This is a genomic window from Mannheimia granulomatis (assembly GCF_013377255.1).
Taxonomy (GTDB): domain Bacteria; phylum Pseudomonadota; class Gammaproteobacteria; order Enterobacterales; family Pasteurellaceae; genus Mannheimia; species Mannheimia granulomatis.
In genome coordinates this window covers 370,001-485,343 of record NZ_CP016614.1, presented here as the reverse complement: position 1 = coordinate 485,343, position 115,343 = coordinate 370,001, and the positions used below count along the sequence as shown (strand labels likewise).

Genomic DNA, 115,343 nt, shown 5'->3' with positions numbered 1-115,343 from the left:
TTTCACGCAAAATTGCCTCTCGAATCACCAATTCATCGCTTTGTCGTACAAAGGTTTTAATGCTCAGGCGACGAGCCGGTGGGCTGGCGATAATCGAGAGATCACGCATACCGTTGAGTGCCATATTGAGCGTTCTCGGAATTGGCGTGGCGGTTAGCGTCAAAATATCGACATTGGCTCGCAACTGCTTGATTTTCTCTTTTTGTCGCACGCCGAAACGGTGTTCTTCATCAATCACCAAAAGCCCAAGATCACGGAAAGCGACATCGTCCTGCAACAGTTTGTGCGTGCCAACCAAAATATCCACTTGGCCGCTAGCCACTTTTTCCAAAATCGCTTTCTGCTCTTTGGCGGTTTTAAAGCGAGAAAGTACCTCGACATTGACGGGATAATTGGCGAAACGGTCTTTAAAATTCTCGAAATGTTGCTGAGCGAGCAGCGTGGTTGGGGCGAGAATGGCAACCTGTTTGTGGTTCATCACCGCAAGGAAAGTGGCACGGATTGCCACTTCGGTTTTGCCGAAGCCAACATCGCCACACACCAGCCTGTCCATCGCTTTGGCTTGGCACATATCGCTGATAACGGCGTTGATCGCCATTTTCTGATCGTCCGTTTCCTCGTAAGGGAAAGTGGCACTGAAACGGTCGAACTCTGCTTTGTCGTAAGCAAAGGCAAAGCCAGTTTGGCTTTCTCGCTTGGCGTACACATCGAGTAACTCCGCCGCCACATCACGGATTTTCTCCGCCGCACGCTGACGAGTTTTCGCCCACGCTTCCGAGCCGAGCTTGTGCAACGGTGCGGTTTCGTCCGCTCCGCCGATATAACGGCTGATTAAATGCAGCGAAGCAACGGGAACGTAAAGCTTGGCATCGTTGGCGTAATGCAACACCAAGTATTCGGCTTTCATTCCGCCTGCGTCCAGCACGGTCAAACCGCCGTAGCGACCCACACCGTTTTCCAAATGTACCACCGCTTGCCCGATTTTCAGCTCCGCCAAATTGCGGATCAGCGTATCGGGATTGACGGTTTTACGGTTTTTCTCGCTGCGTTTTTGTTGGAGTTTTTCGCCGAGCAAGTCGGTTTCGCAGATGATCGCCAAATCACGTTGTAGGGGCGAATTACATTCGCCTTGTTCCCATTCATCGGGGCGAATGTAATTCGCCCCTACAATAAATCCGTGATCAAGCGGTGTAATAATCAGAGAAATTTGCAAATCTCGTGCTTCGTCTATGGATTTCACCTGTTTTGGTTTAATGCCCAACGGCGCAAGCAAATCCAACAGCGTTTCTCTTCGCCCTTCGCTCTCTACCGAGAACAAAATATCGCCCTTAAATTTTTGGCGGAACTGTTGGAATGCCGTAAACGGTTCTTTTGCACCGGATTGAATGGCAAGATCGGGTAAGTTCTCTACATTTGCATTCATTTTCGCTGCCGATTTGCGGATTTTCTCCGCCGTTAGCGTCAAACGTGGATAGCCTTTCAGCCAGCGGTTTACCTCATCAATCGCAAACCAGAGTTCGCTTGGCGGCAGGAGTGGACGCATCGGATCAACTCGGCGGCTATCAAAACGGTTTTGTGTATCTTGTTGAAATTGCTCGGCTTTTTGCTGAATATCGGCGTAGGTGATAAATAGCGTATTTGGGTTGAGGTAATCAAACAGGCTCGCCATCTCATTAAAAAACAGCGGCTGCCAATACTCAATTCCAGCGTTTAAAATACCCTTGCTGACCTGCTGATAAATATGCTCCGGCTCACGGCGGATTTCGCCAAAGGTTTCACGGAATTTGGCTCTAAAATGCTCGATACCAACACTATCTGTCGGGAACTCGTGGGCTGGCAGCAGGTTGATTTCGGCAATTTCCGCCTTAGTACGCTGACTATCCACATCGAAAGTGCGGATAGTGTCGATTTCATCATCAAAAAAATCCAAGCGAAACGGCTCGTCTGCCCCCATTGGGTACAAGTCGAGAATTGCTCCACGCACCGCATATTCACCATATTCCAACACCTGATCGACCGCCCGATAGCCGGCATTTTCCAATTGCAAACGCAAGTTTTGAATCGAAAAACGGTCGCCTTTTTTAATCAGCAACACATTGTTGGCAAGATAACTCGGCGGACAGACTTTCTGCATTAAGGTATTGATTGGCAACAGAAAAATCTGCTTCCGACCCTGTTGCAGCTCAAATAGAGCGGAAAGGCGAGCGGAAATAATGTCTTGATGTGGCGAAAAATTATCGTACGGCAAGGTTTCCCAATCGGGGAAAAGTTGCACCGGCAAATGGGCAAATTGCGGCAGGGATTTTTCCAGCCGTAACGCCGTGCGGGTGTCGGGCGTGACCACCACCGTCAAGCCGTGAAACTGTTGAGCAGCTTGGCTAATGGCTAAGGTGTCGGAATGCCCAACCAGATTGCCGAGGGTTTGGTGATCTTGAAACTGTGTGCCTGTTTCAGGCAAATTCATCGTTAATAAAGACATACAAGCGGTTATTTTTCACTAAAATTTTGCAAATTGTGCTTAGTTTACTAAAGCAAACCTTATTGTGCAAAATTAGATGAGAAATTGCTGCATTCAGATCCATTCAGAAAAAATTCTGATAGAATAACTCCCCTTTTTAATTTAACTAAACAAGATTATGAAAAATAAAATTTTAGGAAGTGCATTGATGATTGCAGGCACCACTATTGGTGCAGGTATGCTTGCCATGCCATTAACATCCGCAGGTATGGGCTTTACTGCCACTGCGTTACTATTAATTGCCTTGTGGGCATTACTTGCCTATACAGGCTTATTATTTATGGAAGTATATCAAACTGCACCGAAAAAAGACGTGGGGGTTGCCAGCCTTGCTGAGCAATACTTTGGTTTAATTGGACGCGTGCTGGCAACTTTCAGCTTATTGGTTCTGCTTTATGCGTTACTCTCAGCTTATATCACCGGTGGAGGCTCACTACTTGCCGGCATTATGCCGGAAATGGCAGATGCGGATTTGAAACTTAAAATCAGCATTTTAATTTTTACCGTTGTTTTGGGTATGTTTGTGGTAATTGGTGTCAAATCTGTTGATGGTCTAACCCGCCTGCTTTTCATTGGTAAAATTATCGCCTTTATTGCGGTGTTAATAATGATGTTGCCAAAAGCAAAATTAGAGAATCTAACCGCAATTCCGCTTGATAACTTGCTTGTGATTTCTGCGGTACCGATTTTCTTTACCGCCTTTGGTTTCCATGTAATTATGGCAACCATTAATACTTATTTAGATGCCGATATCGGTAAAATTCGTAAAGCGATTTACATCGGCACGGCAATTCCATTAGTGGCTTATCTACTTTGGCAGTTGGCGACTCACGGTGTATTAAGTCAAAATGAATTCACTACTATTTTAAAACAAGACCCGACTTTAAATGGTTTGGTGACAGCAACCAGCCAAATCACCGGCAGCACCATTTTAGGCGAAGTAGTTCGTTTATTCTCGGTACTTGCATTAATTACTTCATTTTTAGGTGTGGCATTAGGGATTTTTGAAGGCGTGGGCGATTTATTAAAACGCCTAAATTTACCGTCAAACCGCTTATGGCTGACGCTTGCCACATTCTTACCACCTATTCTGTTTGCGTTATTCTATCCGGACGGCTTTATTATGGCGTTAGGTTATGCAGGCTTGTTATTTGCTTTCTACGGTATGATTTTACCAATCGGCCTAGCGTGGAAAGCCCGTAGCCAATACCCAAACTTACCGTATCGAGTAATTGGTGGTAATGCTGCATTAGTAATCGCGTTAGTTGCGGGGATTATCATTATGGTGATTCCGTTTTTAATTCAATTGGGTTATCTACCACAAGCGGTGGGTTAATCTAGAAACTAGAAGGCTGCAACAAAAAATTGCAGCCTTTTTCTTATAAAATGAAATAATAAGACGAGGTTACAAGCGGTCAAAAATCGCAATTTTTTTGCACATTCTCTTCCGCTACATCTACTAGCCAATTAATTGATATAAGGCTTTTATTTGGTTTTCTTTCAATGCACCGCCGACTTTATCTCTTCCAACGAAAATCTTAAACATCGCATTGCCTTTTTTATTGATAAAAATAAGTGAAACCGTGCGTTTTCCTCTAAACGGGCGATCTAACAAATAGATTTTGGCGCAATTTTCATAACGTAAATGCCCTTGTAAGCCACCGCCTTCTTTATGTTCAAAATTGTAAAATCCGCGGGAAATTGAACCGCTTGGAAGTATACCGACAAACTCAATAATCGTATCTTCAGTATGGGAAATCAGGGTAATAGCATCATCCCATTCATGAATTGCTTGTAATATTTCAGCAAAACGTTCGCCTTCTGTTACTTTTAACATTTCAGACGGCAAATTCAACATCACCTCTTCTAATGAGCATTGATATTTTGCCGCTAACATTTCTAAAATCTGCCCCGGATTTTCCGCAAGTTCAGCACGTAAAGTGGTTTGTTGTTCAGTTGATAACATCTAGATTCTCCTTGAAGAAAAGAGAGCCAAATGGCTCTCTTGAGTTATATAAATAGTTAGAAACGATATTCAAAGCCAGCCGAGAAATTGCGGCCTGGCTCATAATAACGCTGTAAGCCAGGATACCCGCCATATTTATAATTTTCACGAACCCCTACGGAATTAACCACCCCGCCTGTTGTATTTAAACCACGTAAAGTATCCCAAGTATGGTATTTGCGGTTAAGCAAATTATAAACGCCGGCACGCAATGTGATATTTTCCGTTGGTTTATAAAAACCGTATAAATCCACAATAAAGGCTTTCGTATTTAAATGTTTCCAAGTGTCTAAACCTGTTTCATGTGAGTATTCAGTACAACGAACTTCATATTCCTCCCCCCAATGTGGGTAATAAGGATTAGGCGTTCTTTGCTCCTTGACACATCGTTCCGGTAAGGCTTTGAGATATTTGGCATCTTTCGCTTTTTTCGCCCCTAAGAAGGTTAAACGAGAAAAGATACCCCATTTACCTTCAGGTTGTTCATAGTCTAAACCCACAACAGCCTTAATAGGTTGAATAGAAAGTAGATCTGCACCATTTGACATACTGCCTTTGCTATAACCTAATGAGCCAAATAGCTTCCAACCCTCAGGGATGGACATAGCAGAATTTAGGTTCCATTTACCACTTACTTCTACCCCATAGATTTTTGCAGAATCAATATTTTGCATTTGCTGCACCGGACGCCATAACTCTCTACCGTAAGCCCGAAAAACATCCCATGTTTCCTGCTCCCATAAGAAATCTTTATATTTCGTATGGTGTAAATTGACTGAGAGTTGTCCAACATTACCGTTAGCTTGTAAGCTTAAATTTTGGGTTAAACTACGTTCAGCTTTTAGGTTTGGATTTGACACCCAAGCTCCTGCTGCATTATCACGGTAATCAAAATACATTTCTGAAGCATTAGGAATACGGAATCCTGTTCCAATGTTATATGCAACTTTCCATGCATCAGTCAGGTGTTTTTCCAAACCGGCCACCCAAGTTATTTGATTAAATTTCGCATTATCTGTTTTTACACAGTTACGACAGGCAAGCCCTTTTAGTTCTTGTTGCTCATATTTTGCCCAATCATAACGAAGTCCTAACATCATTTTCCAATCATGAGTTAAATCAATCTTGTCATGCAATGAAAAAGCGTGTTGCTTAGTTTTAATCGGATGCATCATTGTAGAATTAGGCGAATTTATCCAAGTATTAGATAAGTAAACCGAATCTTTATGCAAAACATCAAAATCTCGCTCTGCTGTAGAAGCTCTGAAAGATAGCTGATGAGTTAATTTACCGAATTCTAATGCTTGGCTATCTAAGCGGAAATTTAAGCGTTTTAACTCGGTATTAAAAATACGAATATTCGTATCACTTGGCTTTCTTTGTTTTTCCGGGCTCCATTTGGTAGCCGCTTCAGCACGAGTACCTTCATAGTTATAGGCAGCAGTTTCAGTATCTTGATAATCTACATCTATCTTCGCTAATGCTATCCATTTTGATTCCGGAAAATATTCATAAAAAACATTTACCGTATCACGTTTACTACGGTCTTCCGCTTCACGCCAATATGAGCTTAAATACACCGCTGAGTCTTCAATAATATAATTCTTATTATTTTGACCACTGTAAGATACACCAACACGATGCTTATCATTAAAACGATAAGCAAGTTTAGCTAAATAGCTATGATTATTATGGGTAGCATCATCAGGAGTTTGCTTACTACTACCGATTGTCCGAGTTTGCAATGAATCTTCAGGAACAGTATACCCTCCTGCACTTTCCATCTCATGTCCGTGACGATTAGAATAAAGCAATACAGCGTCCAATTGTTCACCTAAGTAGCCAACACCAAAGGTATTTACCCATTCATTATTACGCGTACCATAACCTGTACGATATAAAGCACCAAATTTATTGCCACCTCGCACAATATCATAAGCCTCAAGTGTTCGATAATTGACACCACCACCTAAATTACCACTACCTTGATTAAAAGAATCCGCACCCTTTGATACTTCAATAGTACGTGCCAGTTCAGGGTCAATAGACTGACGAGAGGTATTTAAATTCCCGTAACGTTTATAGAGTGAATTTTCTTCTGAATCAGGAAGAGCTATGCCATCAATACTAATTCCAACACGATTATCTTCTACTCCACGAATAGCAAAGCCTTTTTGATGCCTTCCTTGGTTAACAATACCAACATCAGGGCTATAGCGAACTAAATCTCGATTATTTTGAATTAGCTCTTGTTGAATTGCCTCTTTGTTTTTTTTCTCTGTAGATGCTTTAACTTCTTCTTGAGCTACAACATTTACTTCAGATAGTTCTGTTGTTAGCTCTTCTGCATATAGCATTGGAGCCCCTAAAACACTACTAATACTTAGTGCTAATAACGTTGGGCGTAATTTAGCAAGATTTATTGATTGTTGATTGATTAGCATAATAATTCTCCCTAGGTAAATTGCTAATAATCTTTATTTTTTAATTGGTCTGCATTATCAATAATAAAGGTAAAACACAAAAATATCAATAATGATTCTCAATTGCTTGATAACAAAGATTTATTCATTATAATAATTTCCTAAGGATTAATCGTTATTTTGGAGGTATTTTATGACAACAAATCGCCAAGAGGTTTTACAAAACCGCTTAGGACCGGAAATTGAAGAGCTAAAACAACAAATTAAAACTATTGTTCTTTCAACAGTAGATAAAGATGGTATACCAAATGTGAGCTATGCTCCATTTGTGATTAATAACGGAGAGTATCAGGTCCTCATTTCAACCATTGCACGCCATGCTCGTAATTTACTGGAAGTGCCAAAAGTTTCTCTAATGCTGATTGAAGACGAAACTAAAAGCCGTCAAATTTTTGCCCGTCGCCGTCTCACTTTTGATGCCAGCGCTCGCATTGTTGAACGCGGAAATGAAGAATGGGAATCCGGTGTTGCGGCTTTAAAAGCACGCCACGGTGATTTAATTGACGAACTGTCAAAAATGCAAGACTTCAACCTATTTTGTTTCAAGCCAAGTGCAGGCTTGTTTGTTAAAGGTTTTGGTAAAGCCTTTGATGTCGGTGTAGATGATTTAATCAACGTCGTCCATTTAGATCAAGGTCACCAAACTAACTAGTTATTTCATTAGCTCAATAATCGGCCCTTTGTTATTATCTTAGTAGAAGGGTTGATTCTACATTTGGTTGTTTTATCCCACCTATCTTTTAAATTCAATCATCAAAACCTAATCGCGAAGCCAGTTAGAATAAATACGCTTTTTATGGCACAATATTGTTTACTAAATTAATGGTCATAACAGCAATTTACTTATCGGACAAAAGCCATAATTATGAATGAACAGCAACTTTTAGATCTTGATTATCAACATATTTGGCATCCTTATTCCAGTATTCCAAACACTATGCCGATATATGCGGTTGAAAAAGCAGAAGGCGTCATCATTACACTCAAAAATGGCATACAGTTAATAGACGGAATGTCCTCCTGGTGGGCTGCATTACACGGTTATAACCACCCGCGTTTAAATGCAGCGGCTCATCAGCAACTCGACAAAATGAGCCATATTATGTTTGGCGGATTAACGCATGAGCCTGCAGTCAAGCTGGCACAAACACTTGTTGAATTATTGCCGGAGAATTTAAATAAAGTCTTTTTTGCGGATAGCGGATCTGTGGCGGTGGAAGTAGCGATGAAAATGGCTGTCCAGTACCAACACGCTTGCGGGCAAACTACAAGGTACAAATTTGCAACTATTCGCAGTGGCTACCATGGTGATACTTGGCATGCTATGTCGGTATGCGACCCCGATACCGGAATGCACAGTTTATTTAATCGCAGCCTACCCGTTCAATATTTTTTGCCTCAACCCGCTATTAAATTCAATGAGCCTTGGGATGAACAAGCGATTGCTCCACTTGCCGCTCTTTTAGCAGAAAAACATCAAGAAATCGCCGCATTAATTTTAGAACCGATCGTTCAAGGCGCCGGAGGTATGTATTTTTACTCTCCGATTTATTTACAAAAAGCACAAGCTCTTTGCCGGCAATACGGGGTTCTACTTATCTTTGATGAAATCGCCACCGGTTTTGGACGAACAGGTAAAATGTTTGCTCTTGAACATGCTAACGTTACTCCCGATATTATTTGCTTAGGTAAAGCACTTACCGGAGGTTACCTAACTTTATCGGCAACTATCACGAATCAACACATTGCCGAAACAATTTGCAATGGGGAGGCGAAATGTTTTATGCATGGTCCAACCTTTATGGCAAACCCGCTTGCTTGTGCTATTGCAAATGAAAGTATTAAGCTATTATTAGAAACCGACTGGCAAACTCGTATTAAACAGATTGAGCAACAACTAACACAAGAGCTTCAAGTTGCAGCCTCTTTACCTGTCGTTAAAGAGGTTCGTGTTTTAGGCGCCATCGGGGTTATAGAGATGCACCAGCCGGTCAATATGAAAACATTACAGCCCCGTTTTGTGGAAAAAGGCGTCTGGGTGCGTCCATTTGGGCGTTTAATTTATATTATGCCGCCCTTCATTATTGAGCCGGCTCAACTTAGTCAATTAACACAAGGGTTGATTGCGGCCATTAAGGAAGAATACGATGCTTGATTTTTTCTCTACAACATTAGAAAACTTAAAACAACAAGAACAATTTCGCACTATTCCCTCCTTAATTCATCAAGGAAAACATATTATTCGATATGGAATGTCAATGCTGAACCTTTCGTCAAATGACTATCTCGGGTTAGCGAACGATGATAATTTACGCCAACTGTTTTTGCAAAAATATGGTGAAAATCAACCGCTTCTCACCGCCTCTTCTTCTCGCTTATTAACCGGTTCTTTTCCGATTTATGACGATTTAGAGAAATTATTGGCACAACGTTTCCAGCGAGAAAGTGCCTTGCTGTTTAATAGCGGCTATCACGCCAATATTGGTATTCTGCCTGCAATCGCTACACCTTGCACATTAATTGTTGCCGATAAATTAGTCCACGCCAGCCTCATTGACGGTATTCGGTTAAGTGGCGCTAAATTTTTACGCTATCGCCATAATGATTTATCGCACCTAGAACAAATTCTTCACACAAACCACCGAGAATTTGAACGTATTATTATTGTCACCGAAAGCCTGTTTAGTATGGATGGTGACTGCAGCTCGTTTTTAGATAAAATTTTGCCGCAAGGAAATTTTCATTTCCATCAAGGTAATGCCGAACTCTGCCCGCTTGATGGGAAATATCACTTAGTTGCCTCAGCCTCGGCTGTGCAATGGTTTCATGAAAAACAGTTATTCATCCGACATAGTGCCTCCCAGCTAAAAGCGAATGGCATCTTACTTTTTAGCACTTTTGCCGAACAGAACTTACGAGAAATAAAACAGCTAACCGGGATCGGTTTGAGTTATCCCTCATTGAGTGAATGGCAACAATGGCTAGAACAGGAATTTGAGGTTCTTCACTTAAGCCAAGCAAACATCATATTAGAACTAGACTCCCCTAAAGCGGTGTTACAACATTTGAAATCAACCGGGGTTACTGCCACTCACAACACCATTTGGACAAAAAACACCCTGCATAATTTCTATCACAACTATTTAGAAAATTACAGTACACCAAGCGGTAAAGTATCGCTCACCTATGCACCGCTTTACTGCTTGGCGAAGAAAAAAGAGAGGAAATAACATGACAGCAAAGGTCATTTTTATCGCCGGCATTGATACCGATATCGGAAAAACGGTGGCGACAGGTTGGTATGCCCAAAAACTAGCCACTCAAGGATTCTCGGTAATTACACAAAAAATGGTGCAAACAGGGTGTGAGCAAATCTCTGAGGACATCATCGCCCATCGCAATATGCAGGGAATCCCGCTTACGGATGATGATTTACAAGGTATTACATGCCCTTATGTTTTCCCCTACCCTTGCTCCCCTCACCTTGCCGCTAAGCTGGTCAATCAACCTATTCTGCCGGAAGTGATTACGCAGGCTACCCAACGTTTAAGCCAAAAATATGATTATGTTTTGCTGGAAACCGCCGGAGGTCTATTAGTTCCTTATAACGAAACGGAAACTACCTTAGATTATATCCAGCAACAAGGTCATCCACTTATCTTAGTCACATCCGGGAAATTAGGCAGTATTAACCATACCTTACTCAGCCTTGAAGTATGTAAGCAAAGAGGAATTAACATACTGTCTGTAATCTACAACCAATACCCGAGTATAGATACCATTATTGAACAAGAAACCCAGCGCTACTTGCAACAATATCTTACTTGGTATTTCCCAACTGCATCGTTTGAATGCCTAGGCTATATAACATAAACAAGCGATAAAACCGCCGCATTCTTTAAGCTAAAAATACAGATACAAGCGGTCAGATTTTTTGGAAAATTTGCTACAATTTTAGTAAAATAGTCGAGCTAATTCTACGGGTAACATTCTGCCCATCAAATCAAAGGAAATCCTATGCAACCTAAAGCAAAATTAAGAAAAGATTACCGAGCACCCGATTTTACCATTACCGATATTTATCTTGATTTCCAGCTCGATCCCGACAGAACTTTCGTGACTTCAAAATTAAGCGTTGAGCGCAAAAATCCAGAAGCAACGGTTCTACGTTTAGATGGGCATAGTTTTGATTTCCTCTCAATTAAGTTCAACGGACAAGCCTTTTCTGCTTACGAAAAAGATACTGAATCTTTAACCTTAAATTTAGCTGATGTAGCAGCAGATCGCTTTGAGCTTGAAATTGAAACCGCTCTCAATCCGGCACAAAATACCTCGCTACAAGGTTTATATAAATCAGGCGATGGGCTTTGCACTCAATGCGAAGCAGAAGGCTTCCGTCAAATTACTTATATGCTTGACCGCCCGGACGTACTTGCAAAATATACGACAAAAATAACCGCTAGTAAGAACAAATACCCGTTCCTACTTTCCAACGGTAACCGCATTGCTCAAGGAGAGTTGCACGATGGCCGCCATTGGGTTGAATGGCAAGATCCGTTCTTTAAACCAAGCTATCTTTTTGCTTTAGTGGCCGGTGATTTTGACTTATTACAAGATAAATTTATCACCAAAAGCGGGCGTGAAGTGACACTTGAAATCTATGTTGACCGAGGCAATTTAGACCGCGCTCCTTGGGCAATGGAAAGCCTAAAACGTTCAATGAAATGGGATGAAGAGCGCTTCGGTCTTGAATACGATTTAGATATTTATATGATTGTTGCCGTTGATTTCTTCAATATGGGCGCAATGGAAAATAAAGGCTTAAATATCTTCAACTCTAAATTTGTGTTAGCAAAACCTGAAACTGCCACAGATAGCGATTATTTGGATATTGAAGCGGTGATCGCCCATGAATATTTTCATAACTGGACGGGCAACCGCATTACCTGCCGTGACTGGTTCCAATTAAGCTTAAAAGAGGGCTTAACGGTTTTTCGTGATCAAGAATTTACTTCCGATTTATGGTCTCGTTCGGTAAAACGAATTGAAGATGTTCGCCTACTGCGTACCGTGCAATTTGCTGAAGATGCCAGCCCGATGGCTCACCCGATTCGTCCGGAAAAAGTGATTGAAATGAATAACTTCTACACTGTAACTGTCTATGAAAAAGGCGCTGAAGTGATTCGTATGATTCACACTTTATTAGGTGAAGAAAAATTCCAAAAAGGGATGCAGCTTTATGTGGAAAGACATGACGGTTCAGCGGCAACTTGTGATAATTTCATTGATGCTATGCAAGATGCATCCGGTATAAATTTAGAGCAATTCCGCCGTTGGTATAGCCAATCCGGCACACCGGAACTCACCATCTCCGATGAATATGATGCCGGACGTAAAGCTTATCGCTTACATATTTCGCAAATGACCCCATCTACGCACGATCAGTTGGAAAAATTAAATCTACATATTCCACTGAAAATAGCGTTATATGGTGAAAATGACGGGAAAAAGATTCCGCTTCAATATGAATTACTCACCGTAAGCGATGTGCTAGATGTAACAGCAGAGCATCAGACGTTTGAGTTCCATAATGTAACCCAACGCCCTGTGCCGGCTCTGCTTTGTGATTTTTCAGCCCCGGTTCGTTTAGATTATAACTATACCTCTGACCAATTATTAACGCTGCTAAAACATGCTGAAAATGACTTCATTCGCTGGGATGCAGCACAAATGCTTTATACCAATGAACTGCGTGAAAATTTAAGCCGTTATCAACAAAACCAGCCGTTAAGTTTCTCAACCGAGTTAGCAAATGCCTTAACGTTTGTGCTGGAAAACAGCACACAAGATCCGGCCTTAACCGCATTAACCTTAACGCTGCCTAAAGAGACTGAATTTGCAGAATCTTTTAAAACGATTGACCCAACAGGTATTGCCTTAGTACGTGAATTTATGCAAGTGTCTATTGCTCAAAACTTGCAAGATAAATTTTTTGAGGTTTATAACCAAAACAAATGTGGAGAATATCAGGTTATTGCACAAGATATTGCCAAACGTGCATTGCGTAATGTGTGCTTAAACTATTTAGCCTTTACCGATTTAGGTAACACGCTTGTACATAAGCACTATCAAAATGCGGATAATATGACCGACACTCTGGCAGCATTGCAAGCAGCGACTAAAGCGAAGCTCAGTTGCCGTGATGCTCTGTTAGCCGATTTTGAAGAAAAATGGAAGCACGATGGTTTAGTGATGGATAAATGGTTTATGTTACAAGCCGGTCGTCCGGACGAAGATGTATTATCAATTGTTCAAGAATTGATGGAACATCCAAGTTTCAATTTCAATAATCCAAACCGCTTACGTTCATTAGTCGGCGCATTCTGTAGCCAGAACCCGAAAGCCTTCCACGCCATTGATGGCTCAGGCTATCGTTTCTTAGTAGATATTTTAATTAAGCTCAACGACAGCAACCCACAAGTTGCCGCACGACTTATTGAGCCGTTAATTAAACTTTCCCGCTATGACAACCAACGTCAAACGCTTATGCGCCGTGGGTTAGAACGCTTACGTGAATTGGATAATCTCGCTCGTGATCTGTTTGAGAAAATCGAAAAAGCGTTAGATTAATCTTAAAAATAAAAACAACAAGCGGTTGAATTTATAAAAATTTTTGCAATTTTTTGAATAAATTCGACCGCTTGCTTTTACTATCGCCGAATTTCAAATCGTTTAAAAATCTCTGTACCCAAATAATCAGTTGCAACCACCCGTTCTACGCGGGCAGAAGGCGAGCCTTTATAGAGCCATTTTTCAAATTCAGTCATTATTTCATCATTAGCCTCGGCTACAACTTCAACCGAGCCATCATCACGATTTCGGGTATAGCCTTTTACCCCGAGCCTTTGCGCTTCTTGCCGGGTAAAGAAGCGAAATGCCACGCCTTGCACTCTCCCGTAAATAGAAAACAATTTTATCGCCATTTTTCTCTCACATTTTTAGTAAAAAGAAAGGCTGCCTATTTTTCAATAAACAGCCTTACGCTCATTATTTCACAATATATAAATTGCGAAGTAGGATATCATCTTGCGGATCTTTGCCACTATAACCTTTTACATAAGGCTTCACCAAACGAGGGTTTACATAGTTGTAAATCGGCATAATCGCATAATCTTTTGCCAGTATCTCCTCTGCTTTTGCATAGGCTTCTGCCCTTCCGTTAGCATCATTGGCTTTGTAAGATTCTGCCACCGCATCATCATAGGCTTTATTACTATAGAACGCTGTATTATTACTTGAGTTAGACAAGAAATAATTTACGAAAGTCGTTGCTTGGTTATAATCTCCAGACCAACCGGCACGAGAAACATCATAATTGCCGTTACGACGACTATCTAAGAAAGTTTTCCACTCTTGGTTTTCTAATTTCACATCCACAATACCGTCAGTGCCTTGCTTCCATAAAGAGGAAGCAGCAATCGCAATTTTCTTATGGTTGTCATTAGTATTATAGAGAATGGTAAATTTCAGTGGATTAGACTTACTATAACCGGCTTCTTCTAATAATTTTAATGCTTTCGCTTTTCTATCCGCCATCGATTCTGCTGAATAAGCCGGCTGTTTGATTTTTTCACCCTCATGAATATAAGTCGGGGTAAATACATAAGTTGGTGTTTGCCCTTGACCTAGCACTTTATCGGTAATGATATTACGATCTAACGCTAAGTTTAATGCTTCTCGAACTTTGATATTATCAAACGGTGCTTTTTTGTTGTTGAACTCATAGTAGTATGTTGAAAGTGTTCTGGCAGTAAACACTTCATTTGGAATTTCATTTTTTAGCGTTGCAAACTGCTCTGGTGGTAAAGCATAGTCAGTAATATCCAAATCACCGGCACGGTAGCGGGCAACGTCTGTTGTAGCATTTGGAATAGCTAAGAAAGTCGCTTTATTAATCACGGTTTCTTTATCGTTCCAATAATTTGCGTTACGCTCAAACACAATTTTTTCATTAATAACGTGGTCAACCAACTTATAAGCACCGTTACCAACTAAATTTTCTTTTTTTACCCACGTATCACCTAATTTTTCCACTACAGCTTTATTTACCGGCAATAATGAAGAATGGGTAAGCAGCTCTACCGCATAAGGCACCGGCTGGCTTAATTGTACTTGGAAAGTAAAATCATCTACCGCTTTTACCGCTAACTCTTCCGGTTTTTTCTTACCGTCAATAATATCTTGAGCATTTTCAACATTTAAATAAGTCAAATAGCTTGAATAAGGTGAGGCTGTAAGCGGATTAGCCAAACGTTGCCAGGCAAATACGAAATCGTGAGCAGTCACAGCATCACCGTTAGACCATTTAGCATCCTGGCGTAATTTGAATGTCCATGTTTTGTAATCTGTGGAATTCTCCCAGGAAACTGCCACACCCGGCTGTAAATTGCCCTCAGCATCTTTTGTCACCAGCCCTTCAAATAATTGATAGGCTACTCGAGATTCAGGCACACCATCAATTTTATGCGGATCAAAACTTGAAGGTTCCGAGCCGTTGTTGATCACAATCTCCTGTTTATCGGCAAGTACGGTGCCTTCAGGTACTTTTGCTGCAAATACATTGGCCGATAACCCCAATACAAGAGAGGCGGTTAAAAATGAAAGAGGGAATTTTGACTGCATATTTAATCTCCATTTATAAATGATAAGGTGATCTCAAATCACATTTCTTTTTTGAATGAATTTTTTGAGTCTAGAGATTATTATTTTGATTGCAAGATGATTTTTTTAAAAATGTGATAGAAATCACCTTTTATTGTAAAAAAACCAATAAAAAGTAATAAAAGAAAATAGCTCTATAAAGTTTGATAATGACTGGATAAGCCACTGCAATAAACAGATTAATTAGAATAATATTCTTCACATTAACAATTAAAGCTATTTTTAGGCTTATTTGACAGCATAAAAAATGGAAATTCACAATAAAAATTATATTTTACTTTCATTTTTGAAATCGTTATAGTCTTAACAAACCGATACAAGCGGTCGTTTTAGCAAACTTTTTTGCAAACCAAAACGTTACTTTTTGTGACCACTTGTAAACGGGCATTCTTATACATTTTTTGAGTTGGAACATTTTATGCAAAAGGCAAAAACATTATACGAAAAACTCTTCGACTCACATGTCGTTTATGAAGCAGAAGGCGAAACGCCAATTATTTATATCAACCGCCATTTAATTCACGAAGTAACCAGCCCGCAAGCCTTTGATGGCTTACGTGTTGCCGGACGCCAAGTTCGTCAAGTCAATAAAACGTTTGGCACCATGGACCATAGTATTTCTACCCAAGTGCGAGATGTCCAACAGCTTGAAGGGCAAGCAAAAATCCAAGTAATGGAATTAGAAAAAAATTGTGCTGAAAACGGTATTTCATTATTTGATATCACCAAAAAACAACAAGGTATCGTACATGTTATGGGACCGGAACAAGGTTTAACGCTCCCGGGAATGACAATTGTATGTGGAGACTCACACACCGCAACGCACGGTGCATTCGGAGCCTTGGCATTTGGTATCGGCACTTCTGAAGTAGAACACGTTCTTGCAACCCAAACCTTAAAACAAGCACGTTCTAAAACGATGAAAGTAGAAGTTCGCGGCAAAGTGAACCCGGGCATTACCGCTAAAGATATCGTACTTGCGATTATCGGCAAAACCACGATGGCAGGTGGCACAGGTTATGTGGTGGAATTCTGCGGCGAAGCGATTCGTGATCTTTCAATGGAAGGCCGTATGACAGTATGTAATATGGCAATCGAATTCGGTGCAAAAGCCGGTATTGTTGCCCCTGATGAAACGACTTTCGCTTACTTAAAAGATCGTCCAAATGCACCAAAAGGTAAAGATTGGGAAGACGCCGTTGAATATTGGAAAACCTTAAAAACCGATGAAGGTGCAACTTACGATGCGGAAGTGATTTTAGAAGCGAAAGATATTGCCCCACAAGTCACTTGGGGAACCAACCCGGGGCAAGTAATCGGCATTGATGATGTAATTCCAAATCCAAGTGATATGGAAGATCCGGTAACCCGTGCTTCTGCTGAAAAAGCCTTAGCTTACATTGGTTTAGAAGCCCATACCGATATGAAAAATGTCTCTGTTGATCAAGTCTTTATCGGTTCTTGTACCAATGCTCGTATCGAAGATTTACGCGCAGCTGCTGCTGTGATGAAAGGACGCAAAAAAGCAGACAATGTGAAACGTATTTTAGTAGTACCGGGTTCAGGCTTAGTAAAAGAGCAAGCAGAAAAAGAGGGCTTGGATAAAATCTTTATCGAAGCCGGTGCAGAATGGCGTAATCCGGGCTGTTCAATGTGTTTAGGTATGAATGATGACATTTTAGGCGAATGGGAACGCTGTGCTTCCACCTCAAACCGTAATTTCGAAGGTCGCCAAGGGCGTAACGGTCGTACCCACTTAGTGAGTCCGGCAATGGCAGCGGCTGCGGCGGTGTTCGGTAAATTTGTCGATATTCGTAAAGTTTCATTAAACACATAAAAGTAAGGAGCAGGAACATGGCAGGTATTAAACAACATTCAGGCTTAGTTGTTCCACTTGATGCAGCGAATGTGGACACAGATGCAATTATTCCAAAACAATTTTTACAAGCAATTACCCGTGTAGGATTCGGTAAACACCTTTTCCACGAATGGCGTTACTTAGATGCGGAAGAAACACAAATCAATCCGGATTTCGTACTCAACTTTCCGCAATATCAAGGTGCAACGATTTTACTAGCTCGTAAAAATTTAGGTTGTGGTTCTTCCCGTGAACACGCCCCTTGGGCTTTAGCCGATTATGGTTTTAAGGTGATGATCGCTCCAAGTTTTGCGGATATCTTCTACAATAACAGCTTAAACAACCATATGTTGCCAATTAAATTAACCGAGGAAGAAGTAGAAGAGATTTTCCAATGGGTTTGGGCAAATGAAGGTAAGCAAATTCACATCGATTTGGAAGCGATGACCGTGACCGTTGGCGATAAAGTCTATACTTTTGAACTGGATGAATTTCGTCGCCATTGTTTATTAAACGGTTTAGACAACATAGGCTTAACTCTACAACACGAAGCGGCAATTGCAGCTTATGAGAAAAATATTCCGGCGTTTCTACGCTAAACCACAATGACAAAAACGGCTAGAATTTCAGGTTCTAGCCGTTTTCTTTTTTCATTTATTGATAACAAGCGGTCGATTTTCGCTAAATTTTTGCAAATACTAGATTTGGTATTTGGTTTTATCGCCAATGTCAAAATGCAGTGGCATTCGCCATTTTTGAATACTTAACACAGCCAATAATAAGCCTGAAACCGCACTAAAAATTTGTACTAAAAGTGGCCATTCTAAAGCAACAGCTAACCATAGAATAGCAACGAAAACAGGTTGAAAATTCAAGCCAAATACTCTAAAACAGAAATATTCTTTATAGCTTAGCCCGCCAATCACCAACAACATTGCCCCTAAAGCGAGCAACGGAAAATTAAACACATAACATAATAGCCCGATCCAAGCGGAAAATTGGAAAACCAGACGGAAAGATTTCGCATATAAATGTAATGAAGAAGCTAACATGGCACCTGCCACTAAAAAGCCAAGTTGAGCAAGCTCAAATTGATAAGGAAGGAGCAATAGCATCACAGTTGCTAATACAAAGCCGCTACGATAAACAATCACTGTTAAATAATCACCAAAATCCATTGGAGATTTAATATGTGGATCTGCCATAATTTTCCTCAAAATTAACTAATAAATGAAAGAGCTTGCTCTACAATTTCTACACCGGCTCCGGGTTTAGTTGCATTTTCACTCAAATGACGACGCCACTGCCTTGCGCCTTTACAATTTTGAAATGCCCCGAGCATATGACGAACAATATGGTTAAGATAAACGCCCTTTGAAAGTTCCTGTTCGATGTAAGGAAACATCTTCTCCACGGCTTCTTTAGCGGTAACAAGCGGTCGATTTTCATCAAAAATTTGCAAATCAATTTCACCGAGTAGCGAAGGATTCTGGTAAGCCTCTCGCCCAACCATAACGCCATCCACAAACTGTAGGTGATGTTTGATCTCATCAATCGTTTTAATCCCGCCATTAATGCTTATCTTCAAATGGGGAAAATCTCGTTTAAGCTGATAAACCCGTTCATAATCCAATGGTGGAATTTCACGATTTTCTTTTGGGCTTAATCCGCTCAGCCATGCTTTACGGGCATGGACAATAAAATCATTGCTATACGGCTGTATTTTCTCGATAAAATCACACAAAAATTCGTAACTGTCTAAATCATCAATGCCGATACGGTGCTTGACGGTCACAGGAATTTCTACCGCATCTTGCATGGCTTTAATACAATCCGCCACTAAATCAGCCTTGCCCATTAAGCAAGCCCCGAACATCCCATTTTGTACTCTGTCTGACGGGCAACCGACATTTAAATTCACCTCGGCATAGCCTCTTTCCGCCACTAATTTGGCACAATGAGCAAGCTGAGCAGGGTCGCTACCGCCTAATTGCAATGCCACCGGATTTTCACTTGGATCGTATTCCAATAAATCATATTTGGCATGGATAATCGCAGGTGCAGTAATCATCTCAGTATAAAGCAACGCATGTTGCGAAAATTGACGGTGAAAATAGCGACAATGGCGCGTAGTCCAATCTAACATCGGAGCAACCGAAAAACGCCCTTGATAAAAATCCTGTTTTTGAGTATTCATAAATAAAATATAGCGGTTAAAAAATCGAAAAATTTTACCAAAAGAGGGCTTCTAAGCCTAAAATTGATGACTCAATCATACAAGAAAAACCGCCTTAAACATAGTATTATCAAGGATTCTATAATTTAGCCGTTTAATTTTAAAGCAAACAAAAACACAATATATAGTGGTTTGTAATAAAAATAACCACAATATATAGACAGAAAAATTTACAAAACTATTTTCCTTTATAAATCAATAAGCTAACAAAAAGGTAGTTTGTCAAGACTTGTCTTGAAAGTTTTTTTGCATACAATCTTCTCTCAGATTCAAACATAACCTAAAGATAAGAGCCTGCAAATATGTCTAGAAATCTTTTCCAAAAACGCTTAAATATTAAGCCGTATGAATATCCTGAGCTTCTTGAATTTAAAGATGCGATCCGCCATTCTTATTGGCTACACACCGAATTTAACTTTACCGGTGATATCCAAGACTATCGCACGGTGATTAACGATCACGAACGTCACGTTTTAACCCGTGCAATGCTTGCAATTTCTCAAGTAGAAGTAAATGTAAAACGTTTCTGGGGCGAGTTATACCGTTATTTCCCGAAACCGGAAATGGATGATGTAGGTGGTACTTTTGCTGAAAGTGAAGTTCGTCACAAGGATGCTTATTCATTCCTTTTGGAAAAGCTGGGCTTAAATGAAATGTTTAGCCAAATTCACGAAATTGAACCATTAATGAATCGTATTCGTTACATGGAAAGTTTCATGAAAGATAAAGATGCCGGCAAAGGTGAGTTTGTATTATCGTTAGTGTTATTCTCTTTATTTGTTGAGCATATTTCTTTATTTGGTCAGTTCATCATTATGATGTCATTTAACAAGCATAAAAATCTGTTTAAAGGAATTTCAAATGCTGTTGAAGCAACCTCAAAAGAAGAGGAAATTCATGGCAAATTTGGTATTGCTTTATATGAAATTTTACGCGATGAACACGCCGAGCTTTTCACGCCTGAATTTTTCAGCGAGCTAGAAACTTTGGCTACTCAAGCTTTTGAAGCAGAACGTAGTATTTTAGACTGGATTTTTGAAGAAGGCGATCTAAGCTTTATCACCAAAGCAACGGTGGAAAATTATATTAAAAACCGTTACAACAATTCACTGTCAATCTTAGGCTTAGAGCCACCTCATGATATTGACCCTGAAATGTTAAAAGAGACTGAGTGGTTTGATATTGAAATTCTTTCAACAAAAGAAACCGATTTCTTTAACAAACGTAGTACCGATTATTCTAAAAAAATGAAGCAAATTACCGCAGATGACTTATTCTAATCTTGATCGCCCAGACTTCCACTGGCTAAATGATGATAGCCGCTTATTCTTACAGCGTGGCTACTTATTGGAAGGCACAACCGCATTAGAGCGTATCCGTTTTATCGCTGAACATGCCGAACGAAAACTTGGTATTGAAGGCTATGCAGATAAATTCTATCACTATATGGCAAGAGGTTATTTCTCTCTTTCCTCGCCAATTTGGTCAAACTTCGGTTTAGACCGCGGGTTGCCAATCTCTTGTTTCGGCAGCTATATCGGCGATTCTATCCATGAGATCATGGTAACTACTGCCGAAGTAGGTATGATGAGTAAAATCGGTGGCGGTACGTCTGCTTATTTTGGAGATATTCGTCCTCGTGGTTCATCAATCAAAAATAACGGTAAATCTGACGGTTCATTCAACTTCAGTAAATTGTTTGACACAGTAATTGATGTTATTTCACAAGGGACTTCTCGTAAAGGGCAGTTTGCAGGTTATATTGATATTGAACACGGTGATATTGATGAATGGTTAGATATCCACACCGAAGGTAACCCAATTCAATTAATGTACTACGGTGTTTGTGTAGGCCACGAATGGTTAGAATCAATGAAAGCAGGCGATCCTTACAAACGTCAGCTTTGGGCAAAACTATTACAGCGTAAAACAGAAACCGGTATTCCATATTTATTCTTTAAAGACAACGCAAACGCAGGCCGTCCGGATGTCTATAAAGATAAAAATATGACGATTCACGCATCAAATTTATGTACCGAAATTATGTTACCATCAAGTAACGACGAAAGTTTCGTTTGCTGTTTATCGTCAATGAACCTACTCTATTTTGATGAGTGGAAAAACACCGATGCACCAGAAGTCTTAACCTACTTCTTAGATGTAGTAATGAGCGAGTTTATTGAGAAAAGTAAATCTGTTCCGTTTTTAGACAGAGCAAACCGCTTTGCAACACGCCATCGTGCTCTAGGTTTAGGCGTGCTAGGCTGGCACAGTTATTTACAAGCGAATAACATCGCTTTTGATAGCTTCCAAGCAATGCAGAAAAACAATGAAATTTTCAAAACATTGCAAGAAAAAACATTAAAAGCTTCTCAAGAGTTAGCCCAACGCTTTGGTGAGCCTGAAATTCTAGAAGGCTATGGTCGCCGTAATACGACCTTAATGAGTATTGCACCAACTAAATCCAGTAGCTTTATTTTAGGCAGTGTTTCGCCATCGGTAGAACCGTTTAAATCGAACTATTATGTGAAAGATTTAGCGAAAATCAAAACGGTTTATAAAAATCCGTTCTTAGAGAAATTACTACAAGAAAAAGGCTTAGATACAGAAGAAATTTGGGCATCTATCTTGCAAAATGACGGATCTGTTCAACATTTAGAACAGCTTTCAGAGCATGAAAAAGAAGTATTCAAAACTTTCGCTGAAATCAGCCAATTAAGCGTCATTCAACAAGCGGCTCAACGTCAGAAATATATCGACCAAGGGCAAAGTATTAACTTGATGATCCACCCGGCAACACCGGCGCGTGATCTAAACCAACTCTACTTAACCGCTGAAGAGCTAGGCTTAAAATCGATCTACTACCAAAACTCAATGAGTGCAGCACAGGTATTTAACCGTAACCTACTCAGCTGCTCAAGTTGTGAAGGGTAATTAAAAAAACAAAAATGCCGAATAAATTGATATTCGGCATTTTTTTATGCTTCCCGACATAACTTCAATGTTTCTCGAATCAGCTCAAAAGCTATCGTGCCTTGTTGGGGGATTTCTGGCAAAACCTCATCGCAATCAAACCATTTTGCATCGCAAATTTCCTCTTCCTGAAGCCGGATTTCCCCACTCTCATAATCTGCTAAAAAGCCAAGCATTAATGAATTCGGAAAAGCCCAAGGTTGGCTGCCGAAATAACGAATATTTTTAACCCGAATGCCGGTTTCTTCAAATACTTCTCGGTGTACAGCAGTTTCTACTGCCTCACCTGCCTCAACAAACCCTGCGAGCGTGGTATACATCGTGCCTTTATGGCGTAAATGATTGGCTAGCAGAATTTGCCGCCCTTTGCGTACTGCCACAATAATTGAGGGACTAATTGTCGGATAAGTACGATTACCGCAAGCGTGACAATGAACAGCAATCTCATCTTCCGCCAATACAGATGTTTCGCCACATTTACCACAAAATTGGTGCGTATGAAAAAAGTGGTTGAGCGAAACTGCTCGGTGTAATAAATGAACCAATTCGGCAGGTCGATTAATCTGCGTCCTTAAATAAGCAAATTCTCGCTCACTATCTTCTTCTATGGCTTTCAGCAAATAAACAGGTGAATTTTGATAAGTACCGATCACTAATTTATCTCGTGCCCCAAAGCCTAATTCCTCTGCCGTACCAAACGGAATCTCACCATTCATTAAGGCGATATCAAAATCTTTGACAACAACCCAATATCCTTTATTCATCTTGCAACCCTAGTTTCCTAAACAGTTCTCTTTTTTCGTGATCCGACAAAACACGATACTCCCCACTATCTAAATTACCTAGCTCAAAATGTCCTAGCCCAACACGAATTAAGCGTAAGGTCGGGAAACCGACATGTGCCGTCATTCGGCGAACTTGTCTATTTTTTCCCTCATGAATCACTAACTCTATCCAACTGGTTGGAATGGTTTTTCGCTCCCTAATTTTAGGAGCCGTCTGCCAATGATACTCAGGAGGCTCAATCGTTCTAACTTTTGCCGGCTGAGTTAAACCATCTTTTAACTCAACACCTTGTGCCAATTTCGCTAAATCTTGTTGTTGCGGAATACCTTCAACCTGCACCCAGTAAGTTTTCTGTTTCTCGAATTTCGGATTTGCCAACCGATGCTGAATCTCACCATTATTGGTCAGAAGCAGTAAACCCTCACTATCTCTATCCAACCGCCCAACAGGATAAATATGAGGAATCGGGATAAAATCCTTTAGCGTTTTCCGCCCCTGTTCATCAGTAAATTGAGTCAGCACATCATAGGGCTTATTGAATAACACAAGGACACTTTCGTTGAATGCAAGCGGTCGCTTTTCTCTCTTTTTTTGCAAACTTTTTGTAAAATTTGACCGCTTGTCTGCTTTTTTAAAGATAGGTTTCTTCATTTTTTCAAATTTGCCCAGGCTACGGAAAGTAAAATAATCGCCCCACCAATTAACATTCTCAAACTTGGTACTTCATTAAAACAAACCCAAGCGATAGCAATGGCGTAAACAGGTTCGAGAGAAATAATCATTGAAGCAGTGCGAGCATTGATGGTATCGAGGCTTGAAATAAATAACGTGTAAGCCAAAGTAGTACACAAAAAGCCCACACAGAAAATCCAGAACCAATCTTGGGCAGAAACGCCTGGCAATTCCGCAGCAGAAAACGGCAACAAAAAAAGTGTAGCAAAAATATATTGCCACCAACTTGCCTGCACGCCTGAAATTTTGCTCATCGTTTTACGATTTACTACTGCTAAAATACCATACACTAAGGCAGAAAAAATGCCCCAAAGTAATCCTTGAGTAGCTTGATTACCGAAAGTAAACTCAGGGGTGACTAAAATTAAACCAATGGTAATCGCAATTAATAAAACGACTTCCCGAAAGCGTAATTTTTCACGGAAAAACAAGCTCTCAAATAACGCCACAAAGGCAGGAAAGCTAGCAAAACCTAAAGTCGCGACCGCCACTCCACCCACTTTGACCGCCACAAAAAACGTCACCCAATGTGCGGCTAGCAATGCTGCCGATATGGCTTGCTGCCCCATTTGCTGAAAATTGAGTTTTACAAGCGGTTGTTTTTTCCATAAAAAATACAAAGAGATCATCGCTAATGCAATCATCACACGACCTAATACTATCGTTTCTGCAGAGCTTTGAATTAATGCGCCGAAGATCCCGGAAGCCCCAAAGAAAATCGCGGTACCATGAACCTTCAACAAGGCTATTGTCCTTTTATCCATTATCTAATTCTCTTATTCGAATCATTCTCTTCAGGCTTATGCTCAAATTCCGCATCGAAAGTGTTGCTATCTTGATGCGATTGTGAATAAAAATAAGCATTTGGTGATGAAGTAAAACGCATAAACACTTTATTTTTAAAGCTATTTATCACAAAAATTTGAATCAGTTTTCGGCTAAACGGCAACACGCATAAAATGGCTAATATATCACTTAAAAAGCCGGGAATAATCAGCAAAATACCTGACAAAATAAACATAACTGAGCGACCGACTGCATCAGTTGGTAGCTTCCCTTTACTGAGTTCTTGGCGAATAGCAAACAGCGTATAAGCCCCCCGCAGCCTCACAAACCATAACCCTATAAAAGAAATAGCGATAAGCAGCAAAATAGTCGGTAAAATCCCAATTGCTGAGCCAACATTGACCAGCAGAGACACTTCACAATAAATATAAAAGAAAATTCCAAAAAGAATAAATAAAACAGGCATTATATCCTCACATTTTTGATGCTGCTCTAGCAGTTAAATTATCCGCACCGCTTGACCTAAGCACGATATTATCTTCCGTGCGAATGCCGCCAAAGCGTTTAAATTCTTCGATTTTCTGCCAGTTAAAAACAGATGAAATAGGGCTATTCTTCCATGGATTAAGCAACATATCAATAAAGTAGAAACCGGGTTCAATCGTCAGTACCATATTTTCCTGCAAATCGCGGGTGCAGCGCAGACTTGGGTAAATCTCCGGAGGGGATTTCCGGCTCCCTCGAACATTTTGCTGAAAACCGCCAACATCATGAACTTGAATTCCCAATAAATGCCCTAAACCATGCGGGAAAAAGCTACGGCTAATGCCTTCTTCAAAAATCTGCTCGGCCGATAAATGGATAAATTGATGCTCTGCTAAGAGAGTAGAAATCCACTGCTGCATTTGAGTATGATAGTGCAGATAATTCACCCCTACAGCAAGCTCATCAATAATCTTGAGCTTCAAATCCTCCATTTTGGCAATTAATTCGGCAAATTCAGAATCAGGGTTATAGGCATAACTACGAGTAAGATCAGAAGCGTAACCGTTTACCGTAGTGCCCGCATCAATTAAAAAGCTATGGCGAGGGCTATTTGTATCAAAATCTAAATCGGTATAATGTAACACTGCACTATGTTGATTAATCGCCATAATATTGCCATAAGGCACATTCAGCTCCGATTGCTGCGTAGCTTTAAGATAGGCTAAATTGATTTCAAATTCGCTTTTGCCCGCAAAGAATGCCTCTTTTGCCGCTTGATGCCCTTTCAACGCAGAGAATTGAGCTTGATAAATACTCTGAACCTCAAACTCACTTTTAACCGAACGCTCAAAATTTAGGATATTCAACACCTTTTGCGGATTAATTTGATTAAAGCCCAAGCTTTCGGCTAAAGCAACATCCTCACCAATAAAGGCACAAGCGGTCGAATTTTGCATAAATTTTGCAATTTCACTTTCAGACTGCGTAATAATCCACTCAAATTCATTAGCAAAAAAATGATCTGTAGGCATTTTAGGCATTGATACCCAATAATCTTCAGAGGCATAAAAATAAATTTTTGGCTTATTTTTGCCATCTAAAAACAACCAACAATTTTCAGCTTGGGGATAAGGAAAAAAGTAATTAAAATAGGGGTTAATTTTGAAAGGTGCGTTTTGGTCGTCTAAAAATAAGGTTTTAGCCTTGCCCGCATAAATCCACAGACCATCTAAAAAAACCTTTTCAAGTAGTTCTTGAATAACCAACTGTAAACGCGCGATATGTTGAGAAAATAATATTTTCATAAGGAATATAATGACTGATTTAACTGTAAATAAAGAATTAAATACGTTGGGCTTACGCTGTCCGGAACCAGTAATGCTGACTAGAAAAACCATTCGTCATATGGAAAACGGCGAGATTTTACATATTATTGCCGATGATCCTGCTACCACTCGAGATATTCCCAGCTTCTGCGAATTTATGGATCACCAACTTATTAAAAAAGAGGTTGAGTCCTCTCCTTATCACTATTGGGTAAAAAAAGGATTAGAATAAGCGATCAAGCGGTCTTTTTTGCAAAATATTATGCAAAAAAGACCGCTTGTATGATTAATGACGAGTCGGTTCCTCATCAAAATCTTCATCATCTTCATCATCTTCATCAAAGAATTCGCCATCATCACCGTACTCATCTTCATCAGCGTTCGGATCTTCAAAGTAAGTGCCCCAGCCCTCATACTCTGCACCCGCTTTTTCAATTAATGGCAGTAATTCTTTTTGCTGAGCTGTAATTAGCTCTGCATTCAAATTAATTTCACTGACAATATCACAAACAAAAATGATTTTACCGTTTTCTTCTACCTCTTCCGCTTCGGAAATTTCATAACCTAATTTATAGGCATCTACGACTAATTTCTCTAATTTATCAAAATCACGGTGAGCAACATGGTGCTCAATAATATAAAGCGCATCCGGATCTGAACCATCTTTTAATAAATTTTCAATGATCTCATCTGTTTCTTGACGTAATGCAGCTAAATCAAACATCGCTATTTCTCCCTTATTCTGTTATAAAATTTTCTGCAAACCAACTATCTAGTTTGGCCGAAAGCTTATCAATACCGATTTTATTCAGTGCGGAATAGGCTTCCACTTGAATATCACCTTGGAAAGGTAAAATTGCTTCTCTTACCATTTTAACTTGTTTTGATCTTGCCGATTGACTTAACTTATCCGCTTTTGTTAAAAGCAACAACACTGGAAGTTCGGCTGATACAGCCCATTCTATCATCTGTTGATCCAGATCTTTTAACGGATGACGAATATCCATTAAAATCACCACACCACGTAGACATTCACGTTTTTGCAGATATTCTCCCAATGCTTTTTGCCATTGTATTTTCATCTGTTCAGGCACGGCTGCATAGCCATAACCCGGTAAATCAACCAACTTACAATTAGGCTCAACTTCAAATAAGTTAATTAATTGGGTGCGCCCAGGAGTTTTAGACGTTCGAGCCAAACTTTTTTGGCTAGTTAGGGCATTTAAAGCTGTTGATTTTCCCGCATTAGAACGCCCAGCAAAAGCAATCTCAACGCCTGTATCTTCCGGTAAATGGCGAATATCAGGTGCTGATGTTAAAAAGTGGGTTTTATGATAATTTAATTTCATTTTATTCTCTTAATTTAAAGGATAGGCCTCTCTCGCCATATTGATTTGGGTTAGGATCACCTGCAAATACTCCCCATTCTAAAAATAATATCATGCCAATAAAAGCAGGCATAACATTTCCTAATAGCATTTTCATCAGACCTTGTGAATAATCGGAAGCTATGTAACAAATAATAGGAACAAACACCATCAGTAAAGCCTTACCTGAGCGATTTCTATCATGCAAACGCTTAATAATTAACGCAGATAAACTAAAACAAGCAATCCAAAGCGGTAAAAAGCTAAAAAATAGTTGAGAAATAGGGTTAATCCAAAGCACAGAAATAAACAAAAAAATAAAGTTAATTATAAACCCTATCCAAAAACCCTGTCGGTTTAATCGACCACTAAAGCCAAAAAGTGCATCATACCAAATCATATTTTATCCTAGTGAAACATCCAATACCATCATTACAACAAAACCTAACATCAAGCTTAAGGTTGCAATATCTGTATTATTATGCGTTTGTGATTCAGGAATTAACTCCTCTACTACCACAAAAATCATTGCTCCTGCAGCAAAAGCTAAAGCATACGGCAAAATCGCAGTCATAGAGAGCACAAAAACTGCACCAATAACTGCAGCAATTGGTTCAACCACAGCTGACATTGCGCCATACCAAAATACTTTATTGCGACTATTGCCTTCCGCCCTAATTGGCAAAGCAAGAGAAGAACCTTCCGGAATATTCTGTAAACCAATACCGATTGCCAAGCCTATCGCTCCCATTACAGAAGCATCAATACCAGGTACTTGTGTCGCTAAAGCACCAAAAGTAACCCCAATAGCTAATCCTTCAGGAATATTATGAATTGTAATCGCTAAAAAAAGTAAGGCTGACTTTGATAAGCCTTTCTTAAGTTGATAAGCTCCCTCTGCTTCTTCAATTGGTTTACTTAAATGTAAATGCGGAACAATATAATCAATAGCTCGAATAAAAGCCCCTCCAGTAAGAAAGCCAATAGCTGCAGGCAACCATGCTAATGAACCATAATCCGCTTTTGCATACTCAAGTGAAGGAGCTAATAATGACCAGAATGAGGCTGCAACCATAACTCCGGCAGCAAAGCCCATCATACTATCTAATAATTTACGATTAACCGATTTAAAAAAATAGACAAAGGATGAGCCTAAAATTGTACATCCCCAAGTAAATAAACCTGCAATAAATGCCTGCCAAATTGGAGATAATGAGAGGAAATAATCAAACAAAGTAAAAATACCTACCTAAAATATCATTCCACTCAGTTTAACAAAATTTAATCCGCTTTTATACTTAGATTTCTTTCAGCTTCTTAAATAGCTCTCTACCCATCCCCCAAAACAAAAACCCCAAGCCTATCGCTAAGCTTGGGGTCGATTTTACTTATTTGCCTCTCGGCTGAATAATGCCCTGATGTTGCCCTACTCTCACATGCGGAATCCACACACTACCATCGGCGTCACTGCGTTTCACTTCTGAGTTCGGTATGGATTCAGGTGGCACCACAGCACTATCGACATCAGGAAAATCTTCGATGATTCAGACTTTCTTCGTCTTTACTTTTGTCTTTCTAAATTGTTTTGTTTGTTCTTTACTTTCTTCGGCTTTTGCCTTTAATTCGAAACAAGCTGTTTATTCTGAGTTGATTTGTTTAGTTTCTTTTGTTTAGTTTCTTCGCTTTCTGTCAAAAACACTTGAGCGTTGTATAGTTAAGCCTCTCGGGCAATTAGTATAGGTTAGCTCAACGGCTCACACCGCTTACACACCCTACCTATCTACGTCTTAGTCTTAAACAACCCTTACCAACTTATAGTCGGGGAGAACTCATCTCAAGGCAAGTTTCGTGCTTAGATGCTTTCAGCACTTATCTCTTCCGCACTTAGCTACCCGGCAATGCGTCTGGCGACACAACCGGAACACCAGGGGTGCGTCCACTCCGGTCCTCTCGTACTAGGAGCAGCCCCTCTCAATTCTCCAACGCCCACGGCAGATAGGGACCGAACTGTCTCACGACGTTCTAAACCCAGCTCGCGTACCACTTTAAATGGCGAACAGCCATACCCTTGGGACCTACTTCAGCCCCAGGATGTGATGAGCCGACATCGAGGTGCCAAACACCGCCGTCGATATGAACTCTTGGGCGGTATCAGCCTGTTATCCCCGGAGTACCTTTTATCCGTTGAGCGATGGCCCTTCCATTCAGAACCACCGGATCACTATGACCTGCTTTCGCACCTGCTCGACTTGTCTGTCTCGCAGTTAAGCTTGCTTATACCATTGCACTAACCTCACGATGTCCGACCGTGATTAGCAAACCTTCGTGCTCCTCCGTTACTCTTTGGGAGGAGACCGCCCCAGTCAAACTACCCACCAGACACTGTCCGAACACCCGATTAGGGCGCCTCGTTAGAACATCAAACGTTAAAGGGTGGTATTTCAAGGACGCCTCCACACAAACTAGCGTTCATGCTTCAAAGGCTCCCACCTATCCTACACATCAAAATTCAATGTTCAGTGTCAAGCTATAGTAAAGGTTCACGGGGTCTTTCCGTCTAGCCGCGGGTACACCGCATCTTCACGGCGATTTCAATTTCACTGAGTCTCGGGTGGAGACAGCCTGGCCATCATTATGCCATTCGTGCAGGTCGGAACTTACCCGACAAGGAATTTCGCTACCTTAGGACCGTTATAGTTACGGCCGCCGTTTACTGGGGCTTCGATCAGGAGCTTCTCTTTCGATAACACCATCAATTAACCTTCCAGCACCGGGCAGGCATCACACCCTATACGTCCACTTTCGTGTTTGCAGAGTGCTGTGTTTTTAATAAACAGTTGCAGCCAGCTGGTATCTTCGACCGGTTCAACCTTCGTGTGCAAGACACTACAATCTACGCCGGCGCACCTTCTCCCGAAGTTACGGTGCTATTTTGCCTAGTTCCTTCACCCGAGTTCTCTCAAGCGCCTGAGTATTCTCTACCTGACCACCTGTGTCGGTTTATAGTACGGTTTAGTGTAACCTGAAGCTTAGTGGCTTTTCCTGGAAGCGTGGTATCGGTTACTTCAGCTCCGTAGAGCCTCGTCATCACTTCTCGGCGTTAAAGAAGACCGGATTTGCCTAGTCTTCACACCTACCGGCTTAAACAGGGATTTCCAACACCCTGATAACCTAACCTTCTCCGTCCCCACATCGCAATTACACCAAGTACGGGAATATTAACCCGTTTCCCATCGACTACGCTTTTCAGCCTCGCCTTAGGGGCCGACTCACCCTGCCCCGATTAACGTTGGACAGGAACCCTTGGTCTTCCGGCGAACGAGTTTTTCACTCGTTTTATCGTTACTTATGTCAGCATTCGCACTTCTGATACGTCCAGCAAACCTCTCGATTCACCTTCTTCCGCTTACAGAACGCTCCCCTACCCAACAGTCTTTCGACTGATGCCGCAGCTTCGGTGCTATATTTTAGCCCCGTTACATCTTCCGCGCAGGCCGACTCGACTAGTGAGCTATTACGCTTTCTTTAAATGATGGCTGCTTCTAAGCCAACATCCTAGCTGTCTAAGCCTTCCCACTTCGTTTCCCACTTAATATAGACTTTGGGACCTTAGCTGGCGGTCTGGGTTGTTTCCCTCTCCACGATGGACGTTAGCACCCACCGTGTGTCTCCTGAGTATCACTCTTCGGTATTCGCAGTTTGCATCGGGTTGGTAATCCGGGATGGACCCCTAGCCGAAACAGTGCTCTACCCCCGAAGGTGTCCGCTCAAGGCTCTACCTAAATAGATTTCGGGGAGAACCAGCTATCTCCCGGTTTGATTGGCCTTTCACCCCCAGCCACAAGTCATCCGCTAATTTTTCAACATTAGTCGGTTCGGTCCTCCAATTAGTGTTACCCAATCTTCAACCTGCCCATGGCTAGATCACCGGGTTTCGGGTCTATACCTTGCAACTCAAACGCCCAGTTAAGACTCGGTTTCCCTTCGGCTCCCCTATTCGGTTAACCTCGCTACAAAATATAAGTCGCTGACCCATTATACAAAAGGTACGCAGTCACAAACTTACGCTTGCTCCCACTGCTTGTACGTACACGGTTTCAGGTTCTATTTCACTCCCCTCACCGGGGTTCTTTTCGCCTTTCCTTCACAGTACTGGTTCACTATCGGTCAATCAGGAGTATTTAGCCTTGGAGGATGGTCCCCCCTTCTTCAAACAGGATTTCTCGTGTCCCGCCCTACTTATCGTCAGCTTAGTACCACAATGTCATTTTCGAGTACGGGACTATCACCCTCTATGATTTGGCTTCCCAGCCAATTCCTCTAACAACTCTGCTATCACTGACAGGCTCCTTCGCGTTCGCTCGCCGCTACTAACGAAATCTCGGTTGATTTCTTTTCCTCGGGGTACTTAGATGTTTCAGTTCTCCCGGTTTGCTTCACACAGCTATGTATTCACTGGGTGATAGTAGATTCTTCATCTACTGGGTTTCCCCATTCGGATATCTTGGATTAAACGCTTCTTATCAACTCATCCAAGCTTTTCGCAGATTAGCACGTCCTTCTTCGCCTCTGATTGCCAAGGCATCCACCGTGTACGCTTAGTCACTTAACTATACAACCTCAAATGTTTTCATTTAAACAAATCAAATGAATTGATTTGAAGCGATATTATTCAACTAAACACTTGAGTGCTTTTGTTCACTCAAGATTTTTTAACTACTCAGACTTTCTTTCGAAAATCTCTCAGTTTTTCAGCTTGTTTCTCAATTTTTAAAGAACATAAGACAATGGCTTTCGCCTATCATCATACCTAAAATTGCAAATTCCTCGGTATTTTTAACCGCTTGCAACCTTAGGTATGATGATTGGTGGAGATAAGCGGGATCGAACCGCTGACCTCCTGCGTGCAAGGCAGGCGCTCTCCCAGCTGAGCTATATCCCCAATTTCATCTTCCGTTTTCTTCACTCATAGTCGCTTCGCTTTCGCTTGCCTTCTGAGTGGTGGGTCTGAGTGGACTTGAACCACCGACCTCACCCTTATCAGGGGTGCGCTCTAACCACCTGAGCTACAGACCCAACGGATGACCTTCGGTTTTGTCTTCTAATTTCATCTATCAAACAATCTGTGTGAACACTTGCTGTCGCTCTAGCTCCACCTCGCTCTCGCTTAGCTTCACCCTTGATTTTTGGTAAGGAGGTGATCCAACCGCAGGTTCCCCTACGGTTACCTTGTTACGACTTCACCCCAGTCATGAATCATACCGTGGTAAACGCCCTCCTTTCGGTTAAGCTATCTACTTCTGGTACAACCCACTCCCATGGTGTGACGGGCGGTGTGTACAAGGCCCGGGAACGTATTCACCGCAACATTCTGATTTGCGATTACTAGCGATTCCGACTTCATGGAGTCGAGTTGCAGACTCCAATCCGGACTTAGACGTACTTTCTGAGATTCGCTCACCATCGCTGGGTCGCCGCCCTCTGTATACGCCATTGTAGCACGTGTGTAGCCCTACTCGTAAGGGCCATGATGACTTGACGTCATCCCCACCTTCCTCCGGTTTATCACCGGCAGTCTCCTTTGAGTTCCCGACCGAATCGCTGGCAACAAAGGATAAGGGTTGCGCTCGTTGCGGGACTTAACCCAACATTTCACAACACGAGCTGACGACAGCCATGCAGCACCTGTCTCAGAGCTCCCGAAGGCACACTCGCATCTCTGCAAGCTTCTCTGGATGTCAAGAGTAGGTAAGGTTCTTCGCGTTGCATCGAATTAAACCACATGCTCCACCGCTTGTGCGGGCCCCCGTCAATTCATTTGAGTTTTAACCTTGCGGCCGTACTCCCCAGGCGGTCGATTTATCACGTTAGCTACGGGCACCAAGCTCAAAGCCCAATCCCCAAATCGACAGCGTTTACGGCGTGGACTACCAGGGTATCTAATCCTGTTTGCTCCCCACGCTTTCGCACATGAGCGTCAGTACATTCCCAAGGGGCTGCCTTCGCCTTCGGTATTCCTCCACATCTCTACGCATTTCACCGCTACACGTGGAATTCTACCCCTCCCTAAAGTACTCTAGACTCCCAGTCTGAAATGCAATTCCCAGGTTAAGCCCGGGGATTTCACACCTCACTTAAAAGTCCGCCTGCGTGCCCTTTACGCCCAGTTATTCCGATTAACGCTCGCACCCCCCGTATTACCGCGGCTGCTGGCACGGAGTTAGCCGGTGCTTCTTCTGTAGTTAACGTCAATTGATTGTTCTATTAAAACAATCACCTTCCTCGCTACCGAAAGAACTTTACAACCCGAAGGCCTTCTTCATTCACGCGGCATGGCTGCATCAGGGTTCCCCCCATTGTGCAATATTCCCCACTGCTGCCTCCCGTAGGAGTCTGGACCGTGTCTCAGTTCCAGTGTGGCTGGTCATCCTCTCAGACCAGCTAGAGATCGTGGGCTTGGTGAGCCTTTACCTCACCAACTACCTAATCCCACTTGGGCTCATCTTATGGCAGGTGGCCAATAGGTCCCACCCTTTAGTCCACAGACATTACGCGGTATTAGCTACCGTTTCCAGTAGTTATCCCCCTCCATAAGCCAGATTCCCAAGCATTACTCACCCGTCCGCCACTCGTCAGCATTAGTACAAGTACTAATCTGTTACCGTTCGACTTGCATGTGTTAAGCCTGCCGCCAGCGTTCAATCTGAGCCATGATCAAACTCTTCAATTCAAAAAGTTTAATCGCTCAATATGTACTGACATAAAAATCACACTTTAATAAGTCAACTTATAAGTAAACTTAAAAAAGTTTAAATGAATTTCTAGTTAAGCACCTATTAAGACTTCAAAATTAAAAAATATTTCTAAAATCAAGTCAATCAACAAGTGCCCACACAGATTGTCTGATAAATTTTTAAAGAACAAAATAAAACGACGCACTGCAATCTAAACAAACCGTTCACAACAGCGCGTCGTTGTGTGGTGCGTATTATAGGGAAAAATAAAATGAACGCAAGCAAAAATTGTAAAAAAATTGAAAAATATTACCGCTTGGTGATCTTTTCAACAAAACGGCGATCTAATTAGCAAAATATTTTCATTTATTCATCAGTTAGAAGTATAAAGAAAAACTTCTATCTGGATTTATTGAGTTATTTTATAAAAATGTGATCTATATCACAAAATTATTTACTCTTTTGAAGTAGTTACTGCTATTATTCGAAAATTCAATTTAGTTATTAACTTCAGATAAGGAATGAACATGAGTCAATTAGATGAATTACGTAAAGTTACTGTTGTTGTTGCAGATACAGGCGATATTGAGGCAATGAAGCTTTATAAACCGGAAGATGCAACGACTAATCCTTCTTTAATTCTTAGTGCATCAGCACTACCGCAATACGCTCCATTAATTGAGGATGCAGTAGCCTACGCAAAAGCACAAAGTGGTGATAAAGCACAGCAATTAGTTGATGCAGAAGATAAATTAGCAGTAAACATTGGTTTAGAAATTTTAAAACTGGTACCTGGACGTATTTCTACCGAAGTTGATGCTCGTTTTTCTTACGATACTGAGAAAACGATCGCTAAAGCACGTAAATTGATCGCTTTATATAATGCAGCGGGCATTAGCAATGATCGCATCCTAATTAAGATTGCCTCAACATGGCAAGGTATCCGTGCTGCGGAAGTATTAGAAAAAGAAGGGATTAACTGTAACCTAACATTGTTATTCTCTCAAGCTCAAGCTCGTGCTTGTGCGGAAGCAGGCGTTTATTTAATTTCCCCATTTGTAGGACGTATTTTAGACTGGTACAAAGCTAATGAAGGTAAAGAATACGCGCCAGCAGAAGATCCTGGGGTAATTTCTGTGACTAATATTTATAACTACTACAAACAACATGGTTATAAAACCATTGTAATGGGTGCAAGTTTCCGTAATGTAGGTGAGATTGTTGAATTAGCCGGTTGTGACCGTTTAACTATTGCTCCGCCATTATTAAAAGCATTACAAGAAAGCAATGAAACTTTCGTGCGTAAATTAGAATATAAAGGTGAAGTGAAAGCTCGCCCAGAGCCGATGACTGAAGCAGAATTCTATTGGGAGCACAATCAAGATCCAATGGCTGTTGAAAAATTAGCGGAAGGTATCCGCAAATTTGCAATTGACCAAGAAAAATTAGAAGCAATGCTTTCTGAAAAACTCTAATTTTTTCAAGATATTAAATACAAAACCCACTTTATAAACAAACTAAAGTGGGTTTTGTTTAGGCACTAAAATTATTTAGCTACAGGTTCTAAGGTTAAAGTAAGATCTTCCTCAATCACTTTAAACAGCAAATCAATATTCGGGTGCTTTCCAAGGTTATTTTTCGCATCTTCTACATGTTCAGCAAACCATTCTATGCCTTGTTTAGCTGCACAAGCGGTTAATTTTCCTTCAAATTTTGCAAATAATGCATTGTAAAGTTTAAGAGAACCTAATTTCCCTTCAATCGCCGGAATGTTGTGAATCACTTCACCTTTCTCGTTAATTACGTTTAAACCTGCAAGATGGTCGATAGCCGGAAAAGTAGCTAAATAGTCTTTAAATTGCATTGAATACTCCCTAGTAAAAATAAAGGCAGACACAAAGCCTGCCTTAATATTATACGATTTTGTAGTTAGAATTTGTAGCTTAAAGAACCACTAATTTTACGTTCTGCACCATAGTAACAGTAGTAATCACATCCTGCTACATAACGGCGATTACCCACGTTATCTACATTCACTTGAGCAATCCAGTTCGGCGTGATTGCATAACGAGCCATTAAATCAACTACAGTTGCTGATGGAACTCTTGCATGTGAATAATTGCTGTATAGTGATTTTGTCGCAACACTGTGTCCAATATAACGGATACCTGCTCCAAGCTTTAATCCATTTAACATGCCATTATTGAATGTATAAGAAGTTTTTGCTGATAATACATTGGTTGGAATATATTGGTTACGATATTTTGTACCTATTGCTAATCCTGTATTATAAGTATGATCTGTTGCCACCTTAGTTTCAGATTTAGTATAAGTATAAGCAAGTGTTGCATTCCAATTCTCAGTTAAGTTAGCATCTAACTGAACTTCTACGCCTTTACGGTAAATAGGATCACCACTTGATACTGTTACTCCACCATCTTTAGATTGTAATGCTCCTGTATCTTTCGCTCGGAAACCTGCTACAGAAATAGTGCCATCTAGCCAAGTTGGAACATATTTAACCCCTAATTCATATTGGCGAGTAATCTGTGGATCATATAATTTATTTACACCGCTCACACCTAAAGGCATATTGAATGATTCACTATAGCTAAAGTATGGATTGAAGCCTAGCGGTGCTTCATAGATAAAGGAACCTGAATAAGAGGTTACATTATATTTTGCATCTTCCGATAAATTAGCTTCTGATACATTGGAACGATCGTGGCGAATACCTAAACCTAAAATATATTTATCAGCTAAGCGAGCATTATTTTGTAGATAGAAACCTAATTGACGACCTTTAAGTATATAGTGGTTAGTATCAAATTTCGTATCTTGAGCCTGTCCCCACCCTATTTGTGGATTGTAAATATTCGTTGGCGAAGTCGCATAAGCATTACCATAGAGAGAAGCAGTTGAGCCGTATATCCATCCATCAGGTGAATACATTGTATCCACTCGATTATGACGATAATCCACGCCAACTACCAACGTATTTTTCAGCCAATCATTGCTATAATCCCAACTTAGATGATTATCTAGTGTGTGCGAAATCGCTTTACCGTTATTATATACAACTCCACGCTCTACATTACCATTCGCATCAACAGAACTGAAAGGATAAGAACCTCGATGGAAGTTCTGAGCGTGTTGATATCTATAGCTCGAATTTAAACGTAAGCCATTATCAAAGTTATGACTTAGCTCATATCCTATACTATATTGACGGTTAGTTTCTGTGTCATTTACTGGGTCACCTAAATTTGTTGAGCGATCAATATAGCCATTTGCCGTAGGCACTAACGTTCCGTAGGCTGGATAAAAATTACTACTTGGCGTGCCGTGATCTCGTTGATAGCTTGTTAATAATGTAAAACGGGTTTTATCACTGATATCCCATTCAATCGTTGGAGCGACATATAATGTTTGGTTATCTGTTAAATACCAATCTCCATCACGCCCTAAATAGCTTGCAACTAAACGATAGCGTAAGCTTTCATCATTTAAAATTTTACCTGTATAGTCTGCTGCAAAACCGTATTGATTATGGCTACCAAAAGTTGTTTTAAATTCACCCTGTCCAATTTTTTCACGGTGTGCTCGTTTAGTGACATAGTTAATTAAGCCACCACCATTAGCGGCACCAAAGGTCATTGAATCAGCCCCTTTTGTGATTTCAACAGCTTCTAAACCAAAACTATCTACATAAGGTGTAAAGAAACCATAGCTAAATGTTGGTAAGCCATTCACTGCTTGTGAAACTTCAGCACCACGCACACGGAACCAGTTTGTATTGGTATCATTACCAAATACTTGGTTTGCAAAGCCTGATTGATATTTTGCAATCTCATCAACTTTATCTACTTTCTGATCATCTAATTGCTCACGCGTCACTGCCACCGCAGACTTAGCTTGATGAAAAGGAACTTCGCCCATTTTATACATTGAGCCGGCAACCACTGAAACTTCATCTAGTTGGGCAACCTGTTCATTTGCAATAGCATTTTGTGCTATCGCAATCAGGACTGATTGCGAAATCGCTGTGTAGATAAATGTTTTTTTCATTTCAACTTCCTTAGGTTTATATTAATTGATATTAATTGAGTAAAAAACTGCGGCATTATAATGACGAATCCCACTTAAGTAAATGAAAAACAATCTCATTTACTTGCAATATTTATACTTTTCTGACCATGAATAAGAAATAAGTACCGCCAATCAAAGTGGCAACCAAGCCTGCCGGAATCTCATAAGGGAAAAGGATTTGTCTACCCAGCCAATCCGCCAATACCATAATCAATCCACCCAAAACGGAAGACATTAATATCTGTGCCCGTGCTTTCCTGATACCTAACAACCTTGCTATCTGCGGAACTAATAATCCGATAAAACTTAAAGGTCCTATTATCAAAGTAGCAAATGCAGTTAATAACGCACTAAATAAAATTAAAATCCAGCGGGCGTGATTAAGGTTTAAACCCAGTGCCTGTGCCATTGGGGCTTGTAGTGCCAACAATTCCAGCCAACGACAGAGCAACAAACTGATACCGAGCAAGGCAATACTGACCAATAAAAATGGCAAGGCAAATTCCGTACTTGCGTTTTGGGTAGAGCCAGATGTCCAAGCGATTAATTGATTAGCTCTTAAATCTCCACTTGCAATCACAATCCGTTGAAGGGTATCGAATAAAGCGGAAAGACTAATTCCGGTAAGCAGCACTTTTTCGGGCAGCATCCCACTTTTTTGGTTAATCATCACTAACAATAATAAAGTGAAAAATGCCCCTAATACGCCCGCAATCCAAAAATATTCCGTTTGTTGGGCAGAGAGCAAAAATAAAACAACCAAAACCCCCATTGAAGTACCAGCCGACACACCAAGCAATTCAGGGCTTGCCATTGGATTAAAGGTTAAACGCTGTAAAACTACGCCGGCAATTGCAAGCAAGATACCGGCAGCTAATGCCACCATCACACGTGGATAGCGAATCTCCAGCAAGCCTCTACCCCATACGTTACTTAACTCCAGTATTTCCATTCCCCCCTCGCCTTTGCCAATAAAGAGAGCTATAAAAATAGAAACTACAAACCCGCCTATCACCAAGCCAATAACAAGCGGTGAAATTTTACGTAAATTTTGCAAATATTGCTCTTGCACTCGCCCTGTGTGGGGTAAGGCTCTAAACATTAACCAGAGTAATAATGGCGTACCTAACAACGCAGTGACTGCCCCTGTGGGCAAGCTAATACCTTTGAAATAGGCTAACAATTGTAGGCACAAGTCAGTAACGGAAAGTAACAATGCACCAAGCATAAAAGCTACGATTAACTGCTCCTTCAAAGTTCTAACCCCAAACTGACGAACTATCGTGGCCGCTGCTAAGCCGACAAAACCTATCATTCCTACCGCCGCTACCACCGAGGCAATTAAAAAAGCAGCAACAAATACTCCCATTACACGTAATTTTCCTACCGGTACGCCGAGGCTTTGAGCATTGTTGTCGTTTAAAGATAAAATGGTTAAAGGACGGATCAGCATTGCAATAATCAGCAAGGCAGGGATGGATTGAGCCATTAGCCATAGGCTGTCCCGCCAACTCTCTTGCACTAATGAGCCGGCTCCCCATTGTGCTAATCCTCGAGCTTCTTCAGGATAAAACAACATCATCATTGCAGAAAATGAGCCAAAATAGAGATTCACGACCAAACCGGCTAAAATCAGTAAAAGTGAAGACATTGTTTTTCGTAACGCAAGGCTTAGCACCAGAATCAAACTTAGACCTGCCCCTAATACCGCCACCACACTTGAGCCGTATTCCAACCAATGAGGAGCAAAAATTGCGGTCAGAAATAATGCAAATTGAGAACCACTGCTGATACCAAGTGTGTTATCCGAGGCAAGCGGATTTGCCAGAACTTGCTGTAATAACAGGCTGGCAAAGCCTAAAATACCCCCTACCAGCAATGCCATCAAAATACGCGGTAAGGTGTAGCTTTGCACTAACAGCAATTCTAAATTATCGGTAGGTTGGAAAAGCGAGAAAAAGCCGATTTCGCTTGGTAACTGGGCTTTCAATAACCAAGTAAATAAGACAATAAAAACGACAAACAACATCGCCAATAGCGAGCTTCCGATATGTTTATTTACCAACTTTCACCTCCATTCGCTAAGCCGTTTGCTAAAACTTCAACAAAACGCAATGCGGACGGAATACCTCCGAAGGTCCACACTTCAGGTAGAATCAGCGGATCTTTCGCCATCGCTAATTTTTGCCAAATAATATTATATTTCAAGGCAGAAACAATATTTGGCGGATAAGGTTTAACAATCACAAACCGACTATTTTGCGCCAGCTTTGCCAGTTGGGTCACTTCAATCACCTCAAAGCCCCAGTTATTTTGTGAGCCGTTCCACGCATTGTCGAACCCTAAATGAGAAAGCACAGCGCCAAATAGGCTATTTGGGGCGTAAATTCGTAAATGACGGGTGTCGATAAACTGTACCAACAGGATTGGGCGGTCTGTATAAGGCTGAACAAGCGGTCGAATTTGCTCAATTTTTTGCAAATAGCCTTGATGAAGCTGCTTGAAGGCTTGCGGCTTGCCAATTAACTCCGCTACTTTTTCAGAGGCGGTAAGAATATTCTGCCACGCATCGCCCTCACGGTAAAAATCGACAATATCAATCTGCGGAGAAAATTGAGATAACAGCGGTGTGACTGAGGCGTAAAATCCGCTGTTGATAAAGTGTAACGGCTGAGCCTCAAGGCTATGAGAAAGCATCAGTAATTGTTCGGGGTTAGGTTGTAGGCGAATGCCTAGATCCTTCACCGATTCAGGCAAGGCTGGCTCTTTCACCCATTTTTTATAACTTTCCACATCACCCACTGCGACAGGCTTTTCACCCAAAGCGATCAGGGTTTCTGCCACCGTCCAATCCAAGGTGGCAATACCTTTTTGTGACTCACCGGCAAACAGTGAATTTGCAAAAAATAGGGAAAAAATAACCGCTTGTAGTGTTTTGATTAACCGCTTCATCAATAAAAACTCACCGGTCTATCAAGTTGAGGGTGTGTGATCACATTGAGATCAATATTATAAATTTCTTTTAGTTTGGCTTGATTGACGATCTCGTGAGCATTGCCTTGAGCGAGGAGCTTTCCGCTGTGTAAAGCAATGAGATGATCACAATAACGAGAAGCGAGATTGATATCATGGATCACAATGATAATGCCCAAATTCAGCTCGTGGGCCAGTTTTTGCACAAGTTGCATTACTTCCACTTGATGCGCAATATCGAGAGCCGCAAGCGGTTCATCCAGCAATAAAAATTGGCTTTGCTGAGCCAGCAACATCGCAAGCCAAATGCGGGAGCGTTCACCACCAGAAAGGGTATCTACAAGCTGATCAGCAAATTTTTCAGTGTGGGTAAGCGATAAAGCTCGTTCAATCGCAGCATTATCCTCTTTGGTATTACGCCCGAATAAACCGTTCCACGCATATCGACCCATTGCAATCAGCTCACGAGCAGTTAAGTTGGTCGCTTGCGGTAAATGCTGCGGTAAATAAGCAACCTGTTTGGCAAATTCTCGGCTTGTCCACTGACTAATCTCTTGGCAATTAAAGCTAATCTTGCCCGAAGAATAGGAGATTTGCTTTGCCAATAATTTAATCAATGTTGATTTTCCCGAGCCGTTATGTCCGATTAAGCCATAAACCTTGCCTTGCTCAAAAGTGAGCGAAATCGGGTGCAGCAAACGCTTATTGGGAATATCAAAAGTGGCATTTTCAACGCTAAACACGTTTTTTCCTTAAACGATAAAATAAACTGCAACATTCTAGTTAAAAACCATTAGCATTTAAATCCTTTTTTGCATAGCACCTAAACAAAAGGCTACACCTTGTGTAGCCTCCCGATTATTCTGTTTTTTAAATTACAAATGCCAACGAAGTTGTCCGTTAACAGCAGTAGCTTTTACATTAAATTGGTTATCAAAAACGGCTAAGTTAGCAATTTTGCCGGAAACCAGTGAGCCTAGAGTATCATCAACACCAATCGCTTTGGCTGGATAAAGCGTACTCATACGAATCGCCTCATTCAGACTGATGTCACAATGCAGCACCACGTTGCGGATAGATTCGATCATCGTGATCGCCGCACCACCTAAAGAGCCAAATTCATCATAACATTTACCGTCTTTAACAGCCACTTTCTTGCCGACAAAGATGAATGAGTCAATATCGCTACCGGCAGCGGCAACAGCATCGCTAACAATCACTAATTTATCGCCCTTAGCTTTTTTCGCAATGCGGATATTGCCCCATTCTACGTGTAAGCCATCGCAGATAATGCCTGTGTAAATATCACTATCCAGCACAGCCCCTACAACACCGCCTTCACGCCCGTTGCTCACCGGCGACATAGCATTATGCAAGTGTGTTGCAAAAGCCGCTCCTTCAGCAATTCGCTGTTTGGTTTGGGCGAAAGTTGCGTTGGAATGGCCGATCGAAACAATAATACCGGCATCGTTAAAACGTTTGATATGATCAGCTGTAGGGTTTTCGGCAGCAATGGTCACTTTGGTGATCACATCACCATTGGCACATAAGAAATCTAACATTTCCGGGCTGATTTCACGGATAAATTCCGGGCGATGAACACCTTTTTTTTCCACACTTAAATAAGGTCCTTCAAAATGAAGCCCTAGTGCTTGGTTTTTATGTTTGGCAAGATATTCACGCATCACCATAACCGCTTGTTTCATTCCCTCATCAGGCGAGGTAATAAAAGTCGGCAAATAGCTGGTAGTACCTGAACGCAAGTTAGTTTCTTGCATAATTTCAAGCGTACGCGTAGTGATCTCCTCGTTAAACATCACACCGCCACAACCATTGAGCTGCAAATCAATAAAACCTGCTGATAAATTTGCCCCTTTCAAATCCACTTTTTCAAGGGTTGGCGACAAATTTTCTTCCGGTACAATAGCGTCGATTTTATCGTCTTTCACCACTAATGCGTGCTGATACAACACGTCTTCGCCAGTGTAAATCACACAATTTGTTAAGGCATAATGGTTCATATTTTGTTCCTTTAGATTATAGCAAGCGGTCGTTTTTACAAATTTTTTTGCAAAAATAACCGCTTGTAATAAAGCACCTAACGCGCTACATTTTTCTCTAACTCTTTGAAATATTTCACTGTTTTTACTTTCAGCTCTTGAGTTGCCGGCTCATCACATACCACAATACCACGACGGTGTAGCTGTAAGCAACTGATTGTCCAAAGATGATTTACAGCACCTTCTACACAAGCTTGTAGCGCGAGAGCCTTATTATGGCCTGTAACTAAAATCATCACTTCTTCTGCATCTAATAAGGTGCCAACACCAACAGTTAACGCAAATTTCGGCACTTGGCTGACATCGTTATCAAAGAAACGAGAGTTCGCAATACGGGTATCTTCTGTTAAGGTTTTAATGCGGGTACGAGAAGAGAGCGAAGAGGCAGGCTCATTAAACGCAATATGCCCATCAACACCTACTCCGCCCATAAAGAGATGGATTTTACCGTAAGAGCGGATTTTCTCTTCGTAACGAGCGCATTCCGCGTCCACATCTTCTGCCATACCGTTTAGAATATTAATATTTTCAAGTGGCACATCAACGTGGTCGAAGAAATGCTTGAACATAAAACTGTGGTAGCTTTCAGGATGTTCCTTAGGTAAGCCAACATATTCATCCATATTAAAAGTCACCACATTTTTAAAACTGACTTCACCTGCTTGATAGAGTTTAATTAATTCTTTATAGGTTTTTTCAGGGGTTCCACCAGTTGGTAAGCCGAGTACAAAAGGTTTCTCTTTAGTCGGTTTGAAGGCATTAATACGATCTACAATATAACGAGCAGCCCAAACACTTACATCACGATCAGTCTCTAACGGAATTAAACGCATAACAGCTCCTTAAAAAATTCATTTTGAGAAAAAACACTTCATTTTTTCTTATTCTAATGAAATATAACTTCAAATTCTATTTTTTATGCTGTTTTTGTGATCTGGATCACAGAAAATTTAAGCGGTCTAATTTTCGTAAAATATTGCAAAAATCAAACCGCTTGTTATTTAAATAGACTGTGCTGATACCGCATTTGGGTAACCAAACTGTCGCCATGCTTCATATACCACCACAGCAACAGAATTGGATAAATTCATACTACGGCTGTCTTGGCACATCGGGATGCGGATTTTTTGCGACATCGGCATTTCTGCTAACAAGGGCTTAGGAATGCCTCGGCTTTCCGGTCCAAACATTAAAAAATCCCCCAGTTCATATTTCACATCACTGTGATTTTGCTCACCTCGCGTGGTTAAAGCAAACAAGCGTTTCGGTTTTGCTCGCTCTAAAAAATCCTCAAAATTTTTATATTTTTGAATATTGACAAATTCGTGATAATCCAAGCCTGAACGGCGGAGTTTTTTATCATCCCAAGCAAAGCCAAACGGCTCAATCATATGCAAACGGAAACCACAGTTGGCACACAGACGGATAATATTACCGCTGTTTTGTGGAATTTCCGGTTCGTATAAAACAATATCTAACATTTTAAATTTTTTGCCTTATAAATGTTTCACAATCCAACAATTATGAATCTGCGGATTACGTTCAAAATCAAGCGGGAGGGTTTTGTGAGAAATATTTTCCGCTTGCAAGCCTAAAGCTGCCAAGCCGTCAAAATCCATTTTAAAACCGCGTTTATTATTGGAAAAAACGATGGTGCCATCTGCAGTTAAAATGCGTTTAAGCTGTTTCATTAGCTCAATATGATCCCGCTGAACATCCCAACTGTTTTCCATTCGTTTTGAGTTCGAGAATGTCGGTGGATCGACAAAAATCAACTCAAAACGCTCGCGACATTCCGCCAACCATTGTAAACAATCCGCTTGGAATAAACGGTTGTTTCGTAGCGATAGCTTGTTCAACTCCAAATTCTGTTCCGCCCAATTCAAATAAGTGTTGGACATATCCACCGTGGTGGTCGATTTCGCCCCATTCAATGCCGCGTGGACGGTTGCCGAGCCTGTATAAGCAAAGAGGTTGAGAAACGTTTTGCCTTTCGCCATTTCGCCCACCATTTTGCGGGTTAAGCGGTGGTCTAAGAATAAACCGGTATCCAAATAATCAGTTAAATTCACCCAAAGCTTCGCCCCGTATTCGTTTACGTAGAAGTAATCACCTTTATTTGCTAACTTCTCGTATTGGTTCGTGCCTTTTTGCTTTTGGCGAACTTTTAGCACTAATTTATTCGTTTCCACGCCAGTTACATAAAGCGTGGCGGAAACCGCATCCAGCAAACGTTGACGGGCTTTTTGCTCATCAATGCTTTTTGGTGCTTGGTATTCTTGCACCACAATATGATCGCCATATCTGTCTACCGCCAAGTTATATTCCGGCAAGTCCGCATCGTATAAGCGGTAGGCATCAATGCCCTGCTGCTTCGCCCATTTTTCCATTTTTTTGATATTTTTCGCTAGGCGATTGGCGAAGTCTGGAGCAACTTGAGCGTTTTGCTCAAATTGTAAATTTTCAGATAAATCTGACCGCTTGTTATTTTCGCTAATCAAATAATTTTTTTGCACACAATCTAACGGGCCGTTTTTGGCTTTAAATTGTCGTGCCGAACGTAAACGCAAGCAGTTTAGCAACTCCGGCTCCCCACTAAAAATCGAGGCATTCCAGCCGGCAAATTGCTGTTTTAAGCGTTGCCCGAACACCGAATAAAGAGCGATTAACGCCGGCGTAGTACCTAAACGCTCACCGTATGGAGGGTTACAAATTACCGTGCCGATTTGTTCGGGAATCGGATTTTTCAATGCAGCGACATCGCCTTGCTGCCATTGGATTAAATGATCCACTCCGACATTTTTGGCGTTTTGTTTGGCTTTGGCAAGAACGCGATGGTCGAGATCAAAACCGAAGAAAAGCGGTTGTATTTTACTCGATACGCTCTCTCCTTCGGAGCCATTGGCAAAGCCAACGTTCAAACACAAGTGTTTGTCATCATTTTTTTGCGAAAATGCTTCCTCTAAAACTTCACGCCACAGTTCCACATCATGCCCTTTCCAAGCATTAAATCCCCAATATTTACGGTGAAGTTGCGGGGCAATATTCGCCGCCATTTGGGCTGCTTCAATTAAAAGTGTACCGGAGCCACACATCGGATCCACCAATGGTGTGCCTTTTTGCCAGCCGGAACGTAAAATAATCGCCGCGGCTAAGGTTTCACGCAGCGGAGCTTTACCGGTGTCTTCGCGGTAGCCACGGATATGCAAAGCATCACCGCTCAGATCTAGCGAAACCACCAAATTTTCACGATCTAAATAGACGTGAATCCGCACATCAGGATTATCTTTATCTACTGTTGGACGGACAAAACCTTTACGCACAAAATAATCCACAATACCATCTTTTACCCGCATTGCGCCAAATTGGGTGTTGCGAATTTCTCGGTTCGTACCGTTGAAATCAATGTAGAAAGTATCGCGTGGATCAAATAATTCCTCCCAATTAAAGGCAATAATCGAGGCGTATAAATCGCTGTCGCTGAAAATTTTGGTGCTGATTAAAGGCAATAAAATACGGGATGCCAAACGGCTGTGTAATAACGCTTGATATACCCCTTTTTGGCTTGTAGTAAAATGCACGCCGCCTTGGGAGACTTTGCATTCTGCCCCGCAGATCTGCTCAAGTTCGGTTTTAAGTATTTCTTCAAAACCTCGAGCGGCGGTGGCGAAATAAGTAGTTTGATTTATCATTATCTTTTGCTCATATAAAATTTTGCCTCATTATAGCCCAACAAGCGGTCTTTTTCTTGCAAAGATTTGCAATTTCTTTTGTTATAAAAATTAGCCCAGATCAAAAAACAACCATTTATTAAAAAGCACAACTTGCTATTTTTAGGCAATGATAGCAAAATTAATCGCTTAACAGAGGAAGAAGAAAGGAGAAATGAATGGCTGCTCCAACTAGCATTTTATTGATTGACGACCACCCTCTAATGCGTCAGGGCATGCGTCAATTATTGGAATTAGATTATCAATTTACCGTAGTCGGTGAAGCTAGCAACGGCACAGATGGAATTGAACTGGCTCTACGACTTGAGCCGGATGTCATTATTTTAGATTTAAATATGAAAGGCATTTCAGGTCTGGACACATTACGTTCACTACGAGCTAAAGGCGTAGATGCCCGTATTATTGTGCTTACTGTTTCAGATGAACAGTCTGATATTTTTGCCTTAATGGATGCCGGCGTGGATGGCTATTTATTAAAAGATACCGATACTCCGGAGTTGCTGGATAATATCCGCAGAGCCGCCAGCGGGGAAATGGTATTAAGCGAAACGGTTCGCCAACATTTGCTAAACCGCCAGCCGGAAAACGATCCGCTCAGCAGTTTAACCGATCGTGAACTTGACGTGTTGCAATGGATCGCAACCGGAATGTCAAACAAACAAATCGCCGCCCAACTTTTCATTTCTGAAGAAACAGTAAAAGTGCATATTCGCAACTTACTGCGTAAGCTGAATGTTCACTCTCGGGTCGCAGCAACAGTGCTTTATTTAGAACAGCAAAAAGGCTAATCAACAAACTTGGAAATGCTGAATAACTTAACATTATTCAGCATTTTTTGTTTATGTGTCGGATAGAGTTTCGTAGCACCAATTCAGGCTCTAACATAATGGTTTGAAATTCTGTCGATTCTGAACGGATGCGTTTGAGCAAAGTTTCAACTGCAAGCTTACCTAATTCAGACTTAGGTTGGCTAATAGTCGAAAGCGGTGGTGAAAGATATTTTGCCAGCTCAATATCATCATAGCCGATAATGGAAATATCATGCGGAATACTCAGCCCTGCTTGCCAAATGGCTTGGTAAGCTCCCACGGCAATGGTGTCGCTTGAAGCAAATACTGCTGTCGGGTGTTCTTCTTGAGCGAGTAAACTATTCATTCCTAAAATCCCACCTTCAAAATCAAAGTGGCTTTCCACAATCCAATGTGGATTAATGGTAATATTCGCCTCAGTTAAGGCTTGCTTGTAGCCCTCTAAACGGTTCTGAGCAAGAGATTTGGTTAAATTTCCGGTAATAATGCCGATTTTCTGATGTCCTGCATCAATCAATGCTTTTGTTGCAAGATAACCACCAAATGCGGAATTTTCAAAAATTTTATCTGCATTTAGCTCGGTAAACCACCAGTCCACCACCACAAGTGGTAAGGGAATATTCAAATTACTGGAAGCACTAAATCTTGCATCACCACACATTAAGAGTAAGCCATCGACTTTCCGCTGAATTAACATCTGTAAATGATGTTGCAAACGCTCAGAATCACCATTAGTGGTAGCAATAATCAAATTGTAATGATGTTGTTGGCAGTAAAGCTCAACGCCAGCCATGACTTCCGCAAAAAACGGGTTGCTGGTTGCGGTGACCAACATTCCGATGGTTTTGGTTTCATTGACTTTTAAACTTCTCGCCAATGCAGAGGGCGTGTAGTTAAGCTCTTTGACCACACGCAGAACTTTCTCGCGAATTTCCTCACTCACAAAACGACTGTTATTGATAACATGGGAAACCGTTGAAGTGGACACTCTAGCCAAGCGAGCAATGTCTTTCATTGTTGCCATTTGCAAAATTCCTTAGAAAAACGACCGCTTGTTAGTGCTGTTCACTTAAAAAATCGAAGACTTCTTGACGAGTAGGAATAGATGACTGTGCCCCTTTGCGGGTAACGCTAATCGCGGCAGCCGCGTGAGCAAAACGAATGGCTTCAGCTAATGATTTTTCTTCCAACATTGTAGTAACTAATGCACCGTTAAAGGTATCACCGGCGGCAGTAGTATCTACCGCTTGAACGCGAAAGCCCGGCACAATGCTGCCTTCACCCTTTTCACTGATAAATACACCTTTTGAGCCTAAAGTGATTAAGACTTTTTCAATCCCATTTTGGTGGAAAATAGCCGCAGCTTGGCTTGCCGTTTGCTCATCGACCACTTTGATGCCAGTTAGGATTTCCGCCTCGGTTTCATTCGGGGTAATCATATCTAACAGGCTTAATAACTCTGTGGGTAAAGTTCTTGCCGGTGCAGGATTTAATACGACTTTAGTGCTATTTTCTTTGGCGATTTTTGCCGCTTGAATAATTGCCGGTAGCGGGGTTTCTAACTGCATTAATAAACAATCGGCTTGGCGAATTTCGGTTTGATATTCCTCAACTACAGATTCATCTAAATGCCCGTTTGCCCCTGCTGAAATCACAATACTATTTTCGCCTGATTCAGCTACTTGAATCATTGCAATGCCTGTCATTGCATTTAAAATGGTTTTAATCGACTGCGTATTGATACCATCTTGCTCAAAAGCAGTTTTCATTGCTCGTCCAATATCATCATCGCCAATACAACTAATAAAAGAAACCTTCACCTCACACTTTTCGCCCAGCCGAGCCGCCGCCACCGCCTGATTCGCCCCTTTACCGCCATAAGCAATATGATAGCCACTGCCGGTTAAAGTTTCCCCGGGTTTAGCAAAATAGGGAACAGAAATAACGTGATCAGCATTAATGCTGCCGAGAACGGTTAGGGTTTTCATATTAAGTCCTTATTTCTATTATAAAGGAAGGTTTGCTCCTCCCGATAACGGATAAAATAGCGGGCAGGTTAAAACCTGCCCCGACAAATATTATTTTGAAATGACTTTTAAATCTACAGGAATTTTCGCTTTAACTTTTTCGCCTTTTAGCACTTTATCGGCAGTTTCAACTCCTAAAGAACCAATCAACTCAGGCTGTTGAGCAATAGTTGCCGCTAATTTACCACCTTCTACTGCTTTTACACCATCATCTGTACCATCAAAGCCAACAATTAACACTTTCTTATTTGCCGCACTAACTGCACGTAAAGCACCTAAAGCCATCTCATCGTTTTGAGCAAAAATGGCTTGTACATCGCCTTTGCTGGCTAATAAGTTTTCGGTTACGTTTAAGCCTTTAGTACGGTCAAAGTCTGCCGGCTGGCTTGCTAGAATATTAAATTTGTGTGCTTCTACTGCTTGTTTAAAGCCTTCACCACGCTCACGAGCAGCAGAGGTACCGGCAATCCCTTCTAATTGGATAACTTTAGCACCATCACCTAATTTTTGTGCAATAAAATCACCTGCCATTTTTCCACCTGCAACATTGTCTGAAGCAATATGGCTTACCACATCACCTTTTATTGCACCGCGATCTAATGTAATGACCGGAATTTTATTACTATTTGCAATTGCTACCGCATTTCCGACCGCTTCCGAATCAGTTGGGTTTATTAAAAGCACTTTTGCCCCACGCACGGTTAAATCTTCCACGTTGGAAAGCTCTTTGGCCGGGTCATTTTGTGAATCAAGCACAACTAATTTGTAACCTAGTTCATCCGCTTTTTTCTGAGCACCATCTTTGAGGCTCACAAAGAATGGGTTATCTAAGGTTGATACCGCAAGTGCAATAGTCTCTTTTGCAGTTGCAGTACCTGCAACGGCAAAACTAAGCATAATTGCTGATGCTAAAGTGGTTAATTTTTTCATAGAACTCTCCTTAAAGATGATTATACTTTTTTAGTACCTAGATAATTATCAGCTAATACCGCAACAAGAATAACCAATGCTTTAGCGATCATCTGATAATATGAAGAAATATCCAATAAATTGAGTGCGTTATTTAAGAACCCGATAATTAATGCACCGACTAATGTTCCCATTACACGGCCTTTTCCGCCCATTAGGCTTGTTCCACCTACCACAACGGCTGCAATCGCATCTAATTCATAAGAAACCCCTGCGGTTGGCTGTGCCGAAGAAAGGCGAGAAGTCACAATAAGCCCAGCAAGAGCAGATAAAAAACCACTTATCGCAAAAACAAAGATCTTAATCTTATTAACATTAATGCCTGAAAGCTGAGTTGCAGCCTCATTACCACCTAACGCATAAATATAGCGGCCAATCGGGGTATGTTTTAAAATATACCAAGCCACAGCAAAAACTACCGCCATTATCCAAATTGGCACAGGAATCCCAAATAAATAGCCTGTACCAATAGCAGCAAATAGATCCGCTTGATCAGAGAAACCTGTACTGATTGGTCTGCCGTCTGTATAAACCATTGTGATACCACGAAGTAAAGTCATCGTCACTAAGGTTGCAATAAAAGCCTGCACTTTACCTTTTGCTACAATGACGCCACTAATACCGCCAAAAGCTGTTCCTAGTAATAATACGAGCGGAATTACCAGAAAAATAGGGATTTCAGAGCCCACTAATGAGGCTGCAACCGCACCAGTTAATGCCAGTACAGAACCAACAGATAAATCAATCCCCGCAATTAAAATCACAAAAGTCATTCCTACCGCAATAATGGCGTTTACCGAGGTTTGGCGTAGAATATTTGAAATATTATCCACACTGAAAAAATCAGGATTAATCGTTGATACAATCAAAATCAGCACAAATAACGCCACAAAGGAACGTTGCTCAATTAAAAATTTACCCAATCGAAATTCTTTTTTTTGCGTAGTCATAAAAACACCTTAATTTTAAATCGCAGTTTTGCCAATAGCTGCGGAGAGTAATTTTTCTTGTGTTGCCTCAGCTCGAGAAAATTCTGCACTAATTTTGCCCTCGTGCATCACCAGAATGCGATCACTCATTCCCAACACTTCTGGCATATCTGATGACACCATTAAAATACTCAATCCGTCTTTTTTAAATTCATTGATTAATTGATAAATCTCTTTTTTCGCCCCTACATCTACACCACGAGTCGGCTCGTCTAAAATCAAGATATTCGGACGTGTCATTAACCCTTTTGCAATCGCAACTTTTTGTTGATTGCCACCGGAAAGCAAGCCAATTGGCTGTTCACGGCTTGGGGTTTTGATATTAAACATCGTAATAAAATCATCTACCGCTAATCTTTCTGCATCATGGCGAATCGAACCAGCTTTCGAGAAATGATCTAATGAAGTTAAAGACATATTCTCTTTAACAGACATCCCTAAAATCAGCCCATCGCCTTTACGATCTTCTGATACATAAACAATGCCGTTATTTAAACCGTCTTGCGGGCAACTATTTGAAATCACTTTACCTTTTAACTCAATGGTTCCCACCGTTTTTGGCAATGCCCCATAAAGCACTTTCATTAATTCAGTCCGCCCTGCCCCCATTAAGCCGGAGATACCAACAATTTCACCTTTATGCAGTTGGAAAGAGACATTATTCACGCCACTGCCACTTAAATTTTTCACTTCTAGCAGTAGCTCACCACGCTCTTGCTCTAAATGGGGATACTGCTCTTCCAAACGGCGGCCAACCATCATTTCAATCAGCTGATCTTCATCAATATCCGCCACCACTTTCTCACCAATAAATTGCCCGTCTCTCAGCACGGTCACATCATCGCAAATCTCAAAAATCTCTTTTAAGCGGTGAGAAATATACACAATGCCACGGTTTTCTGTTTTTAGTTCACGAATCACCTTAAATAACGCTTCTGTTTCAGTATCGGTTAGAGCGTCTGTCGGCTCATCCATAATGATGACTTTAGATTCAAAACTCAGGGCTTTGGCAATTTCAACCATCTGTTGCTCGCCAATAGAAAGCTCCGAACAAAGTTGGTGGCTACTATGTTTTACCCCTAAACGAGCCAATAATTTATCAGCCTCTGCATACATTTTTTTCCAATCCACTGCTCCCCAAGCCGTTCTAAATTCACGCCCTAAGAAAATATTTTCTGCAATAGTTAAATTGCCGACTAAGTTGAGTTCTTGGTGAATAATACTAATGCCGGCTTCTTGAGAATGTTTAGGGCCTTTAAAAGTAATATCTTTCCCTAAATAGCAAATTGAGCCGGCATCTTTGCTATAAATGCCGGTTAAGACTTTCATTAAGGTCGATTTACCGGCCCCATTTTCGCCCATTAATGCCATTACTCTGCCTGCATAGACAGAAAGACAGGCATTATTCAAAGCCTTCACCCCCGGGAAAGATTTATCTATCCCATTCATATTCAACAAGGTTTCCATCATTCCACCTTAAAACGGTACACCCGAATATAAAATGATGTTCGCATAAGGAGAACATTCACCGCTACGCACAATTGCTTTGCTACCTTGTGTATACTCTTTAAATATTTCGTGGTTTACATAATCAATTTGAATCTGATTTTTCTGTGCTTGTTCCAATTTTTGTAAACGCTCCAAAAGAGTAGATAAAATATCCGGATTTTTCTGTTTAATTTCTTCTGCCAATAGCACTTTTTCAATAAACATTTCACTTACAACCACATCAAAAGTCTGCAAAAAACTTGGTACTCCTTCAGTTAATGCAAGGTCGATCCGCTCTACCGATTGTGGAATCGGCAAACCTGCATCACAAACTACCAGACTATCTGTATGTCCGAGTGTTGCAATACAATGTGAAAGTTGTGCATTAAGATTTACCGTCTTTTTCATCTAATTTCTCCTTTTACGCTCCATTATCTGGTTAAATTAATAATCGAAACGTTTCGATAAAAGCATAAGAAATTTTTCCTCAACAATAAACCACCAAATATCAAAAATGTGAAGTAGTTCAAATTTTTTTGTTTTATAATAAGCAGCATTAAGTGACAAGCGGTCGATTTTGTAAATTTTTTTGCACAAACGCTTGCGTTTGAACATCGGCTTTTGCCGATGGCACGAAGTGCGAGCGAAGCGAGTAAATCCTACCGCTTGTTTAATTTTTTCATCTTTATTCAAGCGAAATATGGCGTTATTAATTACTCACAAGTGTACAAACTGTGATATGTGTTTGCCGGAGTGCCCAAATGAGGCGATTTCGGTAGGGAATGATATTTATATTATCGATCCTGTTTTGTGCACAGAGTGTGTAGGACATTATGAAAAACCAACTTGTCAGAAGGTTTGTCCTATCACTAATTGTATTGTAAAAGATCCCGATAATGAGGAAACTGAAGAACAACTTTGGGAACGTTTTGTGCTGATTCAACATCCAGACAAAATATAAAAAACGGTCATATTTCAAAATATGACCGTTTGTTTTTCTACTCTTCTTCCAAGCTATAAGGCAGTTCGACAATTTTCAAATTTACCCCATTGACTCGGAATTGGGTTTCCGTTTCTACCTCTTTATTTAACACAACTTGCACCCAAAGGGTATTTTTATGAGTCGCACAAGCTAAAATTGTGCCTGTTGCCCGCCAATTTTCGCCTAGTTGCATTTCTACCGCAGAGGCTGGCTCAGGGAGTGAAATTTCGCCTTCATATTGCCCCGCAAGGGTAAACAACGCTCGCTTATTTGCCCCACGGTATTTTGCACGAGCCACCGTTTCTTGCCCGATATAGCAGCCTTTGGTGAATGAAATCGCGGCTTCAATCTGTTGTAAATTCGCCGCTTGTGGAATCAATTCAAATTGATTTTCCTTCACTAACACAGGAATGCCGTCTTGAATGTCCATTAACGTCCAAAGGCTTTCATCAGCATTAGTTTCGAGAGTTTCACCCCAAACGAAGGCTCTTTTTTGTCCTTCACTTATGGTTAAAGCGGTTAAAATTTCACTTAATTTTGCAACTTGCTCAGCAGCTACGCCATAAATTGGGGTATCTAATTCACTAAAAGTGATTTTTGAAAACACCGCATATTTTTTAAGTTGCGTTAAGGCTTCCGGCAAAAGGCTTTGGTGAATCACCGCAATAAATTTTTCTTGTTCCGCACGGTATAAGCGGAAAAGTGAACTCATTTTACCTTTCGGATCGCAATGGCTGGTTAAGGTGTGATCGCCCACCGCCAGTTTGGTTACATCGCAGGTCAATTGCCCTTGTAGGTATTTCTCAGCATCAGCCCCCGCCATTTCAATTAAGCGATACTGAGCAAGCAGCACGCAGAGCTTTGGATAAGACTCAATAATTTGGTTGCATTCACATTTCATAGTTTATTCCTACTCTAAATTCTGAATTTGCTCACGCATTTGCTCAATTAACACTTTAAGCTCCACCGCAGAATTGGTCACTTCCGCATTAATGGATTTCGAGGCAAGCGTGTTAGATTCACGGTTCAGCTCTTGCATCATAAAATCTAATTTCCGCCCAACTGCTCCACCTTTTTTCAATATATTGCCAGTTTCTTTCACGTGCAGTTGCAAGCGGTCTAGTTCTTCCGCCACATCAACACGTTGGGCTAATAACACCATTTCTTGCTCTAAACGTTGCGGGTCGAGTTGTAAATTCAGTTCATCAAAACGTTGTTGTAAGCGTTCTTTCTGCCATTGCAGAATTTCAGGCATTAACGATTGGACTTTCGCTGCCTCCACCGAAATAGCATCTAAACGTTGCTGAATCAGGTTTTGCACGTTCTCGCCTTCTCTGGCACGCATCGCAATAAAATCCGCTAAAATTTGCTCAAAGCCGGCTAATAAATCTTGAGCGATTTGGTCTAAATCTTGGCTCTCATTATCCACTACTCCCGGAAAACGTAGCACATCCACTAGGTTGATTTCACCTTCGTTAGCGGTTTCTTTAATCCATTTTAGTGATTGAATTACCTGCTCAGCATAGCCTTTATTTAACACAATTTCGCTGTTTTGAGTTTTGCTTAAATCAATGCGTAAACTACATTCTACTTTGCCACGGGTTAGCGTTGCACGCAGACGTTCACGCAAAGTCATTTCCAAATTACGAAACTGTTCCGGCAGGCGGAAATAGGTTTCTAAAAAACGTTGGTTTACCGAGCGAATTTCCCATACCGCATTTCCCCATTCTTTTTTCAATTCCAAATGGGAAAAAGCTGTCATACTATAAATCATTGTTATTCCTTGTATTTTTATATTATTGGGTGGAAAATATTCCGCCCCTATGAATCTTGCTAAAGAAAAACCACATTCTACTGTTTTCTTTGCTAAAATGGTAAAAATTTTAAAGAAAAGGAAAAGAAAATGCGTCCAAATAATCGAGAAATTAATCAAGTCAGACAAGTTAAAATTACCCGTAACTACACCCGTTATGCTGAAGGTTCAGTGTTAATTGAATTTGGCGATACTAAAGTCTTATGTAATGCCACGGTGGAAGAAACCGTACCACGTTTTCTCAAAGGCCAGCAACAAGGCTGGGTAACCGCAGAATATGGTATGCTGCCACGTGCCACCCACTCCCGTACCCAACGTGAGGCGGCAAAAGGCAAACAAGGCGGTCGTACGATGGAAATTCAACGCCTGATTGCCCGTTCTTTACGTGCAGTAGTTGATCTCAAAGCCTTAGGCGAACGCACTATTACCGTCGATTGTGATGTTATCCAAGCAGACGGTGGCACCCGTACAGCTTCCATTACCGGAGCCTGTGTCGCTCTACACGACGCAATGAATAAATTAGTGGCTGATGGCACACTTAAAACCAACCCAATGAAAGGCTTAGTCGCCGCCATTTCAGTCGGTATTGTAGATGGGCAAGCGGTATGTGATTTAGAATATGTGGAAGATTCCAACGCTGAAACGGATATGAACGTGGTAATGGTCGAAGACGGCAGATTGGTCGAAGTGCAAGGCACGGCTGAGGGTGAACCATTCTCCCACGAAGAGCTTCTCACCTTATTAGATCTCGCGAAACAAGGTATTGCCCAGCTGGTTGAAGCCCAACGCAAAGCATTAGCAGCATAGTTGCAAAATTTTAATAAAAAATGACCGCTTGTTAGTTTTACAAGCGATCATTTTTACTCTATTTTTTGCAAATTACAAATCATCAATCACGAGGTAAATTTTATTTACCGGTCCGTGAACACCCACTACTTTGATTAACTCAATATCTGCGGTAGCTGAAGGACCTGAAATAATATTCACACAAGAGGGCATTCCTTCACCCTGCTGGGCTTTGTCGTGCAAAATTTTAGCTAATTGTGCCACACGCGGTAATACCGTGCTTTTACGCAATACCACCACTGATTTTTCAGGCAACAAACTAACTGAACGACCGTAGTCTTTGCTGGAAAACAGCACAATCCCACCGGATTCCGTTAAGCCATATTCGCCATACACAATGCCGATATTCGCTTGTTTGGCTTTCTCAAGGTTTTCTTCACCTAAGTTGAAATCCCATTGATGGCAGTTTTCATATTTTGCTTGAACGGCACCTGTAATGCCAAGTGCTTTTAAGCGTTCGTCATTATTCACAATAATATTGCCGCCGCCATATTTCTCACAAATCTCGATAATTGCAGCTGGTAAGTCAGCCTCTTTAACTTCCACCACATCAGCCATCATCACACGAGCAAAATCAACAAACTCTTTGCAAAGCTGCTCTTGGCTGAGATCTGTTAAACGGGTAACTGCGTGGTCATTTACCAATTCCGGCATTGGCTCAGGCACAGTTTGCAATGGTCTGCCCATACGTTCTGCCAATTTAGTTAGAAATTTTTCTCGGTTTTGTAAATCCATACTGTTATCCTCTGTTGTTAAACCATTCACGGAAGCTTTCGCCTTCGGCAGTTGGTAAGTCACGAGCTTTTGTCCACTCACCTAATGCACCAAACTCAATAGGTGCTTTACCGTTTTTAATCAACTTACCTGCCACTTTCGCACCTACTTTCACCCCTACTTTCCACACTGTCGGATGTGAGTTTGCGAAGTTAAAGCCAAAGATGGATAAACGCTCAGAAATCGGAGTTAGCCCTTGTTGAGCAATATGTTCACGGTGTTTTAAAATCAATTGAGCCAACGGAATTTTCACCGGACACACGCTGTTACACGCCGTGCAGAGTGAGCAGGCATAAGGCAGTTCTTTAAACTCTTCGTAACCACCCAATAACGGCGAAATAACCGAACCAATCGGACCTGGGTAGATTGAGCCGTAGCCGTGTCCACCAATTTGGCGATAAGCCGGGCAAGTGTTTAAGCAAGCACCACAACGGATACAACGTAAAACCTCTTTAAATTCGCTTTCTAAGATTTTAGAGCGGCCGTTATCCACAATTACTAAATGGAATTCTTCAGGACCATCCGTTTCGCCTTCTAAGCGAGGACCGGTTAACCAAGTGTTGTAAGCGGTCAGTTTTGCCCCTACCGCACTACGAGCAAGCATGGTAATCAATACATCCACTTCTTGGAAAGTTGGGGCGATACGCTCCATTCCCATTACCGCAATGTGTGTTTTCGGCACGGTGGTTGCCATACGTAAGTTACCTTCGTTGGTCACCAAGCAAACAGAGCCGGTTTCCGGTACAGCAAAGTTACAACCTGAAATACCAATATCGGCTTCTAAAAAATCCTCACGAATTTTTTGGCGAACAAAGGCGGTCATTTCTTCTGGAGCCTCACTGCCTTGATAGCCTAACACATCGTGCATTTCTTGACGGATTCTGTGGCGATCTTTATGGATTGCCGGCACAACAATGTGAGAGGGTTTATCGCCCACAATTTGTAATAAATATTCTCCTAAGTCGGTTTCTACCACCTTAATGCCTTCCGCTTCTAAAACATGGTTCATCCCGATTTCTTCAGTAACCATTGATTTAGATTTTACAATTTTCTTCGCATTTTTTTCTTTAGCCACTTTTTTAATGTAATCAGTTGCTTCTTCTGCCGTTTCTGCAAAGAAAACTTTACCGCCGTTTTGAGCAACTTTTTCACTTAGTTGGTAAAGATAAGCATCTAAATTCGCTAAAACATGGTTACGAATCTGTTTTGCCGCGTCTCGCCACTCTTCCCAGTTACCCAGTTCATCTACCATACGCTGACGGTTTGCCCCAATAGTTTCTTGGGCTTTTACCAATGCCTTACGGACAATTTCATTATTAACTTGCTGCTCAATACGCTGTTTAAACGGTAGGGTATTTGTTTGTAAATAAGACATATTATTTCTCCCCTTGCATTAACACTTCAGCAATGTGCATCACTTTGATTGGTTTGCCCTCACGGCTTAAACGTCCACCGATGTTCATTAAGCAGCTTACATCTGCACCAATTAAATAATCTGGCTCATCACTATCAATATTTGCCACTTTTTCTTTTACCATCTCACCGGAAATTTCCGCCATTTTCACCGAAAACGTACCGCCAAAACCACAACAAGTTTCTTGGTTTTTAATTGGTAATAGCTCTAAGCCCTTCACGTTTTGTAAAAGTGTAATAGGCTCATCTTTAATACCTAATTTGCGGAAAAGACTACATGAAGGGTGATAAACTGCTTTACCCGGTAAATATGCGCCCACATCTTTTACACCTAGCTTATTGACGATAAAGTCGGTTAAATCATGAAAACGATCTGCCACTTTTTTCGCACGCTCAGCCCACTGCGTCTCACCAAAACGCTCAAAATGTTCCGGATAAGTTTTAATCGCATACACACAAGACCCCGCAGGTGCCACAATCGGGTAATCATTAGCTTCAAAGGTTTCAACTAACGTTTTCATGCCCGATAAAGCTTGTTTCGTATAACCGCTATTAATTGCCGGTTGTCCACAACAACCTTGTTTTTCTAAGAAAGTCACTTTACAACCTAGCTTTTCTAATAAAAGCACCGTATTTTTTGCAACACCTGCTTTCATCACATCTGCAATGCAAGTAACATAAAAATTGACGTTCATAAGAACTCCCACATTAATAAATATAAATAAGAATTAAACTCAAAAAGCGCCACCCTAAAACGGCAAAAGGAAGCAGATAGACTATCTACTTCCTTCCTTACTCTATTTTTAAAGATTAGATTGTATAGAATAAAGGTACAACAAAGAGTGCAACGATAGCAGCAAGCACGCCGTAAACAAACATTGGCACTACTGTTTTCTTAATAATGTTACCTTCTTGTTTATCAATACCTAGTACCGAACATACCGCTACAATATTATTGATACAAACCATGTTACCCATTGCTCCGCCCACAGACTGTAATGCAAGAATTAGAGTAACAGATAAACCTGTTGCCTGAGCCGTCGCAAACTGTACAGTACCGAATGTTAAGTTTGATACGGTATTAGAACCGGAGAAAAATGCACCAATTGCCCCCAAATATGAAGCAAATATTGTCCAATATTCGCCGGTTGCTGCCGCAAAGTTTTGACCGATAATTTGTACCATTGACTCTTTACCGCCAATTAACATTAATTTCACCATAATTAACGCACCTAATAATGCTAAGAATGGTTTTTTTACTTGAGCAAAACTGGTAGAGAAAATATTCGCAGTATTTTTACCGGAAACTGCAAAAATTGGAATACAAATTAATACCGTAATAACAAACGGAATTAGTGCCGGCACATAAAGTAATTTATAACTGGTTGCCACATTTGTGCCTAAAATATTTTTTAAGGCAAAAATTAAACCTTGGCTAATTTCAAAGTTTGCAAAACCAACTGTACTTGCAATCCAAGTAGTTGCATCGTTCATCATCGCTTTTAATGGAAGTTGCTGAACGCGAGTAACAATTAAAATAGCGATCAATAATCCTGTTGGCAATAAAGCTTTTGCCACTTCACCAAAGGTTACTTTATCATTGCCTAGATTATTTTCTGTTTTAGCTAAACCGATACCCAAGTTCGCTACAAATACCGACACCAATAAACCAATAGCACCGGCCACTAATGATGGGAACTCATAGTTAAATTGCGCAATAATGAAATAAGGCACAACACAAGCTAAAACACTAATGTAAATAAAAATAATATTTTGACGAATTTCTTTCCAGCTTACCACTAAACGCAATGCCATTAATGGAATAACGAACGCAGCAATAGAATGGATAAAGGCTGTCATTGACCCAATTTCAAGCACCTGTGCATCTGTAATTAAACCATCTTTTAAAAGAGGACCCATACCAAACCAAGTCGGTGTACCTACCGCGCCAAATGAAACCGGCACAGAGTTCATTACTAAAGCTAACATTGCTACTTTTAATGGGTGGAAACCTAAACCTACTAGAATTGGAGCAGCGATTGCAGCCGGAGTACCAAAACCTGAAGCACCTTCAATCATAAAAGCAAATGCCCACCCAATAATCATCAATTGTGCAACAGGGTTCGGGTTAATATTACCTAACCATTTACGCATGGTATTAGTTGCACCGGAAACTTCCGAAAAACGGTTAAATAAAATTGCACCAAAAATAACAGTAATTGGTGTTAAAACATCACCCAGACCTGCAATAATATTTGCCGCGACAAGAGTGAAATCACTACCAAAATAGGTAAGTTGTAAAACAAAAATTAAAGCCGCCGTTAATGGTAACGCCACATAAGACGGTAGAGCGTTACGTTTTACCATTAAATAAATCAGTAAAACAATCGGAAAAATACTCAGAAATAGAGCCATAAAGCACCTCTTTTAAAAAATAAAAATGACCCACCGGTCAGAGTGGCTCGCATTCTACTCGCTTTGTGAAGCCATGTAATCAAATTATTATAAATTTGTGATCTGTTTCAAATTTTTTCTGCACAAACGGATAAAAAAGTAACAGAATCAATATAATTTTTAACATTTTAGGCTCTACTAAAGCCGTTTAGCAAAAAACTTATGACTAATCAATTGTGGAGCCTATCGGTAATCGTTCCGTTATTCACTCATATACAAAACCGCATAGTGCCAAAAAAATTAAAGGACTGAGCCCTGTCAGAAACAGAACCCAGCCCTTGCATAAAAAGTCTAACTTTTAAAGTCAGATCCAAAATGCCTATTAAATTTCCCCTATTTTCCGAGCAGATAACAAGCGGTCTTTTTTCTAAGAAATTTTACACATTGAAACGGAAATGCATCACATCGCCGTCTTGAACGATATAATCCTTCCCTTCCAAACGCCATTTACCGGCTTCTTTGGCTCCTGCTTCACCTTTGTTATCGATAAAATCTTGGTAAGCAATCACTTCAGCACGGATAAAGCCTTTTTCAAAATCGGTATGGATAACTGCCGCCGCTTTTGGTGCAGTTGCTCCAACTGACACTGTCCAAGCACGCACTTCTTTCACGCCTGCAGTAAAATAAGTTTGTAAATTTAACAGTGCATAACCGGCACGAATCACGCGGTTCAAGCCCGGCTCTTCAATGCCTAAGTCTTGTAAGAATTCGGCTTTTTCTTCGTCCTCAAGCTCAGCAATTTCCGATTCAATCGCAGCACATACAGGCACTACAACCGCCCCTTCTTTTTCCGCGATTTCACGTACGCGGTCAAGGTATGGGTTGTTCTCAAAACCGTCTTCGTTCACGTTTGCAATGTACATTGTTGGTTTTAAGGTAAGGAAGTTATAGCCTTTAATCGCATAGAGTTCATCTTTATCTAAATCAACCGAGCGAATCATGCCTGCATTTTCAAGCACAGGCAGAATTTTTTCCATAATGGACAATTCAAATTTAGCGTCTTTATCACCACCTTTGGCACGTTTTTGTAAACGCTGAATCGCACGCTCACAGCTATCTAAATCCGCAAGGGCTAATTCCGTGTTGATAATCTCAATATCATCAGCCGGATCAATTTTACCTGCTACGTGAACAATATCATCATTTTCAAAACAACGCACCACATGCCCAATCGCATCGGTTTCACGAATATTCGCTAAAAATTTATTGCCTAAGCCTTCACCTTTACTCGCACCGGCAACCAGACCTGCAATATCCACAAATTCCATGGTTGTTGGAAGTACGCGCTCAGGTTTGACAATTTCCGCCAACGCATCTAAACGCGGATCAGGCATTGGCACCACACCGGTGTTTGGCTCAATAGTACAGAACGGATAGTTCGCTGCCTCAATACCTGCTTTTGTTAATGCGTTGAAAAGGGTCGATTTACCAACATTCGGTAAACCCACGATTCCACATTTAAATCCCATTTTTTCTGTTCCTTTAAATTAAAATTATTTTGCAAAATTTTGTATAAATTTAACCGCTTGTAGAGGAAAATAATTCTCCCACCCTACGATTTTTACTAGGCTTTAAACCCATTTAAGCGGTTCATCGCTTTAGTTACGCCTTCTTTTAATAAAATGTCAATACAACGGCTACCTTCATCAATCGCAGCATTAATCAGCTCTTTTTCCTGCGGAGCCGGCTTGCCCAGCACATAATTTGCGACCAGATCTTTATGACCGGGATGTCCAATACCAATTCTGACACGGTAAAACTCTTTATTATTGCCAAGAGCAGCAATAATATCTTTTAAGCCGTTGTGACCACCGTGTCCGCCACCTTGTTTCAGCTTGACCGAACCGGGCGGTAAATCCAACTCATCGTGAGCAACTAAAATTTCTTCCGGCTTGATGCGAAAAAAATTCGCCAATGCCCCAACCGCTTTACCGCTAAGATTCATAAAGGTAGTAGGCACTAACAAACGTACCTCGCCTTGAGCGGTATTGATTTTTGCCACTTTACCGAAATATTTCGCCTCGTCTTTCAAGCTTACATTATACATACGGGCAATTTCATTTATCAGCCATTCCCCTGCATTATGGCGGGTTTCCTCATATTTTGCTCCGGGGTTGGCAAGCCCGACAATCAATTTAATTTGTGTCACAATCTTGTCTCAATATCTTGAAGTCAAAGGGCAATATTGTAGAGAAAAAATACGCTTTTCTCAATGCTTAGCCCCTCAAGGTGAAGAGAAACTACATTTTTGTATTAACCATACTGTCTAAACGGATTTGCTATACATTGATATTTAGCTAACATCGATTCAGTAAAATAAGCACGAGCTGTAGCATTACTATTATTAAGGCTTACCACGCCAATTCGTTTACCTTTACAATCACTTTTAGCAATAAAGGCTAAATTATAACCAGCCTCACGAGTGTATCCTGTTTTACTGACTAAAGCCTGATAAGATTGTGAACGCACCATACTATTCGTATTTTTCATCGGAATATATTGCCCACCGGCATAAACGCTAACTAAAGGCGAATTAGAAAGTTGCTGAATTTCCTTTTTACCTGCGGCATAGCCGGCAAGTTTTGCCAAATCAATTACTGTTGAAACATTATCTGAAGAAAGCCCGGAGGAGTCGCTAAAATAGGTTTGAGTCATACCGATTTCGCGTGCCTTACTATTCATTCGTGCCAAAAATTGAGCTTTATTCAAGTGTGTGGCGTGTGCCAATGCGTGAGCAGCATAATTATCGGAGCGTACTAACATCGCTTTAAGTAATTCGCTACAGGCAATATTAATATTTTTCGGCAAAGGGCTGGTTGTGCCTTTTAAGAAATCCGCATCCGACGGCAAAATTTGCGTTTGACAACTGTTACCGTAGCGGTTCTCTTCCAAGAAAACCACAGCGGTCATTAATTTAGTGACAGAAGCAATCGGGCGAACTAAATTAAAATTCTTACCCTCTAAAAATTTTTTCTGGTTTAAATCAAACACCACATAGGCTGAATTTTCAGTCGGGATATACGCTGCCGAGGCTTTAATACGAGGGCTTTGTTTCTTTGCAGGCTGGGAAGAGCAGGCACTTATTAGCACCATCGCTGCAATTATTAAAGGAAGTAGTTTTTTCATTATCTATTTAATCCGAGAGTAAAAGTTCGCTATTCTACCTTGTATTATGCCAAAGTTCAAAAAGCAAGCGGTCGTTTTTGCCGACTTTTTTGCAAGGCTGCGTTATATTGCAAAATTCTCTGAAAATTTAACCGCTTGCCCTCTCGCCTCAAATCAGCGAAAATAGCAACAAATTTCTTGGCGGTATTTCCGCCCTTTTTTATTTACATTTATTGAGAAAATATGTCATATCCACAAGAAGTCAATAAACGTCGCACCTTTGCGATTATTTCCCACCCCGATGCGGGTAAAACTACTATCACCGAAAAAGTGCTTTTATACGGAAATGCAATTCAAACCGCAGGTTCGGTAAAGGGCAAAGGCTCGGCTCAACACGCCAAATCAGACTGGATGGAGATGGAGAAACAACGTGGAATTTCCATTACCACATCTGTTATGCAATTCCCTTACAATGATTGCTTGGTGAACTTGCTCGACACCCCGGGGCACGAAGACTTCTCGGAAGATACTTACCGCACGCTTACCGCGGTAGATAGCTGTTTAATGGTGATTGACTCAGCAAAAGGGGTTGAGGAACGTACCATCAAATTAATGGAAGTTACCCGTTTGCGTGACACGCCAATCCTCACCTTTATGAACAAACTCGACCGAGATATTCGTGACCCAATGGAATTGTTGGACGAAGTGGAAAGCGTGCTAAAAATCAAATGTGCGCCAATCACTTGGCCAATCGGCTGCGGTAAATTGTTTAAAGGGGTTTATCACATTTATAAAGATGAAACTTACCTTTACCAAACCGGGCAAGGGCATACGATTCAAGAAGTGCGAGTTATCAAAGGCTTAGATAACCCTGAGCTAGACCAAAGCGTAGGTGACGATTTAGCTCAACAATTACGTGATGAATTGGAATTAGTACAAGGTGCTTCACACGAATTTGAACACGAAGCTTTTATCAACGGCGAGCTCACGCCTGTCTTCTTCGGAACGGCATTAGGAAACTTCGGGGTCAACCACTTCTTAGATGGTTTAACCGAATGGGCACCGGCACCGCAAGCCCGTGAATCGGATAGCCGTAAAGTTGAGGCAAGTGAAGAAAAATTCAGCGGTTTCGTATTTAAAATCCAAGCGAATATGGATCCAAAACACCGCGACCGAGTCGCCTTTATGCGTGTTGTTTCCGGCAAATATGAAAAAGGGATGAAACTTAAACACGTCCGTATCGGTAAAGATGTGGTGATTTCTGATGCTTTAACCTTTATGGCAGGTGACCGCTCACACGCAGAAGAGGCTTATGCTGGCGATATTATCGGCTTACATAACCATGGTACGATTCAAATTGGCGATACCTTCACCCAAGGAGAAAATCTGAAGTTTACCGGTATTCCAAACTTTGCACCGGAGCTGTTCCGCCGTATTCGCTTAAAAGATCCGCTAAAACAAAAGCAACTACTCAAAGGCTTGGTACAACTTTCAGAAGAAGGTGCGGTACAAGTTTTCCGCCCGTTAATCAACAATGATTTAATTGTTGGTGCAGTGGGTGTGTTACAGTTTGATGTGGTGGTTTCCCGTTTAAAATCGGAATACAACGTAGAAGCAATTTACGAAGCGGTAAACGTGGCAACAGCCCGCTGGGTTGAATGCAATGATGCGAAAAAATTTGAAGAATTTAAACGTAAAAATGAAGCAAACTTAGCCTTAGACGGAGGGGATAACCTAACCTATATCGCTCCAACTATGGTGAATTTGAACTTAGCTCAAGAGCGTTATCCTGATGTGACGTTCTTTAAAACAAGGGAACATTGATAAGAAAGCTCGGCACTACAGTTTTAAAAGCCGAGCTTTATTTTTGCTTAAAATTTGACTAAACCAAAAAAGCAAACTAAACTAAGTTATCAAACCAAGAGGAAAGAATATGTACGCACCTATTGAAACCGTGAATATTCACGAGGCAAAAACTCACCTCTCTCGCATTGTCGAAGACGTGAAAAAATTTGGTAAACCTATGATCATTGCTAAAGCCGGCAAAGCACAGGTCAAAATTGTGCCGTTAGATGACGGCGTTGCCCAAAAGCGTTTTGGCTTTATGAAACAAAGCAGTTGCAAAATTCCTGATAATTTTGACCGCTTGCATGAAGATGAAATTGAGGCAATGTTTAGCGGAGAAAACAAGTGAAGATTTTATTAGATACCCACATCCTACTTTGGATGGCATGGGATAAAAAAGAAAAATTCTCACCGCAAATACTCGAATTATTGGAAGAACCCAATAATGAACTCTATTTTAGTTTAGCAAGCTTATGGGAAATTTCTATTAAATCCACCCTTGGGAAACCTGACTTTGAAGTAGATATATCTGCATTTGAGCAAGGTTTAGTGAACGCTGGTTTTCGCACCTTGCCTATTGCTTTACCACATATATTAAAGCAATCAGAATTACCGCTCATTCACCGTGATCCTTTTGACAGAATGCTTATCGCCCAAGCTGAAATTGAAAAATTCTTCTTTTTAACCGCGGATAATATGATTTTGCAATACCATAAACCTTTTATCATGAATGCGGCTTAAAAAGCTCTCATTGTAGTAACTTATCTATGAAATCACTTTTTGCCCTATTACTGCTTTTACTACCTAGCCTCACCCACGCTGAAAATCAGTGCATTGAGTATTCTAATCAATCCCCTTTTCACATTACCCGTGTTGATCTGAATTGCCCTAACTTGCAAATGATTGGCTCGGAAAAAAGCGATAGCGGATCAACGGTGTCTTCCTTTGCCGAAAAATATCAAACCGATGTGGCAATCAATGCCAATTTTTATTGGAAAGATTACACGCCAATTGGTTTGGTAGTGAGCCAAGGCAAGCGTTGGTCAAAATATGGTGATGTGCGTAATCGAGTCATTTTTGCTTGTGATAAAACCAATAAATGTATTATTGAGGCAAAAAATAAAATTACTCCTATGAACCCGAAATGGCAAATAGCGATTAGCGGTTGGCATTGGTATAACGCCAAAAGCGGGAAATTTGAGTGTGCGGAAAATGATAAGGTCGGCTGCGTGCAGAGTATTTTTCACGACAAACACCCTCGTACTTTGCTTGGATTGAACGAGCAAAAAAATTGGCTCTATCTGGTTGTAGTAGAAGGGCGACAGCTTACCTTTGGAGGTATAACTTTAGATGAATTAGCTGAACTTGCCGGCAAACTTGAGCTAACACAAGCGATCAACCTTGATGGTGGAGGCAGTTCAAGCATGGTAATCGGCAACAAGCGGGTAAATTCTTTGCCTATTTTGCAAAATGAAGAGCGGAAAGTTGCTAACCATTTTGGTGTAAAAATAACCAATTAAAATGCTCAACTTAAAAAACTCTATTTTTTTTATGGAAATATGCTAAAGTTTCGCCAATCAAAACCCCGATTTTTTTATGGAGAAAAAAAAGAAATGAAAAAGTGGTTAATTCCGTTAACAGTAGCAACATTCTGTCTTGCTGCTTGCGATGACAAAAACAATACCCAAGCAAATGTCCAAAAAACGGCAACGCCAAATGAACAATTGCAAAAAAATGCAGAAATATTACCGCTTGTAACAGTAGTTGCACCTTGGGAATTAAACAGCTTAGATCTAAACCAATCGGGCGTAATTTTCCAACGAATGAACCTTGCTGAAACCTTAGTGGAAGCCAATTCAGAGGGACAATTGGTGGCAGGTTTAGCCACCCAATGGGAAAGTAATGCTGATGCCACTGTTTGGACATTCACCCTGCGTGATGCCAAGTTCCACAACGGCAAACCACTAAACGCACAAGCGGTAGAAAAATCCTTAAAAATTGCACATTCCAAACCGGGTGTATTACAAAAAGCGTTTATCAAAGATATTAAGGCTTTGGATGCCAACAAAGTACAATTTGAATTAACCCAACCCTTTGTGCCATTTCCTTCTTTCTTAACGCACTACACCACGCTTATTTTGGCAGAAGAAAGTTTTGACGCACAAGGTAATGTTACCGAGGTTATCGGCACAGGTGCATTTAAAGCAACTAAAATTGAAGCACCACAAAAATTGGAAACCGTCCGTTTTGAGGGCTATTGGGGCAGTAAGCCGCAGCTTCAACAAGCAAATTATCTTGCCAGCAGCCGTAGTGAAACCCGCACGCTGATGGCACAAAGCGATGCAACTTCTTTAGTATTTAACTTAGATAAAGCCAGCGTGGCTCGCTTAAAAACCGATCCGAATTTACAGCTAATCAACACCTCAATTGCTCGTACGATGCAGCTGAAAATGGACTTAGCCAAACCGTTCTTTAATGATTTAACGATTCGCCAAGCATTATCACAAGCCATTAACCGCAAAGCGATCGCTGAGCAGATCTTAAAAATCCAAGATGGCATGGCAGATCAAATTCTACCGAAATCTTTTGCTGACTGGCGTGTAGAAACCAAAGAGACAACACTCAGCCATGAAGAAGTGATTGAAAAAATTAAGGAAAATTTGACCGCTTCCGGCTATCAATATAATGCTGAAGGTAAGCTCACTAAAGATGGTAAGCCGTTTAGCTTCACACTAAGAACTTACTCAGATCGTCCGGAATTGCCAATTACCGCAACTATTTTGCAAGCCGAATGGAAGAAAATCGGTATTGATGTAAATGTATCTGTAGGTAACTTCAGTGAGATTCCGTCCGGCCACCAAGACGGTACATTAGAAATGGCGCTTTACTCATTCAACTACGCCAAAACCCTCGACCCATTTGCCTTAATTGTGCAAGATTATGCCAATGGCGGCAGCGATTGGGGTGTGATGAACTGGCGTAATGAAACCTTAGAAAACGCACTCAAACAAATTGAAGTAGAACGCGATCCACAGAAAAACAAACAGCTGAAACAGCAGGTCAGCCAAATCATCTATGATGAATTGCCGATTATTCCGATCGTCTACGATCAACAAACTGTAGTAGCACATAAAGGTATTAACGGCTTAACCCTTGACCCGTTTGAACGCCGTTTCTATTTAGAAAAATTATCGAAATGAGACTTCGTCTAATTCAAAGTGATGGCACGCTTATCTCACGCGTGCCTTATTCTATTTTAAGGATATCTGAATGCTTAACATTTTCCTCCGCCGTCTAACTCAAATACTACTGGTAATTTGGTCGGTGGGAACACTCACCTTTATTTTAACCAGACAGCTTTCGGGCGATATGGCATACCGTATTGCTGCCAGTCGCTATGGCTATGACCAAGCCGATAGTGCTGCTGCAGAAGCCGTGCGTGCCGAGCTCGCCCTTGACCAACCTTGGTGGCAAAGTTATTTTGATTGGTTATTAGATTTAGCGCAATTTAATTTAGGTAAATCTTTAGTGACTGGCGATTCTGTTTGGGCGGAAATTCAGCACCAATTCGGGCATACGTTAAGCCTTGCAATTGTCTCTCTCATTCTTGCACTCTTAATCGGCCCACCGCTTGGCTTATTAGCTGCTCGCAAACCAAACGGTTTTTTTGACCGCTTGACATTAGTGCTTAGCACCCTATTTCGTTCCGTACCGGTGTTTATTATCGCCATCGGCTTAATTACCCTATTTGCCGCCCAACTCAAATGGTTACCGGCTGGAGGCTATGGCAGCTGGCAACATTTTGTCTTGCCGGCACTCACCCTTGCGATTGGACTCAGTGCGGTTTCAGTGAGAGTCACACGCTCGGCAATGGTGCAAATTAAAGAGGCGGAATTTTACCAATTCGCCCAATTAAAAGGCCTAAGTCGTCACCAAGTCTTTATCCGCCACGGCTTGCCCAATATTGCCGTGCCGGTAATTGCCTATCACGCTGTACAGTTAGTTTATTTAATTGAAGGCGTTGTGGTAGTGGAAAGTTTATTCGCCTGGCCGGGTAGCGGACATGCTCTCGTTCACGCCATTATTGCCCGTGATGTGCCAATGATTCAAGGCACAACTTTAGTTATGGGGGGCTTATTTGTCGTGCTTAATATGATTGCAGATATGCTTAGTGCTTGGATTGACCCACGTATTAAGCAATAGGCTAAGAGGAAAATAACGATAATGAAAATTTCAACATACCAATTTCTAGGCGGAAGTCTGCTGGTAATTATTCTCGGCTTTGCCTTTTTACAACCCTATTTCTACCCAATGGATATGGGCTTTCAGGATTTAACCAACACCCTTTCCAATCCAAACGAATTCGCTTGGTTCGGTACCGATCACCTTGGGCGGGATATGTTAGCACGCCTTGCCTCAGCCATTCGTTTATCTTTCGGCTTATCGCTCTTCAGTGTTGCTTGTGCCTTAATTGCAGGCTTAATTACCGGCATTATGGCAGGCTTTTTTGGTGGCTGGTTTGACCGTATCTTAAGCTTTATCTGCGATTTAGTGATGGCTCTACCCGGCTTACTGCTGATTTTACTCTTTGCCGCACTTTCATCGGGATCATTTTGGACACTCTATTTAGGTATTTCGCTAGTGATGTGGGTAGAATTTTACCGTGTGATTCGCTCCATCAGCTCAACCATGGCAAGCAGCTCGGAAATTCAATCTTCCCGCTTAATGGGAATGGGTTGGATCTACAGCTTCAAGCGTCATTTATTGCCACGTTTATTACCGATGATTGCAACTTTATCGGCATTCTCACTAGGTAATGCGATTTTAGCTCTCGCTACCCTTGGCTTTGTAAACGTAGGGCTACGTCCGCCAACGGCAGAACTGGGGCTAATGATGACTGAATTGTTCCCTTATTATTACGAAGCACCTATGATTTTCTTACAACCTGTATTAACCGTATTCCTCATGGTACTAAGCTTACAATTATTATCAGGGAGAGTGAAATAATGCTGTTGGAAATTAAAAATGTCGGCGTGCAGACTCAAAATGGGCTCACGTTGGTGCAACCGATTTCCCTTTCCCTTGAGAAAGGCAAAAACATCACGATTTTAGGTGAAACCGGCTCAGGCAAAAGTCTGCTGATTCAAGCAATTATGGGAGCATTACCGTCCGGGTTGACTGCAAGCGGTCAAATTTCGATAGAAAATTGCAACATTGATTTTAATAACCAAACAGAAATTGAAAAACAATGGGGCAAAACCTTAGTCATGCTGCCTCAAGAGCCTCGCCGTTCGCTTAACCCGATTATGTCTATCGGCAAACAGCTATGGGAAAGTTTTCATCTGGTAGCCGGCAAAAACAAATCTCAGGCAAAAACTGAAAGCTCGGACTATTTAACTCAACTTGGCTTAGGCGAATGGATTGAAAACTACCCGCACCAACTCTCAGGCGGCATGGCACAACGAGCCTCATTTGCGATTGCCACCGCAGCAGGTGGACGAATTTTACTTGCCGATGAGCCAACTAAAGGGCTAGATCCTGTTAGTAAAGAAAAGGTGATAGAGCTGTTAAAATCAGCTTACGAAAATAGCGGCGGATTGCTCACCATTACCCATGATATTGAAGTTGCCGAACAACTAGGCGGACAAATTTTAGTGATGAAAAAAGGTGAGCTATTGGAACAAGGCGAGGCACAAACTTTGCTGAACAATCCACAGCACCCCTATACGAAAGCCTTAATTTCCGCTGATCCAAAACATTGGCAAGCCCAACAAAATTTGCAAAATTTGGAAGGAAAACAACCGCTTGTTTCAGTAAAAAATCTAACTGTAGCACGTGGCAAAAAAACGCTGTTTAGCCAACTTTCATTTCAACTGAACAAAGGTGAAATATTGGGAATTGTCGGTCATAGCGGTATCGGTAAAAGTTCTCTTGCTGATGTGCTGTGTGACTTACTCAAGCCGAAAGCAGGTGAAGTGGTCTGGCATAGCCAAAGCCATAAAAAACATCAGGTGTTGAAACTTTACCAAGATCCGCCGGAAGCCTTTGCACCGGATGTGAGCTTGCAGACCTTATTAGATGATGTAATTAACAAACACAAACTTGACCGCTTACCGATTCCAAGTTTGTTGGAACAGCTCTCGCTCAACCCTGAAATTTTAGAACGTACGGCTGAAAATGTATCCGGTGGCGAGCTACAACGAGTAGCAATTTTACGTGCCTTACTCCTTGAACCGGTGTTGTTATTTGCTGATGAAGTTACCTCTCGTCTAGATCCAATTACTCAGAAGGAAACCATCGAGCTTTTAATCAGCCAATGCCGAGCAAGAAATTGTAGCTTGATTTTAGTGAGCCACGATCCACATTTGATTGAGAAATCGTGCGATAAGGTGATTAATTTGGAAGCGTATTTAGGCTAACAAGCGGTTACTTTTCGATAATTTTTTGCAACACATAAAAAATGCGAAGATATTCATCCTCGCATTTTATGTTCTTATTGAGCCGCCAATTTCTGACGCACAATTTCAAATAAACAGACACCGGTTGCCACCGACACATTGAGTGAGGAAACAGATCCTGCCATTGGAATGCTGATAAGCTGGTCACAATGCTCACGGGTTAAACGTCGCATACCGTCGCCTTCCGCTCCCATCACTAATGCAATTGAGCCGGTTAATTTTGCCTCATAAATACCTGAAGTGGCTTCTCCAGCGGTACCGACAATCCAAACATTGTGGCGTTCTTGTAAATCACGCATGGTACGGGCAAGGTTGGTTACCCGAATGAGTGGCATTACTTCCGCCGCCCCGCAAGCCACTTTGCGAGCTATCGAAGTTAATTGTGCCGATTTATCTTTTGGCACAATCACGGCATCCACCCCTGCTGCATCAGCGGTACGCAAACAAGCTCCCAGATTATGAGGGTCTGTTACGCCATCTAAAATCAGTAATAATGGGTTTTGTTTTTGGCTTAAAATTGCCGCTAAATCGTGCTCGTTCAGCTCTTTTTGCGGCACAACACGAGCAATAATACCCTGATGGACTTCACCTTGCGATTTATTATCTAAGGTCTGACGGTTTACTTGCTGAACCGATACGCCTAAACGCTGTAATTCATTGAGCAGTGGTAATAATCGCTTATCTTCGCGCCCTTTTAGCACCAATACTTCAATTAACCGCTCCGGGGCATTGTCCAAAAAGGCTTTAACGGCGTGGATTCCGTAGATTTGTTCACTCATATTCTATCTTCTTTTCTTCTGTTAAATACTAGGGCGGATTAAAACCCGCCCCTACGTGGTGAAACTACAATAACATCTTCACAATTTTATCTAGTTTCACTCGCCCAAATTTTTTCAGTAACTTGCGAACATTTTCCGGATAATCCGCCAAAACTTCTAAATCACTATAATGGGTCAAAACAGTGGTATGCTGGCGAATTTGGCTCAACTCTGCTTGGGCTTTTTCGCTAAGTTCAGCTTTAGGGTCAGAAATTAAAATCGCATTTTCAGCATCTAACCGCCACGCACGAGGGTTTAAATTATTACCGGTAAGCAAAATATAGCTGTTATCTACCCAAACGCCTTTAAGGTGATAACTATTCTCGCCATCTTTCCATAAACGAATGGTCAGCTGTTTGTTTTGAATGTAAGCATCCAACCGTTTTGCAAAAGCACGCAGATTTTTTTCATACAAATAAGGCAATGCCGATGCCATGGTGAATTTTTCTTCCGGCTTGGTGTAGAAATCATTGGCGGTTTTATCGCCCACAATAATTTCAACCGATTTCCCATTTGTTAGTAACCACTCAATTCGGCTTCTTAATGAACGAGGGAAATTGAAATAAGGTGTACAGATTGTGAGCTTTTCTTCAGCTTGATAAAAAAGAGCCTCAATCACTTTATTCAGCTGATTATGACGGCGACCAAGCCCGACCAACGGTGAAACACTTAAGCCACCATTGTGACGAATACCATCAAATTCATAGCGTTCACCACTTAATTGCTTACGAAAAGCCTTAATTTGTGAACGAATTTCAACCGTTTTCGGACGAAGTTCAACGTCTAAACGCCTAACCGCTTCATGGCTTAAAATATGTTGGCGAATAAATGCTACCCAGCTATCTGCCAGTTCTTGGTTTTCAATGATGTGGTAACGGTCGTAGCGATAACGATCAAATTGCTGTAAATAGACATTATTGATGCTTGCTCCGCTATAAAGTATGGCATTATCAAAGACAAAACCTTTTAGATGAAGGACACCGAAGACTTCTCGGCCATTAATCGGCACTCCCCAAAACTCAATTTCTTGTTCAGGAGGAAGGGCATAGTGCTGCTTCATTTGCGCATACCAGTCTGCATTTGAGCTTGAACTTTCTTCCCCAATACGACCACGTTGTGCTCGGTGCCAATCCACTAATATTTTAATCTCTAAATTTGGATTTTTTTGCTTCGCCGCATAAAGAGCAGCTAATACATCTTGTCCTGCTTCATCTCTTTCAAAATAGAGTGCGGTTAAATAGATTCGTTTTTCGGCAGTTTGAATCCGCTGTAAAATTTGCTGTTTAAACGCTTCGCTGGAAGAGAGAAAGCTAATTTGCTCAGCCTGTTGAGGCAAGTATGACAAATTGTCTAACAGATGCTGGGCTTTGCGTTGTTTATTCAAAATTAACATTAATGATTCCCGATTTTTTAATTACTGCCGTCTATTTTACACGGAAATTGTCAATAAAGCGATTTTGGATTAACGGCATTCAAAGCTTTCCAAGCGATGAGGGTCTTCTCCACGGTAATAAGCCACCTTAGGATAAGCGCAAAGCGGAATCCGTTTGGCTTTATTCGGGTAAAGTTCACCCGCTTTTGCTTCTATGTGATCCGGGGATTCTCCTTTTTCCACCCAATTTTCAAGAGAGGTGAGCATATCAAAATCATTTACCGTTGCTCCTCTCCCACAATGGTTCATCGCAGGAACGAAGAACAGCCTTGCAAAATTTTGCGGATTTTTAACCGCTTGTTGTAAAGATTGATACCAATCTCTAAGATCAACTGCAGAAAAAATCGGGTCGGAAACGCCTTGATAAATCAACATTTTCCCACCATGCTGCTGAAAATCGGAAAAATCAAGGCTGTCAGTGTCGTGAATTTGCCCCACCGCTTTAACTTGCTCAGCGGCAATATCTAAGTCTACTCTCAGCGGATCCGCTTCTGGCTGGCGAGGCGTCAGGTAATAATGGGTTAAACTTTTCAACCCCATTTTAAAGCTGATACTATTCGGTGCTGCCGTTTTGCTGTCGCCCAACTTCCAATGCCGCCAGCCTTTACTGTTAATGCCGGAATCATAAGGCCAACGGCTATAAATCAATTCACCCCGGCTATTTTTTGCCCCATCAAATAGCGTTTTAAGTAGGTTAACTTTCTCTTTACCTATCTTATCAACAACCATTTCAGGCTGAAAATCACACTGTTCCCACGCATTAATCAAGCCATCCTCTAAGCCATCGAGCTTATCACAGTGTTGCAACACGCTTTTGGCTACAAGATCTAAATCCTGTTGGCTCAAGGCTTCGGCTAAGATTTTCTCGCCTTCGCTATTTTTGGGCGAAGCTGCCAGTAAAGCACGGTTATCCCAGACCTCTGCTAGTACCGAACGAGAAACCCGAAAGCCGGGGCTACCGGCAATTACGCCGTCAAACTCTTGCGGATAGCGGATGGCTGCCATCATTGCCTCTCGCCCACCATTTGAGCAACCCATAAAATAGTTATAGCGACTCGATTTTTGGTAGAAATGCGTAATCAGCTGCTTGGCAATGTCGGTTACTTTGCCGATCGAAGCATAGGCATAATTCAATCGGGCTAGCCAATCTTCGGTAAAACTTAAATCACGATTAGGATGGCCACTGTCGTTGCTCACCACGGCATAGCCTCGGCTCAAAGCGCTCAAGCCTGTTGCTCCGTGAGGATAAAGTTTTCCCTCAGCCGGAAAAATGACACCACCGATGCCGCCTGCACCTTGGAATAGAAATTTTTCATTCCATTTCTCAGGCAAACGTAGCTCAAACTGAATACCGTATGGCTTATCATTCTTCCCTACTCTTTTTTCAATTTCACCTTGAATTAAGCAATATGCAGGCAATTTTTCAGACTGCTCAACCCAGTCTGCCTTATAAATTTCGGTGTTATAAAGTGGAACGGATTTTAAGTTTTCACATTGTTGGGAATTCGCTTTCACAATGTGAGAAAAAAGGAAGAAGAGCGAGAACAGATAAAAAGGAAAAAAGCGTTTCATCATTATTCCAAATACAAGCGGTACTTATTTGGAGAATTTTTGCAAATTTTAGGAAAACTGTCTAACTATTGATAAAAAAGACAGTTTCCTAATATATTGCTAGATGACGAACTTTATCGGCAATCTTAATCAACTGTAAAATCTTATATAATCAATATACTATGCCGGAACAACCGCCAATACACGAGCATTGAAACCGGGGGCTTGTTCAATTTTCGGCACACCAATAAAAATTGCTCCGCCTACCGACGGTAATGAACTTAAATTATTGAGTACCTCTACTTGGAATTTATTTTGCGATAACCAGTAACGCTCACCCACTAAATCTTGGTTTTTCACAAAGTCTAACGCACTATCTGTATCAAGGGTTTCATGCCCAATTGCCGCTACATCTCTTTCATTATGCAAAAACTGTAGTGCTTCCAAACTCCAGCCAGGTGTGTGGGCCTGTCCGTTTTCGTCTTTGTTATAAAACGCTACAATATCTTTCCAACGGGCTGACCAACCACTTGCAAAAGCAACAAAGCTACCAGACGGAATTTTTCCAAATTCAGCTTCGAATTGCTGAATATCCTCAACTGTCAATCGATAATCAGGATTTGTTGCAACCTCTTTCTCTTTATGAATCACAATTAGTGGCAAGATAAATTCTGTAGCACCAATCTCATCTAAAGTACGTTTACCATCTGCGAAATGAACAGGTGCATCAATATGTGTACCGTATTGGCTAGCAACGGTATATTCTTTGGCTAGAAAGCCATCTTTTTCTACGGTAAATAAAGTTTTCTCCTCAATGGGTTTAAATGCCGGAAAATAAGGGATAGTTGTATTCACTCCGTGGCTTAAATCTACCCATTTTTGCGTATGTAAGAATTCAATCGCTTTTAAAATAGTCATGATCATCTCCTGATAACATTTTTTCTCTTACTCTACTCATTTTATTGAGGAATAAAAATAACCAAATATTATATTATTGCTCTTTTTAGCATATTGTGAGAAAGAAGAAACAAAAAATAAGGGCGGGTTTTTAACCCGCCCTTACGATTAGGCAAATAAACGTTTTTCGCCTTCTCCTGCAACATTTTCTACACAACGACCACAGATTTCTTCATGACCTGTGTGGGTACCAATATCGGTTGCATAATGCCAACAGCGAGGACATTTTTCGCCGTCTGCATGCTCTACTTTCACTGCTAATCCGGCTAATTCGCCCTCAGCTACCTCTGCTACCTCTGCTTCTGCAAGTGGCTTGATAATTGCCTGTGAAGTAATTAACACGAAACGTAACTCATCGCCAAGCTGCTCAAGTAACGGAAGTAGTGTGTCATTCGCATACACAGTTACTTTTGCTTCTAAGCCGGCACCGATGACTTTATCTTTACGTGCTTGCTCTAACACACGGTTTACTTCAGCGCGCACTTTTAAGATTTGTTGCCAGTAAGCATCATCTAATTTGTCAGATTCGGTTAAGCCGAATAAGCCCTCATAGAATTCTTCGGTAAACACAAATTCACTGCGACTTTCCACCTGAGGTAAATAGCCCCAAACTTCATCAGCGGTGAAAGATAAAATTGGTGCCATCCAACGTACTAAGGCTTCTGCAATATGCCATAATGCGGTTTGGCAGCTACGGCGGGCAAGGCTGTCCGCTTTAGTGGTATATTGACGGTCTTTAATGATGTCGAGGTAGAACGATCCCATTTCAATTGAGCAGAAACGCATTAAACGTTGCACTACCGTGTGGAATTGGTAGTTGTCGTAAGCGTCTTTGATCTCATTTTGTGCTTCTAATGCACAACTTACTGCCCAACGATCCAGCGCGATCATCTCATCGGGCTGAACAAGATCACGCTTCGGATCAAAACCGTTTAAGTTTGCCAATAAGAAACGGGCGGTATTACGGATACGGCGGTAAGACTCACCGGCGCTATTTAAAATATTGTGCGAGACCGCAATTTCACCGGTGTAGTCGGTAGAAGCTACCCATAAACGCAGAATATCTGCCCCGTTTTTGTTCCAAACTTCGCTTGGTAAAATCACGTTACCGAGCGATTTTGACATTTTTCGACCTTTTTCATCCACGGTGAAACCGTGAGTTAATACTTGCTTATAAGGTGCTTTACCGTTAGTTGCAGTTGACAGCATTAAAGATGACATAAACCAACCACGATGTTGGTCTGAGCCCTCTAAATACATATCCGCCGATTTACCGTTAAATTCAGGGCGTTGTTCTACCACAGAAGCATAAGTCGATCCTGAATCGAACCACACATCTAAGGTATCCGGCACTTTACGGTAATCTTTTGCTTCGTCACCTAATAACTCAGCAGGATCTAAATCCCACCATGCTTGAATGCCTGATTGCTCAACACGCTTAGCCACTTCTTCAATTAATTCTAATGTGCGTGGGTGCAACTCTTCGGTTTCATTGTGCACGAACATCGCCATTGGCACACCCCAAGTACGTTGGCGTGAAATACACCAGTCTGGGCGGTTTGCCACCATCGTATCAATTCGTGCTTCACCCCAAGATGGGATCCAACGTACAGATTTGATTTCGCCTAATGCTTGCTTGCGTAAACCTTGGGTTTCCATTCCGATAAACCATTGTGGAGTGGCACGGAAAATAATCGGGGTTTTGTGTCGCCAACAGTGCGGATAGCTGTGTTTGATGCGGGATAATTTCAGCAATGCTCCCACTTCTTGCAGTTTTTCCACTACTTTTTCGTTCGACTCAAACACGCCTAAGCCCGCAAAGAATGGAGTGTCGGATTTGAATTTACCATCATTGGAAATCAAGCCCGCCATCTCAATCTTATATTTACGTGCGACAACAAAGTCATCTGCACCGTGATCAGGAGCAGTATGAACTAAACCCGTACCGCCATCTGTCGTAACATGGTCGCCGAAGATAAATGGCACGCTATAATCATAGAATGGGTGATTAAAACGGATTAATTCTAAATTTTCACCTTTGGTTGTACCTAAAATTTCAAATGATTCAACGCCTGCGGCTTTTGCAACATCTTCAACTAAATCGACCGCTAGTACCACACGCTCGTCACCTAATTGCACTAACGCGTATTCAAGTTCCGGATTGATAGCAATCGCACGGTTAGATGGAATTGTCCAAGGTGTGGTTGTCCAAATTACCGCAGATAAGTTGCCTTGCCCTTTACCTTGTGCGTTGAATTTTGCTTCCACTTCCGCCACATCTACCGCATTAAAATGCACATAGATTGATGGCGAAACTTTATCTTCATATTCCACTTCTGCTTCTGCTAGCGATGAGCCACAATCTAAACACCAGTGAACCGGCTTAGAACCTTTGTATAAATGACCATTAGCAATCACTTTGCCTAAAGTGCGGATAATACTTGCTTCAGTATTGAAATTCATTGTAAGGTAAGGATTATCCCAATCCCCTAAAATCCCCATACGAATAAAATCGGCTTTCTGCCCTTCCACTTGCTCTTTGGCATAATCACGGCAGGCTTGACGGAATTCAGCTGCAGAAATTTTTTCATTCGGCTTGCCTACAATGCCTTCTACTTTCAACTCAATCGGTAAACCATGGCAGTCCCAACCCGGCACATAAGGAGTGTCGTAACCTAGTGAAGTCTTAGACTTCATAATAATATCTTTTAAGATTTTATTGACTGCGTGTCCTAAATGCAAATTACCATTCGCATACGGAGGACCATCGTGCAGAATAAAGGTTTTCTTGCCCTTAGAGCTTTCACGCACTTTTTGGTATAGTTTTTTGTCATACCAATTTTTTAACATATCAGGTTCACGTTTAGCTAAATCGCCACGCATCGGAAAGCCTGTTTCAGGCAGGTTAAGAGTGTTTTTGTAATCAACTGTCATTGTTATCTACCAATTTAATCAATATTTTTGTAAAAATTTCTAAAAATCAGACCGCTTGAAAATACTTTCTTACCATCATGACATCCTGCTCAATTTGTGCTTTTAATGCTTCAAAACTTTCAAACTTGGTTTCGTTACGGATTTTTTGCAGAAAGATAACCTCAATCGCTTCTCCATAAATGGAATCATTAAAATCAAAAATATGCACTTCCAGCAACGGCTTTGTACCGTTAATGGTTGGACGATTACCGACATTCGCAATGCCGTTAAATTTACCTTGAGGCGTTTCTACTTGTACAGCATATACGCCTTGAATCGGGGTAACCAAGCGATTTAACAAAATATTTGCTGTTGGAAAACCAATCGTTCTACCGAGTTTGTTACCGTGAGCGACCCGCCCGCAAATACTGTAAGGTTTACCGAGTGACTTTTCAGCAAGGCTAAGATCATCGTTTTTCAAAGCTTCACGAATAAGAGAGCTACTAATACGCTCCTCATTTAAGCTATGCGTGTGACTTTCTTCCACCGCAAAACGGTATTTCAGCCCGGCGTTGCGTAAAGTTTCAAAACTGCCGGCACGCTTAGCACCAAAGCGAAAATCATCGCCAACGCTTAGATAACGCACTTTTAGCTGTTTCGCTAATAAATCACTGATGAAATCCTCTGCAGAAATATGGGCAAACTTTTCGCCGAAACGTACACATAATACAAAATCTACTCCGGCTTCTTCTAAATATTTCAATTTATCACGTAGCCTCATCAGGCGGGCCGGAGGATTACAAGCGATCAAGTTTCCATTTTTTTTTGCAAAAAATTCTCGAGGTTGTGGCTCAAATAACATCACAACTGAAGGTAAATTCAGCTCTAATGCCTTATCACACAAACGACTTAAAATATTTTGATGACCGATATGCACGCCATCGAAATTTCCAATTGAGAGAACACAGCCCTTATTCAAAGCGCCATATTTTGCTAAATTGTGAAAACCTCGAATAAGTTGCATAAAAAAGAGACCGTTTTATAAGTGAAAATTGCTGTGATTATAGCGATAAATCAATAAAAAAGGAAAAATTTCCGTATATTTTTTACCTATAGCGAAAGAAAAATATAGGTTCTGCCTATTAACTAACCAAGTTGTTAAACGAGGAATCTGATAGGTTAAAAAAATGAAAAATATCGCATCAAAATTACTTCTATACGATAAAAATATATTCAAATGCTACATTTTGCTATATGATTGAGAATAAAAAATAAGGAAATATAAGGAAATAATTATGACGGACTTTGCTTATCTTCAACAAAAACGTAAACAGCTCAAACTGAAAGTAAACGAAATTTGCGAGCAAGCAGGCTTAACCCGCGCTTATTTTAACCAGTTAGTCAGCGGTAAAATCAAAAATCCCAGTGCCAGCAAGCTCAAGGCTTTACATAGAGTCTTAAACATTGCGGAAGATAACAATGAAAGAGCCGGGGTTATTTTCGGGAAATTCTACCCAATTCATACAGGTCATATTAATATGATTTATGAAGCATTTAGTAAAGTAGATGTGCTTCATGTAGTTGTCTGTACCGATTCTGAGCGTGACTTACGCCTGTTCGAACAAAGTAAAATGAAGCGGATGCCGACTAACGAAGATCGTTTACGTTGGGTACAGCAAATTTTTAAATATCAACAAAAACAAATATTTATTCATCATTTGGTAGAAGACGGTATTCCAAGTTATCCAAACGGTTGGGAAGGTTGGTCGACTAGGGTGAAAGAGTTATTTTCCGAACATAATATTAACCCAAGCATCGTTTTTAGCAGCGAAGTTCAAGACAAAGAACCTTACGAAAAATATTTGGGCTTAGAAGTTGAATTAGTGGATCCTGCCCGTGAATCTTTCAACGTTTCTGCGACTCAAATTCGTAATAATCCATTCCAATATTGGCGTTTTATTCCAAAAGAGGTTCGTCCGTTCTTTGTGAAAACGATCGCAATTTTAGGGGGTGAAAGTAGCGGTAAATCGGTGCTTGTCAGTAAGTTGGCAAATGTATTTAATACGACTTCTGCGTGGGAATATGGGCGTGAATTCGTGTTTGAACAGCTAGGGGGCAATGAACAAGCAATGCAATATTCAGATTATCCGCAGATGGTATTAGGTCATCAGCGTTATGTCGATTATGCTATGAAACACGCCCATAAAGTGGCTATTATTGATACTGATTACATTACAACCCAAGCATTTTGTATTCAATATGAAGGAAAAGCACATCCGTTCTTGGATTCAATGATTAGAGAGTATCCGTTTGATGTTACCATCCTGCTTTCAAACAATACAAAATGGGTGGCAGATGGTTTACGCAGTTTAGGCTCGAAAAAACAGCGTCAGCAATTTCAGCAATTATTGAAAAAATTATTGGAAAAATACCGAATTCCTTATATTGAAATTGAGTCTCCGAGCTATTTGGACAGATACAATCAAACTAAAGAAGTGGTTGAGGCGATTTTAAACGAGGAACCTATTCCACTACAATTTAAGCAATATAATTTAGACGAAACACAATAAAGCTCACGGAAAAAATAACATGATACTTTTTGCAGGTGATCCACACGGCAGCTATGACCATCTTTATCCCATTCTCAAAGCACAGACTGAGGAAGTGGCATTAGTCATCCTAGGTGATCTCCAATTAACTACTCCGGATGAACTGGATAAACTCTCGCAATATTGCGATATTTGGTTTATTCACGGTAACCATGATAGTAAAACGGTTGCCTCTTTCGATGCTATTTGGAATAGTGCCTGGAAAGAGCGAAATATCCACGGTAAGGTAGTTGATATTCAAGGGGTAAAAATTGCCGGTGTTGGCGGTGTTTTTCGAGGTCATATCTGGATGCCGCCAAACCGACCGATGTTTTTTGATCCTATTCACTTCTGCCAATATTCTCCACAAGAAAAAATTTGGCGGGGAGGCGTTCCGCTAAGGCACCGCTCTTCAATTTTTCCGTCGGATTTTGAAGCTCTCGAAGCTCAAAAAGCTGACATTTTAATTACGCATGAAGCGCCTAAACCACATCCACAAGGTTTTTCGGTAATTAACCAGTTAGCCAAAAAACTAGGGGTAACTAAAATATTCCATGGGCATCATCACGATAATTTTAATTACAGCCACTTAAAACACCATCAGGAATGCCAAATTTATAATATCGGCTTTCGTAGTCTTGCTGATATCGATGGTAATTATCTAATTTTGGGTGTGGATGACAGAGATAAATCGCTAAAAATTTGATTGAATTAAATAAATTAGCATTTTTATACTTTTTCATTAATCCATTTATCAGTAGAATGAAATCAACTTGTAACATAAACGTTATGAAAAGAATTGATAAATTAAATTCGAGGTTTAAAAAATGAAAACCCCACAAATCTTAATTGTTGAAGATGAATTGGTAACAAGAAATATGCTTAAAGGCATTTTCGAAGGTGAAGGGTATCAAGTATTTGAAGCATCTGATGGTGCCGAGATGCATACGGTTCTCAACAACCAAGAAATTAATCTGGTGATAATGGATATTAATCTACCGGGTAAAAACGGCTTAATTTTAGCTCGAGAAATCCGAGAGAATATGAAACTACCTCTTATGTTTTTAACCGGTAGAGATAATGAGATTGATAAAATTCTAGGATTAGAAATCGGTGCCGATGACTATATTACTAAACCTTTCAATCCTCGTGAGCTAACCATTCGTGCTAGAAATTTGCTGCAACGCACAATGGCAAATACGGAAAAAGCAGTTAAAGTACAAACGGAAATTGATAGTTATCATTTCAATGGCTGGACATTAGATATTAACAGTCATAGCTTAATCAGCCCCGAAGGTGAAGTAAATAAATTGCCTCGTAGTGAGTTTAGAGCCTTGTTACACTTCTGCGAAAATCCGGGGAAAATCCAAACACGAGAAGATTTATTGAAAAAAATGGCTGGGCGAGAGCTAAAACCACACGACAGAACGGTTGATGTTACTATTCGTCGTATTCGTAAACACTTTGAAGATCATCCAAGTACCCCAGAAATTATTGTTACAATTCATGGCGAAGGTTATCGCTTCTGTGGCAATATTGAATAATCATATAGGAGTCATTTATGAAAAAACTAACTATAGTTGCATTAGCTTGCCTATTTTCTACTCATGCCTTTGCAGCACCTGTAGGTCAAACTTTTACTGGTGTTGGAGTAGGGGTAGATGTTACCACGACTAAATACGATGTTAACGGTGTTAAAAGCAAGCAATCAACGGGACCAACTCTTGTGGTTGATTACGGTATTGATCAAGGTAATAATTTTATCGGTATCGTACAAGGTAAAGCAAAATTAGGTAGCACTAAAGTCTTTAATGATGCAAAACAAAAGCATAAATATACGATTGCCTATCAACAAGGTTATCGCGTAGGTTCAGACTTACTTCCTTACGTGAAAGTGGACGCAAGCTCAAGCAAAGTAGGGAATGATACTTTCCGTGGTTTCGGTATTGGTGCCGGTGCAAAATACGCTATATCAAGCGATGTAGAAATCGGTGCGGAATACACACGTGAAAATTTAAAACGTGGTGGAACAAAACTAAAAGGAAATTTATTCTCAGCGAATGCGACTTATCGTTTCTAAATCGATCTTAATCAGCGGTAAAATTTTTGAAAAAAATGACCGCTTGTAATAAAAAGAGCCTGTCTTCAGGCTCTTTTCATATCAATTAATATAATACTCTGGCACGAATGGTTCCTTCAATCGCTTTCAAACGTTGTAATGCGTTATCTACATCATCACACTCAACATCAATCACCACATAACCAATAGTTGGATCTGTTTGTAAATATTGTGCTGCAATGTTCACATTCGATTCCACAAACACTTGGTTAATTTGATTTAAGATACCCGGGCGATTCTCATGAATGTGTAATAAACGCTTAGTTTGGTTATGAATCGGCAAAGAAACTTCAGGAAAGTTTACTGCCGATAAGGTTGAGCCATTATCCGAATATTTCACAAATTTATTTGCCACTTCCGTACCGATATTAGCTTGTGCTTCAGATGTCGAACCACCAATGTGTGGTGTTAAAATCACATTGTCAAATTTACACAATGGCGAGATAAATGGATCGTTAATGGATGCAGGTTCCTCCGGAAATACATCAATTGCCGCACCACGCAAAGAACCCTCTTCAAGACGAGCCGCTAAAGCATCTAAATCCACTACTGTACCACGTGCCGCATTAATTAGCACAGAGCCATTCTTAAGCTGGGCAATACGCTGTGCACTCATTAAGTTTTTAGTCGATTCAATTTCCGGCACATGTAATGAAATCATATCGCAAGTAGAAAGCAAATGCTCTAATGTTGGGACTTGCTGTGCATTGCCAAGTGGTAATTTATTTTCTACATCATAGAAATAGACGTTCATCCCAATAGCTTCAGCAAGAATACTTAACTGCGAGCCGATATGTCCATAGCCCACAATACCTAATTTCTTACCACGCACTTCATTTGAGCCGGCTGCCGATTTATTCCAAACACCGCGATGCACCTCAGCATTGGCAGTTGGCACTTGACGCATAAGCAAAATCATTTCAGCTAATACTAATTCTGCCACAGAACGGGTGTTTGAGAATGGGGCATTAAATACCGGAATACCACGTCTCTTCGCTGCATCTAAATCAACCTGGTTGGTACCGATACAAAAACAGCCTACTGCAATTAACTTTTGAGCATGAGCGAGCACTTCTTCAGTTAAAAATGTACGTGATCGGATCCCGATAAAATGAGCATCTTTAATCGCATCAAGCAACTCTTGACCGTCTAATGCCTTCTTGTGTACTTCAATATTGGTATAGCCTGCAGCTAAAAGCACATCTATTGCATTTTGATGTACTCCTTCAAGCAGGAGGAATTTAATCTTTGATTTATCCAAAGAAATTTTTGTCATGCTTTGCTCCTAGTTATATTTTGTGTTTGCGATATAAAATTATTCTAAAATAACAGCACCTTCAGGTGTACCAACAATAGTTACGTTAGCAAAACGTTGTGCAAAAATACCATTAGTTACCACACCTGCAATATTATTAATTGTATGTTCCATCTTTAGTGGCTCTAAGATTTGGAAATTATGCACATCTAAAATCACATTACCATTGTCTGTTACCACACCTTCACGGTATTCCGGCGAACCACCTAACGCAACTAACTGACGGGCAACATAAGAACGTGCCATCGGAATCACTTCAACCGGCAACGGGAAAGTTGAACCCAACACACCTACTTGCTTTGAACTATCTACAATACAGATAAATTTCTTAGCCAGAGAACTGACGATTTTTTCGCGGGTTAATGCTGCACCACCACCTTTAATCATCGCACCTTGAGGCGTAATCTCATCTGCACCATCAATATAAACATCTAGCTCACTGACTTCATTAGCACTAAATACTTCAATTCCGATTTCACGCAGACGATCTTCCGATGCCTTTGATGCAGCGACTGCCCCTTTGATATCATCTTTCATTGAAGCCAAAGCATCAATAAAGCAATTTACTGTTGAGCCGCTACCCACCCCGACAATTGTATCCGGCTTAACAAATTTTAACGCAGCTTGAGCCGCAATTTTTTTCATCTTTTGTTGGTTCATTATTTATTCCTTTTAAGCAACAAGCGGTCATATTTTGCAATTTTTTTACAAAATATGACCGCTTGGATTAATTACGTTTTACTGCTTCAACAATCTCTTCCGCACAGCTTTGAGCCAGTTGCCCATCTTCACACTCAACCATCACACGAATTAATGGTTCGGTGCCTGACTTACGCAACAGGATACGCCCTTTTCCTGCTAAGCGTTTTTCTACTTCTGCCGCTACCGCTTTTACTTCATCGCTTTCAAGCGGATTAGCAGAGCCTTTCTCAAAACGAACATTAAGCAATACCTGTGGGAATAACGGCACAGCTTTAGCCAAATCATTGAGACTTAATTTATGGCTTGCCATTGCGGCCAATACTTGTAGTGAAGCGATAATGCCATCACCTGTGGTGTTTTTATCTAACACAATAATATGACCCGAATTTTCACCGCCCAATTTCCAGCCTTTCTCTTTTAGCTGTTCTAACACATAGCGGTCCCCTACGTTCGCACGAGAAAACGGAATCGCTAACTCTTTTAACGCCAATTCCAAACTCATATTACTCATTAAGGTACCAACTACCCCGCCCTGTAATTTACCTGAACGCAGAGCTTCACGAGCCAAAATAAACAGGATTTGGTCACCATCCACCTTGTTACCGAGATGATCGACCATAATCAAACGGTCGCCATCACCATCGTAGGCCAAACCAACATCTGCACCTGATTCAATAACCACTTTTTGTAATGCTTTAATATCAGTCGCACCACATTTTTCGTTGATATTTAAACCATCCGGTTTAGTACCGATTTCAAGCACCTCTGCGCCTAATTCACGCATTACATTTGGCGCGATATGGTAAGTTGCACCATTGGCACTATCTACCACAATTTTATAACCCTCAAGGCTTAATTCTGAAGGGAAAGTCCCTTTACAAAATTCAATATAACGCCCTGCTGCATCATTAATACGACTTGCTCGACCTAAGTTGGCGGAATCTACGCAGTCCATTGGAGCATCTAGCATCGCTTCGATGGCTTCTTCAATTTCGTCCGGCAACTTTTCGCCCACAGAGGAGAAAAATTTAATGCCATTATCATAATAAGGGTTATGTGAAGCCGAAATCACAATACCCGCTTCTGCACGGAATGTACGGGTTAAATACGCAATAGCCGGGGTTGGCATCGGACCAACGAAGACAGCCGATAAACCGGCTGCCGTTAAACCTGCTTCAAGAGCAGATTCCAACATATAACCGGAAATACGGGTATCTTTACCAATCAGCACTTTTTTAGTGCCTTGAGTGGCAAGTACCTTACCGGCTGCCCAACCTAATTTTAATGCAAATTCAGGCGTAATCGGGAATTTTCCCACTTCACCACGCACACCGTCTGTGCCGAAATATTTACGAGCCATTATGATTCCTAGTTTTATAACAAAAGTTTATTTTAAAAAATATTGATAAGCCGGGCTTTCACTGACGTTTTGGAAACGATAACCAAGCTGTTCTAAATGTTTGTTTAATTCTACTTCATCGCCATGATTTAATGCAAATGCTGCCAAAATATCTCCATAATCGGAGCCGTGTGCACGATAATGGAACAAAGAAATATCCCAATCGGTTAGGGTTTGTAAGAATTTCAGTAACGCTCCTTTCTGTTCAGGGAATTCAAAACTATAAAGCTGTTCGTTCTCGATAGAAGTTGTACGTCCACCCACCATATAGCGAATATGGGTTTTAGCGATATCATCATCGGATAAATCCGCCACATCATAACCATTCTGTTGAAGATCTTTAATGATATCCAATTTTTCTGCCGAACCACTAATACGCACACCGACAAAAACACACGCCTTGTTATCATCTGAATGGCGATAATTAAATTCAGTTACCGCACGGTCACCTAAAATTTGGCAGAATTTCAAGAAGCTGCCTTTTTGCTCCGGAATAGTAACCGCCAAAATCGCCTCACGCTTTTCACCAATTTCACAGCGTTCGGAAACAAAACGTAAGGTATGGAAATTTAAGTTCGCCCCGGAAAGAATACAGGCTAAGTTTTTACCTTCTAATTGATGTAATTTCACATATTTTTTCAAACCGGCAAGGGAAGCGGCTCCTGATGGTTCAGAAATCGCACGTACATTCTCAAAAATCAGTTTCATTGAGGCACAAATTTCATCATTATCCACCAAAACTACATCATCCACATATTGCTGACATAAACGGAAAGTTTCCTCACCAATACGTTTTACCGCAATACCGTCGGCAAATAGCCCCACTCGCTCTAAGTCAGTCGGCTGGCCTTGCTTTAAAGCATGATAAAGGCAAGCAGAATCTTTAGACTCCACACCAATCACTTTAATATTGGGCAAAACTTGCTTAATCAGCACCGCCACACCGGCAATTAAGCCACCGCCACCAACAGGAATAAAGACATAGTCTAAATCAGATTTTTGCTGAACCAGCTCCAAACCGATCGTGCCTTGCCCGGCAATGACGGCAGGACTATCAAACGGATGAATAAAAGTCATCCCCAATTCACCGGAAAGTGAAATAGCTTTAGCTTTCGCCTCATCAAAATTAGCGCCGTATAGCAGCACTTCCCCCCCAAAACCACGCACGGCATCTACTTTAATTGCAGGCGTGTTCTGCGGCATCACAATTAATGCTTTCAAACCTAAATGCTTTGCCGAAAGTGCAACGCCTTGTGCATGGTTACCGGCTGAAGCAGCAATAACACCGGCTTCTTTTTGCTCTTTGGTTAAATTGGAGATCATCGCAAAAGCGCCACGTAATTTAAAACTATGCACCGGTTGGCGATCTTCACGTTTAATAAAAATCTGATTACTTAAACGTTCAGATAATTTTTCCATTTTTTGCAAAGGGGTAACTTGTGCTAAATCATAAATATTGGCACTTAAAATCGCACGTAGATAGTCGATAGCAGATTGGTTTTGTTTGGTTTCACTCATATTTTGAAAGGTTGTTATCATATTTAGATTTTTATAAAGATATTGGTAAATTTTTAGCAAAATTTAACCGCTTACCACTATCCTCATAGGCTGAAAGTAGCTATCCCTCCATAAAGGAGGGATAAACTAAATTAGTGATGACCACCACAACCACAGCCACCGTGATTATGATGATGGTGATCATGGTCGTGTCCGCCACAGCAACCTTCGTGGTCGTGCTCATGCCCATGACCGCCGCAACCACAGCCACCGTGTCCACCGTGAACATGGCCGTGAGCAATCTCTTCTTCTGTCGCTTCACGCACGCCAACCACTTCTACCGAGAATAATAACTCTTGACCGGCTAGCATATGGTTACCGTCAACAACCACTTCGTCACCATCAACTTCAGTGATCACAACCGGTAGCGGGCCTAAATCGGTATCTGCGATAAAACGCATACCTACTTCTAATTCATCCACGCCCATAAAGACTTCTTTCGGCACACGTTGAACCATATTGTCGTTGTATTCACCATAACCTTCTTCCGGTTTTACACGCACCTCAAACACATCGCCAACCGCTTTGCCTTCTAAAGCTTTTTCTAAACCTTCCACTAAATTGTTATGACCGTGCAAGTATTCTAACGGCTGATTTACCGGTGCTTCATCAACTAATACACCTTCTTGCGTACGAACTTGATAAGCAATACTTGGCACTAAATCTTTGGTAATTTTCATATTGAATCCTTTTAATTCATCTGTTTTATAAAATAGCAAACCATTGTAACGCTTTATTTTATATTTGCAATCTATCCGCGAATTTTAACCGCTTGTAACATGCATTAGTCAATGATATCAGGTGTTACTGCATCCACTACATCTACGGCTGTCCCCACAACACCGCCAACAACAGAAGTAACTAGGCAACCACTCAGTAAAATTGTTGCCGAAATTACACCACATAATTTGATTAATTTTTTCATTTTCTCACCCTTTTCAAAACAAAAAAACAGCCCTAATCAAGAATTAGGGCTGCATAAAACTCGCTACGTAAAATTATTTTTCTTCAGCAATAAAACGATATGCTAGCGCACCAATAATTGCCCCAACAATTGGTGCAACCCAGAACAACCATAATTGTTCAACAGCCCAGCTACCTTGGAATAACGCCACACCGGTTGAACGCGCAGGGTTTACAGAGGTATTAGTTACCGGAATGCTGATTAAGTGGATTAAGGTTAACGCCAAACCGATGGCAATCGGGGCAAAGCCTACCGGTGCACGTTTATCGGTTGCTCCCATAATAATGATTAAGAAAAACGCGGTTAAGACGATTTCAATTAACAATGCTGCTGTTAAGCTATAACCGTGAGGAGAATGTTCCCCATAACCATTGCTTGCAAAACCCGCGGTTACATCAAAAGTCGGAATGCCTGAAGCAATAGCATATAATACGGCAGCGGCTGCAATCGCACCAATTACTTGTGCTGCAATATAAGGCAGTAAATCTTTCGCATTAAAACGACCACCAACCAATAAGCCGATAGATACAGCAGGGTTAAAGTGACCACCGGAAATATGACCAACTGCATACGCCATAGTTAATACGGTTAAACCGAAGGCTAATGATACACCTGCATAACCAATACCTAACTCAGGAATACCGGCTGCAAGTACTGCACTACCACAACCGCCAAATACTAACCAAAATGTACCGAAAAACTCAGCAAAATACTTTTTCATTTTTTGTCCTTACCTTTTAAGGTGAATAACACATAATGTGTTTTACTTTCCGAATGCTATTTCTAGCCAAATAAAAATATGAGCATCTAAGAATAAATTAAATGCTCATATTCCTAGTATAAACTGATTTTGTGCCCAAATTAAGCAGACATACAAGTCTATACAAATCTATACATTTCTATTCAAATTCCACATTTCCTGACGCACTGGCAGAAATGGTCGTCTTACCTGCTTCTAATGGAATTTGTTCCATTGAGTTACTTTCCGACATCTTAGGTGCAGCCGCCATAGCATACATTCGCTCTTGGCGATAATATGGATGGTTAGCGCCGCCATCATTCGGGGTCTGGATATTAATATTGCTCAGCTTATATTTCTTCGCGCCTAGCCCTTTTTGGATAATATCCGCTTTGTGTTGGAATTTATGGATAATTTCAAGAGTCATCTCATCTTCAAGAGAAGCCATTTTTTCCGGCGAAACACTAAAATCAATATAGCTAATCGCCACATCTTTACCTAAATTCTCAAGCACTGCTGCCATTGCTTCAAAATCTTTACTTTTGAGATTAATGCTGCCTGTAGTTTCCCAACCGTCAATATTGCCTTTGCTGTTATAGTTTACATTATTGGTTAAACCTTCAGCCTGCACTTCAATATTCGGATATTTCTTCGCTTCTTCCAACACACGATTCAAATTTAACGACACGGATTTTTTTAACTCCGGCAAAGATTTTCCCGATTTACGGCTATATACATTTGCCTGCATTAAATCTTTATCTACGGTACGGCTTACTTCTGTTGAAAAATTAAAGGTTGATGTTTTCTCTTTATTTTCAGCAGTAGCTGTTTCTGCTGAGGCTGACATTGTCGCGACTGCAAGCGGTAAAATAGTTAGAAAATTTTTCAATTTCATAGAAATGTTATCCTTAAAGTGATTAAACACTGTTCTTTTGATTTATAACTATTAAGAAAGTTCAATAGGCACAATCGAAAGCACTAGGGCGTGTTCTTTTTCCTCATGCTGAATAATTTGCCAACGAATGTTATAGCCGGCTAAGCTCATCCCGTAAATTCGTTCCGAGCTTTTCCCCTGTTGATAGGCTGGGCGAGGATCTTGAGCAATCACATCACGAATAAACATAAGTGGGTGCTCAATACTGAATTTTGCAAAATTTTGGCAGAATTTAACCGCTTGTGTAGCCTGCTCACTAAACATAACGTCTAATTTTGCCTCCGGCTTGTATTGAGCAAAGCCCGAAATCGCATCAGGCTCACTATCTGCATAAGCAATATAGGGTTTAATATCCAAAATCGGCGTGCCATTAACTAAATCCACACTCCCTAATCTTAAATACACCTCGCCGCCTTTAACCACAATTTCTTCTAATTTTACTTTGGATAACCCAATCGAATTCGGGCGATGAGTCGCTCGACTGGCAAACACGCCGATACGCTCATTCCCGCCCAAGCGAGGCGGTCTGACGGTAGCGTGCCAATCCCGTTCGCGAATTTGATGAAATTGGAAAATCAGCCAAATATGGCTAAATTGCTCCAAGCCTCGTACTGCATCAGCCGTGTTGTAAGTCGGTACTAACTTTAAAAGCCCATGGCCCTCACAAACCAAATTAGGCTGACGAGGGACGGAAAATTTTTCATCATAAGGGCTTTCAATAAAACCAATAGGTACATATTGAATAGGGGATAATTGGATCTGGGTAGAGTTCATTGGCATTTTTTCTGCTAAAATAAGAGCGATTACCTGTTATTTTAAACGAAATGTATTTTATGAACAAAAATTCTTATTTTTCTATTTGGTTCACCACAGCTCGTCCAAAAACTTTACCGCTTGCCTTGGCATCGATTACTGTCGGCTCTGCTCTCGCACATTGGGCGGGGAAGTTTGATTTTATCACCACACTTCTTGCCTTTATCACTACCATTTTATTGCAGATTTTATCTAACTTCGCTAATGATTACGGTGATCACGTTAAAGGCTCAGACACCCAAGAGCGAATTGGGCCGTTGCGTGCCATTCAGCAAGGGGCGATCAGCGGTGAGCAACTTAAAAAAGCGGTGATTGTGCTAAGCATGCTTTCGTTTTTTTCCGGTGTGGCGTTAAGCATGTACGCTTATGAAAGCATTGAAGATCTATTTTTCTTTATCGGGCTGGGCTTGGTGTCGATTTTCGCAGCCATTACCTACACCGTGGGCAAAAAGGCTTATGGCTATTTGGGGCTAGGCGATCTGTTCGTACTGATTTTCTTTGGCTTCGTAGCAGTTATCGGGGTATTTTATTTACAGGCACATAGCCTACCACCAATGATTTTACTTCCTGCCTTTGGTTGTGGTTTACTTTCGGTTGCGGTTTTAAATATCAATAACTTACGTGATATTAACCAAGATAGACAAGCCGGCAAGAATACCCTGATTGTGCGAATCGGTAGCCAAAACGGGCGAAAATATCACGTTGTACTGCTCGTGCTAGCGGTCATTTCTTACCTGATTTTTGCAATATCCGAATTTCAGCATTGGTACAGCTTCCTATTCTTACTAGCCGTACCACTCCTTGCCAAACACGCTCGATTTGTCTATTTACATAAAGATCCGAAAGAGCTTTACCCGATTTTAGGGCAAATGGCAGGTTTGGCATTAATCACAAATCTACTGTTTAGTTTAGGAATTGTGTTGGGCTAAAGTGTAAAATTTTGGCAAAAATAAACCGCTTGTATAACAACAAGCGGTTCTTTTTTGCAAGAAATTTGCAATTACTCTTCCTTTTTAAAGAAGCCGTCTTTCTCACCACGCTGATAATCCAGATTCAGTAATTCATTTGCTTGATACCAAGGTAAATCGACCTCCACATAACCTTCTGCGTAAGGCCCAAGCTCGTAAGGCGGGTAAACAAACACAATCCCGCTTGTACCGAAATAGAACTCCGATGAAATGCGAAACTCTTTTTTATCCGCAAATCCATTATATTTACCGTTTTCGTCCACTCGTAATACAGCATAGTTTTCCCAAAGCGCCTCTTTAAGCTTAGCTTGATTTTTTTCACTTACTAAATCATTGAGACTAATCACCGATTTTTTATTTAAATCCACATTTATATAGCTTGTGTGGTGTAATCCATGAGCTCCTCCACTATAGGAAAAAGGCTGCATACTAAAAGTGACAATATTATTACGCTGCCCGATAAAATCACTCAAAATGCTCTCCTCATAACCAAATACAGGCTCTTCTTTCGCACTCTTTACCATATCTTGGTAAATTTCTTCACGGCTTTTGATTAAGTCTTGCTCTGTCGGATTCTGCAATTTTCGACCTTGCTCTTCATTGTAATCATACGCAAATTTAATCAGAATGTTGTTAAGCCACATTAAGTTGGTTTTTGGAATCGTCACAAATGAAGTCACTTTAGTCTCTTCAATCGCATATTCTTCTTTTGGATCGACTTTGTGTTTAATCACTTCACTCTTGTCGAAAATTTTAGCAATTTCCACCTGAAGCGGAATATTTTGTTGTGCCTTAGCAAGTTCTGCTTTCAGGGTTTCATTTTCAGCTTTCGCAGTTTTTAAATCCGTTTCTAACTGAACCACTGCTTTCTCAGCATTTTGTAGTTTTTGAAGGGTTTCTTTGTCTTCGCAAGCTGTTGTGACAAATACAGATACAATCATCAGGGCTAATAGGGATTTTTTCATATCGTTTCATTCCTATTTGGTAAAAAATTTGGGAAATCCGACCGCTTGTAGGCAGTTTTAGATAAAAAAATCCCCCGTACCAATAGGCACAGGGGAAATGATTAATCGTCTAAGAAACTGCGTAACGTTTCTGAACGGCTTGGGTGGCGGAGTTTACGCAACGCTTTTGCCTCAATCTGACGAATACGTTCACGGGTTACATCAAACTGTTTACCCACTTCCTCAAGGGTATGGTCAGTATTCATATCAATACCGAAACGCATACGCAGAACTTTCGCTTCTCTCGGAGTTAAGCCTTCCAGCACTTCGTTAGTTGCCATACGTAGGCTCTCAGCGGTTGCAGAATCAAGTGGTAATTCAAGGCTTTCGTCTTGAATGAAATCACCTAAATGTGAATCGTCGTCATCACCGATTGGCGTTTCCATTGAAATCGGCTCTTTAGCAATCTTCAGCACTTTACGGATTTTATCTTCCGGCATGCCCATACGCTCTGCCAGCTCTTCCGGCGTTGCTTCACGCCCCATTTCCTGTAAACATTGGCGAGAAATACGGTTCAATTTGTTGATTGTTTCAATCATATGCACCGGAATACGGATGGTACGGGCTTGATCCGCAATTGAGCGGGTAATAGCTTGGCGAATCCACCATGTTGCATAAGTCGAGAATTTGTAACCACGGCGATATTCAAATTTATCTACCGCCTTCATCAAACCGATATTGCCCTCTTGAATCAAGTCTAGGAACTGCAAACCACGGTTGGTGTATTTTTTCGCAATCGAGATAACCAAACGTAAGTTAGCTTCCACCATCTCTTTTTTCGCACGGCGGGCTTTCAATTCACCATTTGCAATACGTCCACCAATTTCACGAATCTGTGAAATCGTCAAACCGGATGTTTGCTCTAAATTCTGTAAATTAGCAATGTTAGCACGGATATTATCAACATAATTCGCGAGTTTTGGTGCTGCATTTTTCTTCGCATTAATCGCTTTTTCAATCCAAGCCTCACTTAATTCATGGCCTTGGAAAGCTTTTAGGAAATCCGTTTTTTTCATGCCGGCATATTCAACTGCATAACGCTGAATTTGACGTTCTTCCGCACGTACTTGCTTCATCAGCTTTTGCATTGATTCTACAAGTAAATCAAATTGTTTTGGCACTAAGCGGAATTCGCGGAAAATATTGGACAGAATTTCAATCTGCTCTTTCGCTTTCTTGCTGGTTCGGCCATGTTTTTGAATGAACACCAATACCTTTTGGTGCTGGCTACGTAACGCTTCAAATTTTTCACGAGCCAGTTCAGGGTCAATAGAGCTATCATCGCTGCTGTCTGAGTTACTATCAGATTCTTCATCTTCGTTTTCATCGTCTTCGACATCCGCTACCGCTTCAGTATTTTCATCATCAATATCAACTTCTAGATCTGCTTCTGATAATTCCTCTGCTGCATTTGGATCGACAAAAGCCGTGACCAAATCTGATAAACGCATTTCACCGCCCTCAACCTGAGCGTAGCAATTTAAAAGCCCTTCTAAAGCTTCAGGATATTCTGCAATTGCACATTGAACTTCGTTAATGCCATCTTCAATACGCTTAGCAATATCAATCTCACCTTCACGGGTTAAAAGTTCTACTGTGCCCATTTCACGCATATACATACGTACAGGGTCAGTAGTACGACCTAATTCTGATTCTACGGTAGAAAGCACCTTAGTTGCTTCTTCTACTACGTCTTCATCGGCAATATTTTCAGCAAGTAATAAATCATCCGTATCCGGAGCAACTTCCAGTACTTGGATCCCCATATCGTTGATCATCTGAATAATATCTTCGATTTGCTCTGCATCAACTAACTCTTCAGGTAAGTGATCGTGAACCTCAGAAAGTGTTAAATAACCTTGTTCACGTCCTTGAGTAATCAGAAGTTCTAATTGAGATTGCTGTTCTAATTGTTGATCTGCTTGGTTTTCCATAGTGTATCCGTTTATTATGCGAGCATAAAAATAGTAGTGGATTATACCACTAAATTTAGGTTTACTGGTAAATTTGAAAAAAAATTCTGTTATTGATATCTCCCCTCTTTAGCAAAGAGGGTAACTTGATCGAGAGTAAAATTCTACTGAAACATCAAAATCGCGTATTCTTGTTTCTCATCATCGGTTAAACCAACGGTTCTGTCTTTAGCAATAAGCTCTTCTTTGCGTAATTCGACTAAATTAGCATAGAGAAAATCAAGGGTTTCAATAAAAGTTGTTTCAATATTTTCCGGCAAGACTAAATGCTCCCAGTTTGCCAGTGTTTCAACGATTCTATATTGGGGATGCTCCCGATAATGTTCAAGTAGCCCCCCCATACTAATACCTGCATTTTGCTGACAGGTTAGCACTAAATCCGTTAATAACTCAAACCCCGGATCTTTTAATGCTTTTAATGAAGAAACCTCCGGAACAAATTTAACTAAATAAGGGTTCTGTAGTAACAAGGCAATCAGCAATCGCATTGGCGTACGTTTAATTTTTACCGCTTGATACACCTGGTTTTCGTCTGCCTTTTTGTTCGGCAGCATAGATTCTAATTGTGATATATCGAAAATACCCAGTTTCTGACCTAAAATGTTGCGTAAATAAACTCGTAACATTTCCCCCGGGATGCGGTTAATTAACGGTATAGCTAACGCTGCAAGCTTAGATTTACCTTCTTTCGAAGATAAATCAACATCTACCAATAAACTATCAAATAAAAAATCGCTTAACGATTTGGCATTTTCCGTCAAATATTGTTCAAAACCAACTTTTCCTTGTGAGCGCACAAAAGTATCCGGATCTTCCCCATCCGGCAGGAAAATAAATTTCAGCTGACGACCATCGTGCAAATAAGCTAGGGCATTTTCTAGTGCCCGCCAAGCAGCATCTCTTCCCGCTCTATCACCATCATAACAACAAACAATTTGCTCAGTATGACGAAATAGCTGCTGAATTTGATCGCCTGTAGTAGCTGTACCAAGCGATGCGACTACATTGTTTACCCCAAATTGAGCGAGGGCAACTACATCCATATAGCCTTCTACTACAAACAGATAATCCGGATTTTCATTAATTTGCAGGGCTTGATATAAGCCGTAAAGCTCACTGCCTTTATGATAAATCACTGTTTCCGGCGAGTTCATATACTTCGCCCCTTGCTCATCCCCAGGCAACACACGTCCGCCAAAAGCAATAACTCGCCCACGTTTATCTCGAATTGGGAACATCACTCGATTGCGAAATTTATCATAAATTCGACCGCTATCATTTTTAGTTAGCACACCGATATCTAATAATTTCTGCACATCTTCTTGGGATTGCCCGAAAGCTCTTAAAGCAGCATCAAAGGCATTCGGCGCAAAACCGATCTCAAAACGGCTAATAATCTCCTGCGATAACCCCCGCTCTTGCAAATAGCCCTGAGCCGCATCCTGGTGAGTTAAGTTTTGTTGATAAAACTTCGCCACAGCCTCCATTAATTCGTATAAATTGCGTTTAGTCTTGTAATTAGCTTGGGGCTTGCCGTCTTGATTGATAACATTCTCTCGCGGTACTTCCAAACCGTGCATTGCGGCCAGTTCTTCAATGGCTTCAGGGAACTCGAGCTTATCGTAATCCATCAAAAAACTGATAACATTACCGTGCGCACCACAGCCGAAGCAATGATAAAACTGTTTAGATTGGCTTACAGAGAAAGAAGGAGTCTTTTCATGATGAAAAGGGCAGCAGGCTTGATAATCCCGCCCGGCTTTTTTAAGCTTGACCCGACTGTTGATGACCTCAACAATATCGGTACGAGCGATGAGATCATCAATAAACGAACGTGGAATCATACCTTTCATTGATTGCCTCCTGCTCATAAAGATTCCACAAGCGATTATATTTCATCGGAATTTTGCAAAAATGCCCCAAAAATAAACCGCTTGTAATCAAAGGATAAAAACACCAAAACCGTGAGCCTAAAAGGAATCACGGTTTCGATAAATTTTTGCTAATCAGCTCTGCTAATTAGTATAAGCGTGTGTTACGTGCGTTCTCGCGGAAGTTACGTTTTGCGTGACGTTTAGCAAGTGATGCTTTTTCACGTTTACGGATTGTTGTTGGTTTTTCGTAGAATTCACGAGCACGAACTTCTGCTAATAAACCTGCTTTTTCGCAAGAGCGTTTGAAACGACGTAATGCTACGTCAAATGATTCATTTTCACGAACTTTAATTACTGGCATATGCCATCACCTCAGAAAAATATGATTAAATTAAACCGCACACAATTTTGGCGGCATAGAACAAAAAAGGTAGTGCATTCTACCTCAACAAAAAAGCAAAGTAAAGGGTAGATTCGTTGTCTTGTGCTTACAAATCGTATAACTTTTCAGTTGAAAAACTTAATGCAGGAAAAACAACAGATGTGGCAATATCATCTTCTGCTACAGGCTGAATACCGATATATTTATCCCCTTGTAGAACAAAAATTTGGATAGCACGAACTTCGGGAGAAACAATCCAATATTCTTTTACCCCACACTCTTGATACAGCTCATACTTATTTTTCATCTCTTTACGAGTATTGCCGGGCGATAAAATTTCAACAATTAAATCAGGGGCACCAATACAGCCTTTATCATCTAATTTTTCTTGGTCACAAATCACACACAGATCCGGCTGAACTACCGTTTTAATATTACCGTCTTTATCAGGAAAACGGACATCAAAGGGGGCTGCGTAAATTTGGCATCGATGATTATCAAAAACATCCAGAAATTTTGCAGTCAACTTCATAGAAATTCTTTGATGAAATCGTGTTGGAGCTGGCGACATTGCCAATATTTTGCCTTTAATAATTTCTACACGTTCTTTTATTTTCCACTTCAGATAATCTGCATAAGTGTAGCTAGCATTAGGATCTAACTGGCTGAAATTCGTGATTTCATTCATGGGTAATAAACTCATATCTGCCTCCTTAATGAACTAATATCTAACATTATGCTGAATAATCTCTCAAATTCAACCCTACTTTCTTAAAAAAGAGATAGATAGAGATAATTCAATCAAGATAAGGTAAAATAAATGCCATTAATTTTTCAATTTCATTTATAAGGTAACTTTATGCCGTTTAATTTCAGAAAAATAGAAAATAAGATGATACCGTTCTCTAATATGCTCGTCGCGCTTTTTTTTATCACGGTTTTAACCTTCAAAAAAGGCTACAGTTATGTACCAATGGCATTAAGTGTTATCGCCACTCTCACCTTCTTATTCCATCGTTTCAAATTAAAAAACAAATGGCAAATTGATAAAGAAGACAAATATCTTATTGGCGCCCTTATTACCTATTTTCTGACTTTTGTAATTTCGGCTGTTTGTAATGGTGATGGATTCCGTGAAATCGACAACCCAAGTCGAATTTTATTCTTTATCCCATTGATTTTTTTCTTCGGGCTGTACCCCATTAAAAAAACGACACTCTTTCACTTTGTTCCAATTGGGGCATTAGTAGTAGGGCTGTTAGCGATTTATCAGAAATTTGTTCTAAAATTAGTAAAGCCATTTCCTGCAATTATGAGTATTCAAGCAGGTGATATTGCTACTGTACTAGGCTTATTTAGTATCGCGATTGCATTTTACTGGTTTTCACAAAAGAAAAATAAAATTGGTATTTTATATATTTTATTTGCAGGACTAGGCTTACTTGCTAGTATTCTAACCGGTGCAAGAGGTGGATGGATTGCCTTCCCTGCTTGCTTCTTGATCATTCTGCTATTTAACTTTAAACAGATAAATAAAAAAATTATTGCCACTTCAGCCCTTTTATTAGGGCTTTCTCTCTCATTATTTATCTATAAGCCTGAATTCGGTATTCAAAAAAGATACAATGCAGCTAAAAGTGATATCACTCAATATTTTGAAAAAGATAAGAAAAACTCATCCCTAGGAGCACGTTTTGATATGTGGAAAAATGCACTGGTCGCAATAAGTGAAAAACCCTTATTAGGGCATGGCAGCTCTGGCTATGAAATTTTCAAAAAGAAACAAGTGGAATCTAAACAAATGGCTAAATCTACTTTAAGCTTTAATAGCTTACATAATCAATATTTAGAATCCTTCGTTAAAAGAGGTATTATCGGCTTTGCTGCACTCATGGCAATTTTACTCATTCCATTTGTAATTTTTGCAAGACACCTAAAAGCTGAAGACAGAGCAGTTAAATGCATTGCAGTTTTAGGTATAGTACATATTACTGCACACTCATTCTTTTTCTTAAGCCAATCTTTCTTAGCGCATAACTCCGGTTCAATATTTTATTTCTTTGTATTGATTTTGTTGTACCACTTAATTAAACACAAAGAGCAAGAACTTCAATAAAACGAAAAGGCAGAAATAATTTCTGCCTTTTATACTTTCCAAAAATTTGGATTCTCTAAATACCATTCCACTGTTTTACGGAGCCCACTCTCAAAAGTTTCTTGCGGCTGCCAGCCTAACTCTTTTTGAATTTTTGAAGAGTCGATCGCATAACGAGTATCATGACCCGGGCGATCTTGCACATAAGTAATTAAATCTGCGTAATATTTAACATTTTCGGGTTTATTAGGCACAAGCTCTTCCAATAAATCACAAATCGCACTTACCACCTCAATATTTGTTTTTTCTTGGTGAGAGCCGATATTATAAGTTTCTCCCACCCTACCTTGAGTTAAAACTTGATATAAAGCCCTAACATGATCTTCAACAAAAATCCAATCGCGAATTTGTAAACCATTACCATAAATCGGCAAAGGCTTTCCCTGTAATGCATTTGAAATCATAAGTGGGATCAATTTCTCAGGATGTTGATAAGGCCCAAAATTATTCGAACAGTGAGTAATCATCGTCGGTACACCATAGGTTCTATACCATGCACGGACTAAATGATCTGCCGAAGCCTTAGAGGCCGAATAAGGACTGCTAGGAGCATAAGGAGAATTTTCTTTGGATAATTCAACCGTTAATGGCAAATCACCAAATACCTCATCGGTTGAAATGTGATGAAAGCGAAAGGCTAATTTTCTAGTTTCCGGCAAGTTCATCCAATATTCATGAGCAGCTTCTAATAAAATATAAGTTCCAACAATGTTGGTTTGAATAAAATCAGCCGGACCAGTAATAGAACGATCCACATGACTTTCTGCTGCTAAATGCATAACAGCATCGGGTTGGTATTTGCAAAAAATCTCAGAAATTTGACCGCTTGCACAAATATCAGCGTGTTCAAAATAGTAGCGCGAACTCCACTCCACTGCAGACAAAGATGATAAATTAGCAGCATAGGTTAATTTATCCACATTGATAACTGTATGCGAGGTATCAGAGATAAGATAGCGAATAAGAACGGAGCCGATAAAGCCGGCTCCACCTGTTATCAAAATTGTTTTCATATCTTCTCTAATATCAATATAAAAAGATTATCTTGCCCCAAATCCTGTTAGCATCGTTTTTAATGTTTTAAAAATAATTAAAATATCTAGCCACAGAGAAAAGTTTTTAATGTAATAGAAGTCATGTTCAACTTTAACTCGAGTATCATCGACATCAGCAGCATACCCATGCACCACTTGCGCCCATCCAGAAATTCCTGGCTTCACGATATGGCGATAATTATAGAATGGAATTTCTTCCTCGAATTTATCAACAAAGGCTTTCTGTTCGGGGCGTGGACCAATTAAACTCATATCACCCTTCAATACATTAAAGAACTGTGGTAACTCATCAATTCGAGTTTTTCGAATAAACTTACCGATACGAGTAACACGCATATCACCGCTTGAAGCAAATTGTGCACCATCTTTTTCAGAATCTTTACACATACTTCTAAATTTATAGATACGGAACTCTTTACCACCTTGTCCAACTCGATTTTGAATAAACATTGCTCCACCCTCGCTTTCTAAGCGAATAGCAATCGCCGTAATTGCCATAATAGGAAGTGTAATTGGGAATGTCAGCACAATAAGAGAAATATCAATTATACGTTTTATTAGAGAATAAATTGGAGAAGGTAGTAATGAGCCCAAATCATTTTCATACATATGATGAATCTTAACGCGTCCTGTTAAGGACTCCCGTAATTGACGGACGTTGTACACAGGAATACCATTTAAGGTACATTGTGCTAAGAACTTTTGCCAATCTCCAGACAAATCCGAAGAATGAAGATCGACAGCAATCGCATTTATTCTCTTCTCTCCCAATTCTGGCTCAATTAACTCAATCCATTCTACATTTTGAATTTGGTTCAAATTCTCTGCTTGACCAAGCGAAATATAGGCGATTTTAGGCACAATCCAACTTCTTGATACAAAATAGCCAATAAAGCAAAATAACATTGTTAAGATAAAACTTGCCCCTAACAACATATTTGAATAGTCTAAACGGAATAATGTTAATGCCATCAGTACAATAAAATACCACGAAATTACGGTAGAAAATACAAAACTAGCCGATTTATTACCGGGATACTTCATTAACACCCTCAAACTAATGGCAATCATTACAAAAGCTAAAGATGTAGCAATAATGGTATTAGAGCGAGTATCAATTAAATTAAATTTATCGCCCCAAAAATAAAATGCAGGCAATAAGCTCGAGAAAAAAATCCCTAAAATACTTTGCACAGTTGTACTAAAAAATAGTCTTTCGTACCAACGAGAATGGCGTTTCTTTTTATAAATTTCCATAAACTATCCTTTTCTTAATTTCTTATAAATCATTCCTAATAAGGACCTAGGCAATAATCGAGGCAATGCTCTGATTATAAAATAAATAGTAGAAATACCTACAGATTGTAATTTCAACTGCCTTTTTAATTGTGCTAATTGGTATTCACTTTTAATATAATCAAGTCCTTTGCGGCGGGCATACATCGACGTTCCGCTTCTTACCTTCACTAGGATATCAGGTAAATTATACACTTTATATTTCCCTGCAATCACTCTTAGCCAAAGATTATAATCTTCCATATAAAGGTGATGTTGATACCCCCCCACTTTTTCAATTACCGATTTTTTATAAGCTACCGCCATATGATTAAATGGGTTCCTTAATAAAGCAGAAGAATAAATTTCCTCACAAGTAATAGGCACACTCTTAATACCAAGAGTATTTGACATAGTTTCATCAAACTCCTCAACTTGGCCACTAAACAAAACAACATCAGGATTATTACGAATAAAAGCAAGCTGTTTTTCAAAACGCTCAGACAAACAAATATCGTCCGTATCCATTCGCAATACCCACTCATTAGAACAATGCTTTAATCCTTCATTTAATGCACGTCCTAACCCTATATTTTGTGGTAAACGAACAACGACAAGCGGTAATTTTTCAGCAAATTTTTGCACTATTTTCTCTAAGTCTTCAGGAATTCTGCCATCAAAGACCACTACGATTTCATTTGCCGGCAAAGTTTGGGATGCTAAAGAATCTAAACACATCTCTAAATAAGCCGGTTTTTCTTTGTAGTACAAAGATATTAGTATCGAAAACGTCACAACTACTTTTCCTGCTTTTTCAATTTATGAACTATATACTTTATTTTTATAGTATGATAAAAAAGTTTTGGAGAGTAAATAAAAGAAAATATAATCTTATATAAGAAGCCAAAGTAATTTTTCTTAACTAGCTCTTCTCTAGCCTCAGTCATTAAAATTTTATTCATAGAATATCTTTCTTCTTTTCTTTTATTCAATTTCATTGAATTAAAAAACATATAATCGTTTCCATTCTTAAAACTCTTATATGCTTTATTTATATTACTTATTGTGGTATATAAATGAAAAGCATTTCTTCTAGTAACACTATTTGTAGAAAATCTATATTTAAATAATACCTTAGGATTATTTCCTAATCTAAATCCCATTGATAAAATACGAGCAACAAACTCCATATCTTCAGCATGTAAAGCTAAGGGATTATACCCTCTAGATTCAACAAATACTTTTCTCCTTGCTAAAAAAGTAGGATGAATTATTCCAATATCACCAGCCACCATAAGTTTTTCTAAAGCCTCATGGCTATTCAGTTTATTTGTAATACCAAGGTTACCATTTTCAGAAAAAAACAAAGCATTACAACCACATAAGTCTAAATGATTTTCTTCTAAATATAAAATTTGCTCTGATAATCTAGTAGGTAAAGATATATCATCAGCATCCATTCTTGCTATATATTCACCAGAGGATAAGTCTATAGCTTTATTTAATGAATAGATCAGCCCCTTATTTCCTTCATTAAAATGTAAAACAACTCTATTATCTTCCTCCTTTATTAAATTTAATAAATTAACTATATCTTTATTACTGGGATTATCACATATAACAATTAATTCTATATTAGTATATGTCTGATTCAATATTGATTTAATTGATTCCTCAACCCATTCTACGGGTTCATTATATGTACTCATTAAAACAGAAATTTTCTTATTCATAATAGAAGCTCCAGTCTATAATAGGCTTTGAAATAAAGGAGAATAAATGAAATTATATGGAAAACCATTACCTATCACATAGGATTTTTGCGAAAAATGAATCAATTGTGAATCAATATATAAAAACCAAATAAATAAAAGAATAAAATTCAACAAATTCCTTCTATAAAGGACTCTGGAATAAAAAATAAAATAAGAAAGTGAAATTAACAATATTCCTCCTGCACTAAACATAAATCTATCAGATAGAGTTTTAAATTGAATAAAGATCAATGAAATAGCAAAATAGAAAAGTATAAAATTAAGAATCCGACTACTATATCTAGTCCGAAAATAATTATAATCAAACTTAGTAACAGAAAAGAAAATAAAAAAAATAAAAGAATAAATTGCTATTACAACAATATACTCTATATTTGACTCGAATTTATAGCTTGCCCACTGACCATAAATATATTCATTTATTTTATTATCCAAAAAAGGAATATTTACTAAAGAAAGAATAGATATTAGTAAAAAAGGGAAAATACCAATTAAAGAGAACACATACAGGTATACTTTCCTAAATTTAAAGAAACGAGAAATCCCTAAACACACTATAATAATTATTGCACTAGGATGAAATCCAACTCCAATTACACATAGCCCCGCCCCTTTGAAAAGGTTATTTTTTAGAATAAAAGACACTCCTAGAAAAGTCACAGAAAATGCAAGAATATTTCTATAGGAGGAAACTATAGTAATTATACTTATCATAGTCAATATCTTAAATACAATTATCTTTAGTGTATGAATATCCTTATATTCAGAATATATATGTATAATAACACTAAAACAACTATAATAAATTATAAAAACACAGATAAAATTAATAAAGTTAAAATCAAATTCTAAGTAAGATAATATCTTTAAAAGTGATACCCAGCTATAATAATAAGATGTATATTCATTATACAATAAAGACAGAGTATTTAGATCTTTTATTTCATTAAAAAACAAAAAATAATGATATATATCCCCAGTTTCGTTAGTTCTATTATATAAAAATGCTACCATTGCTAATGAATAGGATAAGTTAAAGAAAAATATCTTTATATGATTCTCATTAAGATTACGTGATAAAAAGAAATAAAGCCCGCCCCAATATAATCCTAATATAGGGAAAACAAAATTAAAAACAGAAAAAAAATAAATCATACAAAAACCTTAAGCTAATAAATTAGATTTCTATTTCACTATATGTATCAATCCCTAACTCTTCAAATAGCCTATATGCATTAGTAATATCATCACGATTTTCACTTATACTCAACTTTATTATACGTACTTCAACCCCCTCAAAATTAGCTATATTAAGTGCAACAGAGCTAAAAAAGGTATATACAATAATTTTACTTTTATAGAGAAGTAACTCAGAAATATAATCTTCAAAAATCATTTTAGAATAGATATATTCTATATTACTCAAATGATAATATTCTCTTGGATGAGGATAATAAAAATCTATATTAAACATAGAAAATACCTTATTAATCAATGAGATATTCCTATCTTTATCAGCAAAAATAGGCTGACCTATTAGTATACTTATTTCATCTTTAGTAGTCGAAGGTAAATCAGATGGGTCTCTATCAGAAAAAATGTTTAGTGTTTCTACATTAGAAATAATGTTTTTATACTTTGGATAAATAGTAAAATGTTTTTTATTTATTTTTAATAACTTTTTAACTGAATAAGAGTTACGAATTATACAATTAATTATCTTCCTACTCAGCCATTTCTCAACTAAAATAGGTGGATTTTTAATGATATTTCCTAGACCATCATCGAATGTATATAATTCTTCAAAAGTTATATTAGAAAGTATTTTTTGTATCCATAAAGAATTAACATTAGCCAAAAAAACCTTTTCAAAAAAAGATATAGATAAATAATTTTTTGGAAAACTTATTAAACTAAAAAGATATCCTAATTTATTAGTTTCAACACTAATATCAATATAAATTGATTTCTCACAAAAAGAAGACATTTTATCAAAATAAAAAGTTATCTTATCATTTTTCTCAGAACCTAGAAAAACCCCAAAAAACTTTTCTGCTGAGTATTTTTTTACAATATATTCAGCTATTTTCACTTGTAATGGAGTATAACAAATAATCAAATTCATTTAAATTTACTCACAAGCAGATAATTAGTTAGGATAATTGACAAACAAGAAATCATCAAACCAATGAAAGTTCCAATTAATAGAATCAATACTCTTTTAGGCTTATCTTTATTAACCGGATAATCCGGCGATGCTTGATAACTATAAGTATCTGCCTTAGCTATTTTCGTTTTTTCAAATAAAGGCTCTAATTGTTTCAGCTGGTAATCAATTTGGTAATAGCGAGGGGGATAAACAACACCTTTCTCATTTGCTACGTCAATTTGTGCCTTTAAGTATTTTTCCCCTAGCATGAATAAATAGGAACTGTCTGCTAGTTTTGAATCTGAAAGAGGAATCTTAGTATCAGTTAGAACCGTTGCAATATTTGACGGATTCGCTTCATTAAAAACTTTTGAATATTCTTTAATTCCCGCCTTTTGCGCGGTTTCATAGGCTTTATTTAAGTTTTCTAGCTGTACAGCTTTATTTACTGATAAATCCTCTTGAATAAGAGATTTTTCATAATTTAATGCAGCTAATACATTTTGGAAATCAACCAAAAAGTCTTCTAATTCAACGCTAAACGCTTTGTTACTAATAAATTTAACCAATTCACCTAACGTATCTTGTGCTTCTACTGGCGTTTCCGCAGAAAAAGATATTGTACGTCCTATTGCATTAGGCTCTTTCTTTGAATCAGGAATAATAAAGCTTGTACTTTCATTACTTAAATTAAATAAAACAGTACGCTGCCCTTGTTCATCTTTCCCTTCAGCTAGCTTCTTATAAACATTAGAATTTACAAAAAATTCATTTTTAGTATCTTGAGATTGTGCCAATCGGTTAAAATTATTAAACAAACTTGCAGATAAAGCATTTGGATCAATAGGTTCCACACGTAAAATTCGGTTATATTCTCTGCGAATATTCAAATAATCACCTAATTCCGTTAATTTAGGTACAATAACCGTTGCTTTCGACGTCCATTGTTCTTTAGCAGTAAAAGCATATACTCCGGCTAAAACAGTTGTAATAAATGTCGTGAAAATAATCCATAATTTTTTATTCCATAAAATACGGAAAATTTCCATTAAATCAATTTCATCAGCCGGTTGTTGGGTTGCTTTTAGTGAATCTCTCATAGTTTCCTCTGAATTTAACCAATTTCCAGCCTGCCATTATACACGAGATACACTCCTAGTGTAATTTCTTTACTCTCTTTTAAGATTGCACTTATAGAATAATTATTAGATAATATTGAACTATAGTAGAAATTTGATCTAAAACAAAATGAGTGATATCCAGATTCCTTTAACTTTTACCGATGCAGCTGCACGTAAAGTGAAAAGCTTAATTGAAGGCGAAGAGAACCCAAATCTTCGCTTGCGTGTTTATATTACGGGCGGTGGCTGTAGTGGCTTCCAATATGGCTTTACCTTTGATGATCAGGTAAATGATGGTGATTTAACTATTGAAAATCAAAATGTCGGCTTAGTGGTTGACCCAATGAGCTTACAATATTTGATTGGAGGTACTGTAGATTATACTGAAGGCTTAGAAGGCTCACGTTTTGTCGTGAACAATCCCAATGCTAGCTCAACCTGCGGATGCGGTTCTTCATTTAGTATTTAATTAGCAAAAAAACCGTCAAATTTGACCGCTTGTTTTAAACAAAAACAGCCTAAATAATCGCTATTTAGGCTGTTTTTTATTTTTATAGCATCCACAAAGAGGTGGAACAGGATCTTCTCCTCCTTCGCTCATCGGATTACAACGTAAAATACGCCTCAAGGCTAAATAACTACCTTTGATTGCACCGTGAATTTTAATCGCCTCCACAGCATAGGTAGAACAGGTTGGATAAAAGCGACAACGAGGTCCAATTAATGGGCTAATAGCATAGCGATAAAAGTAAATTGGCAACAATAGTATTCTTGCCAATAAACTTACATGATTCGCTTCATCTACTGATTGGTCTGAGCCGGCTTTTTGCTCAGGCGAATGTGTCTTGCCCATAGTTTTTCAAGTGTTTCAAAAAGAGTTGCATTGTCTAGCTTACCGATTCCACCTTTTGCAACAAACACGAAATCAAAATGAGGCAATTCATGTTGTTTTAAACGAAAACTTTCACGTACAATTCGTTTAATACGGTTGCGATCATGAGCCCTTTTTAAATGTTTTTTAGCAACAGTCAAGCCCAGACGGGGATTCTGCAAAGCATTAGCTCTAGCGAGAAGTGTCATTTGAGGAGTGCTGGCTCGAAGAGGATCTTCAAACACAGCCTTAAATTGAACGGGAGCTAACAGACGTAGCTCCCGAGAAAAAGTTAGCTTATTCACTCTTATCTAAAAAGAGAGGTTTGCTTTTCTTTACTGCAAATTATGCAGATAAAGATTTACGACCTTTAGCACGACGACGTGCTAACACTTGACGACCGTTTTTAGTAGCCATACGAGCACGGAAACCGTGAGTACGAGCACGTTTTAATACTGATGGTTGAAATGTACGTTTCATTACTATCTACCTAAAATTTAAAGAGTTGGCATACAAAATTATTTCTGCCAAACAAGGACCATAAAAAGAGTTGCAATTCTACAGGTAAACAAAACAAAAAGCAAGGATGAATCTAACATCAAATCACATTTTGTAAACTTTTTGGAAATTTTAACCGCTTGCAATAAGAGGCATATTTTCGCAGAATTTTAAATCTCTTTATGGCATAATTCCGGTAACTATTCCATTTTCTTGTTCTTGAGAGTAAACATGAATCAACAAAAAATCGGTATTTTACTTGCAAACTTAGGTACGCCTGATGAACCAACAACCCCAGCGGTTAAACGTTATTTAAAACAATTTTTAAGCGATCCTCGAGTTATTGATTTACCTAAACTCAAATGGCAGACTATCTTAAATTTCATCGTGTTACCAAGACGCTCTCCTAAAGTAGCTAAGCTCTATAAATCTGTCTGGAGCAATCAAGGCTCTCCATTATTGGCTATTTCTCGTGAGCAACAAAGAGCAGTTCAACGCAATTTTGATGCAAAAAGGAAGAATGTGGTGGTTGAATTAGGTATGTCTTATGGTAATCCGAGCATAGAAAGTGCTACAGATAACTTAATCAAACAAGGGGTCGAGAGAATTATCGTATTGCCACTCTATCCGCAGTATAGCAGCACAACTACTGCTTCTGTATTTGATGCTTTTGCCAATGGCTTAAAAGCCCAACGTAAAATCGTCCCATTTGAGTTTATCCATAGTTACCATAACGATCCTCTCTATATTGAAGCCTTAGCTAATTCTATTCAAATCGAAGAAGATGAATTGCTATTATTTTCATTCCACGGTATTCCCAAACGCTATGAAGCGGAAGGCGATTTTTACTCAAAACATTGCTATGAAACTGCCGAATTAGTTACAGAAAAACTTGGATTGCCAAGAGAAAGATGGCATTTATCTTTCCAATCTCGCTTTGGTGATGAAGAGTGGCTAAAACCTTATACAGATGAAACCTTAGAAGGCTTTCCTGAACAAGGAATTAAAAAAGTCGCTGTTGTTTGCCCTGGCTTCTCAGCGGACTGCTTAGAAACTTTAGAGGAAATTGCTGAAGAAAACCGAGAGAACTTTGAAAAAGCAGGGGGGAAATCCTACCGTTACATTCCTGCTCTTAACGCTAACGGTGATCATATCAAAGCATTGGTCACACTTATTGAAGCTAAAATATAAATATTATCCTCTGCTAACTAACTAGAAACCATTACAGAGGGCGTATTAGCTTTTTAATGACAAATGGTGCCGCATTACCGGCATAAAAAAAGAATAGTTGCAGATTTTTCTTAAAAACAGACCGCTTGTGGTTAAGAAATGAATACAAGCGGTCTATTTTCATGATAATTTTACAAAATCCAAAAACATCCCTCAAAACAAAAACCCCAAGCCTATCGCTAAGCTTGGGGTCGATTTTACTTATTTGCCTCTCGGCTGAATAATGCCCTGATGTTGCCCTACTCTCACATGCGGAATCCACACACTACCATCGGCGTCACTGCGTTTCACTTCTGAGTTCGGTATGGATTCAGGTGGCACCACAGCACTATCGACATCAGGAAAATCTTCGATGATTCAGACTTTCTTCGTCTTTACTTTTGTCTTTCTAAATTGTTTTGTTTGTTCTTTACTTTCTTCGGCTTTTGCCTTTAATTCGAAACAAGCTGTTTATTCTGAGTTGATTTGTTTAGTTTCTTTTGTTTAGTTTCTTCGCTTTCTGTCAAAAACACTTGAGCGTTGTATAGTTAAGCCTCTCGGGCAATTAGTATAGGTTAGCTCAACGGCTCACACCGCTTACACACCCTACCTATCTACGTCTTAGTCTTAAACAACCCTTACCAACTTATAGTCGGGGAGAACTCATCTCAAGGCAAGTTTCGTGCTTAGATGCTTTCAGCACTTATCTCTTCCGCACTTAGCTACCCGGCAATGCGTCTGGCGACACAACCGGAACACCAGGGGTGCGTCCACTCCGGTCCTCTCGTACTAGGAGCAGCCCCTCTCAATTCTCCAACGCCCACGGCAGATAGGGACCGAACTGTCTCACGACGTTCTAAACCCAGCTCGCGTACCACTTTAAATGGCGAACAGCCATACCCTTGGGACCTACTTCAGCCCCAGGATGTGATGAGCCGACATCGAGGTGCCAAACACCGCCGTCGATATGAACTCTTGGGCGGTATCAGCCTGTTATCCCCGGAGTACCTTTTATCCGTTGAGCGATGGCCCTTCCATTCAGAACCACCGGATCACTATGACCTGCTTTCGCACCTGCTCGACTTGTCTGTCTCGCAGTTAAGCTTGCTTATACCATTGCACTAACCTCACGATGTCCGACCGTGATTAGCAAACCTTCGTGCTCCTCCGTTACTCTTTGGGAGGAGACCGCCCCAGTCAAACTACCCACCAGACACTGTCCGAACACCCGATTAGGGCGCCTCGTTAGAACATCAAACGTTAAAGGGTGGTATTTCAAGGACGCCTCCACACAAACTAGCGTTCATGCTTCAAAGGCTCCCACCTATCCTACACATCAAAATTCAATGTTCAGTGTCAAGCTATAGTAAAGGTTCACGGGGTCTTTCCGTCTAGCCGCGGGTACACCGCATCTTCACGGCGATTTCAATTTCACTGAGTCTCGGGTGGAGACAGCCTGGCCATCATTATGCCATTCGTGCAGGTCGGAACTTACCCGACAAGGAATTTCGCTACCTTAGGACCGTTATAGTTACGGCCGCCGTTTACTGGGGCTTCGATCAGGAGCTTCTCTTTCGATAACACCATCAATTAACCTTCCAGCACCGGGCAGGCATCACACCCTATACGTCCACTTTCGTGTTTGCAGAGTGCTGTGTTTTTAATAAACAGTTGCAGCCAGCTGGTATCTTCGACCGGTTCAACCTTCGTGTGCAAGACACTACAATCTACGCCGGCGCACCTTCTCCCGAAGTTACGGTGCTATTTTGCCTAGTTCCTTCACCCGAGTTCTCTCAAGCGCCTGAGTATTCTCTACCTGACCACCTGTGTCGGTTTATAGTACGGTTTAGTGTAACCTGAAGCTTAGTGGCTTTTCCTGGAAGCGTGGTATCGGTTACTTCAGCTCCGTAGAGCCTCGTCATCACTTCTCGGCGTTAAAGAAGACCGGATTTGCCTAGTCTTCACACCTACCGGCTTAAACAGGGATTTCCAACACCCTGATAACCTAACCTTCTCCGTCCCCACATCGCAATTACACCAAGTACGGGAATATTAACCCGTTTCCCATCGACTACGCTTTTCAGCCTCGCCTTAGGGGCCGACTCACCCTGCCCCGATTAACGTTGGACAGGAACCCTTGGTCTTCCGGCGAACGAGTTTTTCACTCGTTTTATCGTTACTTATGTCAGCATTCGCACTTCTGATACGTCCAGCAAACCTCTCGATTCACCTTCTTCCGCTTACAGAACGCTCCCCTACCCAACAGTCTTTCGACTGATGCCGCAGCTTCGGTGCTATATTTTAGCCCCGTTACATCTTCCGCGCAGGCCGACTCGACTAGTGAGCTATTACGCTTTCTTTAAATGATGGCTGCTTCTAAGCCAACATCCTAGCTGTC

At 40.3% G+C, this 115,343-nt stretch carries 100 protein-coding genes, 2 tRNA genes, 5 rRNA genes and 1 pseudogene (2 of these 108 running past the window's edge); 31 read left to right on the top strand and 77 right to left on the bottom strand.

Translation table 11 applies throughout. The annotated features are described in order from the left end of the window. Positions 1 to 2,479 carry the 5' portion of a transcription-repair coupling factor gene (gene mfd / locus A6B41_RS02225; protein WP_027075024.1) on the bottom strand. Its footprint begins 1,022 nt before the window's first position, so only the first 2,479 of its 3,501 coding nucleotides appear in the window; the start codon lies at positions 2,477 to 2,479; its stop codon lies beyond the left edge, outside the window. A 157-nt stretch (positions 2,480 to 2,636) separates the two neighbouring features. Here mfd and A6B41_RS02220 point away from each other — a divergent pair, with 157 nt between their 5' ends. Further along, a complete protein-coding gene (locus A6B41_RS02220; RefSeq protein ID WP_027075023.1) occupies positions 2,637 to 3,854 on the top strand; it encodes an aromatic amino acid transport family protein in 1,218 nt (405 codons plus the stop codon). Between the two features lie 123 nt (positions 3,855 to 3,977). On the opposite strand, the gene hutX is transcribed toward A6B41_RS02220, so the two are convergent. Continuing rightward, positions 3,978 to 4,484 (bottom strand): heme utilization cystosolic carrier protein HutX, encoded by a 507-nt coding sequence (gene hutX / locus A6B41_RS02215; protein ID WP_027075022.1) that lies wholly within the window; start codon positions 4,482 to 4,484, stop codon positions 3,978 to 3,980. A 56-nt stretch (positions 4,485 to 4,540) separates the two neighbouring features. After that, on the bottom strand, positions 4,541 to 6,967 hold the full coding sequence (locus A6B41_RS02210) for a TonB-dependent hemoglobin/transferrin/lactoferrin family receptor (RefSeq protein WP_084493783.1): 2,427 nt from the start codon (positions 6,965 to 6,967) through the stop codon (positions 4,541 to 4,543). A 172-nt stretch (positions 6,968 to 7,139) separates the two neighbouring features. Between A6B41_RS02210 and hutZ the strand changes: the two genes are divergently transcribed. The 5 genes and pseudogenes from hutZ (at position 7,140) to pepN (ending at position 13,636) form a co-directional block, all read left to right on the top strand. Further along, positions 7,140 to 7,658 carry a heme utilization protein HutZ gene (hutZ, locus tag A6B41_RS02205; RefSeq protein WP_027075020.1) on the top strand — a complete coding sequence of 173 codons (519 nt, stop codon included), beginning with the start codon at positions 7,140 to 7,142 and terminating at the stop codon, positions 7,656 to 7,658. A 213-nt stretch (positions 7,659 to 7,871) separates the two neighbouring features. Next, positions 7,872 to 9,161: an adenosylmethionine--8-amino-7-oxononanoate transaminase gene (bioA, locus tag A6B41_RS02200; RefSeq protein WP_027075019.1), complete on the top strand. Its 1,290-nt coding sequence runs from the start codon at positions 7,872 to 7,874 to the stop codon at positions 9,159 to 9,161. Beyond that, positions 9,154 to 9,705: pseudogene (locus tag A6B41_RS11095) on the top strand (aminotransferase class I/II-fold pyridoxal phosphate-dependent enzyme); the annotation flags it as partial. The gene bioA and the pseudogene A6B41_RS11095, both read left to right, overlap by 8 nt. A 532-nt stretch (positions 9,706 to 10,237) precedes the next feature. Continuing rightward, positions 10,238 to 10,879, top strand: coding sequence for a dethiobiotin synthase (gene bioD / locus A6B41_RS02190; RefSeq protein ID WP_027075018.1), 642 nt, complete (start codon positions 10,238 to 10,240; stop codon positions 10,877 to 10,879). Between the two features lie 144 nt (positions 10,880 to 11,023). Then, positions 11,024 to 13,636 (top strand): aminopeptidase N, encoded by a 2,613-nt coding sequence (pepN, locus tag A6B41_RS02185; protein ID WP_027075017.1) that lies wholly within the window; start codon positions 11,024 to 11,026, stop codon positions 13,634 to 13,636. An 80-nt stretch (positions 13,637 to 13,716) separates the two neighbouring features. Here the strand turns inward: pepN and A6B41_RS02180 are convergent, their stop codons facing one another. Both A6B41_RS02180 and A6B41_RS02175 read right to left on the bottom strand, forming a co-directional pair. After that, the gene (locus A6B41_RS02180; protein WP_027075016.1) at positions 13,717 to 13,989 is read right to left on the bottom strand and encodes an acylphosphatase; all 273 of its coding nucleotides are present in this window, start codon (positions 13,987 to 13,989) and stop codon (positions 13,717 to 13,719) included. 64 nt (positions 13,990 to 14,053) lie between these two features. Then, the gene (locus A6B41_RS02175; RefSeq protein WP_027075015.1) at positions 14,054 to 15,688 is read right to left on the bottom strand and encodes an ABC transporter substrate-binding protein; all 1,635 of its coding nucleotides are present in this window, start codon (positions 15,686 to 15,688) and stop codon (positions 14,054 to 14,056) included. A 457-nt stretch (positions 15,689 to 16,145) separates the two neighbouring features. On the opposite strand from A6B41_RS02175, the gene leuC reads away from it, so the two are divergent. Further along, positions 16,146 to 17,564 (top strand): 3-isopropylmalate dehydratase large subunit, encoded by a 1,419-nt coding sequence (gene leuC, locus A6B41_RS02170; protein WP_027075014.1) that lies wholly within the window; start codon positions 16,146 to 16,148, stop codon positions 17,562 to 17,564. A gap of 17 nt (positions 17,565 to 17,581) precedes the next feature. Then, the gene (leuD, locus tag A6B41_RS02165) at positions 17,582 to 18,184 is read left to right on the top strand and encodes a 3-isopropylmalate dehydratase small subunit (RefSeq protein ID WP_027075013.1); all 603 of its coding nucleotides are present in this window, start codon (positions 17,582 to 17,584) and stop codon (positions 18,182 to 18,184) included. 99 nt (positions 18,185 to 18,283) lie between these two features. Here leuD and A6B41_RS02160 read toward each other — a convergent pair whose 3' ends face one another. Both A6B41_RS02160 and dusA read right to left on the bottom strand, forming a co-directional pair. Then, a complete protein-coding gene (locus A6B41_RS02160; RefSeq protein WP_027075012.1) occupies positions 18,284 to 18,790 on the bottom strand; it encodes a DUF2301 domain-containing membrane protein in 507 nt (168 codons plus the stop codon). 14 nt (positions 18,791 to 18,804) lie between these two features. Beyond that, the gene (gene dusA / locus A6B41_RS02155) at positions 18,805 to 19,782 is read right to left on the bottom strand and encodes a tRNA dihydrouridine(20/20a) synthase DusA (protein ID WP_027075011.1); all 978 of its coding nucleotides are present in this window, start codon (positions 19,780 to 19,782) and stop codon (positions 18,805 to 18,807) included. 341 nt (positions 19,783 to 20,123) lie between these two features. Here dusA and A6B41_RS02150 point away from each other — a divergent pair, with 341 nt between their 5' ends. Further along, positions 20,124 to 21,101, top strand: a complete 978-nt coding sequence (locus A6B41_RS02150; protein WP_027075010.1) for a ribonucleotide-diphosphate reductase subunit beta — start codon at positions 20,124 to 20,126, stop codon at positions 21,099 to 21,101. Further along, a complete protein-coding gene (locus A6B41_RS02145) occupies positions 21,088 to 22,755 on the top strand; it encodes a ribonucleoside-diphosphate reductase subunit alpha (RefSeq protein WP_027075009.1) in 1,668 nt (555 codons plus the stop codon). Before A6B41_RS02150 ends, A6B41_RS02145 begins: the two co-directional genes overlap by 14 nt. Before the next feature lie 44 nt (positions 22,756 to 22,799). Here the strand turns inward: A6B41_RS02145 and nudC are convergent, their stop codons facing one another. From nudC to pepQ, 5 genes are read right to left on the bottom strand one after another with little or no spacing between them, the layout of a single operon-like run. Further along, the gene (gene nudC, locus A6B41_RS02140) at positions 22,800 to 23,558 is read right to left on the bottom strand and encodes an NAD(+) diphosphatase (protein WP_027075008.1); all 759 of its coding nucleotides are present in this window, start codon (positions 23,556 to 23,558) and stop codon (positions 22,800 to 22,802) included. Then, a complete protein-coding gene (locus A6B41_RS02135) occupies positions 23,551 to 24,231 on the bottom strand; it encodes a pseudouridine synthase (RefSeq protein WP_027075007.1) in 681 nt (226 codons plus the stop codon). The genes nudC and A6B41_RS02135 overlap by 8 nt, the downstream gene beginning before the upstream one ends. Further along, positions 24,228 to 25,076: a DMT family transporter gene (locus tag A6B41_RS02130; protein ID WP_027075006.1), complete on the bottom strand. Its 849-nt coding sequence runs from the start codon at positions 25,074 to 25,076 to the stop codon at positions 24,228 to 24,230. The genes A6B41_RS02135 and A6B41_RS02130 overlap by 4 nt, the downstream gene beginning before the upstream one ends. After that, positions 25,076 to 25,564 (bottom strand): FxsA family protein, encoded by a 489-nt coding sequence (locus A6B41_RS02125; protein ID WP_027075005.1) that lies wholly within the window; start codon positions 25,562 to 25,564, stop codon positions 25,076 to 25,078. The genes A6B41_RS02130 and A6B41_RS02125 overlap by 1 nt, the downstream gene beginning before the upstream one ends. 7 nt (positions 25,565 to 25,571) lie before the next feature. Next, positions 25,572 to 26,888: a Xaa-Pro dipeptidase gene (gene pepQ / locus A6B41_RS02120; RefSeq protein WP_027075004.1), complete on the bottom strand. Its 1,317-nt coding sequence runs from the start codon at positions 26,886 to 26,888 to the stop codon at positions 25,572 to 25,574. A 10-nt stretch (positions 26,889 to 26,898) separates the two neighbouring features. Between pepQ and tusA the strand changes: the two genes are divergently transcribed. Continuing rightward, positions 26,899 to 27,141, top strand: a complete 243-nt coding sequence (gene tusA / locus A6B41_RS02115; protein WP_027075003.1) for a sulfurtransferase TusA — start codon at positions 26,899 to 26,901, stop codon at positions 27,139 to 27,141. A gap of 54 nt (positions 27,142 to 27,195) precedes the next feature. Here tusA and rraB read toward each other — a convergent pair whose 3' ends face one another. The 9 genes from rraB to A6B41_RS02070 all read right to left on the bottom strand — a co-directional run bounded on the left by rraB (position 27,196) and on the right by A6B41_RS02070 (position 35,006). Then, entirely contained in the window at positions 27,196 to 27,633 is a 438-nt protein-coding gene (rraB, locus tag A6B41_RS02110) for a ribonuclease E inhibitor RraB (RefSeq protein WP_027075002.1), read from the bottom strand. 13 nt (positions 27,634 to 27,646) lie between these two features. After that, complete coding sequence (gene yihA / locus A6B41_RS02105; protein ID WP_027075001.1) at positions 27,647 to 28,258, bottom strand: ribosome biogenesis GTP-binding protein YihA/YsxC; 612 nt, start codon at positions 28,256 to 28,258, stop codon at positions 27,647 to 27,649. Position 28,259: 1 nt separating this feature from the next. Continuing rightward, complete coding sequence (locus A6B41_RS02100) at positions 28,260 to 28,676, bottom strand: DUF805 domain-containing protein (protein ID WP_027075000.1); 417 nt, start codon at positions 28,674 to 28,676, stop codon at positions 28,260 to 28,262. A gap of 3 nt (positions 28,677 to 28,679) precedes the next feature. Beyond that, positions 28,680 to 29,510 (bottom strand): ZIP family metal transporter, encoded by an 831-nt coding sequence (locus A6B41_RS02095; protein WP_176673419.1) that lies wholly within the window; start codon positions 29,508 to 29,510, stop codon positions 28,680 to 28,682. 179 nt (positions 29,511 to 29,689) lie between these two features. Beyond that, positions 29,690 to 29,805, bottom strand: a 5S ribosomal RNA gene (rrf, locus tag A6B41_RS02090). Positions 29,806 to 29,986: 181 nt separating this feature from the next. Next, a 23S ribosomal RNA gene (locus A6B41_RS02085) occupies positions 29,987 to 32,888 on the bottom strand. Positions 32,889 to 33,142: 254 nt separating this feature from the next. Continuing rightward, positions 33,143 to 33,218, bottom strand: a tRNA-Ala gene (locus A6B41_RS02080). Between the two features lie 57 nt (positions 33,219 to 33,275). Next, positions 33,276 to 33,352 (bottom strand) — tRNA-Ile (locus tag A6B41_RS02075). A 114-nt stretch (positions 33,353 to 33,466) separates the two neighbouring features. Continuing rightward, positions 33,467 to 35,006: ribosomal RNA gene (locus A6B41_RS02070) — 16S ribosomal RNA — on the bottom strand. The 16S, 23S and 5S rRNA genes sit together here with 2 tRNA genes alongside, the layout of an rRNA operon. A gap of 531 nt (positions 35,007 to 35,537) precedes the next feature. On the opposite strand from A6B41_RS02070, the gene tal reads away from it, so the two are divergent. After that, on the top strand, positions 35,538 to 36,485 hold the full coding sequence (gene tal, locus A6B41_RS02065) for a transaldolase (protein WP_027073772.1): 948 nt from the start codon (positions 35,538 to 35,540) through the stop codon (positions 36,483 to 36,485). Between the two features lie 71 nt (positions 36,486 to 36,556). On the opposite strand, the gene A6B41_RS02060 is transcribed toward tal, so the two are convergent. From A6B41_RS02060 to rlmKL, 9 genes are all read right to left on the bottom strand, one after another. Beyond that, positions 36,557 to 36,874, bottom strand: coding sequence for a DUF2322 family protein (locus A6B41_RS02060; protein WP_027073773.1), 318 nt, complete (start codon positions 36,872 to 36,874; stop codon positions 36,557 to 36,559). Positions 36,875 to 36,939: 65 nt separating this feature from the next. Beyond that, positions 36,940 to 39,078 (bottom strand): TonB-dependent siderophore receptor, encoded by a 2,139-nt coding sequence (locus A6B41_RS02055; RefSeq protein WP_027073774.1) that lies wholly within the window; start codon positions 39,076 to 39,078, stop codon positions 36,940 to 36,942. Between the two features lie 112 nt (positions 39,079 to 39,190). Continuing rightward, positions 39,191 to 41,128, bottom strand: coding sequence for a Fe(3+)-hydroxamate ABC transporter permease FhuB (fhuB, locus tag A6B41_RS02050; RefSeq protein WP_050436769.1), 1,938 nt, complete (start codon positions 41,126 to 41,128; stop codon positions 39,191 to 39,193). A 29-nt stretch (positions 41,129 to 41,157) separates the two neighbouring features. After that, positions 41,158 to 42,051 (bottom strand): iron-siderophore ABC transporter substrate-binding protein, encoded by an 894-nt coding sequence (locus tag A6B41_RS02045; RefSeq protein ID WP_032847247.1) that lies wholly within the window; start codon positions 42,049 to 42,051, stop codon positions 41,158 to 41,160. After that, complete coding sequence (locus tag A6B41_RS02040; protein ID WP_027073777.1) at positions 42,051 to 42,815, bottom strand: ABC transporter ATP-binding protein; 765 nt, start codon at positions 42,813 to 42,815, stop codon at positions 42,051 to 42,053. Before A6B41_RS02040 ends, A6B41_RS02045 begins: the two co-directional genes overlap by 1 nt. Positions 42,816 to 42,947: 132 nt before the next feature. Further along, a complete protein-coding gene (gene nagA / locus A6B41_RS02035) occupies positions 42,948 to 44,093 on the bottom strand; it encodes an N-acetylglucosamine-6-phosphate deacetylase (RefSeq protein WP_027073778.1) in 1,146 nt (381 codons plus the stop codon). Between the two features lie 77 nt (positions 44,094 to 44,170). Then, the gene (nagB, locus tag A6B41_RS02030) at positions 44,171 to 44,965 is read right to left on the bottom strand and encodes a glucosamine-6-phosphate deaminase (protein ID WP_027073779.1); all 795 of its coding nucleotides are present in this window, start codon (positions 44,963 to 44,965) and stop codon (positions 44,171 to 44,173) included. A gap of 168 nt (positions 44,966 to 45,133) precedes the next feature. Continuing rightward, on the bottom strand, positions 45,134 to 45,613 hold the full coding sequence (gene trmL, locus A6B41_RS02025) for a tRNA (uridine(34)/cytosine(34)/5-carboxymethylaminomethyluridine(34)-2'-O)-methyltransferase TrmL (RefSeq protein WP_027073780.1): 480 nt from the start codon (positions 45,611 to 45,613) through the stop codon (positions 45,134 to 45,136). A gap of 15 nt (positions 45,614 to 45,628) precedes the next feature. Next, complete coding sequence (gene rlmKL / locus A6B41_RS02020) at positions 45,629 to 47,824, bottom strand: bifunctional 23S rRNA (guanine(2069)-N(7))-methyltransferase RlmK/23S rRNA (guanine(2445)-N(2))-methyltransferase RlmL (RefSeq protein WP_027073781.1); 2,196 nt, start codon at positions 47,822 to 47,824, stop codon at positions 45,629 to 45,631. A gap of 197 nt (positions 47,825 to 48,021) precedes the next feature. On the opposite strand from rlmKL, the gene narL reads away from it, so the two are divergent. Further along, a complete protein-coding gene (narL, locus tag A6B41_RS02015) occupies positions 48,022 to 48,651 on the top strand; it encodes a two-component system response regulator NarL (RefSeq protein ID WP_027073782.1) in 630 nt (209 codons plus the stop codon). Positions 48,652 to 48,688: 37 nt separating this feature from the next. On the opposite strand, the gene A6B41_RS02010 is transcribed toward narL, so the two are convergent. The 6 genes from A6B41_RS02010 to rbsD all read right to left on the bottom strand — a co-directional run bounded on the left by A6B41_RS02010 (position 48,689) and on the right by rbsD (position 54,553). After that, complete coding sequence (locus A6B41_RS02010; RefSeq protein ID WP_027073783.1) at positions 48,689 to 49,696, bottom strand: substrate-binding domain-containing protein; 1,008 nt, start codon at positions 49,694 to 49,696, stop codon at positions 48,689 to 48,691. 31 nt (positions 49,697 to 49,727) lie between these two features. Continuing rightward, positions 49,728 to 50,660, bottom strand: coding sequence for a ribokinase (gene rbsK / locus A6B41_RS02005; RefSeq protein WP_027073784.1), 933 nt, complete (start codon positions 50,658 to 50,660; stop codon positions 49,728 to 49,730). A 90-nt stretch (positions 50,661 to 50,750) separates the two neighbouring features. Next, on the bottom strand, positions 50,751 to 51,629 hold the full coding sequence (rbsB, locus tag A6B41_RS02000; protein ID WP_027073785.1) for a ribose ABC transporter substrate-binding protein RbsB: 879 nt from the start codon (positions 51,627 to 51,629) through the stop codon (positions 50,751 to 50,753). A gap of 20 nt (positions 51,630 to 51,649) precedes the next feature. Next, positions 51,650 to 52,618, bottom strand: coding sequence for a ribose ABC transporter permease (gene rbsC / locus A6B41_RS01995; protein ID WP_027073786.1), 969 nt, complete (start codon positions 52,616 to 52,618; stop codon positions 51,650 to 51,652). Positions 52,619 to 52,633: 15 nt separating this feature from the next. After that, positions 52,634 to 54,124, bottom strand: a complete 1,491-nt coding sequence (gene rbsA, locus A6B41_RS01990) for a ribose ABC transporter ATP-binding protein RbsA (protein ID WP_027073787.1) — start codon at positions 54,122 to 54,124, stop codon at positions 52,634 to 52,636. A 9-nt stretch (positions 54,125 to 54,133) separates the two neighbouring features. Next, positions 54,134 to 54,553, bottom strand: a complete 420-nt coding sequence (rbsD, locus tag A6B41_RS01985) for a D-ribose pyranase (RefSeq protein WP_027073788.1) — start codon at positions 54,551 to 54,553, stop codon at positions 54,134 to 54,136. A gap of 292 nt (positions 54,554 to 54,845) precedes the next feature. Here rbsD and A6B41_RS01980 point away from each other — a divergent pair, with 292 nt between their 5' ends. After that, on the top strand, positions 54,846 to 55,106 hold the full coding sequence (locus tag A6B41_RS01980) for a YfhL family 4Fe-4S dicluster ferredoxin (RefSeq protein WP_084493735.1): 261 nt from the start codon (positions 54,846 to 54,848) through the stop codon (positions 55,104 to 55,106). A 37-nt stretch (positions 55,107 to 55,143) separates the two neighbouring features. Here the strand turns inward: A6B41_RS01980 and ygfZ are convergent, their stop codons facing one another. Beyond that, positions 55,144 to 56,028 (bottom strand): CAF17-like 4Fe-4S cluster assembly/insertion protein YgfZ, encoded by an 885-nt coding sequence (gene ygfZ / locus A6B41_RS01975; RefSeq protein ID WP_027073789.1) that lies wholly within the window; start codon positions 56,026 to 56,028, stop codon positions 55,144 to 55,146. A 9-nt stretch (positions 56,029 to 56,037) separates the two neighbouring features. Beyond that, complete coding sequence (locus A6B41_RS01970; protein ID WP_027073790.1) at positions 56,038 to 56,901, bottom strand: YicC/YloC family endoribonuclease; 864 nt, start codon at positions 56,899 to 56,901, stop codon at positions 56,038 to 56,040. A 129-nt stretch (positions 56,902 to 57,030) separates the two neighbouring features. Here A6B41_RS01970 and rph point away from each other — a divergent pair, with 129 nt between their 5' ends. Next, complete coding sequence (rph, locus tag A6B41_RS01965) at positions 57,031 to 57,747, top strand: ribonuclease PH (RefSeq protein WP_027073791.1); 717 nt, start codon at positions 57,031 to 57,033, stop codon at positions 57,745 to 57,747. A 72-nt stretch (positions 57,748 to 57,819) separates the two neighbouring features. Here the strand turns inward: rph and A6B41_RS01960 are convergent, their stop codons facing one another. From A6B41_RS01960 to A6B41_RS01930, 7 genes are all read right to left on the bottom strand, one after another. Continuing rightward, positions 57,820 to 58,521: a LutC/YkgG family protein gene (locus A6B41_RS01960; protein ID WP_027073792.1), complete on the bottom strand. Its 702-nt coding sequence runs from the start codon at positions 58,519 to 58,521 to the stop codon at positions 57,820 to 57,822. A 4-nt stretch (positions 58,522 to 58,525) separates the two neighbouring features. Beyond that, positions 58,526 to 59,935, bottom strand: coding sequence for a LutB/LldF family L-lactate oxidation iron-sulfur protein (locus A6B41_RS01955; protein WP_027073793.1), 1,410 nt, complete (start codon positions 59,933 to 59,935; stop codon positions 58,526 to 58,528). 1 nt (position 59,936) lies between these two features. Continuing rightward, positions 59,937 to 60,668, bottom strand: a complete 732-nt coding sequence (locus A6B41_RS01950) for a (Fe-S)-binding protein (RefSeq protein ID WP_027073794.1) — start codon at positions 60,666 to 60,668, stop codon at positions 59,937 to 59,939. A gap of 115 nt (positions 60,669 to 60,783) precedes the next feature. Beyond that, positions 60,784 to 62,388, bottom strand: coding sequence for an L-lactate permease (locus A6B41_RS01945; RefSeq protein WP_027073795.1), 1,605 nt, complete (start codon positions 62,386 to 62,388; stop codon positions 60,784 to 60,786). A 416-nt stretch (positions 62,389 to 62,804) separates the two neighbouring features. Beyond that, complete coding sequence (gene ychF / locus A6B41_RS01940; RefSeq protein WP_027073796.1) at positions 62,805 to 63,896, bottom strand: redox-regulated ATPase YchF; 1,092 nt, start codon at positions 63,894 to 63,896, stop codon at positions 62,805 to 62,807. Between the two features lie 95 nt (positions 63,897 to 63,991). Beyond that, complete coding sequence (pth, locus tag A6B41_RS01935; protein ID WP_027073797.1) at positions 63,992 to 64,576, bottom strand: aminoacyl-tRNA hydrolase; 585 nt, start codon at positions 64,574 to 64,576, stop codon at positions 63,992 to 63,994. Positions 64,577 to 64,680: 104 nt separating this feature from the next. Beyond that, a complete protein-coding gene (locus A6B41_RS01930; RefSeq protein ID WP_237052485.1) occupies positions 64,681 to 65,553 on the bottom strand; it encodes a D-alanyl-D-alanine carboxypeptidase family protein in 873 nt (290 codons plus the stop codon). A 222-nt stretch (positions 65,554 to 65,775) separates the two neighbouring features. On the opposite strand from A6B41_RS01930, the gene prfC reads away from it, so the two are divergent. From prfC to A6B41_RS01890, 8 genes are all read left to right on the top strand, one after another. Then, positions 65,776 to 67,356 (top strand): peptide chain release factor 3, encoded by a 1,581-nt coding sequence (prfC, locus tag A6B41_RS01925; protein ID WP_027073799.1) that lies wholly within the window; start codon positions 65,776 to 65,778, stop codon positions 67,354 to 67,356. Between the two features lie 109 nt (positions 67,357 to 67,465). Then, on the top strand, positions 67,466 to 67,726 hold the full coding sequence (locus A6B41_RS01920; RefSeq protein WP_084493737.1) for a type II toxin-antitoxin system Phd/YefM family antitoxin: 261 nt from the start codon (positions 67,466 to 67,468) through the stop codon (positions 67,724 to 67,726). Then, positions 67,723 to 68,118, top strand: a complete 396-nt coding sequence (locus A6B41_RS01915; RefSeq protein ID WP_027073801.1) for a type II toxin-antitoxin system VapC family toxin — start codon at positions 67,723 to 67,725, stop codon at positions 68,116 to 68,118. The genes A6B41_RS01920 and A6B41_RS01915 overlap by 4 nt, the downstream gene beginning before the upstream one ends. A 26-nt stretch (positions 68,119 to 68,144) precedes the next feature. Next, positions 68,145 to 68,897 (top strand): phosphodiester glycosidase family protein, encoded by a 753-nt coding sequence (locus A6B41_RS01910; protein ID WP_027073802.1) that lies wholly within the window; start codon positions 68,145 to 68,147, stop codon positions 68,895 to 68,897. Between the two features lie 93 nt (positions 68,898 to 68,990). Beyond that, entirely contained in the window at positions 68,991 to 70,577 is a 1,587-nt protein-coding gene (locus tag A6B41_RS01905) for an ABC transporter substrate-binding protein (RefSeq protein WP_027073803.1), read from the top strand. Between the two features lie 70 nt (positions 70,578 to 70,647). After that, positions 70,648 to 71,580 carry an ABC transporter permease gene (locus A6B41_RS01900; RefSeq protein ID WP_027073804.1) on the top strand — a complete coding sequence of 311 codons (933 nt, stop codon included), beginning with the start codon at positions 70,648 to 70,650 and terminating at the stop codon, positions 71,578 to 71,580. 21 nt (positions 71,581 to 71,601) lie between these two features. Continuing rightward, positions 71,602 to 72,384, top strand: a complete 783-nt coding sequence (locus A6B41_RS01895; RefSeq protein WP_176673418.1) for an ABC transporter permease — start codon at positions 71,602 to 71,604, stop codon at positions 72,382 to 72,384. Further along, the gene (locus A6B41_RS01890; protein WP_027073806.1) at positions 72,381 to 73,796 is read left to right on the top strand and encodes an ABC transporter ATP-binding protein; all 1,416 of its coding nucleotides are present in this window, start codon (positions 72,381 to 72,383) and stop codon (positions 73,794 to 73,796) included. Before A6B41_RS01895 ends, A6B41_RS01890 begins: the two co-directional genes overlap by 4 nt. Positions 73,797 to 73,870: 74 nt before the next feature. Here the strand turns inward: A6B41_RS01890 and rlmB are convergent, their stop codons facing one another. The 6 genes from rlmB to ribF all read right to left on the bottom strand — a co-directional run bounded on the left by rlmB (position 73,871) and on the right by ribF (position 82,530). Beyond that, the gene (rlmB, locus tag A6B41_RS01885) at positions 73,871 to 74,614 is read right to left on the bottom strand and encodes a 23S rRNA (guanosine(2251)-2'-O)-methyltransferase RlmB (RefSeq protein ID WP_027073807.1); all 744 of its coding nucleotides are present in this window, start codon (positions 74,612 to 74,614) and stop codon (positions 73,871 to 73,873) included. 64 nt (positions 74,615 to 74,678) lie between these two features. Further along, complete coding sequence (gene pssA / locus A6B41_RS01880; protein WP_027073808.1) at positions 74,679 to 76,046, bottom strand: CDP-diacylglycerol--serine O-phosphatidyltransferase; 1,368 nt, start codon at positions 76,044 to 76,046, stop codon at positions 74,679 to 74,681. A 69-nt stretch (positions 76,047 to 76,115) separates the two neighbouring features. Next, positions 76,116 to 77,657 (bottom strand): tannase/feruloyl esterase family alpha/beta hydrolase, encoded by a 1,542-nt coding sequence (locus tag A6B41_RS01875; protein ID WP_237052484.1) that lies wholly within the window; start codon positions 77,655 to 77,657, stop codon positions 76,116 to 76,118. 159 nt (positions 77,658 to 77,816) lie between these two features. Continuing rightward, positions 77,817 to 78,554: a cyclase family protein gene (locus A6B41_RS01870; RefSeq protein ID WP_263008789.1), complete on the bottom strand. Its 738-nt coding sequence runs from the start codon at positions 78,552 to 78,554 to the stop codon at positions 77,817 to 77,819. Between the two features lie 147 nt (positions 78,555 to 78,701). Further along, positions 78,702 to 81,527, bottom strand: coding sequence for an isoleucine--tRNA ligase (ileS, locus tag A6B41_RS01865; RefSeq protein ID WP_027073811.1), 2,826 nt, complete (start codon positions 81,525 to 81,527; stop codon positions 78,702 to 78,704). Between the two features lie 46 nt (positions 81,528 to 81,573). Continuing rightward, positions 81,574 to 82,530, bottom strand: coding sequence for a bifunctional riboflavin kinase/FAD synthetase (ribF, locus tag A6B41_RS01860; RefSeq protein ID WP_027073812.1), 957 nt, complete (start codon positions 82,528 to 82,530; stop codon positions 81,574 to 81,576). A gap of 271 nt (positions 82,531 to 82,801) precedes the next feature. Between ribF and nadR the strand changes: the two genes are divergently transcribed. The 4 genes from nadR to A6B41_RS01840 all read left to right on the top strand — a co-directional run bounded on the left by nadR (position 82,802) and on the right by A6B41_RS01840 (position 86,174). Next, on the top strand, positions 82,802 to 84,076 hold the full coding sequence (gene nadR, locus A6B41_RS01855) for a multifunctional transcriptional regulator/nicotinamide-nucleotide adenylyltransferase/ribosylnicotinamide kinase NadR (RefSeq protein ID WP_027073813.1): 1,275 nt from the start codon (positions 82,802 to 82,804) through the stop codon (positions 84,074 to 84,076). Between the two features lie 19 nt (positions 84,077 to 84,095). Continuing rightward, positions 84,096 to 84,800 (top strand): metallophosphoesterase family protein, encoded by a 705-nt coding sequence (locus A6B41_RS01850; RefSeq protein ID WP_027073814.1) that lies wholly within the window; start codon positions 84,096 to 84,098, stop codon positions 84,798 to 84,800. 121 nt (positions 84,801 to 84,921) lie between these two features. Further along, complete coding sequence (gene arcA, locus A6B41_RS01845) at positions 84,922 to 85,638, top strand: two-component system response regulator ArcA (protein WP_027073815.1); 717 nt, start codon at positions 84,922 to 84,924, stop codon at positions 85,636 to 85,638. A 17-nt stretch (positions 85,639 to 85,655) separates the two neighbouring features. Next, positions 85,656 to 86,174: a porin family protein gene (locus A6B41_RS01840; protein ID WP_027073816.1), complete on the top strand. Its 519-nt coding sequence runs from the start codon at positions 85,656 to 85,658 to the stop codon at positions 86,172 to 86,174. An 85-nt stretch (positions 86,175 to 86,259) separates the two neighbouring features. Here A6B41_RS01840 and serA read toward each other — a convergent pair whose 3' ends face one another. The 9 genes from serA to tsaA all read right to left on the bottom strand — a co-directional run bounded on the left by serA (position 86,260) and on the right by tsaA (position 94,597). Beyond that, complete coding sequence (serA, locus tag A6B41_RS01835; RefSeq protein ID WP_027073817.1) at positions 86,260 to 87,489, bottom strand: phosphoglycerate dehydrogenase; 1,230 nt, start codon at positions 87,487 to 87,489, stop codon at positions 86,260 to 86,262. Positions 87,490 to 87,528: 39 nt separating this feature from the next. After that, positions 87,529 to 88,188 (bottom strand): ribose-5-phosphate isomerase RpiA, encoded by a 660-nt coding sequence (gene rpiA, locus A6B41_RS01830; RefSeq protein WP_027073818.1) that lies wholly within the window; start codon positions 88,186 to 88,188, stop codon positions 87,529 to 87,531. Positions 88,189 to 88,255: 67 nt separating this feature from the next. Further along, positions 88,256 to 89,593 (bottom strand): phosphoglucosamine mutase, encoded by a 1,338-nt coding sequence (glmM, locus tag A6B41_RS01825; RefSeq protein ID WP_117471613.1) that lies wholly within the window; start codon positions 89,591 to 89,593, stop codon positions 88,256 to 88,258. Between the two features lie 24 nt (positions 89,594 to 89,617). Continuing rightward, positions 89,618 to 91,147, bottom strand: coding sequence for a threonine ammonia-lyase, biosynthetic (ilvA, locus tag A6B41_RS01820; RefSeq protein ID WP_027073820.1), 1,530 nt, complete (start codon positions 91,145 to 91,147; stop codon positions 89,618 to 89,620). A gap of 131 nt (positions 91,148 to 91,278) precedes the next feature. Beyond that, a complete protein-coding gene (slyD, locus tag A6B41_RS01815; RefSeq protein ID WP_027073821.1) occupies positions 91,279 to 91,866 on the bottom strand; it encodes a peptidylprolyl isomerase in 588 nt (195 codons plus the stop codon). Positions 91,867 to 91,970: 104 nt separating this feature from the next. Beyond that, positions 91,971 to 92,111 carry a hypothetical protein gene (locus A6B41_RS01810; RefSeq protein ID WP_167325173.1) on the bottom strand — a complete coding sequence of 47 codons (141 nt, stop codon included), beginning with the start codon at positions 92,109 to 92,111 and terminating at the stop codon, positions 91,971 to 91,973. Positions 92,112 to 92,184: 73 nt separating this feature from the next. Continuing rightward, positions 92,185 to 92,871 (bottom strand): aquaporin Z, encoded by a 687-nt coding sequence (aqpZ, locus tag A6B41_RS01805; RefSeq protein ID WP_027073822.1) that lies wholly within the window; start codon positions 92,869 to 92,871, stop codon positions 92,185 to 92,187. A 178-nt stretch (positions 92,872 to 93,049) separates the two neighbouring features. Next, positions 93,050 to 93,784, bottom strand: coding sequence for an SIMPL domain-containing protein (locus tag A6B41_RS01800; protein WP_027073823.1), 735 nt, complete (start codon positions 93,782 to 93,784; stop codon positions 93,050 to 93,052). A 51-nt stretch (positions 93,785 to 93,835) separates the two neighbouring features. Continuing rightward, positions 93,836 to 94,597, bottom strand: coding sequence for a tRNA (N6-threonylcarbamoyladenosine(37)-N6)-methyltransferase TrmO (gene tsaA / locus A6B41_RS01795; RefSeq protein WP_027073824.1), 762 nt, complete (start codon positions 94,595 to 94,597; stop codon positions 93,836 to 93,838). 59 nt (positions 94,598 to 94,656) lie between these two features. On the opposite strand from tsaA, the gene A6B41_RS01790 reads away from it, so the two are divergent. After that, entirely contained in the window at positions 94,657 to 95,565 is a 909-nt protein-coding gene (locus A6B41_RS01790; RefSeq protein ID WP_027073825.1) for a 1,4-dihydroxy-2-naphthoate polyprenyltransferase, read from the top strand. A 71-nt stretch (positions 95,566 to 95,636) separates the two neighbouring features. Here the strand turns inward: A6B41_RS01790 and A6B41_RS01785 are convergent, their stop codons facing one another. From A6B41_RS01785 to A6B41_RS01765, 5 genes are all read right to left on the bottom strand, one after another. Beyond that, on the bottom strand, positions 95,637 to 96,569 hold the full coding sequence (locus tag A6B41_RS01785) for a DUF3298 and DUF4163 domain-containing protein (protein WP_027073826.1): 933 nt from the start codon (positions 96,567 to 96,569) through the stop codon (positions 95,637 to 95,639). Positions 96,570 to 96,670: 101 nt separating this feature from the next. Next, positions 96,671 to 98,542 carry an RNA polymerase sigma factor RpoD gene (rpoD, locus tag A6B41_RS01780; RefSeq protein ID WP_027073827.1) on the bottom strand — a complete coding sequence of 624 codons (1,872 nt, stop codon included), beginning with the start codon at positions 98,540 to 98,542 and terminating at the stop codon, positions 96,671 to 96,673. A gap of 143 nt (positions 98,543 to 98,685) precedes the next feature. Beyond that, positions 98,686 to 100,434 carry a DNA primase gene (gene dnaG / locus A6B41_RS01775; protein ID WP_027073828.1) on the bottom strand — a complete coding sequence of 583 codons (1,749 nt, stop codon included), beginning with the start codon at positions 100,432 to 100,434 and terminating at the stop codon, positions 98,686 to 98,688. Positions 100,435 to 100,600: 166 nt separating this feature from the next. Next, positions 100,601 to 100,816 carry a 30S ribosomal protein S21 gene (gene rpsU / locus A6B41_RS01770; RefSeq protein ID WP_005712190.1) on the bottom strand — a complete coding sequence of 72 codons (216 nt, stop codon included), beginning with the start codon at positions 100,814 to 100,816 and terminating at the stop codon, positions 100,601 to 100,603. 127 nt (positions 100,817 to 100,943) lie between these two features. Continuing rightward, the gene (locus A6B41_RS01765; RefSeq protein ID WP_027073829.1) at positions 100,944 to 101,540 is read right to left on the bottom strand and encodes a Uma2 family endonuclease; all 597 of its coding nucleotides are present in this window, start codon (positions 101,538 to 101,540) and stop codon (positions 100,944 to 100,946) included. A gap of 156 nt (positions 101,541 to 101,696) precedes the next feature. On the opposite strand from A6B41_RS01765, the gene A6B41_RS01760 reads away from it, so the two are divergent. Beyond that, on the top strand, positions 101,697 to 102,953 hold the full coding sequence (locus A6B41_RS01760; protein WP_027073830.1) for an O-antigen ligase family protein: 1,257 nt from the start codon (positions 101,697 to 101,699) through the stop codon (positions 102,951 to 102,953). A gap of 29 nt (positions 102,954 to 102,982) precedes the next feature. On the opposite strand, the gene rfbB is transcribed toward A6B41_RS01760, so the two are convergent. The 7 genes from rfbB to A6B41_RS01725 form a co-directional block, all read right to left on the bottom strand. Next, on the bottom strand, positions 102,983 to 104,005 hold the full coding sequence (gene rfbB, locus A6B41_RS01755) for a dTDP-glucose 4,6-dehydratase (RefSeq protein WP_027073831.1): 1,023 nt from the start codon (positions 104,003 to 104,005) through the stop codon (positions 102,983 to 102,985). A 27-nt stretch (positions 104,006 to 104,032) separates the two neighbouring features. Beyond that, entirely contained in the window at positions 104,033 to 105,304 is a 1,272-nt protein-coding gene (locus A6B41_RS01750) for a sugar transferase (RefSeq protein WP_027073832.1), read from the bottom strand. A 3-nt stretch (positions 105,305 to 105,307) separates the two neighbouring features. Further along, a complete protein-coding gene (locus tag A6B41_RS01745) occupies positions 105,308 to 106,117 on the bottom strand; it encodes a glycosyltransferase (protein ID WP_027073833.1) in 810 nt (269 codons plus the stop codon). A 2-nt stretch (positions 106,118 to 106,119) separates the two neighbouring features. Next, positions 106,120 to 107,055, bottom strand: a complete 936-nt coding sequence (locus tag A6B41_RS01740) for a glycosyltransferase family 2 protein (RefSeq protein WP_027073834.1) — start codon at positions 107,053 to 107,055, stop codon at positions 106,120 to 106,122. 15 nt (positions 107,056 to 107,070) lie between these two features. Next, positions 107,071 to 108,111: an EpsG family protein gene (locus A6B41_RS01735; protein ID WP_237052505.1), complete on the bottom strand. Its 1,041-nt coding sequence runs from the start codon at positions 108,109 to 108,111 to the stop codon at positions 107,071 to 107,073. A gap of 163 nt (positions 108,112 to 108,274) precedes the next feature. Beyond that, the gene (locus tag A6B41_RS01730) at positions 108,275 to 109,222 is read right to left on the bottom strand and encodes a glycosyltransferase family 52 (RefSeq protein WP_027073836.1); all 948 of its coding nucleotides are present in this window, start codon (positions 109,220 to 109,222) and stop codon (positions 108,275 to 108,277) included. Beyond that, positions 109,219 to 110,346, bottom strand: a complete 1,128-nt coding sequence (locus A6B41_RS01725) for an LPS O-antigen chain length determinant protein WzzB (RefSeq protein ID WP_027073837.1) — start codon at positions 110,344 to 110,346, stop codon at positions 109,219 to 109,221. The genes A6B41_RS01730 and A6B41_RS01725 overlap by 4 nt, the downstream gene beginning before the upstream one ends. Before the next feature lie 148 nt (positions 110,347 to 110,494). Between A6B41_RS01725 and erpA the strand changes: the two genes are divergently transcribed. Next, on the top strand, positions 110,495 to 110,836 hold the full coding sequence (gene erpA, locus A6B41_RS01720; RefSeq protein ID WP_027073838.1) for an iron-sulfur cluster insertion protein ErpA: 342 nt from the start codon (positions 110,495 to 110,497) through the stop codon (positions 110,834 to 110,836). Positions 110,837 to 110,896: 60 nt separating this feature from the next. Here the strand turns inward: erpA and yidD are convergent, their stop codons facing one another. Genes yidD through rpmH form a run of 3 tightly spaced genes read right to left on the bottom strand, consistent with a single transcriptional unit; the run spans position 110,897 to position 111,718 of the window. Further along, on the bottom strand, positions 110,897 to 111,220 hold the full coding sequence (yidD, locus tag A6B41_RS01715; RefSeq protein ID WP_084493739.1) for a membrane protein insertion efficiency factor YidD: 324 nt from the start codon (positions 111,218 to 111,220) through the stop codon (positions 110,897 to 110,899). Continuing rightward, entirely contained in the window at positions 111,169 to 111,543 is a 375-nt protein-coding gene (gene rnpA, locus A6B41_RS01710) for a ribonuclease P protein component (RefSeq protein ID WP_080686620.1), read from the bottom strand. Before rnpA ends, yidD begins: the two co-directional genes overlap by 52 nt. A 40-nt stretch (positions 111,544 to 111,583) precedes the next feature. After that, entirely contained in the window at positions 111,584 to 111,718 is a 135-nt protein-coding gene (gene rpmH / locus A6B41_RS01705) for a 50S ribosomal protein L34 (RefSeq protein WP_005599701.1), read from the bottom strand. 249 nt (positions 111,719 to 111,967) lie between these two features. On the opposite strand from rpmH, the gene hemH reads away from it, so the two are divergent. Further along, positions 111,968 to 112,927 carry a ferrochelatase gene (gene hemH / locus A6B41_RS01700; protein ID WP_027073841.1) on the top strand — a complete coding sequence of 320 codons (960 nt, stop codon included), beginning with the start codon at positions 111,968 to 111,970 and terminating at the stop codon, positions 112,925 to 112,927. 265 nt (positions 112,928 to 113,192) lie between these two features. On the opposite strand, the gene rrf (A6B41_RS01695) is transcribed toward hemH, so the two are convergent. Continuing rightward, positions 113,193 to 113,308, bottom strand: a 5S ribosomal RNA gene (gene rrf, locus A6B41_RS01695). Between the two features lie 181 nt (positions 113,309 to 113,489). After that, positions 113,490 to 115,343, bottom strand: a 23S ribosomal RNA gene (locus A6B41_RS01690) (it continues 1,048 nt past the right edge of the window).

Bases quoted from the DNA above. Each gene is read 5' to 3' on its own strand.
- A6B41_RS01910 (WP_027073802.1), top strand. From the start codon at position 68,145: ATGAAATCACTTTTTGCCCTATTACTGCTTTTACTACCTAGCCTCACC.
- A6B41_RS01955 (WP_027073793.1), bottom strand. From the start codon at position 59,935: ATGTCTTATTTACAAACAAATACCCTACCGTTTAAACAGCGTATTGAG.
- nudC (WP_027075008.1), bottom strand. From the start codon at position 23,558: ATGAATAAAGGATATTGGGTTGTTGTCAAAGATTTTGATATCGCCTTA.
- A6B41_RS01930 (WP_237052485.1), bottom strand. From the start codon at position 65,553: ATGAAAAAACTACTTCCTTTAATAATTGCAGCGATGGTGCTAATAAGT.
- A6B41_RS02210 (WP_084493783.1), bottom strand. From the start codon at position 6,967: ATGCTAATCAATCAACAATCAATAAATCTTGCTAAATTACGCCCAACG.
- A6B41_RS01960 (WP_027073792.1), bottom strand. From the start codon at position 58,521: ATGGATTTACAAAACCGAGAAAAATTTCTAACTAAATTGGCAGAACGT.
- nadR (WP_027073813.1), top strand. From the start codon at position 82,802: ATGACGGACTTTGCTTATCTTCAACAAAAACGTAAACAGCTCAAACTG.
- A6B41_RS01850 (WP_027073814.1), top strand. From the start codon at position 84,096: ATGATACTTTTTGCAGGTGATCCACACGGCAGCTATGACCATCTTTAT.
- tsaA (WP_027073824.1), bottom strand. From the start codon at position 94,597: ATGAACTCTACCCAGATCCAATTATCCCCTATTCAATATGTACCTATT.
- ribF (WP_027073812.1), bottom strand. From the start codon at position 82,530: ATGCAACTTATTCGAGGTTTTCACAATTTAGCAAAATATGGCGCTTTG.
- serA (WP_027073817.1), bottom strand. From the start codon at position 87,489: ATGACAAAAATTTCTTTGGATAAATCAAAGATTAAATTCCTCCTGCTT.
- A6B41_RS02010 (WP_027073783.1), bottom strand. From the start codon at position 49,696: ATGGCAACAATGAAAGACATTGCTCGCTTGGCTAGAGTGTCCACTTCA.
- rlmKL (WP_027073781.1), bottom strand. From the start codon at position 47,824: ATGATAAATCAAACTACTTATTTCGCCACCGCCGCTCGAGGTTTTGAA.
- tusA (WP_027075003.1), top strand. From the start codon at position 26,899: ATGACTGATTTAACTGTAAATAAAGAATTAAATACGTTGGGCTTACGC.
- A6B41_RS01945 (WP_027073795.1), bottom strand. From the start codon at position 62,388: ATGGCTCTATTTCTGAGTATTTTTCCGATTGTTTTACTGATTTATTTA.
- A6B41_RS02055 (WP_027073774.1), bottom strand. From the start codon at position 39,078: ATGAAAAAAACATTTATCTACACAGCGATTTCGCAATCAGTCCTGATT.
- A6B41_RS01730 (WP_027073836.1), bottom strand. From the start codon at position 109,222: ATGAATTTGATTATTTGTTATACTCCATTACAAGTGAAAATAGCTGAA.
- A6B41_RS01785 (WP_027073826.1), bottom strand. From the start codon at position 96,569: ATGAAAAAATCCCTATTAGCCCTGATGATTGTATCTGTATTTGTCACA.
- rbsA (WP_027073787.1), bottom strand. From the start codon at position 54,124: ATGGAAACCTTGTTGAATATGAATGGGATAGATAAATCTTTCCCGGGG.
- hutX (WP_027075022.1), bottom strand. From the start codon at position 4,484: ATGTTATCAACTGAACAACAAACCACTTTACGTGCTGAACTTGCGGAA.
- yihA (WP_027075001.1), bottom strand. From the start codon at position 28,258: ATGAAATTAAATTATCATAAAACCCACTTTTTAACATCAGCACCTGAT.
- A6B41_RS02150 (WP_027075010.1), top strand. From the start codon at position 20,124: ATGTCTAGAAATCTTTTCCAAAAACGCTTAAATATTAAGCCGTATGAA.
- rpiA (WP_027073818.1), bottom strand. From the start codon at position 88,188: ATGAACCAACAAAAGATGAAAAAAATTGCGGCTCAAGCTGCGTTAAAA.
- prfC (WP_027073799.1), top strand. From the start codon at position 65,776: ATGTCATATCCACAAGAAGTCAATAAACGTCGCACCTTTGCGATTATT.
- dusA (WP_027075011.1), bottom strand. From the start codon at position 19,782: ATGAATACTCAAAAACAGGATTTTTATCAAGGGCGTTTTTCGGTTGCT.
- A6B41_RS01840 (WP_027073816.1), top strand. From the start codon at position 85,656: ATGAAAAAACTAACTATAGTTGCATTAGCTTGCCTATTTTCTACTCAT.
- leuD (WP_027075013.1), top strand. From the start codon at position 17,582: ATGGCAGGTATTAAACAACATTCAGGCTTAGTTGTTCCACTTGATGCA.
- A6B41_RS01725 (WP_027073837.1), bottom strand. From the start codon at position 110,346: ATGAGAGATTCACTAAAAGCAACCCAACAACCGGCTGATGAAATTGAT.
- A6B41_RS02135 (WP_027075007.1), bottom strand. From the start codon at position 24,231: ATGAAGAAACCTATCTTTAAAAAAGCAGACAAGCGGTCAAATTTTACA.
- yidD (WP_084493739.1), bottom strand. From the start codon at position 111,220: ATGGGCAAGACACATTCGCCTGAGCAAAAAGCCGGCTCAGACCAATCA.
- A6B41_RS02220 (WP_027075023.1), top strand. From the start codon at position 2,637: ATGAAAAATAAAATTTTAGGAAGTGCATTGATGATTGCAGGCACCACT.
- dnaG (WP_027073828.1), bottom strand. From the start codon at position 100,434: ATGAAAGGTATGATTCCACGTTCGTTTATTGATGATCTCATCGCTCGT.
- A6B41_RS01970 (WP_027073790.1), bottom strand. From the start codon at position 56,901: ATGATTTATAGTATGACAGCTTTTTCCCATTTGGAATTGAAAAAAGAA.
- A6B41_RS01870 (WP_263008789.1), bottom strand. From the start codon at position 78,554: ATGACTATTTTAAAAGCGATTGAATTCTTACATACGCAAAAATGGGTA.
- A6B41_RS01760 (WP_027073830.1), top strand. From the start codon at position 101,697: ATGCCGTTTAATTTCAGAAAAATAGAAAATAAGATGATACCGTTCTCT.
- arcA (WP_027073815.1), top strand. From the start codon at position 84,922: ATGAAAACCCCACAAATCTTAATTGTTGAAGATGAATTGGTAACAAGA.
- hemH (WP_027073841.1), top strand. From the start codon at position 111,968: ATGAATCAACAAAAAATCGGTATTTTACTTGCAAACTTAGGTACGCCT.
- rraB (WP_027075002.1), bottom strand. From the start codon at position 27,633: ATGTTTGATTTAGCTGCATTACGTCAAGAAACAGATGAGATCATTGAA.
- A6B41_RS01750 (WP_027073832.1), bottom strand. From the start codon at position 105,304: ATGGAAATTTATAAAAAGAAACGCCATTCTCGTTGGTACGAAAGACTA.
- rpsU (WP_005712190.1), bottom strand. From the start codon at position 100,816: ATGCCAGTAATTAAAGTTCGTGAAAATGAATCATTTGACGTAGCATTA.
- pssA (WP_027073808.1), bottom strand. From the start codon at position 76,046: ATGTTAATTTTGAATAAACAACGCAAAGCCCAGCATCTGTTAGACAAT.
- A6B41_RS01920 (WP_084493737.1), top strand. From the start codon at position 67,466: ATGTACGCACCTATTGAAACCGTGAATATTCACGAGGCAAAAACTCAC.
- A6B41_RS02125 (WP_027075005.1), bottom strand. From the start codon at position 25,564: ATGCCTGTTTTATTTATTCTTTTTGGAATTTTCTTTTATATTTATTGT.
- A6B41_RS02180 (WP_027075016.1), bottom strand. From the start codon at position 13,989: ATGGCGATAAAATTGTTTTCTATTTACGGGAGAGTGCAAGGCGTGGCA.
- ygfZ (WP_027073789.1), bottom strand. From the start codon at position 56,028: ATGAAATGTGAATGCAACCAAATTATTGAGTCTTATCCAAAGCTCTGC.
- ileS (WP_027073811.1), bottom strand. From the start codon at position 81,527: ATGACAGTTGATTACAAAAACACTCTTAACCTGCCTGAAACAGGCTTT.
- A6B41_RS01800 (WP_027073823.1), bottom strand. From the start codon at position 93,784: ATGAAATTGAAAAATTTTCTAACTATTTTACCGCTTGCAGTCGCGACA.
- A6B41_RS02145 (WP_027075009.1), top strand. From the start codon at position 21,088: ATGACTTATTCTAATCTTGATCGCCCAGACTTCCACTGGCTAAATGAT.
- aqpZ (WP_027073822.1), bottom strand. From the start codon at position 92,871: ATGAAAAAGTATTTTGCTGAGTTTTTCGGTACATTTTGGTTAGTATTT.
- rbsK (WP_027073784.1), bottom strand. From the start codon at position 50,660: ATGAAAACCCTAACCGTTCTCGGCAGCATTAATGCTGATCACGTTATT.
- hutZ (WP_027075020.1), top strand. From the start codon at position 7,140: ATGACAACAAATCGCCAAGAGGTTTTACAAAACCGCTTAGGACCGGAA.
- pepN (WP_027075017.1), top strand. From the start codon at position 11,024: ATGCAACCTAAAGCAAAATTAAGAAAAGATTACCGAGCACCCGATTTT.
- rbsD (WP_027073788.1), bottom strand. From the start codon at position 54,553: ATGAAAAAGACGGTAAATCTTAATGCACAACTTTCACATTGTATTGCA.
- trmL (WP_027073780.1), bottom strand. From the start codon at position 45,613: ATGTTAGATATTGTTTTATACGAACCGGAAATTCCACAAAACAGCGGT.
- A6B41_RS02160 (WP_027075012.1), bottom strand. From the start codon at position 18,790: ATGGCAGATCCACATATTAAATCTCCAATGGATTTTGGTGATTATTTA.
- A6B41_RS02175 (WP_027075015.1), bottom strand. From the start codon at position 15,688: ATGCAGTCAAAATTCCCTCTTTCATTTTTAACCGCCTCTCTTGTATTG.
- A6B41_RS01790 (WP_027073825.1), top strand. From the start codon at position 94,657: ATGAACAAAAATTCTTATTTTTCTATTTGGTTCACCACAGCTCGTCCA.
- A6B41_RS01810 (WP_167325173.1), bottom strand. From the start codon at position 92,111: ATGAAAAAATTAATCAAATTATGTGGTGTAATTTCGGCAACAATTTTA.
- ilvA (WP_027073820.1), bottom strand. From the start codon at position 91,147: ATGAGTGAAACCAAACAAAACCAATCTGCTATCGACTATCTACGTGCG.
- rpmH (WP_005599701.1), bottom strand. From the start codon at position 111,718: ATGAAACGTACATTTCAACCATCAGTATTAAAACGTGCTCGTACTCAC.
- rbsC (WP_027073786.1), bottom strand. From the start codon at position 52,618: ATGACTACGCAAAAAAAAGAATTTCGATTGGGTAAATTTTTAATTGAG.
- rph (WP_027073791.1), top strand. From the start codon at position 57,031: ATGCGTCCAAATAATCGAGAAATTAATCAAGTCAGACAAGTTAAAATT.
- A6B41_RS02060 (WP_027073773.1), bottom strand. From the start codon at position 36,874: ATGCAATTTAAAGACTATTTAGCTACTTTTCCGGCTATCGACCATCTT.
- A6B41_RS02130 (WP_027075006.1), bottom strand. From the start codon at position 25,076: ATGGATAAAAGGACAATAGCCTTGTTGAAGGTTCATGGTACCGCGATT.
- ychF (WP_027073796.1), bottom strand. From the start codon at position 63,896: ATGGGATTTAAATGTGGAATCGTGGGTTTACCGAATGTTGGTAAATCG.
- rfbB (WP_027073831.1), bottom strand. From the start codon at position 104,005: ATGAAAACAATTTTGATAACAGGTGGAGCCGGCTTTATCGGCTCCGTT.
- nagB (WP_027073779.1), bottom strand. From the start codon at position 44,965: ATGCGTTTAATTCCGTTAGAGACTGATCGTGATGTAAGTGTTTGGGCT.
- bioA (WP_027075019.1), top strand. From the start codon at position 7,872: ATGAATGAACAGCAACTTTTAGATCTTGATTATCAACATATTTGGCAT.
- A6B41_RS02100 (WP_027075000.1), bottom strand. From the start codon at position 28,676: ATGATTTGGTATGATGCACTTTTTGGCTTTAGTGGTCGATTAAACCGA.
- pepQ (WP_027075004.1), bottom strand. From the start codon at position 26,888: ATGAAAATATTATTTTCTCAACATATCGCGCGTTTACAGTTGGTTATT.
- slyD (WP_027073821.1), bottom strand. From the start codon at position 91,866: ATGAAAATTACCAAAGATTTAGTGCCAAGTATTGCTTATCAAGTTCGT.
- bioD (WP_027075018.1), top strand. From the start codon at position 10,238: ATGACAGCAAAGGTCATTTTTATCGCCGGCATTGATACCGATATCGGA.
- narL (WP_027073782.1), top strand. From the start codon at position 48,022: ATGGCTGCTCCAACTAGCATTTTATTGATTGACGACCACCCTCTAATG.
- fhuB (WP_050436769.1), bottom strand. From the start codon at position 41,128: ATGTTGTTTGTCGTTTTTATTGTCTTATTTACTTGGTTATTGAAAGCC.
- A6B41_RS01950 (WP_027073794.1), bottom strand. From the start codon at position 60,668: ATGAACGTCAATTTTTATGTTACTTGCATTGCAGATGTGATGAAAGCA.
- erpA (WP_027073838.1), top strand. From the start codon at position 110,495: ATGAGTGATATCCAGATTCCTTTAACTTTTACCGATGCAGCTGCACGT.
- A6B41_RS01895 (WP_176673418.1), top strand. From the start codon at position 71,602: ATGAAAATTTCAACATACCAATTTCTAGGCGGAAGTCTGCTGGTAATT.
- rbsB (WP_027073785.1), bottom strand. From the start codon at position 51,629: ATGAAAAAATTAACCACTTTAGCATCAGCAATTATGCTTAGTTTTGCC.
- tal (WP_027073772.1), top strand. From the start codon at position 35,538: ATGAGTCAATTAGATGAATTACGTAAAGTTACTGTTGTTGTTGCAGAT.
- A6B41_RS02045 (WP_032847247.1), bottom strand. From the start codon at position 42,051: ATGAAGCGGTTAATCAAAACACTACAAGCGGTTATTTTTTCCCTATTT.
- leuC (WP_027075014.1), top strand. From the start codon at position 16,146: ATGCAAAAGGCAAAAACATTATACGAAAAACTCTTCGACTCACATGTC.
- A6B41_RS01765 (WP_027073829.1), bottom strand. From the start codon at position 101,540: ATGAGTTTATTACCCATGAATGAAATCACGAATTTCAGCCAGTTAGAT.
- A6B41_RS01905 (WP_027073803.1), top strand. From the start codon at position 68,991: ATGAAAAAGTGGTTAATTCCGTTAACAGTAGCAACATTCTGTCTTGCT.
- A6B41_RS01875 (WP_237052484.1), bottom strand. From the start codon at position 77,657: ATGAAACGCTTTTTTCCTTTTTATCTGTTCTCGCTCTTCTTCCTTTTT.
- A6B41_RS01980 (WP_084493735.1), top strand. From the start codon at position 54,846: ATGGCGTTATTAATTACTCACAAGTGTACAAACTGTGATATGTGTTTG.
- A6B41_RS01900 (WP_027073804.1), top strand. From the start codon at position 70,648: ATGCTTAACATTTTCCTCCGCCGTCTAACTCAAATACTACTGGTAATT.
- rlmB (WP_027073807.1), bottom strand. From the start codon at position 74,614: ATGAGTGAACAAATCTACGGAATCCACGCCGTTAAAGCCTTTTTGGAC.
- rpoD (WP_027073827.1), bottom strand. From the start codon at position 98,542: ATGGAAAACCAAGCAGATCAACAATTAGAACAGCAATCTCAATTAGAA.
- A6B41_RS01740 (WP_027073834.1), bottom strand. From the start codon at position 107,055: ATGAATAAGAAAATTTCTGTTTTAATGAGTACATATAATGAACCCGTA.
- A6B41_RS01735 (WP_237052505.1), bottom strand. From the start codon at position 108,111: ATGGTAGCATTTTTATATAATAGAACTAACGAAACTGGGGATATATAT.
- nagA (WP_027073778.1), bottom strand. From the start codon at position 44,093: ATGAACCATTATGCCTTAACAAATTGTGTGATTTACACTGGCGAAGAC.